Annotated in this window: 90 protein-coding genes, 4 tRNA genes and 1 riboswitch (1 of these 95 cut by a window edge); of the genes, 39 read left to right on the top strand and 55 right to left on the bottom strand. The window is 61.3% G+C overall.

Going from position 1 to position 90,879, the window contains the following annotated elements:
• Together ACT53S_RS07995 and ACT53S_RS07990 are read right to left on the bottom strand one after the other, a co-directional pair.
• Positions 1–74: transfer RNA gene (locus ACT53S_RS07995), tRNA-Asp, on the bottom strand.
• Positions 75–137: 63 nt separating this feature from the next.
• Positions 138–214: transfer RNA gene (locus ACT53S_RS07990), tRNA-Asp, on the bottom strand.
• A gap of 339 nt (positions 215–553) precedes the next feature.
• On the opposite strand from ACT53S_RS07990, the gene ACT53S_RS07985 reads away from it, so the two are divergent.
• Positions 554–629 (top strand) — tRNA-Val (locus ACT53S_RS07985).
• Positions 630–664: 35 nt separating this feature from the next.
• On the opposite strand, the gene ACT53S_RS07980 is transcribed toward ACT53S_RS07985, so the two are convergent.
• The 9 genes from ACT53S_RS07980 to ACT53S_RS07940 form a co-directional block, all read right to left on the bottom strand.
• Entirely contained in the window at positions 665–1,381 is a 717-nt protein-coding gene (locus ACT53S_RS07980; RefSeq protein ID WP_476066538.1) for an NYN domain-containing protein, read from the bottom strand.
• A 105-nt stretch (positions 1,382–1,486) separates the two neighbouring features.
• Positions 1,487–3,388, bottom strand: coding sequence for a CASTOR/POLLUX-related putative ion channel (locus ACT53S_RS07975; protein WP_113378172.1), 1,902 nt, complete (start codon positions 3,386–3,388; stop codon positions 1,487–1,489).
• A gap of 237 nt (positions 3,389–3,625) precedes the next feature.
• On the bottom strand, positions 3,626–4,528 hold the full coding sequence (locus ACT53S_RS07970) for a dihydrodipicolinate synthase family protein (RefSeq protein ID WP_476066537.1): 903 nt from the start codon (positions 4,526–4,528) through the stop codon (positions 3,626–3,628).
• 122 nt (positions 4,529–4,650) lie between these two features.
• Entirely contained in the window at positions 4,651–5,793 is a 1,143-nt protein-coding gene (locus ACT53S_RS07965) for a M24 family metallopeptidase (protein ID WP_476066536.1), read from the bottom strand.
• Positions 5,794–5,869: 76 nt separating this feature from the next.
• Positions 5,870–6,589, bottom strand: a complete 720-nt coding sequence (locus ACT53S_RS07960; protein WP_476066535.1) for a GntR family transcriptional regulator — start codon at positions 6,587–6,589, stop codon at positions 5,870–5,872.
• Positions 6,590–6,716: 127 nt separating this feature from the next.
• Entirely contained in the window at positions 6,717–7,730 is a 1,014-nt protein-coding gene (locus ACT53S_RS07955; RefSeq protein WP_476066534.1) for an NAD-dependent epimerase/dehydratase family protein, read from the bottom strand.
• Position 7,731: 1 nt separating this feature from the next.
• A complete protein-coding gene (locus ACT53S_RS07950) occupies positions 7,732–9,048 on the bottom strand; it encodes a UDP-glucose dehydrogenase family protein (RefSeq protein WP_113378167.1) in 1,317 nt (438 codons plus the stop codon).
• 216 nt (positions 9,049–9,264) lie between these two features.
• Positions 9,265–10,590 (bottom strand): MFS transporter, encoded by a 1,326-nt coding sequence (locus tag ACT53S_RS07945; RefSeq protein ID WP_476066533.1) that lies wholly within the window; start codon positions 10,588–10,590, stop codon positions 9,265–9,267.
• A gap of 32 nt (positions 10,591–10,622) precedes the next feature.
• Positions 10,623–10,787 (bottom strand): DUF2256 domain-containing protein, encoded by a 165-nt coding sequence (locus tag ACT53S_RS07940; RefSeq protein ID WP_113378165.1) that lies wholly within the window; start codon positions 10,785–10,787, stop codon positions 10,623–10,625.
• Positions 10,788–10,926: 139 nt separating this feature from the next.
• Between ACT53S_RS07940 and ACT53S_RS07935 the strand changes: the two genes are divergently transcribed.
• On the top strand, positions 10,927–11,913 hold the full coding sequence (locus ACT53S_RS07935; protein WP_476066532.1) for an aldo/keto reductase: 987 nt from the start codon (positions 10,927–10,929) through the stop codon (positions 11,911–11,913).
• Between the two features lie 78 nt (positions 11,914–11,991).
• Here the strand turns inward: ACT53S_RS07935 and ACT53S_RS07930 are convergent, their stop codons facing one another.
• From ACT53S_RS07930 to ACT53S_RS07905, 6 genes are all read right to left on the bottom strand, one after another.
• Positions 11,992–14,190, bottom strand: a complete 2,199-nt coding sequence (locus ACT53S_RS07930) for an esterase-like activity of phytase family protein (RefSeq protein WP_476066531.1) — start codon at positions 14,188–14,190, stop codon at positions 11,992–11,994.
• 79 nt (positions 14,191–14,269) lie between these two features.
• Positions 14,270–15,169: a DMT family transporter gene (locus ACT53S_RS07925; RefSeq protein WP_113378162.1), complete on the bottom strand. Its 900-nt coding sequence runs from the start codon at positions 15,167–15,169 to the stop codon at positions 14,270–14,272.
• 132 nt (positions 15,170–15,301) lie between these two features.
• Positions 15,302–15,455, bottom strand: a riboswitch (FMN riboswitch).
• Positions 15,456–15,597: 142 nt separating this feature from the next.
• The gene (gene hupB, locus ACT53S_RS07920) at positions 15,598–15,873 is read right to left on the bottom strand and encodes a DNA-binding protein HupB (protein WP_006727558.1); all 276 of its coding nucleotides are present in this window, start codon (positions 15,871–15,873) and stop codon (positions 15,598–15,600) included.
• 206 nt (positions 15,874–16,079) lie between these two features.
• The gene (gene lon / locus ACT53S_RS07915) at positions 16,080–18,497 is read right to left on the bottom strand and encodes an endopeptidase La (protein ID WP_476066530.1); all 2,418 of its coding nucleotides are present in this window, start codon (positions 18,495–18,497) and stop codon (positions 16,080–16,082) included.
• Positions 18,498–18,919: 422 nt separating this feature from the next.
• Complete coding sequence (clpX, locus tag ACT53S_RS07910) at positions 18,920–20,197, bottom strand: ATP-dependent Clp protease ATP-binding subunit ClpX (RefSeq protein ID WP_113378160.1); 1,278 nt, start codon at positions 20,195–20,197, stop codon at positions 18,920–18,922.
• A 288-nt stretch (positions 20,198–20,485) separates the two neighbouring features.
• Positions 20,486–21,121: an ATP-dependent Clp protease proteolytic subunit gene (locus ACT53S_RS07905; RefSeq protein WP_113378159.1), complete on the bottom strand. Its 636-nt coding sequence runs from the start codon at positions 21,119–21,121 to the stop codon at positions 20,486–20,488.
• A gap of 360 nt (positions 21,122–21,481) precedes the next feature.
• Between ACT53S_RS07905 and ACT53S_RS07900 the strand changes: the two genes are divergently transcribed.
• A complete protein-coding gene (locus ACT53S_RS07900; RefSeq protein WP_476066529.1) occupies positions 21,482–22,732 on the top strand; it encodes a GGDEF domain-containing protein in 1,251 nt (416 codons plus the stop codon).
• Between the two features lie 51 nt (positions 22,733–22,783).
• Positions 22,784–24,028: a cytochrome P450 gene (locus ACT53S_RS07895; protein WP_476066528.1), complete on the top strand. Its 1,245-nt coding sequence runs from the start codon at positions 22,784–22,786 to the stop codon at positions 24,026–24,028.
• Here the strand turns inward: ACT53S_RS07895 and ACT53S_RS07890 are convergent.
• A complete protein-coding gene (locus ACT53S_RS07890; protein WP_476066527.1) occupies positions 24,018–25,001 on the bottom strand; it encodes a helix-turn-helix transcriptional regulator in 984 nt (327 codons plus the stop codon). The two genes, ACT53S_RS07895 and ACT53S_RS07890, sit on opposite strands and share 11 nt — an antisense overlap.
• A gap of 116 nt (positions 25,002–25,117) precedes the next feature.
• On the opposite strand from ACT53S_RS07890, the gene ACT53S_RS07885 reads away from it, so the two are divergent.
• Positions 25,118–25,777, top strand: a complete 660-nt coding sequence (locus ACT53S_RS07885; RefSeq protein WP_476066526.1) for a glutathione S-transferase family protein — start codon at positions 25,118–25,120, stop codon at positions 25,775–25,777.
• A gap of 50 nt (positions 25,778–25,827) precedes the next feature.
• Here the strand turns inward: ACT53S_RS07885 and ACT53S_RS07880 are convergent, their stop codons facing one another.
• Entirely contained in the window at positions 25,828–26,628 is an 801-nt protein-coding gene (locus tag ACT53S_RS07880) for an SDR family NAD(P)-dependent oxidoreductase (protein WP_476066525.1), read from the bottom strand.
• A gap of 144 nt (positions 26,629–26,772) precedes the next feature.
• Here ACT53S_RS07880 and ACT53S_RS07875 point away from each other — a divergent pair, with 144 nt between their 5' ends.
• On the top strand, positions 26,773–27,231 hold the full coding sequence (locus ACT53S_RS07875) for a MarR family winged helix-turn-helix transcriptional regulator (protein ID WP_476066524.1): 459 nt from the start codon (positions 26,773–26,775) through the stop codon (positions 27,229–27,231).
• A gap of 10 nt (positions 27,232–27,241) precedes the next feature.
• Here ACT53S_RS07875 and ACT53S_RS07870 read toward each other — a convergent pair whose 3' ends face one another.
• From ACT53S_RS07870 to ACT53S_RS07860, 3 genes are all read right to left on the bottom strand, one after another.
• Positions 27,242–27,586 carry a cupin domain-containing protein gene (locus tag ACT53S_RS07870; protein ID WP_476066523.1) on the bottom strand — a complete coding sequence of 115 codons (345 nt, stop codon included), beginning with the start codon at positions 27,584–27,586 and terminating at the stop codon, positions 27,242–27,244.
• Between the two features lie 101 nt (positions 27,587–27,687).
• Positions 27,688–28,299: a flavodoxin family protein gene (locus tag ACT53S_RS07865; RefSeq protein WP_476066522.1), complete on the bottom strand. Its 612-nt coding sequence runs from the start codon at positions 28,297–28,299 to the stop codon at positions 27,688–27,690.
• Positions 28,300–28,394: 95 nt separating this feature from the next.
• Positions 28,395–29,681 carry an O-acetylhomoserine aminocarboxypropyltransferase gene (locus tag ACT53S_RS07860; protein WP_142069578.1) on the bottom strand — a complete coding sequence of 429 codons (1,287 nt, stop codon included), beginning with the start codon at positions 29,679–29,681 and terminating at the stop codon, positions 28,395–28,397.
• A gap of 171 nt (positions 29,682–29,852) precedes the next feature.
• Between ACT53S_RS07860 and ACT53S_RS07855 the strand changes: the two genes are divergently transcribed.
• Positions 29,853–30,284: a DUF6455 family protein gene (locus tag ACT53S_RS07855; protein ID WP_113378154.1), complete on the top strand. Its 432-nt coding sequence runs from the start codon at positions 29,853–29,855 to the stop codon at positions 30,282–30,284.
• A gap of 3 nt (positions 30,285–30,287) precedes the next feature.
• Here the strand turns inward: ACT53S_RS07855 and ACT53S_RS07850 are convergent, their stop codons facing one another.
• Positions 30,288–30,719 carry a CoA-binding protein gene (locus ACT53S_RS07850; RefSeq protein WP_476066521.1) on the bottom strand — a complete coding sequence of 144 codons (432 nt, stop codon included), beginning with the start codon at positions 30,717–30,719 and terminating at the stop codon, positions 30,288–30,290.
• 160 nt (positions 30,720–30,879) lie between these two features.
• On the opposite strand from ACT53S_RS07850, the gene ACT53S_RS07845 reads away from it, so the two are divergent.
• On the top strand, positions 30,880–31,215 hold the full coding sequence (locus ACT53S_RS07845) for a hypothetical protein (RefSeq protein ID WP_476066520.1): 336 nt from the start codon (positions 30,880–30,882) through the stop codon (positions 31,213–31,215).
• 8 nt (positions 31,216–31,223) lie between these two features.
• Here the strand turns inward: ACT53S_RS07845 and ACT53S_RS07840 are convergent, their stop codons facing one another.
• Both ACT53S_RS07840 and ACT53S_RS07835 read right to left on the bottom strand, forming a co-directional pair.
• The gene (locus tag ACT53S_RS07840) at positions 31,224–31,691 is read right to left on the bottom strand and encodes a CoA-binding protein (RefSeq protein ID WP_476066519.1); all 468 of its coding nucleotides are present in this window, start codon (positions 31,689–31,691) and stop codon (positions 31,224–31,226) included.
• A 111-nt stretch (positions 31,692–31,802) separates the two neighbouring features.
• Positions 31,803–32,234 (bottom strand): VOC family protein, encoded by a 432-nt coding sequence (locus ACT53S_RS07835; RefSeq protein ID WP_113378151.1) that lies wholly within the window; start codon positions 32,232–32,234, stop codon positions 31,803–31,805.
• A gap of 453 nt (positions 32,235–32,687) precedes the next feature.
• Between ACT53S_RS07835 and rplM the strand changes: the two genes are divergently transcribed.
• The 6 genes from rplM to ACT53S_RS07805 all read left to right on the top strand — a co-directional run bounded on the left by rplM (position 32,688) and on the right by ACT53S_RS07805 (position 37,064).
• Positions 32,688–33,152 (top strand): 50S ribosomal protein L13, encoded by a 465-nt coding sequence (gene rplM / locus ACT53S_RS07830; RefSeq protein WP_113378150.1) that lies wholly within the window; start codon positions 32,688–32,690, stop codon positions 33,150–33,152.
• 2 nt (positions 33,153–33,154) lie between these two features.
• Entirely contained in the window at positions 33,155–33,619 is a 465-nt protein-coding gene (gene rpsI / locus ACT53S_RS07825) for a 30S ribosomal protein S9 (protein WP_113378149.1), read from the top strand.
• A 135-nt stretch (positions 33,620–33,754) separates the two neighbouring features.
• Entirely contained in the window at positions 33,755–34,708 is a 954-nt protein-coding gene (gene speB / locus ACT53S_RS07820; RefSeq protein WP_476066518.1) for an agmatinase, read from the top strand.
• A 68-nt stretch (positions 34,709–34,776) separates the two neighbouring features.
• Positions 34,777–35,709 carry an N-acetyl-gamma-glutamyl-phosphate reductase gene (argC, locus tag ACT53S_RS07815; protein WP_476066517.1) on the top strand — a complete coding sequence of 311 codons (933 nt, stop codon included), beginning with the start codon at positions 34,777–34,779 and terminating at the stop codon, positions 35,707–35,709.
• Positions 35,710–35,740: 31 nt separating this feature from the next.
• Complete coding sequence (locus ACT53S_RS07810; RefSeq protein WP_476066516.1) at positions 35,741–36,130, top strand: VOC family protein; 390 nt, start codon at positions 35,741–35,743, stop codon at positions 36,128–36,130.
• 103 nt (positions 36,131–36,233) lie between these two features.
• Positions 36,234–37,064, top strand: a complete 831-nt coding sequence (locus ACT53S_RS07805) for a DODA-type extradiol aromatic ring-opening family dioxygenase (RefSeq protein WP_476066515.1) — start codon at positions 36,234–36,236, stop codon at positions 37,062–37,064.
• Between the two features lies 1 nt (position 37,065).
• On the opposite strand, the gene ACT53S_RS07800 is transcribed toward ACT53S_RS07805, so the two are convergent.
• Positions 37,066–38,169, bottom strand: a complete 1,104-nt coding sequence (locus ACT53S_RS07800; RefSeq protein ID WP_476066514.1) for a COX15/CtaA family protein — start codon at positions 38,167–38,169, stop codon at positions 37,066–37,068.
• 120 nt (positions 38,170–38,289) lie between these two features.
• On the opposite strand from ACT53S_RS07800, the gene ACT53S_RS07795 reads away from it, so the two are divergent.
• Positions 38,290–38,499 carry a DUF2842 domain-containing protein gene (locus ACT53S_RS07795; RefSeq protein ID WP_142069591.1) on the top strand — a complete coding sequence of 70 codons (210 nt, stop codon included), beginning with the start codon at positions 38,290–38,292 and terminating at the stop codon, positions 38,497–38,499.
• Between the two features lie 126 nt (positions 38,500–38,625).
• On the top strand, positions 38,626–39,912 hold the full coding sequence (locus ACT53S_RS07790) for a GNAT family N-acetyltransferase (protein WP_476066513.1): 1,287 nt from the start codon (positions 38,626–38,628) through the stop codon (positions 39,910–39,912).
• 15 nt (positions 39,913–39,927) lie between these two features.
• On the opposite strand, the gene ACT53S_RS07785 is transcribed toward ACT53S_RS07790, so the two are convergent.
• Positions 39,928–42,153, bottom strand: coding sequence for an exopolysaccharide transport family protein (locus ACT53S_RS07785; RefSeq protein WP_476066512.1), 2,226 nt, complete (start codon positions 42,151–42,153; stop codon positions 39,928–39,930).
• A 196-nt stretch (positions 42,154–42,349) separates the two neighbouring features.
• Between ACT53S_RS07785 and ACT53S_RS07780 the strand changes: the two genes are divergently transcribed.
• The 6 genes from ACT53S_RS07780 to ACT53S_RS07755 all read left to right on the top strand — a co-directional run bounded on the left by ACT53S_RS07780 (position 42,350) and on the right by ACT53S_RS07755 (position 47,585).
• Entirely contained in the window at positions 42,350–42,925 is a 576-nt protein-coding gene (locus ACT53S_RS07780) for a polysaccharide biosynthesis/export family protein (protein ID WP_113378141.1), read from the top strand.
• 3 nt (positions 42,926–42,928) lie between these two features.
• Positions 42,929–44,074, top strand: a complete 1,146-nt coding sequence (locus ACT53S_RS07775; RefSeq protein WP_476066511.1) for a glycosyltransferase family 4 protein — start codon at positions 42,929–42,931, stop codon at positions 44,072–44,074.
• 111 nt (positions 44,075–44,185) lie between these two features.
• Positions 44,186–45,745, top strand: a complete 1,560-nt coding sequence (locus tag ACT53S_RS07770) for an undecaprenyl-phosphate glucose phosphotransferase (RefSeq protein ID WP_476066510.1) — start codon at positions 44,186–44,188, stop codon at positions 45,743–45,745.
• A gap of 35 nt (positions 45,746–45,780) precedes the next feature.
• Positions 45,781–47,022 (top strand): O-antigen ligase family protein, encoded by a 1,242-nt coding sequence (locus ACT53S_RS07765; protein ID WP_476066661.1) that lies wholly within the window; start codon positions 45,781–45,783, stop codon positions 47,020–47,022.
• A gap of 43 nt (positions 47,023–47,065) precedes the next feature.
• Positions 47,066–47,359 carry a hypothetical protein gene (locus ACT53S_RS07760; RefSeq protein ID WP_476066509.1) on the top strand — a complete coding sequence of 98 codons (294 nt, stop codon included), beginning with the start codon at positions 47,066–47,068 and terminating at the stop codon, positions 47,357–47,359.
• 76 nt (positions 47,360–47,435) lie between these two features.
• Positions 47,436–47,585 (top strand): hypothetical protein, encoded by a 150-nt coding sequence (locus tag ACT53S_RS07755; RefSeq protein WP_174238493.1) that lies wholly within the window; start codon positions 47,436–47,438, stop codon positions 47,583–47,585.
• Between the two features lie 12 nt (positions 47,586–47,597).
• Here ACT53S_RS07755 and ACT53S_RS07750 read toward each other — a convergent pair whose 3' ends face one another.
• The 9 genes from ACT53S_RS07750 to ACT53S_RS07710 form a co-directional block, all read right to left on the bottom strand.
• Complete coding sequence (locus ACT53S_RS07750; RefSeq protein ID WP_476066508.1) at positions 47,598–48,677, bottom strand: extracellular catalytic domain type 1 short-chain-length polyhydroxyalkanoate depolymerase; 1,080 nt, start codon at positions 48,675–48,677, stop codon at positions 47,598–47,600.
• Positions 48,678–48,750: 73 nt separating this feature from the next.
• Positions 48,751–48,827 (bottom strand) — tRNA-Pro (locus ACT53S_RS07745).
• A gap of 84 nt (positions 48,828–48,911) precedes the next feature.
• Positions 48,912–49,322, bottom strand: coding sequence for a hypothetical protein (locus tag ACT53S_RS07740; RefSeq protein ID WP_113378135.1), 411 nt, complete (start codon positions 49,320–49,322; stop codon positions 48,912–48,914).
• A gap of 103 nt (positions 49,323–49,425) precedes the next feature.
• Positions 49,426–49,956, bottom strand: a complete 531-nt coding sequence (locus tag ACT53S_RS07735) for a MerR family transcriptional regulator (protein ID WP_113378189.1) — start codon at positions 49,954–49,956, stop codon at positions 49,426–49,428.
• Positions 49,957–50,084: 128 nt separating this feature from the next.
• Positions 50,085–50,423: an integration host factor subunit alpha gene (locus ACT53S_RS07730; protein ID WP_006727522.1), complete on the bottom strand. Its 339-nt coding sequence runs from the start codon at positions 50,421–50,423 to the stop codon at positions 50,085–50,087.
• Between the two features lie 108 nt (positions 50,424–50,531).
• Complete coding sequence (locus ACT53S_RS07725; protein WP_476066507.1) at positions 50,532–51,503, bottom strand: beta-ketoacyl-ACP synthase III; 972 nt, start codon at positions 51,501–51,503, stop codon at positions 50,532–50,534.
• A gap of 19 nt (positions 51,504–51,522) precedes the next feature.
• Positions 51,523–52,569, bottom strand: coding sequence for a phosphate acyltransferase PlsX (gene plsX, locus ACT53S_RS07720; RefSeq protein ID WP_113378133.1), 1,047 nt, complete (start codon positions 52,567–52,569; stop codon positions 51,523–51,525).
• A gap of 97 nt (positions 52,570–52,666) precedes the next feature.
• Positions 52,667–53,230: a YceD family protein gene (locus ACT53S_RS07715; protein ID WP_476066506.1), complete on the bottom strand. Its 564-nt coding sequence runs from the start codon at positions 53,228–53,230 to the stop codon at positions 52,667–52,669.
• A gap of 64 nt (positions 53,231–53,294) precedes the next feature.
• Positions 53,295–53,831, bottom strand: coding sequence for a ubiquinol-cytochrome C chaperone family protein (locus ACT53S_RS07710; protein WP_113378131.1), 537 nt, complete (start codon positions 53,829–53,831; stop codon positions 53,295–53,297).
• Between the two features lie 243 nt (positions 53,832–54,074).
• Between ACT53S_RS07710 and ACT53S_RS07705 the strand changes: the two genes are divergently transcribed.
• Positions 54,075–54,587 carry an outer membrane protein assembly factor BamE gene (locus ACT53S_RS07705; protein WP_113378130.1) on the top strand — a complete coding sequence of 171 codons (513 nt, stop codon included), beginning with the start codon at positions 54,075–54,077 and terminating at the stop codon, positions 54,585–54,587.
• 80 nt (positions 54,588–54,667) lie between these two features.
• Here ACT53S_RS07705 and ACT53S_RS07700 read toward each other — a convergent pair whose 3' ends face one another.
• The 4 genes from ACT53S_RS07700 to ribH form a co-directional block, all read right to left on the bottom strand.
• Positions 54,668–56,806, bottom strand: a complete 2,139-nt coding sequence (locus ACT53S_RS07700; protein ID WP_113378129.1) for a sodium-translocating pyrophosphatase — start codon at positions 56,804–56,806, stop codon at positions 54,668–54,670.
• A 153-nt stretch (positions 56,807–56,959) separates the two neighbouring features.
• Positions 56,960–58,186, bottom strand: a complete 1,227-nt coding sequence (locus ACT53S_RS07695; protein WP_113378128.1) for an MFS transporter — start codon at positions 58,184–58,186, stop codon at positions 56,960–56,962.
• A 10-nt stretch (positions 58,187–58,196) separates the two neighbouring features.
• Positions 58,197–58,676, bottom strand: a complete 480-nt coding sequence (nusB, locus tag ACT53S_RS07690; protein ID WP_476066505.1) for a transcription antitermination factor NusB — start codon at positions 58,674–58,676, stop codon at positions 58,197–58,199.
• A 3-nt stretch (positions 58,677–58,679) separates the two neighbouring features.
• On the bottom strand, positions 58,680–59,138 hold the full coding sequence (ribH, locus tag ACT53S_RS07685; RefSeq protein ID WP_113378126.1) for a 6,7-dimethyl-8-ribityllumazine synthase: 459 nt from the start codon (positions 59,136–59,138) through the stop codon (positions 58,680–58,682).
• A 328-nt stretch (positions 59,139–59,466) separates the two neighbouring features.
• On the opposite strand from ribH, the gene ACT53S_RS07680 reads away from it, so the two are divergent.
• Positions 59,467–59,829, top strand: a complete 363-nt coding sequence (locus tag ACT53S_RS07680; protein ID WP_113378125.1) for a hypothetical protein — start codon at positions 59,467–59,469, stop codon at positions 59,827–59,829.
• Between the two features lie 239 nt (positions 59,830–60,068).
• Here the strand turns inward: ACT53S_RS07680 and ribD are convergent, their stop codons facing one another.
• The 10 genes from ribD to ACT53S_RS07630 all read right to left on the bottom strand — a co-directional run bounded on the left by ribD (position 60,069) and on the right by ACT53S_RS07630 (position 69,210).
• On the bottom strand, positions 60,069–61,157 hold the full coding sequence (ribD, locus tag ACT53S_RS07675; RefSeq protein WP_476066504.1) for a bifunctional diaminohydroxyphosphoribosylaminopyrimidine deaminase/5-amino-6-(5-phosphoribosylamino)uracil reductase RibD: 1,089 nt from the start codon (positions 61,155–61,157) through the stop codon (positions 60,069–60,071).
• Between the two features lie 3 nt (positions 61,158–61,160).
• Entirely contained in the window at positions 61,161–61,637 is a 477-nt protein-coding gene (gene nrdR / locus ACT53S_RS07670; RefSeq protein WP_062274768.1) for a transcriptional regulator NrdR, read from the bottom strand.
• Positions 61,638–61,649: 12 nt separating this feature from the next.
• Positions 61,650–62,939: a serine hydroxymethyltransferase gene (gene glyA / locus ACT53S_RS07665; RefSeq protein ID WP_476066503.1), complete on the bottom strand. Its 1,290-nt coding sequence runs from the start codon at positions 62,937–62,939 to the stop codon at positions 61,650–61,652.
• 127 nt (positions 62,940–63,066) lie between these two features.
• Positions 63,067–63,390, bottom strand: coding sequence for a hypothetical protein (locus ACT53S_RS07660; RefSeq protein WP_476066502.1), 324 nt, complete (start codon positions 63,388–63,390; stop codon positions 63,067–63,069).
• The gene (locus ACT53S_RS07655; protein ID WP_476066501.1) at positions 63,380–64,450 is read right to left on the bottom strand and encodes a hypothetical protein; all 1,071 of its coding nucleotides are present in this window, start codon (positions 64,448–64,450) and stop codon (positions 63,380–63,382) included. Before ACT53S_RS07655 ends, ACT53S_RS07660 begins: the two co-directional genes overlap by 11 nt.
• Entirely contained in the window at positions 64,451–64,855 is a 405-nt protein-coding gene (locus ACT53S_RS07650; RefSeq protein ID WP_476066500.1) for a DUF4383 domain-containing protein, read from the bottom strand.
• A gap of 13 nt (positions 64,856–64,868) precedes the next feature.
• Entirely contained in the window at positions 64,869–66,359 is a 1,491-nt protein-coding gene (locus ACT53S_RS07645; protein WP_476066499.1) for an FAD-binding oxidoreductase, read from the bottom strand.
• A gap of 138 nt (positions 66,360–66,497) precedes the next feature.
• Positions 66,498–67,826 (bottom strand): L,D-transpeptidase family protein, encoded by a 1,329-nt coding sequence (locus ACT53S_RS07640; protein WP_113378187.1) that lies wholly within the window; start codon positions 67,824–67,826, stop codon positions 66,498–66,500.
• A 304-nt stretch (positions 67,827–68,130) separates the two neighbouring features.
• A complete protein-coding gene (gene ldtR, locus ACT53S_RS07635; RefSeq protein ID WP_113378119.1) occupies positions 68,131–68,640 on the bottom strand; it encodes a transcriptional regulator LdtR in 510 nt (169 codons plus the stop codon).
• Positions 68,641–68,772: 132 nt separating this feature from the next.
• Positions 68,773–69,210, bottom strand: a complete 438-nt coding sequence (locus tag ACT53S_RS07630) for a DUF6163 family protein (RefSeq protein WP_113378186.1) — start codon at positions 69,208–69,210, stop codon at positions 68,773–68,775.
• A gap of 147 nt (positions 69,211–69,357) precedes the next feature.
• Between ACT53S_RS07630 and hemB the strand changes: the two genes are divergently transcribed.
• The 3 genes from hemB to ACT53S_RS07615 all read left to right on the top strand — a co-directional run bounded on the left by hemB (position 69,358) and on the right by ACT53S_RS07615 (position 71,785).
• Entirely contained in the window at positions 69,358–70,374 is a 1,017-nt protein-coding gene (gene hemB / locus ACT53S_RS07625) for a porphobilinogen synthase (protein WP_476066498.1), read from the top strand.
• A 66-nt stretch (positions 70,375–70,440) separates the two neighbouring features.
• Positions 70,441–70,899, top strand: coding sequence for an RDD family protein (locus tag ACT53S_RS07620; protein ID WP_476066497.1), 459 nt, complete (start codon positions 70,441–70,443; stop codon positions 70,897–70,899).
• Between the two features lie 124 nt (positions 70,900–71,023).
• Positions 71,024–71,785 (top strand): arginyltransferase, encoded by a 762-nt coding sequence (locus ACT53S_RS07615; RefSeq protein ID WP_113378116.1) that lies wholly within the window; start codon positions 71,024–71,026, stop codon positions 71,783–71,785.
• Between the two features lie 87 nt (positions 71,786–71,872).
• Here ACT53S_RS07615 and ACT53S_RS07610 read toward each other — a convergent pair whose 3' ends face one another.
• Positions 71,873–72,916 carry a class I SAM-dependent methyltransferase gene (locus tag ACT53S_RS07610; protein ID WP_113378115.1) on the bottom strand — a complete coding sequence of 348 codons (1,044 nt, stop codon included), beginning with the start codon at positions 72,914–72,916 and terminating at the stop codon, positions 71,873–71,875.
• A 170-nt stretch (positions 72,917–73,086) separates the two neighbouring features.
• Between ACT53S_RS07610 and ACT53S_RS07605 the strand changes: the two genes are divergently transcribed.
• Positions 73,087–75,147 (top strand): putative bifunctional diguanylate cyclase/phosphodiesterase, encoded by a 2,061-nt coding sequence (locus ACT53S_RS07605; RefSeq protein ID WP_476066496.1) that lies wholly within the window; start codon positions 73,087–73,089, stop codon positions 75,145–75,147.
• A 112-nt stretch (positions 75,148–75,259) separates the two neighbouring features.
• Positions 75,260–76,402: a cyclic nucleotide-binding domain-containing protein gene (locus ACT53S_RS07600; protein ID WP_476066495.1), complete on the top strand. Its 1,143-nt coding sequence runs from the start codon at positions 75,260–75,262 to the stop codon at positions 76,400–76,402.
• A gap of 61 nt (positions 76,403–76,463) precedes the next feature.
• On the opposite strand, the gene parC is transcribed toward ACT53S_RS07600, so the two are convergent.
• Complete coding sequence (gene parC / locus ACT53S_RS07595) at positions 76,464–78,740, bottom strand: DNA topoisomerase IV subunit A (RefSeq protein ID WP_476066494.1); 2,277 nt, start codon at positions 78,738–78,740, stop codon at positions 76,464–76,466.
• 210 nt (positions 78,741–78,950) lie between these two features.
• Here parC and ACT53S_RS07590 point away from each other — a divergent pair, with 210 nt between their 5' ends.
• A complete protein-coding gene (locus ACT53S_RS07590) occupies positions 78,951–80,147 on the top strand; it encodes a hypothetical protein (protein ID WP_113378112.1) in 1,197 nt (398 codons plus the stop codon).
• 136 nt (positions 80,148–80,283) lie between these two features.
• Here the strand turns inward: ACT53S_RS07590 and aspS are convergent, their stop codons facing one another.
• Positions 80,284–82,074, bottom strand: coding sequence for an aspartate--tRNA ligase (gene aspS, locus ACT53S_RS07585; protein WP_476066493.1), 1,791 nt, complete (start codon positions 82,072–82,074; stop codon positions 80,284–80,286).
• A 471-nt stretch (positions 82,075–82,545) separates the two neighbouring features.
• On the opposite strand from aspS, the gene ACT53S_RS07580 reads away from it, so the two are divergent.
• Positions 82,546–83,715, top strand: a complete 1,170-nt coding sequence (locus ACT53S_RS07580; protein ID WP_476066492.1) for a hypothetical protein — start codon at positions 82,546–82,548, stop codon at positions 83,713–83,715.
• Positions 83,716–83,854: 139 nt separating this feature from the next.
• Here ACT53S_RS07580 and ACT53S_RS07575 read toward each other — a convergent pair whose 3' ends face one another.
• A complete protein-coding gene (locus tag ACT53S_RS07575; RefSeq protein ID WP_476066665.1) occupies positions 83,855–84,319 on the bottom strand; it encodes a hypothetical protein in 465 nt (154 codons plus the stop codon).
• On the opposite strand from ACT53S_RS07575, the gene ACT53S_RS07570 reads away from it, so the two are divergent.
• Entirely contained in the window at positions 84,251–84,400 is a 150-nt protein-coding gene (locus ACT53S_RS07570; RefSeq protein ID WP_476066660.1) for an antitoxin MazE-like protein, read from the top strand. The two genes, ACT53S_RS07575 and ACT53S_RS07570, sit on opposite strands and share 69 nt — an antisense overlap.
• Complete coding sequence (locus ACT53S_RS07565) at positions 84,397–84,723, top strand: type II toxin-antitoxin system PemK/MazF family toxin (RefSeq protein WP_476066491.1); 327 nt, start codon at positions 84,397–84,399, stop codon at positions 84,721–84,723. The genes ACT53S_RS07570 and ACT53S_RS07565 overlap by 4 nt, the downstream gene beginning before the upstream one ends.
• A 37-nt stretch (positions 84,724–84,760) precedes the next feature.
• Here the strand turns inward: ACT53S_RS07565 and ACT53S_RS07560 are convergent, their stop codons facing one another.
• Complete coding sequence (locus ACT53S_RS07560; RefSeq protein WP_476066490.1) at positions 84,761–85,363, bottom strand: TetR/AcrR family transcriptional regulator; 603 nt, start codon at positions 85,361–85,363, stop codon at positions 84,761–84,763.
• Between the two features lie 99 nt (positions 85,364–85,462).
• Between ACT53S_RS07560 and ACT53S_RS07555 the strand changes: the two genes are divergently transcribed.
• The 6 genes from ACT53S_RS07555 to rnd all read left to right on the top strand — a co-directional run.
• Positions 85,463–85,894 (top strand): ABA4-like family protein, encoded by a 432-nt coding sequence (locus ACT53S_RS07555; RefSeq protein WP_476066489.1) that lies wholly within the window; start codon positions 85,463–85,465, stop codon positions 85,892–85,894.
• Positions 85,895–85,897: 3 nt separating this feature from the next.
• Positions 85,898–86,743: a hypothetical protein gene (locus tag ACT53S_RS07550; protein ID WP_476066488.1), complete on the top strand. Its 846-nt coding sequence runs from the start codon at positions 85,898–85,900 to the stop codon at positions 86,741–86,743.
• Positions 86,744–86,875: 132 nt separating this feature from the next.
• The gene (locus tag ACT53S_RS07545) at positions 86,876–88,114 is read left to right on the top strand and encodes an MFS transporter (RefSeq protein ID WP_476066487.1); all 1,239 of its coding nucleotides are present in this window, start codon (positions 86,876–86,878) and stop codon (positions 88,112–88,114) included.
• A gap of 92 nt (positions 88,115–88,206) precedes the next feature.
• Positions 88,207–89,616, top strand: a complete 1,410-nt coding sequence (locus tag ACT53S_RS07540; RefSeq protein WP_142069648.1) for a multicopper oxidase family protein — start codon at positions 88,207–88,209, stop codon at positions 89,614–89,616.
• A 2-nt stretch (positions 89,617–89,618) separates the two neighbouring features.
• Positions 89,619–90,506 carry an MBL fold metallo-hydrolase gene (locus ACT53S_RS07535; protein ID WP_476066486.1) on the top strand — a complete coding sequence of 296 codons (888 nt, stop codon included), beginning with the start codon at positions 89,619–89,621 and terminating at the stop codon, positions 90,504–90,506.
• A 114-nt stretch (positions 90,507–90,620) separates the two neighbouring features.
• Positions 90,621–90,879, top strand: partial view of a ribonuclease D gene (rnd, locus tag ACT53S_RS07530; protein WP_476066485.1) — the 5' portion only. Its footprint extends 887 nt past the window's final position; only the first 259 of its 1,146 coding nucleotides appear in the window; its start codon is at positions 90,621–90,623; its stop codon lies beyond the right edge, outside the window.

Here is a 90,879-nt window from a genome sequence, read left to right as displayed (position 1 = left end):
CGCGAGTGACGGGGCTCGAACCCGCGACCTCCGGCGTGACAGGCCGGCACTCTAACCGACTGAGCTACACCCGCGCATTGCCGTGGGAATAACCCACGCGAACCGCTCTAGACGGTTCAGACCTTTTGTCTCTGGAATGGCGCGAGTGACGGGGCTCGAACCCGCGACCTCCGGCGTGACAGGCCGGCACTCTAACCGACTGAGCTACACCCGCGCATTTCCAAAAAGGGGATCAAGTCGACCCCGGCGACTGGGCTTGCCCTGTCGTTGAGCGGCTCTCTACGGGGTTCATCTGGAGGTGTCAAGCAGGTTTCAAGACAAAACCATGACCGGCCGAATTTTATCCGCAGCCCCCTACCCGGCCCACCCGGAGGCCTTTGCGTCGCGACACCAGGCCGCAGGCGGTTTTGCGGGATTCTTGAACGTTTTCCACACCTCCACTGCGGGACCTTCGCAAAAAAAGAAAAAATTCCGAGAAAAAACGCTTGCGGAAATTTCGCGATCCGCATAGATCACGGCCACCGACGCGGCGGACATGATCCGGTCAGCGGACGGGCGATTAGCTCAGTTGGTAGAGCGCCTCGTTTACACCGAGGATGTCGGGAGTTCGAGTCTCTCATCGCCCACCATTTCTTCCTTAATTCTTCTCGACTGATGCAGCTGGTTATTTGCGTGTTCTGATGCGCATGCCTTTTCCGTCGTTTGTCTGCACGTCGAACGCACCGGTCTTTTTCACCAGATCACTCAGCTTCGACGAACCGTAGGCACGGGAATCGAAGTCTGAATTGAGCTTCGATAGCTGGGCTCCCAGGACAGACAGGGCCACCCAGCCATCATCGCTGTCAATATCGGCCAGAACCCGCTTGATGATCGGAATAGCCGCACTGTGGGGACTTCCCGGGAGAACTGGCTTAGGAGCGGCCTCGGCAGCGGATTCGGTGGCAAGAAGTTCGGTGTAGACGAACCGGCTGCAGGCCTGGCGGAAGCTCTCGGGCGTCTTCTGTTCCCCGAATCCGTAGACATCGGCCCCCTGCTCACGAATCCGCGAGGCTAGTCTGGTGAAGTCGCTGTCGGAAGACACAAGGCAGAAGCCGTCGAATCGGTTGCTCTGCAATAAATCCATGGCATCTATCACAAGCGCGATGTCAGAGGCATTTTTGCCGGGCGTATAGGCAAACTGCTGCTGCGGGAGGATAGCATACCGGGTGAGCGTCTCGGTCCAGGCCTTGAGGCCAGGAGCGGAGAAGTCCCCGTAGATTCGGCGGACACTCGCCTCGCCGAGGCGGGCAATCTCCGCAAAGAGACTGCCCGCAATCTTGCTCGAGGTGTTTTCGGCGTCGATCAACACCGCCAGTCGATCAGTTTTGTCCCTGGATGCCATTTTTGCCTTCCCCTCAAGGAGGCCCGGTCAATCCAGCGCCTCGTCGACTGGTTGCATCACAACCAATCGACACGCGTATTGCAAGGAGACTCGGTTAGTCTGGCCTTAATCCTGCGCCAGCACGATCACCATATCCTTCTCGGTATAAGCCAGCAGCTCCGACCGGTTCGGATTGACGATCACGCCGCCGAGATTGCGTTCGTCGGCGTCCCCAGCGCGCTGGCGGCGGTGGCCGATGGCGATTTCGCCGCGACGGAGTGCCGCGAGCGCCACGGTGAAGAAGTTCACGGGCTTCGAGATATCCACATAGTCGCTCATCGGACGCATGTAGATTTCCGAGCCCTCGACATCGAGCAGTTCGTCGAAGATCGCGGCCATGAACTCGTTTTCAGAGGCCTGGGCGAGCATCAAGCTGACCAGCTTGTTGCTGACGACGAAATCATCGGCCCTGGTGACCTCGGCGAGTTCGCGGTTTCTGACATCGGTCATCTCGCTCACCACGTTGATGTGGAGGCCGGCACTCTCGGCGATCTTGCGCAGGTGGAGCAGCGTGATCAGCGTGCGCGTGTCGGCCGACTGCATGGCCATGTGGTCGCTGTAGCCGAGCACCAGCACGTGGTCGTAGGTGGGGATGTCGAGCGCTTCGAGTGCAGCCTTGCTGCTGGTGTCGATGACGTGGTGCTGGATGGCCATGTTTCCGTTGGGCATGACGAGACCGGCGACATCGGCTTCGAATTCCGGCGTGTTGGCGGCGATCGTCAGGACGGAACCCGGTGCAACATAACGACCGAGTTCGGTCGCGATGATCGGGCCACGACGGTTCCAGCCGAGAATCAAGGTGCGCTCGGGCTGGGTCTCGCGGCGAATCGGGGCCTTGACAGCGGCCTGAGCGATTTGCGGCGCGCCGGACCAGACCTGGATCGAGGCATCGTCTTCCGCGATGATGACCAGGCGCTCGCCAGGGCCGATGATACGATTCGGCGACGGGTTGAGGTGGATCTGGCCCTCGACGTCGCAGACGCCGATCAGGGTGCTGTTTTCATAAGACATGACCGCGGTGCCGAAGGGCTTACCCTCAAGCTGCGGCTGGGCGAGCGTGTAGATCTCGCAGCCATCGAAGTCGAGCAGTTCGGTGTATACGGCCGAGAGGCCCGACTGGCGACTGGTATGCACGACGATTCGCGAGATCAGGTCATCGGCCAGCACGAGTTGCAGTTCCTTGCCGCCGACAATGCGGGCAACTTCGACATTCTGCGCGTCGCGGATCTCGGCCGCGATCATGTAGGGCTCCGCACGGCGCTCCGGATCGTTGACGAGCGCCAGCACCGACTTGATGACCTGAGAGTCCGGGTCGTCACCTTCCGGCGACAGGACGATGATCGAACGCGATGTGTGCGGATTGACGATGGAGAGATCGAAGAGATCGGTCGGATCGCCGCTGCGGCAGATGATCTTGGTGTTCTTGAGGTCGCCGATCTTGTCCGCGATCTCCTCCTCCATCTCGACCTTGTCCTTGTTCGCCATGATGACGATGCGCGGGCGGCGGCGGCTCTGGTTGGCGATGACGAGTTCCGAGATCACGTCGAAGATCGAGGACGACCAGTTGAGGATGATGGTGTGGTCGCTTTCGAGCACCCGAGAACGGCCCTTGCGCAGTTCGTCCAGCTTGTTTTCAAGGCCGGAGCTGATGACACCGATCAAGGCGGAGAAGACGAAGATACCGGCCAAGGTCACGACGAGCGCCACGAGACGGAAGCCCCAGCCCTGGTCGCCGCCCATCGTGCCGGCATCGAAGGTGCGCATGAGCGATTCCCAGGTGCCTTCGATGAAGCTCACAGGCTCGCCACCTTCCGGCGCAATGCCCGTGATGGCGAGGAAGGCACCGGCCAGGCTGATCACGACCAGGGAGATCAAGGCCAGCCATCCGATCAGGGCGATCGCGCCGCCCGCCATGCTCTTGTCGAACTCGTAGCGCAGCCGCGCCCGCCAGGTGTTGCTCGTCTTCATGAATGTGCCTTCGAAAGTGGGACAGAATTTGGGGGAACAATGATCCTCGAATGGCAACGCTTCCGTTAATAATCAACGGGTTTGCGGGAAGCGCGCCTGACTTACCCCTGAAAAAGTCGCAGAAATCTGCCGTTCCGCCTTGCTCCCTTTCCTGTCGGGCTCCGCCATCGGGCCCGAACACGAAAACGGCCCGCGTCCGGGAGGACGCGGGCCGGAGGGCAATAATCGTTTTGGAGCTTACTTGCCGCCGATCGGGCGGGTCGCTGCGGCCTTCTCTACCATGGCGGTGACTTCCGCGCGGCGGGCGCCTTCGAGCGGCATGCGCGGCATGCGAACACGCTCGGAGCCACGGCCCATGATCTGTTCGGCAAGCTTGATCGACTGCACGAGATCGTGCTCGGCATCGAGATGCAACAACGGCATGAACCAGCGATAGATGCGGCGGGCTTCCATCCAGTCGCCACGGTCCGCAGCGGCGACGAGCGCCACCGATTCGGCCGGGAAGGCACTGGTGAGGCCGGAGACCCAGCCCTTGGCGCCGAGCATCAGGCCTTCGAGAGCCACGTCGTCGAGACCGGCGAAGATGTCGTAACGCTCACCAAAGGCATTGATCAGATCGGTGAAGCGGCGCGGATCCGGCGCGCTTTCCTTGACCGCCTTGATGTTCTTCACGCCGTCCAAGGCTTCCAGCACTTCCGCGCCGATGTTCACGCGATAGGCCGGCGGGTTGTTGTAAAGCATGATCGGCAGGCCGGTCGCCTCGGCCACGGTCTTGAAATGGGCGACCAGTTCGTGCGGCTTCGGCACATAAACCATAGCCGGCAGGAGCATCAGGCCGTCCGCACCGATCTTTTCGGCATCACGGGCGTAGGCGCTCGCACGGCGGGTATCGAATTCGGAAACGCCCGTGACGATCGGCACGCGCCCGTTCACGACCTCGACGGCGGCTTTCAGGATGGTGCGCTTTTCTTCCGGATCGAGCGAGTTGTTCTCGCCGCAGGTGCCCATGACGATCAGGCCGTTGACGCCATCATTGACGAGGGCGTCGAGCACGCGCTGCGTCGCATCGATATCGACGGAAAAATCTTCATGGAACTGAGTCGTTGCAGCGGGGAATACGCCATGCCAGCCGGTGGTCATTGGAAAGCTCCTCTTGAGTGGTGGGTTTTAAATATACAAATTGTCGACAGAGCGCAAGGGCGCATCTTTTCCGCCCCTTACAGCGGGGCGCGCGGGCGGATACCTCGTCTTTCAGTGCCGGATCAGGCGAAGGGCTCCGACGGTGCCCGTGCCGGGACGGTGAACCACTGGGGTCCCTCCTCCGTCATGTGGATGTGGTCTTCCAGGCGGATCCCATAGCGTCCCGGAAAAACGATCATCGGCTCGTTGGAGAAACACATGCCGGGTTTCAGTTGGGTTTGATTGCCCCGCACGATATAGGGTTCTTCATGGATCTGCAGCCCCAGACCGTGGCCTGCGCGGTGCGGAAGGCCTGGCAGACGATAGTCCGGTCCCAGTCCATGACGCTCGATTTCGGTGCGGGCCGCGGCATCCAGACTGCCGCAAGTTGCCCCCAGACGCGCCGCATCGAATACCGCCTCCTGCGCCTGCCGCTCGATTGCCCAATGTCGCGCGAAATCCGGGCTGGGCTCATCAAGCACATAGGTGCGGGTCAGATCCGCATGATAGCCGTCAATGCGGCAGCCGGTGTCAACGAGGATCACGTCACCGGGCGCATAGTGCTGTTCGCCGTCGGCGCCGTGCGGCAGCGAAGTGGCGGTGCCGAAGGAGACGATGCAAAAGCTTGATCCGCCTGAAGCGCCCAAGGCACGGTGTTCGGCATCGATTAGGCGCACGACCTCCGAAGCGGCAATGCCGGAACGGATATAGGCATGAGCGCGGCGGTGGACTTCGAGCGTCAGGTCCATCGCATACTGGATCAGCGCGATCTCGGACTGGGATTTGCAGAGGCGAAGATCGCGCAAGAGCCGGGTTCCGTCCACCAGTCTCTTCGTCCCGAGCGCGCGGGCGAGCGCATGATAGACGAAGAGCGGCAGTTCGTCGTCCAATGCGAGTTTCGCACTATGGGGCAGAAGCGAGGCGACAAGGTCGGCACTGGCTTCGTCCTCCTGCCAGACGGCAATCTCGCCTTCCAGGCGGGGCAAGGTCTCGACGCGGCTCTGCTCGAAGCCCGGAACGACGTAGACCAGGCGGTCATGCAGGATCACGGCGCCGACGAGGCGCTCGCTCTGATGCCAGACGAGGCCGGTGAAATAGCGCAGGCTTTCGGTAGACCCGAGGAGAACGCCATCGACCCCGGCCTCAGCCATTGATCGGCGAAGGGCAGCAAGGCGTTCGTGGCGCTCTTCCGTGGTGATAAGCGGCGGGCGTGGTCTGATGGTCATTTTTAGTCCTCACATGGGAAAGGAGGCGCCGGCCTTCGACGGTGGCGGATTAAAACGATGTGAAAAGGAACGGCGCTCAGAGTCCGGTGATGGTCTTCGCCTTGCCCAGATCGCGGGCGACATAATCCTGGATCTGACGGACGATCTGTTCGCCATGGGCGATGGCCAGCCGGTCGGCCGCCTCGACATCGCCGGCGCGGATGGCCGCGATCATCGCCTCGTGCTCCTCGACGTAACGCCGCGGCAAGCGGTCATCGAAGGTGGAGTAGTAGAGCCTGAGGATGCGACGGCCTTCGTCGAGCAGGCGAGCGAAGAAAGCCGTATAGTAGGCATTGCCCGCACGCTCGGCGATAGCGACATGGAATTCCCTGTTTGCCTCGATCATGGCGATGGCGTCCTGCGCATCCACGGCGGCCGCAAATTCCCGCTGACGGTCCGTGATAACCTGCATCCAGGCATCCCCCTGTCTCTGCGCCGCGCCCCGCGTGGTGACGCGGTACATCAGGCAAAGGGCCTCGAAATAGGTCGGCAGACTGGAGAAATCGATGGTCGCGACGATCGTATTGCGATTGGGCAGCGTCGTGGCGAGACCATCGGCGGTGAGACGAAGCAAAGCTTCCCGGATCGGCGTTCTTGACATGCCGAAACGCTCCGACAGACGCGTCTCGTCGAGGGGGCTGCCGGGGGCACGCTCCATCGCAAGAATCTCGCCGCGCAGAGCCTGATACACGCTTTCCGTGCCGGAGCCGCGTGTTCGTGGTGCTTCGCCCTGCCCGCCGTCGTTCGAACCGCTCATATTGCTCCCCGCATGCCTATGCGATTGCGCGGATGCGTGCGCAATCTGCATGCAAGACAACGGGGAACTGCGGGGAAGTCAAGGCAGCGGCATGCGCGTCATGCCGCAGCTCCCCGAAAACAAACGGTTATTGCAGCTCGCTGCGCGCTTCGAGGTACCACTCGACAAAGGCCCTTACGCCTTCTTCAAGCCGGGTGCCGGGGGTATAGCCGGTCAGGGCCTGCAGGAGTGCAGGGCTCGCATAGGTTCGCGGGACATCGCCTTGCTGCATTGGCAGCATGTGGCGCTTGGCCGGGCGACCCACGGTCTTCTCGACGATGTCGACGAAATCGAGCAGGTTTTCCGGTTGGCCGCCGCCGATGTTGACGACGCGGAACGGCGCCTGTCGCGACAGGGTCTCGACGCGCTCGTCGGCCACGCGGTTGGCCTCGTCGGGGGCCACATGGGAGAGGCGTATGATGGCTTCGACCAGGTCCTCGACATAGGTGAAGTCGCGGCTCATCTGGCCTTCGCCATAGATCTCGATCGGCTGATCGTTCAGCATTCGGTCAACGAACTTGAACAGCGCCATGTCCGGCCGGCCCCAGGGGCCATAAACGGTGAAGAACCGGAACGCGGTGGTCGGCGTCTTGTGGAGATGCGCGTGGCTATGGGCGATCAGTTCCATCGACTTCTTGGTCGCCGCATAGATGGTCAAGGGCTCATCCGTGCGGTCGGTCTCGTGGAACGGAACGGTCGGGCTTGCGCCGTAAATCGAAGAGGTCGAGGCGAGCATCAGGTGCTTCACCTTGTGGCGCTCGGCGAGATCGATGATGTTCCACGAGCCCTGGACGTTGGAACTCAGATAGGATTGCGGGTTCTCGATGCTGTAGCGGACACCGGCCTGGGCGGCGAGATGCACGATGATCTCGGGGTTGGCCTTGGCGACAGCCTCCTCCAGAGCGGCTCGGTCTTCCAGTATGGCGATCACGGGCGTGAAGGCCGGATACTGGGCAAGTGCGGCATGGCGCATATGCTTGAGCTTGACGTTGTAATAGGGCGTTACGCCGTCGAAGCCGACGACGTCATGTCCTTCCGCCAGAAGGCGTCGGGCCAGATGAAAGCCAATGAAGCCGGCCGTGCCGGTAATAAAATAGCGCATGTCAGGCCTTCGCCTTCCTTTTGCCGATCGGGAAATGGGCAAAGCCATATTTCCCCATTTCCTCCGGCTTATAGATGTTGCGCAGGTCAACGATGACCGGAACCTTCATCTCCGTCTTCAGGCGGCGGAAGTCGAGCGCACGAAATTCATCCCATTCCGTCACCACGACGATGGCCTCGGCCCCAGCGGCAATATCGTACGGGTTTTTTCCATAGACCACCGGGCCGAGCATCGACTTCGCGGCATCCATGCCTTCCGGGTCGAAGACGTGTACGTCGGCACCGCCGTCGAGCAGAGCCTGGACGATGGTGATGGAGGGCGCGTCGCGCATGTCGTCGGTGTTCGGCTTGAAGGTCAGTCCCAGCACCGCGATCTTCTTGCCGCGCACCGAGCCGCCGCAGGCAGCGATAACCTTGCGGCCCATGGCGCGCTTGCGATTGTCGTTGATGGCGACTGTCGTCTCGATCAGCCGCAGGGGGCTGTCGAAATCCTGGGCGGTCTTGACCAGCGCCAGCGTATCCTTCGGGAAGCAGGAGCCACCATAACCCGGACCGGCATGCAGGAACTTGTCGCCGATGCGCTTATCCATGCCGATGCCCTTGGCGACTTTCTGGACGTCCGCACCGATCTGTTCGCAGAGGTCGGCGATCTCGTTGATGAAGGTGATCTTCATCGCGAGGAAGGCGTTGGCGGCGTATTTGATCAGCTCGGAGGTGCGGCGTTCGCAGAAGTAGAGCGGCGCTTCGTTGAGATAGAGCGGTCGATAGACTTCACGCATGATGTCGATGGCGCGCTCGTCTTCCGAGCCGATGACGATGCGATCAGGCCGCTTGAAGTCGGAAATGGCTGCCCCCTCGCGGAGGAATTCCGGGTTGGAGACGACCTTGATGTCCTTGTCCGGGAATTCTTCGCGGAAGATGCGCTCGATCTCGTCGCCGGTGCCGACGGGGACGGTGGACTTGGTCACCACGACGGTGAAGCCGGTCACGGCGGCCGCGATCTCGCGGGCGGCGGCATAGACGTAAGACAGGTCCGCATGGCCGTCGCCACGACGCGACGGGGTCCCGACCGCGATAAAGACGACATCGGCATCGGCAACGGGGCCCGCGAGGTCGAGGGAGAAGCTCAGGCGACCGGCTTCGCGGTTATGGGCGATGATGGCATCCAGCCCCGGCTCGAAAATCGGCACCTCGCCGCGCTCCAGAGCGTCGATCTTGTCCTGCGATTTGTCCACGCAAATCACTTGGTGACCGAAGTCCGCCAGGCAGGCACCCGAAACGAGGCCAACATAGCCCGAGCCAATCATCACAATGCGCATTCAACACCTATTATTCTGACATCACGCTTCACGCCGCCGCGCCCAGACTCCTTCATGGAACACGGGATGCGACACGAAGATGACGAACTGCAGGGCGGACGCGCCGTTCGCCAGCTGCCGAGATCAAACTCGCGTGGGCAGAGAGGAGCACACGCCACAGCAGAGGGAACTAACCCCGCCGGTGGCTCCAGTCAAAGAAAATGCGTACACTTGGGGTTACGGCGCAGTAGACAGTCGGCTGCGCAACCGCTGGTGCTCGACCTCGTCGAGGGAAAAGTTCCACATGATCGCGATTGCGGCGATCTTTGGCAGAATTGGCAGAAACGCGTACAGCATGCCGAGCATCGACAGCGCGGCCGGCGTCTGCGCAACCTCCCTTCCTGCAACAAAGCCAGCGAAGTCCAGCAACGGAAAGACAATCCCGGCCGACAGGGCAACTGCGAACTTGGTGATGAAGCTCCAGGCGGCGAAATAGAGGCCGGAACGCTGCTCGCCGGATGCCACAGTGTCGTTGTCGACAACGTCTGCCTGGATGGCGGGGGGAAGCGTGAGATCAAAGCCAAGCAGCAGGCCGGTCGCGACACAGACTGCGGCAAAGGGGACGACATCCCCCTCCCCCAGAAAGCCCGCGACCGAGAAGATGCAACAGGCCGCCAGCATGGCCAGGCACCAGGCGCGATGCTTGCCCAGGAGTTTGGCAATCGCCACCGACAGGGGCACGCCGGCAATGGCACACAGAAAATAGGTGAATAGAAGGGGACCCTGCTGTTCGGGTGCGCCCAGTCGCTGGCCGACGAAATAGATGAAGAGCGAGGCCGGCACGGCATTGGCAAAGCTGTTGAGCAGAAAGGCGGAGGCAAGCCTCAGAAACGGACCATTCGCCCTCAAATGCTGAAACCCTTCGCGCAACGACAGTTTACGCCGGGAGAGATCGGCCGGCTCCGGGACACGCGCTACCGCCAGAAGACCGGCGAATGGCAGCGTGACCGCAATGAAGACGGCTATCCAGGCGAGGCCATGGAAGCCCTCGGCCGTATCGACACCACCGACAAATGGCAGGGTGATCGCGATCAAAGAACCGATCAGGGTGGCGCCTTCGCGCCAGGCCGAAAGCTTGACCCGTGCCTGATAGCCGGTGGCCAGTTCCGCCCCCCAGGCCGTGTAGGGAAGAAGCGACCATGTCGCTCCAATCGAGAGTGTGACGCCCCAAAATGCAAGGTAGGCGACACCGGCATCCTGCGGCGGCCAGAAAAGCATGAAGGCGGCGAGCGCCGTCAACGGCGTGGACATGACGAAGAAGAAGCGACGGCGACCGAAGCGCGAGCGGACTCGGTCGGAGAGCCAGCCAAACAGGGGGTCGGTGACCGCGTCGATCAGGCGGATGCCCAGCAACAACGTGCCGATGGTTGCCAGCGACAAGGCGAAATGATCGGCATAGAAGGTCGGCACCACGATGTAGAAAGGCAGCGCGATGGCCGCGAGCGGGATCGCCGGAAGGGCATAGAACGCAAAGCGAGACGACGGCGGGGCCTGATCTGTCATGGGGTATCCGTCACTGAATTGTCTGAAAATGTCTACGGCTTGCCGTCACTTCCGGTTTTGCCCGTCTTTCGACAGCGCTCGGAGCAATAGATCACCTTGTCCCAGTCCCGCTCCCACTTCTTGCGCCAGGCAAAGGGTCTACGGCAGATCGGGCACGTCTTCTGTGGCAGGTCGCCCTTGCGGATCATTTTGGGCATGGGGTCTCACGGGTCATGTCAAGTTCCACTTCGCAGCCGCGAGGACAATGGATCACTTGGCGACAATCATGCGGTTGAAGCTTGCCACCCCCTGCCCCACTTGCTAGCTCCACAGCACAATCACGGGAGACACATCAGCATGAGAGAACATTCCTTCGGCCGCACGGAATTCACCGTCAGCGACATCGGCTTCGGTGCCTGGCAGATCGGCGGGGCCTGGGGCGAGGTATCGGAGGCCGATGGCCGGGCTGCGCTGAATGCAGCACTCGACGCCGGCATGACCTTCATCGACACGGCCGATGTCTATGGTGACGGACGCTCGGAAAAGATCATCGCCGACGTGTTGAAGGCGCGTGGCGGGGAGCGCCCGATGGTCGCCTCCAAGGCCGGGCGCCGGCTCAACCCGCATGTGGCGGATGGCTATACGAAGGCGAATATCGAAGCCTTCATCGATCGCTCGCTGAAGAACCTCGAGATCGACAGCCTCGACCTCGTGCAGCTGCACTGCCCGCCGACCGAGATCTATTACCGCCCTGAAATGTTCGAGGGGCTGGAAGAGATCCGCAAGGCCGGCAAGATCAAGCATTACGGCGTTTCTGTCGAAAAGGTCGAGGAAGCGCTGAAGGCGATCGAATATCCGGGTGTGGTCTCAGTCCAGATCATCTTCAACATGTTCCGCCAGCGCGCGGCTGGGCTCTTCTTCCAGGAAGCCAAGCGCCGCAACGTGGCGGTCATTGCGCGTGTCCCGCTGGCAAGCGGCCTGCTCTCTGGCAAGATCACGGCGAACACCCAGTTTGCGGCGGAAGATCACCGCAACTTCAACCGCAACGGCGAAGCCTTCGACGTGGGTGAAACCTTTGCCGGCGTACCGTTCGAAACCGGACTCGCAGCCGTCGAGGAAGTGCGCAAGCTCGTTCCGGCGGGTGCTTCCATGGCGCAGTTCGCACTCCGCTGGATCCTGATGCACGAGGCCGTCACCGTCGTGATCCCCGGCGCCCGCAACGGCGAGCAGGCCAAGGCCAATGCTGCGGCGTCCGATCTTCCGGCAATTTCGGCGGATGTGATGGCGGCAGCCAAGGACACTTATGACCGGCTGATCGCACCTCACGTCCACCATCGCTGGTAAGACATCGCAGCTTCCAAAAGGAAGAGGCCGGGTGAGCGATCACCCGGCCTCTTTTGTTTCAGTGCGGCGATATGCCGATCAGTTGGTGCCCTGCAGGTTCACTTCCCAGAACAGGGTTTCGCCCGAACTATCGTCCACGCCGTCATTGTCGGTGACCGCGAAAGCCTTGCCCGATGCGTCGAAGGTGAAGCCTTCGAGCTTGTCGAGGACATAGCCGTTGGTGGCCGCCTTCAGGTCCGGCAGGAAGTCATGCACTTCCTGCTTTGTCACGACTGGAAGCACTTCGCCAATCTTGGCCGGCTTCAGGCCGGCGATGTCAACGGAGTAGAGCTTCTTCAGCTTGGCATTGTCGCCGATCTGGTTGTCGCGCTCGACAATGTAGAGCTTGCCGTCATGGGCGGTGATTTCGGAAAGGCCGACCCAGCCTTCGCCAGCCTTTTCCAGCGGGTAGTGGACGGCGCCCCATTCCTTGGCCTTCGGATTGTAGGACAGGAGCTTGACGAGTCCCTTTTCGTCGTCACCCCATTCGCGCTGCACGGCCATCCACAGGGTCATGTCGTCACCGCTGCCGACGCTGGTGATGCCTTCCAGACCGAAGCGGGTCTGGCCGGCGAGCAGTTCCGTCGGGAAACCGATCTCCGCCTTGATCTCGCCTTGGCCGTCTACGTTGTAGATGCCATGGCCGACGAGCTTGGCCGGATCGCCTTCGGACGCGAGCCAGAAGCCGCCCTTACCATCCAGCGCGATGCCTTCGATGTCGAGCTTCTGGGCCGCAGAACCGCCGCGAGTGACCGGCAGGGCCTTGGTGATGACGGCCGGCTTCTGGGTTGCGTCGATCGTGAAGATCGTCGGCTGGGCCGAATAGAAGCTGTCATTGACGGTATAGAGCGTGCCTGCCTTTTCGGCGTCGCCGACGAGGCCGGAGAGTGCTCCCCAGCCGATCGGTGCACCGTCGACGATTTCCGAGCGCAGTGTCGGATAGGCCGGCGTGCCTTCGGCCAGTTCATAAAGCATCACATGCGAACGCACGCCGCCGTCTTCGCCGAGATCCAGTTCGTTGGCGGTGGCGAGAAGGTTGCGGCCAGGGATGGCGACGGCACCTTCGGGCGAGACGCCGGAGGGCAGAAGCTGCACCAGTTCCGGCTCGGCCCCGGTGTCCTTGTAGACGCCAACGATCGAGGCGCGCTCGGAGAGCACGAAGAAATACTTCTGGTCGCCGAAGGTCGCTGCTTCCAGGCCTTCGAGTTCAACACCCTTGGACTTGGCGCGCTTGTCGGGGAAATGACCGATCTGGGCAATGGCGAGCTCGAGCGACGGACCAGATTCGTAGGAGACCTTTCCGGTCTTGTCGAAGATGGTGAAGCTGCGGGAGCCGCCTTTCCAGTCGCCTTCGTTGGCGACGACGAGACGGTCGTCATCCAGCCACTTGACCGCGTCCGGCTCGCGAGCCACGCCTTCCTTGCTGCCGGTGAACTTGAGCGCGCCGTCCGATTTGGTGTCGATGCCCGAGAGATCGATCGTGCCGGCGGAGAAGTGGCTCTTCACTTCGCCGGACTTGCCGTCGACGATGGCGATGTGGTTGTTTTCCTGCAGCGTCACGGCGATTTCGCCGAGGCTGTTGATCGCGACGAATTCCGGCTCCGGATCTTCAGGGGCGATCTCGGAGAGGCCGGTCAGTGCGACATGCTTGATTGAGCCGCAATCGACGACTCCATCTTTCAATGATGCGATGACGAGGTCGCCAGCCGGCATCTGCGGCAGGTCCCCATCATTGACGTCCTCGTCACGCTCGTTCTCGATGGCGACGGCGACGAAGCTCTTGTCCTTGGAGACCGCTACAGAGTCCGGCTGGCCGCCGAGGTCGCAGCTGGATTCAATCGCCTTGGTTGCGATGTCGACGACGACGAGCTTGCCGGACGGGCTGGCCTTGCTCTCGGAGGTGTTGACGCCGGCGAGAACCTTGGTGCCGGCTACGGCGACGGACGTGGGCTCGCCATCCATCATCAGCGCGCCAGCCGCCTTCGGGGCCTTGGCATCGGTAATATCGACAAAACCGATCGCCCCGAGCGGGCTGTCGGAATATATCATCATATTGCCGTCTTCCGTTGCCGTGACGATTTCGGCGGAAGTGGCGGACAGCTTGTCCTTGTCCGCCGGCAAATTGCTAGCGACCGGGAAGGCCGCGATTCGGTTGAAGACCTGCTCGGCTGCGGCCGGCATGGTCACCGAAGCCAGAAGTGCGGCGGTCAGCGCCGCGCGGGTGAGACCTGATGTCATGGGAAACCTCCTGTTGCCGATGAATGGAACAGGAGGCTTTTGCGTCACCCGGATTACAGGCGCATGACAGAGGAGCCAATCAACCCCGGCTTGTTTCCCGCCGGGCTTCCCGAAGCATCAGGAAGAGCGAAGCCCCCAATATGAGGACCGCGCCGATCCAGAGATAGCCGCTCGGGGCATAGCCGAACACGAGCCATCCGGCGAAGACGTTGAGCGGCAGCTTCAAGTCATCGAAGGGCTGCACGTAAGCGGCATCTGCGGCATTGTAGGCGAGCGTCAGCAGATACTGGCCGATGGCGGTCAGCAGGCCTGCACCCAGAAGCAGCCAGAGCGCTGCCCCCTCCGGTACAACGAAGCCCGAGGCGACGGCGAGTCCGGCATTGATCGGGGTCAGCAGCACAAGCAGCCAAACCGTAACGGTTTCCGGTGCCTCGTAGTGCGTGAGGTTCTTCATGATCAGCGATGACCCGCCCCATAGCAGCGCCGACAGAACCGGCAGAAGGGCTGCAAGCGTGAACGCATCCGACCAGGGTTGCAGGATGATCATGGCGCCGGTGAATCCGGCCAGGGTCGCGAGCCACCGGTCTCTTCCGACGGTCTCACCCAGAAAGAGGCGGGCACCGATGATGATGAAGAATGGCGAGGTCATGACGAGCGCGATGGCCTGCCAGATCGGAACGGTGGCAAGGCCTGTCACCCAGGCCTGAACGCCGAAAGCGGCAAGCAGGACGCGCAGAATATGGCGCACGGGATAGGCCGTCTTCATCGCCTTCAAGCCGAGGCGGACAAGCAGCGGCAGGGAGAGGACGAGCGCAAATCCATATTGCCAGAAGGCGGTCGACGCCGGCGGAAAGCCGAGCGTCATGGAGAGCCACTGGGTGACGACATTGAGCGCGGCGAAGGCAATGCCTGCCAGCACCATGAAGCCGGCACCAACAACAGCCCGGGAACGCAAGAGCGAAACGGAGCTCTGATTCATGTCATGTTTCCTTTTCCAAAGGACCAACACAAACCAGGACAGATGAGGACGACGAAGCCGCTCCAGAACGGAAACGACACTGCGCAGCACGCCTCGCCGATCCGCATGACGCGGCGGCAGGACGAAGCCTGACCTCATTCTCTTTCATCCGGACTTTAACCGTCGGCTCCGGAGTTACACCGGATCTGCTGACCCTGCCCTCCCTGAAGGAAGACCAGGCGCTCGCGGGCTATGAGGTTTCCCTCTTACCGCCGGTGGGGAATTTCACCCCGCCCTGAGAACGAATGCCGGAAGACCCGGCCCCACAGAAATATGACAGCCAATGCTGCGACGCAAGATGCGCAAACAAGAAAGCCCGGCGCAGAGGCCGGGCTCACCAGGGTGTCAGCTGACCATCGGCACCGAAGGGTGGCGACGGTCACGACGGATCAGCTGTTGACAGCGTCCTTCAGGCCCTTGCCGGCCGTGAACTTCGGAACGTTGCGAGCCGGGATATCGACTTCAGCGCCGGTGGACGGGTTGCGGCCCTTGGAGGCTTCGCGACGGGCGACGGTGAAGGCACCGAAACCAGCGAGGCGGATGTCGCCACCGTTCTTCAGCTCGGCCTGAACCGTTTCAAAAACGGCGTCGACGGCAGAGGCTGCGTCAGCCTTGGTGAGGCCAGCCTTCTCGGCGACCGCGGATACGAGTTCGTTCTTGTTCATGTTTCCACCCTTTCTGATTGGTATGAAACGACTCAAATGATTAAGTCGGGCGGAGAATACGAAAGCTTCTGCCCTTCGCAACTCAAAAGCACCCGAAAGGCCCGGAAAACAAGCCGTTTAAGGGACTTTTCACAAAAAAGGCTGGCAAATTTGCCAGCCTTTTTGTCGGTTTTGGAGCTTTGTGGCTCACTTATGGCAGAATTGCCTCAGTGGGCGACTGCAGAGCCGGTCTCATCGGCACCCTCAACTGTGCCGATGGCAGGGGTTTCGACCGTTCCGTCCCATTCAATCGGTTCAGGCACGCGAACCAACGCATGGCGGATCACCTCACCCATCCGGGATACCGGTACGATCTCCATATTGTTCTTCACGTTGTCCGGAATGTCGGCCAAATCCTTGGCGTTCTCTTCCGGGATCAGAACCTTCTTGATGCCGCCCCGCAGTGCGGCGAGCAGCTTCTCCTTCAGGCCGCCGATCGGCAGCACGCGGCCGCGCAGGGTCACTTCACCGGTCATCGCGATATCCTTCGAAACCGGAATACCGGTCATGATGGACACGATGGCGGTTGCCATGGCAATGCCGGCGGACGGGCCGTCCTTCGGGGTCGCGCCTTCCGGCACGTGGACGTGGATGTCGGACTTGTCGAAGCGCGGCGGCTCAACACCGAAATCGACGGCGCGCGAGCGGACATAGGATGCCGCAGCCGAAATCGATTCCTTCATCACGTCCTTCAGGTTGCCGGTGACCGTCATGCGGCCCTTGCCGGGCATCATCACGCCTTCGATGGTCAGAAGTTCGCCGCCGACTTCCGTCCAGGCGAGACCCGTGACAACGCCGACCTGATCCTCACCCTCTGCTTCGCCGTGGCGGAAGCGCGGGATGCCCAGATATTCGTTGATGTTTTCGGCCGTCACCGCAACGGACTTGACCTTGCCCTTGATGATCTCGGTGACCGCCTTGCGGGCAAGCTTCATCAATTCGCGCTCGAAAGAGCGAACACCGGCTTCGCGGGTGTACTGCTGGATGACCGCCAGGATCGCGCCGTCCGTGACAGAGAACTCTTCCGGACGCAGGGCGTGTTCCTTGATGGCCTTCGGCAACAGGTGCCGCTTGGCGATCTCGAGCTTCTCATCCTCGGTGTAGCCGGCGATCCGGATGATCTCCATGCGGTCCATCAGCGGACCCGGGATGTTCAGCGTGTTGGCGGTGGTCACGAACATGACGTTCGACAGGTCATATTCCACTTCGAGATAGTGGTCCATGAAGGTCGAGTTCTGTTCGGGATCGAGCACCTCGAGCAGGGCCGAAGACGGGTCGCCACGGAAGTCCATGCCCATCTTGTCGATCTCGTCGAGCAGGAAGAGCGGGTTCGACTTCTTGGCCTTCTTCATCGACTGGACGATCTTGCCGGGCATGGAGCCGATATAGGTGCGGCGGTGACCGCGGATCTCGGCTTCATCACGGACGCCACCCAGCGCCATGCGCACATATTCGCGGCCGGTCGCCTTAGCGATCGACTTGGCGAGCGAGGTCTTGCCGACGCCCGGAGGGCCGACGAGGCACAGGATCGGGCCTTTCAGTTTCGTCGCGCGGGCCTGGACGGCGAGATACTCGACGATGCGCTCCTTGACCTTGTCGAGACCAAAATGGTCTTCGTCGAGGATCTTCTCGGCAGCGTTCAGGTCGATCTTAACCTTGGACTTCTTGTTCCAGGGCAGACCCAGCAGCCAGTCGAGATAGTTGCGCACGACGGTGGCTTCGGCCGACATCGGGCTCATGTGACGCAGCTTCTTCAGCTCGGCATCGGCCTTTTCCTTGGCTTCCTTGGAAAGCTTGGTCTTGGCGATGCGCTCTTCCAGCTCGGCCATCTCGTCACGGCCGTCCTCGCCGTCGCCGAGTTCCTTCTGGATGGCCTTCATCTGCTCGTTGAGGTAATATTCGCGCTGTGTCTTCTCCATCTGGCGCTTGACGCGCGAGCGGATACGCTTTTCCACCTGCAGAACCGAGATCTCGCCTTCCATGAAGCCGAGTGCCTTTTCAAGGCGCGTCTTGACGCTCACCGTTTCCAGCATTTCCTGCTTTTCGGTGATCTTGATGGAGAGGTGCGAGGCAACCGTGTCGGCGAGCTTCGAGTAGTCCTCGATCTGGCTTGCCGCACCAACGACCTCGGGCGAGATCTTCTTGTTCAGCTTGACGTAGTTTTCGAACTCGGAGACGACCGAGCGAGAGAGAGCCTCGATTTCCACGGCATCTTCGTCGGGCTCTGCAAGAACCTTGGCGCGTGCTTCGTAATAGTCTTCGCGGGCGGTGTAGCCCTCGACCTTGGCACGAGCACGCCCCTCGATCAGAACCTTCACCGTGCCATCCGGCAGCTTCAGCAGCTGGAGTACGTTGGCAACGGTGCCAACTTCATAAATCGCGTTCGGCGCCGGATCGTCGTCGCTCGCATTGATCTGGGTGGCCAGCATGATCTGCTTATCGGAACCCATCACCTCTTCCAGAGCGCGGATGGATTTCTCGCGGCCCACAAACAAGGGGACGATCATGTGCGGGAACACCACGATGTCGCGCAGAGGAAGCACCGGATAGGTGTTCGCCTCGTTTGTCGCTGACGTATTCGTCATTTCAATTCCTTTCCAACGTCCCGAGTTACCGGGACCAAATGACCGACCCAAAGGCATCGGCCATATTCTTGCTCCCCCAACAAGTGGAGTGGCGACACCCTCAATTCAAGCCTGCCTGGCCGGTCCGTCGCGAAACTGTGACGGTCAGATGACGCTCTTCCCTCGCCTGCACGCTACAGCGCGAAGCTGAAGCGAGGCATGAGACGCACAGGTGCCGAAAACAGGCATGCAGGACAGGAAAGAGGTAACGCACGTACGGATACGCAACAGAATCCAGGATGGCATGGCGCCATTCCTGTTCTAACTCAATCACCCGCAGAGACAACAGCAGACACGGTAAATTTGCGAAACTTCAACGGGAAGGTCGCTGAAAACGAAAGAGCCCGCCAGTGGCGGGCTCTGTGCATGCGATGGGACGGGCATCAGGCCGATGCGTTGGCTTTCTCTTCCTGACGGTCCGCATAGATGTACAGCGGACGAGAATTGCCGTTGACGACATCGTCGGAGATGACGACCTCACGGACACCATCCAGTTCCGGCAGTTCGAACATCGTGTCGAGCAGGATCTTTTCCATGATCGAGCGAAGACCACGCGCACCGGTCTTGCGGGTAATGGCCTTGCGGGCGATCTCGCGCAGAGCGTCCTCGTGGAAGGTCAGTTCGACATCTTCCATCTCGAACAGGCGCTGATACTGCTTGACCAGCGCGTTCTTCGGCTCCGACAGGATCTGGATCAGCGCGTCCTCGTCCAGGTCCTCGAGCGTCGCCAGAACCGGCAGACGGCCGATAAACTCGGGGATGAGGCCGAACTTGACCAGATCTTCCGGCTCCAGTTCGCGCAGGACTTCGCCCACGCGGCGATCGTCTTCCGCCTTCACAGTTGCGCCAAAACCGATCGAGGTTTTCTCGCCGCGGGCAGAGATGATCTTGTCGAGGCCGGCAAAGGCGCCGCCGCAGATGAACAGGATGTTCGTCGTGTCGACCTGCAGGAATTCCTGCTGCGGATGCTTGCGGCCACCCTGCGGCGGAACGGAAGCAACCGTGCCTTCCATGATCTTCAAAAGCGCCTGCTGGACGCCCTCGCCCGACACGTCGCGGGTGATCGAGGGGTTGTCCGACTTGCGGGAGATCTTGTCGACTTCGTCGATGTAGACGATGCCGCGCTGGGCGCGCTCGACATTGTAGTCGGCAGCCTGGAGCAGCTTCAGGATGATATTTTCGACGTCTTCACCGACGTAACCAGCTTCGGTCAACGTCGTAGCGTCAGCCATGGTGAAGGGAACGTCGATGATGCGGGCGAGCGTTTGGGCAAGATAGGTCTTGCCGCAGCCGGTCGGGCCGACGAGCATGATGTTCGACTTCGCCAGTTCGACGTCGCCGCCCTTGGAGGCGTGCGACAGGCGCTTGTAGTGGTTGTGCACGGCCACCGACAGGATCTTCTTCGCCTGCTTCTGGCCGATCACGTATTCGTCGAGGATCTTGATGATGTCCTGCGGCGTGGGAACGCCGTCACGGGACTTGACCATCGAAGACTTGTTCTCCTCGCGGATGATATCCATGCAGAGTTCGACGCATTCATCGCAGATGAATACCGTCGGTCCGGCAATCAGCTTGCGGACCTCGTGCTGGCTCTTGCCGCAGAAGGAACAATAAAGGGTATTCTTGGAGTCACCGCCGTTGCTTCCGCTGACCTTGCTCATGTCTTTATCCTTCCAGCACGCCGCGCCACCGCAGTCACGGCAGGGCGGTCACTCACACTGTTCAGTTCCCACCGCCGCCTTTGGTGGAAACCTCTTCCGATCCGGAGCTACTAGCCGATCCGATCAATCCCGGAGCGGCGGCAACGAAAACTCCCAGTCTCGGCAGACTATGTCACAAACGTTCAACATAGCCTTAATCCCTACTATTAGCGCTTTCGCGGCGACTTTAAACCCCCGACCTCTTCACTTCCTGCGGCGCCGGGCGGGCGCCGCACAGGCCGGACGACATCAAGCCGACGGAGCCGCGCCCTCGATTTCGGCGCGAGACGTCAGGATACGGTCGATCAGACCCCAGTCCTTGGCTTCGCTCGATTCCATGAAGTGGTCGCGATCGAGCGTGGTCTCGACTTCCTCATAGGTGCGGCCCGTGTGCTTGACATAGACCTCGTTCAGACGACGCTTCATCTTAATAATGTCACGAGCATGGCGCTCGATGTCTGACGCCTGGCCCTGGAAGCCGCCGGATGGCTGGTGAACCATGATGCGGGCGTTCGGGGTGGCAAAGCGCATGCCCTTTTCACCGGCAGCGAGGAGCAGCGAGCCCATGGACGCGGCCTGGCCGATGCAGAGCGTCGACACGGCCGGACGGATGAACTGCATGGTGTCGTAGATCGCCATGCCCGACGTGACGACGCCGCCCGGCGAATTGATGTAGAGGGCGATTTCCTTCTTCGGGTTTTCGGCCTCAAGGAAGAGAAGCTGGGCGCAGACCAGCGAGGCCATCGTGTCCTCGACCGGGCCCGTCAGGAAGATGATCCGCTCCTTCAGCAGGCGGGAGAAGATATCGTAGGAGCGCTCGCCGCGATTGGTCTGCTCCACGACCATCGGCACCAGAGCCAGGGCGGTATCAACGGGATTTCTCATATCGGTCCTTTTTCAGCCTCTCCCCGACACGTCCGGTGGCGGGAATCACGTAAAATCTGTCAACCCCTACATAGAGTGTCCGCACCCTGACATTCAAGACACGAGCAAGGGATATCCTTAATGCCTGCATGACGACGAAGAGCCCTGCCCTAGCGGTTTTCCGGGATCTTTGCCAACGGCGTGGCGGCGGGTGCTCGTCAATTCACAAGAAGTCTCTAACATGGTGAAAACTTTGTCATTCACGGCATCGGACAGAAGACCGGCTCACTGCAATCCGCCACGTATACGTAGGAAGTGCTTAACCCGCCTGAGCGATTGTGGGGCAACTCGACCCAGACATGATAAATTCGGATAGTGATCGTGATCGATGTGAAGACGGCGTTTCTGCTGTGGGTTATCCAGGCAGGCACTCTGGCGATTCTGCTGATTGCCATTTGGCTTCATGCCCGTGACCAGCGCCATTTTCTCTGGTTCGGCATCGGCTTTGCCGTGCACGCTGCCGGCCTCGGACTGGTGGGCGGGCGCGGCAGCATTCCGGACTTCATTTCGATTCATGTCGCGAATATCGTCTCGCTTCTGGCATTCAGCAGTTGGGCCTGGGCGATCACAGCATTGGATCGCCGACGTCCTCCGCTCTCTGCCTATTTGCCTCCGCTCCTCTGGATCGCCTGCAACCTCGTACCCCAGGTTCGTGATACTTTCGCCTTGCGCGTCGCGACATACAATTTCGGCGCAACCATCGGATTCGTACTTCTCGCCATCCTCATCCTGAGGGCCAACTTCAGTTCGCGTCGCTATCGGCAGATGCTGGCCCTCGTTTGGGGGTGCCAGGCAGCATCCTCGGTGAGCTTCGGCATCTTCGTGATCTTCTACCAGCCACGCAATTTTCAAGAGGACATCATCGGCATCTGGATGGGAACCGTTGCCCTGATCGGGTTCATCACGGCGATCATCATTCTGGCAAAGATGCTGATGGATCGCTCTGAAGAAAGACTGCAGGCGCTGGTGCGGACCGATCCGCTGACGGGCGTGCTCAATCGCCGCGGTTTTACGGAGGCCTATCAGCGACTGCAGGACGCCGCCCCCTCGCCGGCCGTCGGTTTGCTGATCTTCGATCTCGACCACTTCAAGCAAGTGAACGACGATCACGGCCATCATGTCGGAGATCTGGTTCTGCAGGAGTTTTCCAACCTCTGCCGGTCGCTGCTGCCACAGAGGGCGGCATTCGGGCGAACGGGGGGCGAGGAATTCGCAGCCGTCCTTGCGATATCGGAGGCGCGAGATGCCGCGCTTTTCGCCGAAACCGTGCGGCTTGCCCTGGCCGAGAAGGTCATCGACACCCCGGCGAACGGTCTGACCGTGACGACAAGCGTCGGTATAGCGGTCAGCCCGCTGCCCCGCGCCGGCCTAGAACAGTTGATGACGGATGCGGACGCCGCGCTTTACGTCTCCAAGGAACGAGGCCGCAACCGGACGTCCGTCAAGTCCGGCACACGGATCGTGACGGTCCCGCCGGCGGGAAGCGAGACGGTGGTTGTCGATGAGCAGGTTGATCGGCAGGTCGCCATCCTGAAGCGGATCGCAGCCGTTGCCGCGTCACTGGATGGGTAAAACTCCGCCAGCACCCTTGCGAAAGCGAGGCCAAGGCATAAACAGGACGTCATGACCGACCTTTCCTCCCTTTCCATCGACCCCGCCACGCGCCGGGTTTCCCTCGACGCCCGAGATCCGGCCTTCTACAGCGACCCGAACCGGGCCTATGCCGCGCTCCATGCGAACTGCCCCACGTTCTACTGGGAAGAGCAGAAGCAGTGGTTCTTCACCGGCTATGATCATGTGAATGCGCTTTTGCGCGACCGACGCTTCGGCCGGCAGATCCTGCATATCGCCACGCGCGAAGAGCTCGGCCTTCCCGAGCCTGCCGCCCATACCCGACACTTTGACAAGGCCGAGGAGCACTCGCTGCTCGAGATCGAGCCGCCGGAACACACGCGGCTTCGCACCCTCGTCAACCGCGCCTTCGTCTCCCGCCATGTCGAGAAGATGACGCCGGAGATCGAGGAACTGGCGAACAGGCTGATCGACGGCTTCGAGAAAGACGGCAAAACGGAGTTGCTCTCGACCTTTGCCGACATCATCCCGGTGACGATGATCGCCCGGATGATTGGCATTCCAGAGGAAATGGGACCGCAGCTCCTCAAATGGAGCCACGACTATGTCGGCATGTACATGTTCAAGCGGACGCGTGCCGACGAGGAGGCCGCAGACCGCTCGGCGAAGGAATTTGCCGACTATGTGCGGACGGTCATCGCCGAGCGGCGGGCCGAGCCGCGGGACGATCTCCTGAGCCACATGATCCACACCGAGCACAAGGGCCAATTCCTCACCGAGGACGAGCTGATCTCGACGACCATCGTGCTGCTCAATGCCGGGCACGAGGCGACGGTCCACCAGATCGGCAACTCGGTCCGTGTGATCCTCGAAAGCGGGATCGACCCGGCCACGCTTTTCACCGACGAGAAGACGACTGAACGAACTGTCGAAGAGACGCTCAGGATCTGCGCGCCGGTGCATATCTTCCAGCGCTGGTGTCTGGAGCCCTGCGACATCGATGGCGTTTCCTTCAAACGCGGCGACAAGGTGAGCATGATCCTGGCGGCTGCCAATCTCGATCCGCAGAAGTTCCCGGAGCCGCTGACCTTCAAGCCGGATCGCGACGAAGGGGCCAATCTCTCCTTCGGCGCCGGGATTCATTTCTGCATCGGCGCGCCGCTTGCCAGGCTCGAGCTCAACATCGTGCTACCGTTGCTCTTCAAGCGTTTGCCGGGGCTGAGGATCGCGCAGACGCCTGTTGTGAAAGACGTCTATCACTTCCACGGGCTGGAACGGCTCGACCTTACCTGGTGAGGTCGGGCGTTTCGCCATAGCGCGCCATCAGGGTCTCAATCGCCCGCAGCATGGCGAGCCGCAATTCCGGCGGGTCGAGCACCTCGACCTCCGTACCGAGCTTCAGCATTTCGGAAACGGCCATGCGCTCATGCGCCATGGGCAAGCGGACCGTGCGCCAGCCACGCTTGTCTGGTTCGCCGATGAATTCGAGGTGGGCGCGGACATAAGGCGGCGCCATGTGCTCGATCTCCTTCAGCCCCCACGCTGAGAGGCGGATCATGGCCCAGTGTGGATAAAGCTCAAGTTCCAGGCGCCGGGTGTTTTCGTTCCAGTATCCGGCGAGATCGAAATCCTTCGGCCATTCGAAGCGCTCCTCTGTCACGATCAGATCGAGGACACGCGAGATACGATAGGTGCGCGGCATGTCGTCGACGCGGGCGACGAGATACCAGGCCCCGCCTTTCATCACGATGCCGAGCGGATCGGCAATTCGGTTCTTCTCCGCCTTCCAGGAGCGGTAGCGCATGCGGATGCGCTTTGAATTCCAGACGGCATCGGCAATGGCCTGCAGATAGACGGGCTGCTCACCCTCGGCGAGCCAGGCAGGCGCATCGAGATGAAACTTCGACTGCATGCGCCGGGCGCTTTCGCGCAGGTCTTCGGGCAAGGCCGCTGTCAGCTTCTTCTGCGCGCCGGCCATAAGCGAGCCGAGGCCGAGATCGGCCGCAGCACCGGGAATGCCCGACAGGAACATGGCTTCGGCCTCGGCCGGCGTGAGGCCGTTCAGGCGAACACGATAGCCGTCCAGGAGCCGGTAACCGCCGTCCGAGCCGCGTTCGCTGTAGACGGGGATGCCGGACAGCGAGAGCGCATCGATGTCACGATAAATGGTGCGGACCGACACGTCGTTTTCATCGGCAAGGGCCTCTGCCGTCACCAGTCCCCTGGCCTGAAGCGTGGTCAGAATGTTGATGAGCCGGCTCGCCCGCATCGGAAAATCTCCCTTTCGAGCATCATGCTAAACCAACCTGACACAATCTGACAGGTATGGTGGCGCATTCTCTCCCCATCGCCGCAAGGCGCTACTCATTTCAAAGGGAGACTTCGATGACCAAGGACCTGCCGATCACCCTCTTCTACTCACCCCAGACCCGCGCCACCGGCGCGCGGGTGCTGCTGGAGGAGCTGAACGTGCCATATGAGCTTCATGTGCTGAACATGAAAACAGGCGAGCAGCGGCAGCCGGCCTATCTCGCGATCAATCCGCTCGGGAAGGTGCCGGCGGTGCGCGTCGGCGACACGCTGGTCACCGAACAAGGCGCGATTTATCTCTATCTTGCGGATCTCTATCCCGAAGCGGGTCTTGCCCCAGCGCTGACCGATCCTGATCGCGGCGCCTATGTCCGCTGGCTGTTCATCTATGGGAGCTGTTTCGAGCCGGCCGTCGTGGACCGCTACCTGAAGCGCGAGCCGGGATCGATGAACGAGACGCCCTATGCGAGCTACGAGTCGCTCATCGACATGCTGGAAGAAGCGCTCAATACAGGCCCCTACCTGCTCGGCGAGCGCTTTACGGCAGCGGACCTGCTCTGGGGGATCGCCCTGCGTTGGACGACGATGTTCGGCCTGGTCGAGGCACGCCCAGCCTTCCAGGCCTATATGGAGCGGATCGGCGGCCGTGCCAGCATCCAGAAGGTATCGGCCGAAGATGCGACGATGGTCGCCGAACACGAGGCGGCTGCACGAGGCTTGTCGAAAGCCAGCTGACGCGACAGGACGATGGCCGGCCGTCTCAACCGGCGGCCATCGTCAGTCGATCACGCCCCTACGCCGTATCGCGGTGCCGGTTCGCGGTTCGAAAGATGGGGACCCAGCGCATAACGCGCGGTGTGGAATTGGCTCAGAAGCGCCGTGTCTTCGAGCGAAGGCAGGGTGAGCAATTCACCTTGATCCAGTCCCCTGAGACCGACATCCACGAGATCTTCGACATCCATCACGCGCGCCGGGTCAATGGCGTCGAAACTGCCACCGACGCGGTCGAAGATTTCCGTGCGGGTGAATCCCGGCAGGATGGCCTGCACCTTGACCGGCGTGTCGCGCAGTTCGTGGGCGAGTGACTGGGTCAAGGCGAGAACAAATGCCTTGGACGCGCTGTAGGTGCCGTTGAAGATCTCCGGCGCAAGTGCCACGGCGGAGGCAACGTTGACGATGGCCCCCTTGCCACGGTGCGCGAAGGCCTGCGCTGCCGACACGGCCAGGCGGTTGGCAGCCGTGACATTGATCGCGACCATCCGGTCGAGGTAGGCGACGTCCTCAGTCAGCAGGCTCTTCCTGGGTCCGATGCCCGCATTGTTGACGAGGAGCGCGATCGACGGATCGTTTCGCAGACGCTCCTCGACGTGTTGCACATCGCCGGCAACGCTCAGATCAGCTCTCAATGTTTTCGCTTCAATCCCATGCGCATCGGCAAGCTCTGCAGCAAGCGCGGAAAGGCGCTGCTCGTCGCGAGCGACCAACAGCAAGTCATATCCGCGCGCCGCGAGCTTGCGGGCATAGGTGGCGCCGATCCCGGACGAGGCGCCGGTGACAAGGGCAGTTCCTGAGGTAGAGGGCATCATCGATCTCCTGGTTCGTATTTACTGGTATATACCACTATATAGAAGCCGATGATGTCCCGCTTCAAGGGGGCGGGCGGAAATTTCTTGAGTTTTCGGATGGCTGTCGTAACCGATGATGATCGACATGCCATGAAAGGACACCCGTTGGCGCAGAAAGAAGAAGATGTCTGGCTTCACTGCACGAACAGCGCCGTTCGCCGCGCTGCCCGTCAACTCGGTCAGCTGTATGACGACGCCATGGGCGATACGGGTCTGAAGGGAACGCAATTTTCGCTCCTCTCGCAGATCGCGGCCCTCGGCAATCCGACACAGAAGGTACTTGCCGAAGCAATGGTCATGGACCTTTCGGCGCTCGGCCATACGCTGAAGCCGCTCATACGGGACGGACTTGTCGTCCTGTTGCCGGATGAAAACGACGGGCGGGCGCGGCGCGTGTTGCTGACCCCAGAGGGCCTAAAGCAGCGTGACGAGATGCTCGCGCTGTGGCGCGACGCCCAGGCCCGCTTCGACAAGGCCTTTGGCAAGGAGCAATCAGCCGAACTCCGCCGGGCGCTGGCCCTGATTGCCTCCGCCGATTTCGCGCAAGCCTTCCGCAGGGGATAAGTCGCAGGCGCTAGAGCCGGATGACGTAATCCTTGCGAGTCGTTTCAAGGACTTCCCAGGTTCCTTTGAAGCCGGGCCTGAGGATCAGCCGGTCGCCGGCCTTCAGATGGATCGGCTCGCCGCCATCCTCAGTCACGATGGAGTGGCCTTCGAGAATGTGGAAATACTCCCATTCGTCATAGACGATCCGCCACTTGCCGGGCGTCGACTGCCAGATGCCGGCATAGACGCCGCCATCGGCCTCTTCGAGGTTCCAGGTGGTGAATCGTGGGTCACCCGAGATGAGGCGGTCCGGTGCGGGCGCGCCCTCTTCCGGGGTGACGGTCGACGGATCGAAAGCGAGGGCGGCAGACATGGCAGGCTCCTGACGAAAGACAAATACCAACGGGCCCGCACCTTCGGATGCGGGCCCGTCACTCTTGCCTCAAGCCGCGCGCAAAATCCACGCGACCGGTTTCATTTCTGCGGCGGATAGGGGTTGTCTGCCAGGAGGCGTGCCAAATGCACTGTGTTGCGGGCCACCATGCCTACAGTGGTCGTCACCTTTTCCGGCACAGTATCGAGATCCTTGAAGTCGGTACTGCCCATGGCCTCGCCCACCCAGTAGGCGACCGCATTCGAGGCAATGGTGAAGCCGACGTCGTTCAGCGCCTGATAGAGCTCTGCAGAGACATGGTGCGCGCCGTCTTCATTGCCGACAACCGCGACGGCAGCGACCTTCCCGTAGGGAAGCATGCGGCCCTCTTCATCCGTCTCCGACAGAAAGGCATCCATCCGCTCGAGCGCCCGCTTGCACACGCTCGACGGCTGCCCCATCCAGATCGGCGTTCCCATAACGAGGATGTCAGCGGCCAGGATCTTCTGGCGGATTGGGGGCCACGCATCGCCCGGACCTTCATCTGAGGTGACGCCGGGGCGTATATCGTGGTCGGCAAGGCGGATAAGCTCTGTTTCTACACCGAGCTCGCTCATCGCGGCAGCGATGAGCTCCAGTAACCGATCGGTGGATGACGGCTCGCCGGAGCTGGCCTTCAGCGTGGCGTTCAACGCTATGGCCTTAAGTTTCATAGGACACTCCTCCAGGGGATCAGGAGGTCCAACTCGGGTGGGGGACGGTGGTTCCCTTCGGCTCCACAGTCCCCCACCCTGGAATGTCCTGCAGATCAGGCCTTGGCGAGCGCCTGTTCCAGATCCGCGATTATGTCTTGCGCATCCTCGATGCCGATGGACAGGCGCACCACGTCGGGACCTGCTCCGGCTGCGATCTGCTGCTCTTCGGAGAGCTGCGCATGGGTGGTCGACGCCGGATGGATGATCAGCGAGCGGGTATCACCGATATTGGCAAGATGGGAGAAGAGCTGCAGCCCGCCGACCAGGGCCTTGCCGGCCTCAAGGCCGCCCTTGATGCCGAAGGTGAAGACGGCCCCTGCCCCCTTCGGCGAGTAGCGCTTCTGAAGACCGTTGTTCGGATCGTCCGGCAGGCCCGCGTAATTGACCCAGGCGATCTTCGGATGGTTTTTGAGCCAAGTCGCCACCTTCAGAGCATTGTCGCAATGGCGCTGCATGCGCAGCGGCAGTGTCTCGATCCCCGTCAAAAGCAGGAAGGCGTTCATCGGGGCCAGCGCCGGGCCAAGGTCGCGCAGGCCGAGCACGCGGCAAGCGATGGCGAAGGCGAAGTTGCCGAAGGTCTGGTGCAGGACAACGCCAGAATATTCCGGGCGCGGGGCCGATAGCATGGGATACTTGCCCGGCTTGGCCGACCAGTCGAACGTGCCGCCATCGACGATGACACCGCCCATGGAATTACCGTGGCCACCGAGGAACTTGGTGGCCGAATGCACGATGATATCGGCACCATGCTGCAGCGGGCGGATCAGGTAGGGGCTCGCCATAGTGTTGTCGACGATCAGCGGCAGGCCGTGGCGATGAGCCACTTCTGCGATCGCCTCGATATCGACGAAGGTGCCGCCGGGATTGGCGAGGCTTTCGATGTAAACCGCCTTGGTGCGGTCGTCGATCTGCGCCTCGAAGCTCGATACATCGGCGGGATCGGCCCAGCGGACCTGCCAGTCGAAATTCTTGAAGGCGTGGCCGAACTGATTGATCGAGCCGCCATAGAGCTTTTTCGCCGCGACGAAATTGTCACCCGGCTGCATCAACGTGTGGAAGATCAGGAGCTGCGCTGCATGGCCCGAGGCGACGGCAAGGGCCGCCGTCCCGCCTTCCAGCGCCGCGACGCGCTCTTCGAGCACGGCCTGGGTGGGATTCATGATACGCGTGTAGATGTTGCCGAACTGCTTGAGCCCGAACAGGGCCGCCGCATGGTCCGAATCGTTGAAGACGAAGGCCGTGGTTTGATAGATCGGCGTGATGCGCGCGCCCGTGGTCGGGTCGGGCTGGGCGCCCGCATGGACGGCAAGCGTGGCGAAACCCGGATTCGTGTCCGACATGTTATGGATCCTCCCTTAAGCTGGACTGGGCGGGATCATAGTCAGTCATCCGCAGTTGTCAGCCTGCAATATTCCAAACTTAACGGTCGCCGGAGGATAAACATCCTTGATCGAGGTCAATGCGGCAGCCAGCCCTCATGACATGCTCCACCATCGTTGATGGAGGTAGTGATGACCTTAAGCCTTGCCGATCCCGTGCGTCATACCATGCAGCAAATCCTGTCCTGGTTTGCCCAAAGCTTCGAGTCTTCGACAGAGGCCGACATGCTGGCAACCCTCGAGCAGCGCGAGATCGACGCGCTCGCCGAAGACTGCGGTCTGAGCCCGCACCAATTGCTGGCTCTCGTGAAGGCGGGACCGCATGCCGCCGATGAAATGCCAGCGCTTATGCGCTCGCTCAACATCGATCCCGCCGAGGTCGAGTTCCAGATGCGCCAGACATTTCGCGCGATGCAGATCGCCTGCGCCGAATGCCAGTCGAAGGAACGCTGTCACCGCGACCTGCAAATGGGAACAATCGACAAGGCCTTTGTCGACTATTGCAACAATGCGGAGAGCCTGAACGCGCTCAGAGCCAATCCGGACGTGCTGCTGGGACGCTGAGCGTCAGAGACCCAGACGCGGCATCTCGATGGCGGGGCAGCGGTTCATCACGACCTTGATTCCGGCCGCTTCGGCCGGCCTCACCGCGTCATCGTCCCTCACGGTCAGCTGGCCCCAGATCACCTTCGGTCGATTGGGCAGCGCCAGGACTTCCTCAACCACCTCGCCCAAATATTCCGGCGCTCGAAACACGTCGACCATGTCGATCGGTTCTGGAATGTCAGCCATGGTCGCATAGACCGTCCGGCCAAGGATCTCCTTGCCGGCCTGTCCGGGATTGACGGGGAAGACCTGGTAGCCTTTTGACATCAGAAAACGCATGACGCCGAAGCTTGGCCGATCGGGCTTGGGAGAGGCGCCGAGAAGTGCAATGGTCTTTACGTCGGTCAATATGCCTTTGAGATAATCGTCGGGATAATGGGTATGGTCGACCATCCGGATCTCCTTAACATCGTGCCTCGAGTTCCAGAGAGGTAGATGGGTTGAAGATCGTCGACAACAAGAGGAGCCGCCCTATCTTGGAGCGCAGCCTACGATGTGTGCCGGAACCCGTGTGGCGGCCGGGACGTTGAACAGCAGCCGAAGGAGGATCGTCATGCGCATTAGACCACTCGCCATCCTGCTCGCCGCGGTTTGCGCCGCATCGCCGGCATCTGCCATTTCGCGCTACAACTCGCAGAGCCTGACCTGCGACCAAGCACGCCAGCGCGTGCTGAACGAGGGGGTTGTGATCCTGCGTTATCCCTCGACGCGGGTCCGGGGCATGACGCTCTATGATCGGTACGTCACGCGGAACGCGCAGTGCGAGCCGCATGAATATGCCGAACGTGCCTATGTCCCGACACGGGACGAGCCGCGCTGTCCCGTGCTTAACTGCCAGCCCTATGATCCGCTTCCGGGACGGTTCGGCAAGCCGATCGTCCGCTTCTGAGGGGATCGTCAGGCCGCGTGGGCCGGACCATGATGCGGCGGATGGGTCAGCTCGTAGACCAGCGGATATTCCGAGACCAGCGCGCGGTTCATGACCACCTTGATACCAGCGGCTTCGGCGCGCGCCGCGGCCGTGTCGTCGCGCACGCCGAGTTGGCACCAGATCGCCCTGGGCCGCGGCGTCATGGCCAAAACCTGATCCACGATCGCGTCCAGATGCTCCGATTGCCGGAACACGTCGACGAGATCGATCGGTTCGCGGATGTCGGCGAGCGATGCGTAAACGGTCCGCCCCAGGATCGTGCTGCCGACATGAGCAGGGTTGACCGGAAAGACCTGATAGCCCTTGCCGAGCAGGAAGCCCGAGATCCAGTGACTGGGACGGTGATCGTTGGTCGAGGCCCCGACCACCGCGACATTGCGTGCGTTCTTGAGGATTTCAGCGAGATAACTGTTGAGATAGGTATCGTGGTTCATGGTCTTCCTCCTGGCCTCAGGCCGCCGAGCAAACCGTCCCTCTATTCCCTGCCCTGAATATACGCTCCGTCCGTTAACGGTCGCGTTGCGCAACCGTTCAAATACCGCCGATCAGTCCGGCAGCACCACATGCCCGTGTTCATCCAGCGGGAAGAACGGATTGTGCGCGATTTCCCACAGATGCCCGTCAGGATCCGCGACATAACCGGAATAGCCGCCCCAGAAGACTTTCTCCGGCGCCTTGACCAGAGTTGCCCCACACGAAACCGCGAATTTCACCACCGCGTCGACGCCGATCTCGCTGGTAACGTTGTAGGCAAGCGTCACGCCCGAGAACCCCGGCGGCGTGTCCTCTACCGTGGCATCCTGCGCTAGGTGGCTGCGGGAAAAGAGGCCCAGGACGATGCCTTTCAGTTGGATGAAGGTGACATTCTCATTGGAGGCCGGCGACTTGCTCCAGCCGAGCCGCTCGTAGAAATCAGTGCTTCTCGCCACATCGGCGACACCGAGCGTAATTAGAGAAATGCGGCGCTCAAGGGACATATTCGACCTCCGTTATCAGCGTCTGCCGTTACGTTCGGTTTATGTTTTCATTATGTTCATGCGAATATTAGCATCATGAGTTGCACTCATGTTTTCGCACAATCCTTCCGATTCAACTCAATATTTAGGAAATACGGACGCGGAACCGTATAGCGGCGTGCAGATAACAGCAGCCAGACCAGGGCTACCACCCAGCAAAAACCCACCTCTTGGCCGCCACGCCGTGAGGTAAAATATTACCACATAGCTAAGTGACTGTTTTCCAACGATCCTCCGCAAGAGGCTGCGGTTGCCCACGCCTTGACGCTTACTCTGGTGCAATTTATACAGCGCTCGGGGAAGCGGCCTTCGGGACCGCTTTCTTGTTTGTGCCGGCGACGGCACGCATCAAGCAACAAAAAACGCCTGCTGGCCCGTCACGGGTCTGCCAGGATCACACGGAAAGAGACCTCAATGTCTACCTTCGTTCAGAAGCCTGCAGAGGTGGAGAAGAAGTGGATCCTCATCGACGCCGAAGGGCTCGTTGTCGGTCGCCTCGCCACCATCATCGCCACGCACCTGCGCGGCAAGCACAAGGCCACCTACACCCCTCACGTTGATGATGGCGACAATGTCATCGTAATCAACGCCGAGAAGGTTGTCCTCACCGGCAAGAAGTATTCGGACAAGACCTACTACTGGCACACCGGTTATCCGGGTGGCATCAAGGAACGTACTGCCCGCCAGATCATCGAAGGCCGCTTCCCGGAGCGCGTTCTCGAGAAGGCTGTCGAGCGCATGATCCCGCGCGGCCCGCTCGGCCGTCGCCAGATGAAGAACCTGCGCGTCTATGCCGGCTCGAACCATCCGCATGAAGCCCAGCAGCCCGTCGTTCTCGACGTTGCCAAGCTGAACAGCAAGAACACAAGGAGCGCCTAAGTATGGCCGATCTTTCTTCCCTGAAGGACCTTGCCCCGGCACAGGACGCAGCTCCGGCTCACGTCCGCAAGGTCGACTCCCTGGGTCGCTCCTACGCCACCGGCAAGCGCAAGAACGCCGTCGCCCGCGTCTGGGTCAAGCCGGGCACCGGCAAGATCACGATCAACGGCCGCGAATTCCGCACCTACTTCGCCCGTCCGGTCCTGCAGATGATCCTGCAGCAGCCGATCGTCGCAGCTGCCCGTGATGGCCAGTTCGACATCGTCGCGACCGTTCACGGCGGCGGCCTCTCCGGCCAGGCCGGTGCAGTTCGTCACGGTCTCTCGAAGGCCCTCACCTACTTCGAACCGGGCCTTCGCTCGGTTCTGAAGAAGGGCGGCTTCCTGACCCGCGACAGCCGCGTTGTCGAGCGTAAGAAGTACGGCAAGGCCAAGGCCCGTCGTTCGTTCCAGTTCTCCAAGCGTTAATCGCTGGATTACCGGAAACGGAAATCAAGGCGGGGCTTCGGCTCCGCCTTTTTTTTCGTTCAGCCATCTGCTGCGGAGCTTGACCGCGCCAGACCAGCCTATAATTTGATCAAATTTTTCAAGCCGGAGAGGATCATGGCCAGCAGGACGATCGACAACGCATTCACCGCAAAATCTGTGCGCGGGGCTGCGACCGACCCCACCTATGCAGGCGTTCTTTCCTTCATGCGTCGCAAGTATTCGAAGGACCTCTCGGATGTGGATGCCGTGGTCCTCGGCATTCCCTTCGATGCGGCTGTCTCCAATCGGCCGGGCGCGCGTTTCGGGCCTCAGGCGGTCCGGCGCGCCTCGGCGATCTTCGACAACGATCCGCAATACCCCTTTTCGCGCGACCTCTTCGAGCAGATGGCCGTCACTGATTACGGCGACGTGCTCCTGGACTATGGCAATCATCAGAACACCCCTGCCCTGATCGAGCAGGAAGCGGCCAAGATCATCGCATCGGGCGCCTATCTGCTGGGCATCGGCGGCGACCACTTCGTCACCTGGCCACTCCTGAAGGCCCATGCGGCAAAACACGGACCGCTGGCGCTCGTGCATTTCGATGCGCATCAGGACACCTGGGACGACGACGGCCAGCGGATCGACCATGGCTCCTTCGTCTGCCGTGCGGTGCGCGAAGGCGTCATCGATCCGAAGAAGTCGATCCAGATTGGCATCCGCACCCATGCGCCCGAAGACTTCGGCATCAAGATCCTCCATGGCTGGGAGGTCGAAGACATGGGCGCGCAGGCGATCGCCGATGCGATCCTCGCCCATGTCGGCTCGGCTCCGACCTATCTGACCTTCGATATCGACTGCCTGGATCCGGCCTATGCACCGGGCACGGGCACGCCGGTTGCCGGTGGCCCCTCCTCCGCCAAGATCCTGTCGGTGCTGCGCAAGCTTGGACCGCTCGACATCCGGGGCTCTGATATCGTGGAGGTGGCGCCCGCCTACGACCATGCCGACATCACCGCAATTGCCGGTGCGACAGTTGCGATGTATATGCTGGGCCTGCGGGCGGAAAAGCTTGCGACACGCGGCTGACACATTGATTCAGCACATTCATAAACAGAGTCCGCATCCCGAACTAAACCTCTGACAGGACAAGACAAATGGCAGCGAAGATCTTCATCGACGGCGAACATGGCACAACGGGTCTGCAGATCCGCACGCGCCTTGCCGCCCGCCGTGACATCGAGCTCCTGTCCATCCCCGAAGCCGAGCGGCGGAACGAGAAGATGCGCGAGGATCTGCTCAATACCGCCGACATCGCGATCCTCTGCCTGCCCGACGACGCGTCGAAGCAGGCCTATGAGATGACGGCGGCGAACAACAATGTGCGGTTGCTCGATGCCTCCACCGCGTTCCGCGTGCATCCGGATTGGGCCTATGGCTTTGCCGAGATGGACAAGGCGCAGAAGGCCAAGATCCAATCGGCCCGCTATGTATCCAACCCCGGCTGCTATCCGACCGGTGCGATCGGCCTTCTTCGCCCGCTCAGGGCCGCCGGCCTCCTGCCGGACGGTTACCCAGTGTCGGTGAATGCGGTGTCGGGCTATACCGGTGGCGGCAAGCAGATGATCGCCCAGATGGAGGACAAGAACCATCCTGAGCATCTCGCGGCCAACAACTTCCTCTACGGCCTGACGCTCAAGCACAAGCACGTGCCGGAGATGCAGACCCATGGCCTGCTCGACCGCGCGCCGCTCTTTGCCCCGTCCGTCGGTCGCTTCCCTCAAGGCATGATCGTCCAGGTGCCGCTCTTCCTCGGCGATCTTGCTCCGGGTGCCACGATCGAAAGCATTCACGACGCACTCGTCGCTCATTATGCGGGCCAGGACATCGTCACCGTTGTACCACTCGCCGAAAGCGCCAAGCTGCCGCGGATCGATGCGGAAGAGTTGGCGGGCAAGGACACGATGAAACTTTTCGTCTTCGGCACGAGCGGTGGAGCGCATGTCAATCTGGTCGCGCTGCTCGACAATCTCGGCAAGGGCGCGTCGGGTGCTGCCGTGCAAAACATGGACCTGATGCTGTCGGCCTAAGCCGCCGGCAGTCCTTCAAGGAGGGATGCCGATGCTCGACCATATTGGGCTTTCTGTCGCCGATTACGCCAAGGCCAAGGCCTTTTATGATGCGGTCATGCCGACGATCGGCGCATCCTGCGTCATGGCCGTCACGGCGGCAGACACCGGCGGGACCTATGAGGGGGCCGGTTACGGGATCGGCGGGAAGCCGTCCTTCTGGATCGGCACCGGCGGGCGGACGCAAGGGTCTCTGCACATTGCCTTCGTGGCCGAGAGCCGGTCGGCCGTGGATGCCTTTCATGCTGCCGCCCTGGCAGCCGGCGGAACCGACAACGGACCGCCGGGCATTCGGGCGCATTACCATCCGAATTACTACGGCGCCTTCGTCCTGGATCTGGACGGACACAATATCGAGGCTGTCTGCCACAGACCGGCCTGAGCGGCACCATGGGACTGTAGCCAGCTGCTGAACGGTTCGTCAGGCGGACACGCTCTCGTTCGTGACCGAGGACGCTGCTATCATGCACCGAAAGAGAGGTGCCATGACCCAGCCGAAGCGACTTCCCGTCTATTTCATTCCCCATGGTGGCGGTCCTTGGCCCTTCATGGACTTTCCCAAAGACGAACAGGGCAAGGGACCTTGGGACGATCTCGGGACGTTCCTGCGCGGCCTGTCCGACGCGGTGGGACGCCGGCCAAAGGCGATCCTGGTGGTTTCGGGACACTGGGAGGGGGAGCCGGTGCCGACGGTCAGCAGTGCCGAGCGACCCGGCATGCTGTTCGACTATTACAACTTCCCGCCCCACACCTACGAGCTTTCCTATCCTGCCCCCGGCTCGCCGCATCTGGCGGCACGCGCCCGTGCGCTGCTCACGGCAGCAGGGATCGGCAACGCGGAAGATTCAGGCAGGGGTTATGACCACGGCGTCTTTATTCCGCTGATGCTCGCCTATCCGGATGCGGATGTGCCGGTCACCATGATCTCGCTGAAGAGCACGCTCGATGTTGCAAGCCATGTGGCCATCGGCAAGGCGCTCGAACCGTTGCGTGACGAGGACGTCCTGATCGTTGCGTCCGGCATGAGCTACCACAACATGCGGATGTTCCGGCAGGCCGACCCCGCCCATGTCCAGCAGGCGATCCGCTTCGATGCCTGGCTCGAGAAGGCCGTGGACAGCGAGAACGCGGAGGAGCGTACCGCGCGTCTGTCGGGTTGGGATCAGAACCCTGACGCCCGCGCTTGCCATGTGCCCGACCACGACCATCTCGTGCCGCTCTTCGTGGCGTCGGGTGCGGCCGGTGCCGATGCCGGCCGCCGGGTCTTCCAGGGGCATTTCCTCGGCAAGCCGTATTCCGGCTTCCGATTCGGGTAGATCAGTCGCGCACTTCCACCGCAATCGGGCGCGCCCGTTCGCCGTAGAAGCCACGCAGGTGGGCCACCGCGAAGGCGAGCACGATCAGAGCCATGCCCTGATGCGTCAGACCGGCATGCAGAGGCACCTGGGTCACGAGCGTCACAATGCCAACCGTTGCCTGTACGCAGACGAGCCCGAAGAGCAGAACGCCGCGACGGGCATGGGTGGACTGCGGCGCCGCGCGCAGACACTGGATCATATGGGCAAGCGCGATCGCAAACAGCAGGTAGGCGCCGATGCGGTGAATGAATTGCACCGTCTTCGGGTTCTCAAACAGGTTGATCCAGGCCGGCGCCTGCACGAAGAGACCCTGCGGCACCAGCGCGCCGTCCATCAAGGGCCACGTGTTGTAGCTGAAACCGGCATCAAGACCCGCAACGAGGGCGCCGAGATAGATCTGGAAGAAGGTCATGGCAAGCAGGATGCCGGCAACCAGGCGGGCCCGCGGGGAAGGTGACGCGTCCTCGCTGTGGGGGCTGAGGCTGCGCATGATCCAGACACAGCTGGCGAAAATGAAGCAGGCCATCATCAGGTGGGTGGCCAGGCGATACTGGCTCACGTCGACCCGTTCGCTAAGACCCGACGACACCATCCACCAGCCGATGAAGCCCTGCAAACCGCCAAGGGCGAGTACGCCGACAAGCGGGAGGCGCAGACCCGGCTCGATACGACCCTTGATCCAGAAGTAGAGAAGCGGCAGGGCGAAAATCATCCCGATCATGCGGGCAAGCAGGCGATGGGCCCACTCCCACCAGAAGATGTGCTTGAACTCGTCGAGGCTCATGCCCTTGTTGATCTGCTGGTATTCCGGGATCTGGCGATAGAGCTCAAGCTCCTGTTCCCATTCCTCGACGGACAGCGGAGGAATGACGCCATGGATCGGCTTCCACTGCGTGATCGACAAGCCGGAATCGGTGAGCCGTGTTGCGCCCCCCACCAGGACCAGACAGAAGAGCGTGAACACAACCAAACCCAGCCAGATGCGGACGGCGCGTCGATCGGCATCCACCTTGGCAATCTGGGTGCGGATTTGGGTTTCGGTTCCGATCGTCGCAGCTGTCATTCGTCAATCCTCTTTTCGCCCGTTGATTTGCATCACTCCTGTGTGCAAAACAAGCCCGCCGGTTTGCGGCAAGCGGTCGCGTCACAACAGGACGGGCCAGTCCCAACAGAGAGGCGTGCCATGCGGCCAACCCTGCGCTCCTTCATCGGAACGATCGCCATCATCGTCATCGTGCTGCTCTATGCGCTGCTTGCAACGACGATCGCCTCTGCCACCCTCGCCGAGGCGCCCTGGTGGGGCCATCTCCTCTACTTCGTCCTGTCCGGTATTCTCTGGATTGTGCCGGCCATGCTGATCATCAAGTGGATGGCCGGGCCCCGCCGCAAGTAGAGACGCAGGTCGTTTACCGCCCATTTACCCCGTTCGTCATCGCTCAGCCCGCAGAAAGCGCCAATAACCGTTTCTTGCGGAACGGGCGCTACTGTCTATCCGCGCAGGAAACGGACGGAGACCCGGATGCGGGAACTGAGATCGAAGACCATGACAGTCTTTGCGGGAGGCATGGCAAGCCAGAGCTCCGCCTTGCCGGCCGCATCCAGCCATCCGGTTGCGGCCAGAACCGACGGTGACCTCGGGCTCATCATCACCGTTCATTCGGATATGCGCAGCGTGGAGCGCGCGTGGCGACTGCTGGAAGCCGACCCGTGGAACTCCATGCATCAGGCTTATGACTGGTGTTATGCCTGGGTCAAAACCCATGGCAATCCGCTTGCCATCGTCGAGGGCCGGCTGGACGGCACGCTCGCATTCATCCTGCCGCTCGAGATCGAGCGGCATGCGACGGTGCGCACGGCACAATTCATCGGCAGCGCCTTTACCAATTACAACAGCGGCCTGTTTTCAGCCGATTTTCGATGCAAGGCCGAACATATTCCGGTCGCAGCCCTTTCGACCGCCCTTGCGCGCGCTCTGGCCGGGCGGGCCGACCTAATCCGGTTGACCCATGTTCCGCTCGACTGGCGTGGCGAGCCGCATCCGTTTGCCGCCTTGCCAAAGGTGCGCAACCAGAACCCCGCCTTCCAGCTCGCCCTGGGGCATGACATGGATGCCACCATCGCTCCTCTGAATGCCAAGGCCCGCCGCAAGAAATTCCGGTCGCAGGTGCGCAAGCTGGAGGCTGTGGGCGGCTTCGACCATATTCGTGCGACAAGCGAGGCCGACAAGGCTGCCCTTCTCGACACCTTCTTCCGGCAGAAAGCGGCACGCTTCGAAGCGCAAGGCCTGCCGAATGTCTTCCAGGCGGCCGAGACGCAAGCCTTCTTTCACATGGCGCTTGAGATGGAACGCGGCGGGACGGACGTGCCTCTGGAACTCCACGCCCTCAGGCTCAAGGGAGACCACGAGGGCAAGATAGCCGCCGTTTCAGGCTTATCGCGCAAGGGCGATCACGTCATTTGCCAGTTCGGGTCGATCGACGACACGCTGGTGCCGGAGGCCAGCCCGGGTGAACTTCTGTTCTGGCTCATGATCGAGCGCGCGGCCCTCACGGGCGCGAGCCTCTTCGACTTCGGCATCGGCGATCAGGACTACAAACGCAGATGGTGCCGCAACGAGACCCTGCATCACGATCTGATGCTGGCGATCACACCGCGGGGACACCTGGCCGAACAGGCGCTGAGAACATTGACCAGAGCAAAAACGGCAATCAAGAACAATGCGGCGCTGTATTCGCTGATTCAGCGGATCCGGGCCTGGGGCACGAAGCCCCCTGCCCCGTCCGAGCCGGCGAATGACGGCGACTGACGCCAATCGCCGTGTTCAGGCCGCGCGGCGGCGTGGTCCGTCATTTGCGGTGCGGACCGACATGAGCACCAGATCATCATAACCGACCTCCTGGAAAGCGCGCATGATATCAGCCAGTTCTCGCGCGTCGGGTTCCGGCGCCGAGAGGATGATTTCGTGTTGGCCGTTTCGGCTGAGACGAGCGAGCCCCTCAGGCTGGGCCGGCCCACATTCGACAAGAACGAGATCATAGGCATCAGCCAATGCATCAACGATCATCGTCAGCCGATCGGCACCGCGCATGGCCTGACGCACATCGGCATTGCCCTGCGGGATGATATCAGCGGACGAATTGCGGTCCGGGTGGATGCAGTCGGCGAAGGCGGCATCTCCGGTCAGAAGATCGGTGATGCCGGGGAGATCCGCCAAGGCGGTCATCCACTGGCTCGGGCAGGCAGACCCCGTCATGTCGATCAAGACGACGCGCCGCCCGCGACCGGCGACTTCTCGTGCCAGTGCCACGGTTCCAGCCGAGCCATCATCGCCGGATGGGGAGATCGCAAAGGCAGCGCGCGTGCCCTGCTCCAGCAGGTAGTCGGCAACGGAGGCGGCAGAAAACTCATCCTCCACGTTCTCGCCCTGCGCTTCTTCCGCCTCATGCGATTCCACGTCCGCCCCGGCCGGGTCAAGGTCGCTGGCTACGGGGAGATCGAGCAGGCTCGCGGGCTTTTCGCGAAGAGTGGACGGCGCCATGACGGCGGCAGGCGCGATGTCGTCGGCAAGATCTGCGACCGCAGCCCTTTGCATGTCTTCGTCAGTGAATGCTTCGTCTTGCTCGTTCTCACGCGCAGGGACACCAGACGCCGGCCGCAAGGCACGACCGCTGAAGAGTTCCATCAGCATGACGACGACACAGGAGAGAATGAATGTAGCGAGGGCCGAGACAATGGTCATCGGCAGGATCTTCGGGAAACTCGGCTCCTGCGGCGGCACCGCGCGTGAGATCACACGGGCATCGGCCGGGCTCGAATCCTTGTCCAGGCGCGAAGAGGCCTCACGGTAGCGGGCAAGATAGGTTTCCAGCAGCTGGCGCTGGGCCGCCGCTTCCCGCTCCAGGGATTTGAGGCCCACCTCGTCTTCTCCCGCCCGGGCGGTATCAGCCTTGACGCCGTTCATCTGCGCGATCAGTTGCGTTTCGCGTTCGCGCGCAACGGCCGCCTCGTTTTCCAGGCCGGCCGCGACCTTCAAGGCTTCGGAACGGATCTGTTCGCGCAGGCCTGCAAGCTGAGCGCGCAGCGATTTCATCTGCGGATGGCCGTCGAGCAGCGTGGTCGACAGGTCAGAGATCTGGGCCTGAACCTGCGATTCGGCGGCCCTGAGGCGCTGCACGGATTCGGACCGGGTGATGGCATCCAGCGTGTCGGTCGGCTTTCCGGCCTTGATCATCGCGCGCAATGTTTCGGCGGTTGCTTCGGCATTGGCGCGTTCACCGCGCACCCGGGCCAATTCCGTCGAGATGTCGGAGAGCTGCTTGCTGCTGAAGGATTGATCCGAGCCGAGCGACATGAGACCGGCCCTCGAGCGATACTCAGCAACCTTCTGTTCGGCCTCCCGAACCTTCTCGCGCAGGTTGGCAATCTCGGTCTCCAACCAGCGCACGGCCTCGGAGTTGCTGTCGAGTTTGGCACCGCTCTGCAGGGACCGATAGACATCGGCCATCGCATTCGGAACATCGGCCGCCAGCTGCGGGTCCTTGGAGGAAAATTCGATCCCGATGACCCGCGATTTCTCCACCTGGTAGACGGAGAGCTTTTCCTTGAACGCCTTCAGGACTCGCTCTTCCGGCGCGAGTTCCAGCGGGTTCTTCTTCAAACCGAAAAGAACAAGAAAATCTGTCAGCGCCGACGGGCTGGATTCCGGGTCGAATTCGGACCGTTCGTGTAACTTCAAGTCACGCGCCACCTGCTTCATCAGGTCGATCGACTGTAGCAGCTGAACCTGACTGGCGACATTCAGTTCGTCCGGCATGGGCTCGACGGTCGAGGCATTCGGGCCGGAGGCAGAAAAGCTCGGTTCCCGCGGCTCGATGAGCAACATCGCGTCACTCTTGTAGGTTGGTGCAATTGCATGGGCGCCGACAAAAGCCAGCACGCCGACAAGAGCCGTTGCGGTAAGGATGGTTCCTTTCCGCTGCCAGACGGCGCGGAAAAACTGCGCGAGGTCGATATCGACGTCCTGCTGATCTCGGTCCAAACTCGGCATAACACACTCCCGGGGGCTTAATCCCGGCAAACGTAAAGGATCATGGTAACTCAAGGGTTAATTGCAACCAGAACACCCCGGAACTCCACTCTACTTGCCTGGCGCGAGAAGAAGCATTGGTCGTTTACCGGGCATTAACCCTAATCGTTCGATAACGAACCATAAGAAATGGGTTCAGTCGGGAGCGCGATTGCGCATGGCCATGGTCGGGAAACACGCGATACTTCTGCTCGCCGGCGCATTTGTGTCTGCCGGACTGGCGGGTTGCGCCGGTTATCGTCCTGCTCCGAAGGTTTTTCACGAAGCGACCATCCAGCCCTATCGTCTGGACAGCGGCGACCGACTGCGCGTCACCGTCTTCGAACAGCCGAGCCTCACCAACACCTATACGGTCGATCAGGCGGGTTACATCGCCTTCCCGCTCGTGGGCCAGGTGGCCGCACGCGGCGCGACCCTGACGCAGCTTGAAGGCGTGATCGCCCAGAAGCTCAAGCAGGGTTACCTGCGCGACCCAGACGTGACGATCGAGATCGATCGCTATCGCTCGATCTTTGTCATGGGCGAAGTGGGCCAGCCCGGCCAGTACGCCTATGTGCCGGGCATGACCATTCTCAACGCCATCGCTGTTTCCGGCGGCTTTACCGGTCGCTCCAACCAGCGAGATGTCGACGTGACGCGCAAGATCAACGGCCAGATCATCACCGGTCGCGTGCCGATCACCGATCCGATCCTTGCAGGCGACACCATTTACGTTCGCGAACGGCTTTTCTAATCAATGCCAGAAAAGCGGCCCCTGCGCATCGTGCACTGTTTCCGATCCCCGGTGGGCGGGATCTTCCGCCATGTGCGGGACCTCGCCGAACACCATAGCCGCGCCGGGCATCAGGTCGGCATCGTCTGCGACAGTTCAACGGGCAGCGAGCACGAAGACAAACTGTTCGCGCAGATCATGCCGCATCTTGCCCTCGGCCTCGAACGTCTGCCGATTCGTCGTTCAGTCGGTATCGAGGATCTCGCTGCGCTGAAGCGCTGTTACAATCATATCAAGGCATTGCAGCCTGACATCTTGCACGGACACGGCGCCAAGGGCGGTGTGGTCGCGCGGGTCATCGGCTCGATCCTGCGGGTTCAAAGGTATCGCGTGGCCCGCCTCTATTCCCCCCATGGCGGGAGCCTGCACTTCCGCCCCCGCACGCTGTCGGGAGAAACGGTCTTCATGGCCGAACGCGTCCTGGAGCGAGCCACCGAAGCTATCTCTTTCGTGTGCGACCACGAGCGTCAGACCTATGAGGCCAAGATCGGCAGGCCGAGCTGTGATGCCGTGCGGATCTACAACGGCATCAGCGAGCGTGACTTTGGCGCCGTTCCCGCCCCGGCCGGCGGTGCCAACTTCCTCTATATCGGCATGCTGCGTGATATGAAGGGGCCCGACGTCTTCATCGAGGCCTTTGCCGAGGTTGAACGGCGCCTTGGTCGCCCGCTGAAAGGGCATATCATCGGCGATGGCCCGGACGAGGCAAAGTATCGGGAGATGTTGCGGCAAAAGGGGCTTTCGGACCGCCTCGTAATGTCGCCGGCCATGCCGGTGCGCTCAGCATTCGCGCTCGGCGATATCATCGTCATTCCATCACGTGCCGAGGCCATGCCTTACATCGTGCTTGAGGCGCTGGCTGCCCAGAAGCCCGTCATCGCGTCTCGGGTTGGGGGCATACCGGAGGTTCTGGGTGCCGACAGCGCGGCCCTGGTCGAGCCGGGAAACTCGGCAGCCCTGGCGCAGGTCATGGCGACGGCACTGACCTCGCCCGACTGGGCACACCGCACAATGCCGCCGCAGGACAGCTTCCAATCCCGCTTTTCCGCTTCGGTCATGGCAGCGCAAGTGGAAGATCTCTACCGTCGGGAGCTCGCCGCCCTTCAATAGCGAAGCGATTTGTGCCCGAATGGCACAGCTTCACCTGCGGCAGAGGGATCGCTAAAGCGTTTCTTAGGACCTTGCGGTTAATCTTCGCGCACCCATGTGCGAGGGACCACGATGAACAAGGTCGACAAACCGGACGCTTTCGATCTCGAAGCGCTCCGCCGCAGACCGGCAATGAATGCCGATGGCACGTCACAGGCCCAGGGCAGCGAGCCCCGGGCGGAGGTGAGCGCCCTCGCGCGCCAGATCGCCAGCCAGTATGCCGTCGCCAACTACTCGCCCTCGATCGTTATCGGGCAGTTGCGGTTTCTGGAGTTTTTCAGCCTTTTCGCGATCTCGCTTGCCGCCAACTACTTCATGGCACTGCAACCGGATGCCCATTTCGTTCTGAGCGCGGTGAGCGGCGCGGGCGCTGCCCTGCTCGCCCTTTTGATGATGCAGGCGAGTGACTGCTACCACGTGTCGATCCTGCGCGCACCGATGCGCTCCATCGCGCGCGTTCTCATCAGCTGGACGGTGGCCGTTGCTCTCGCCTCGCTCGCCACCCTGCTTTTCGGCGACCTGGACGCCAGATATCCGAGTACGCTCGCCGTCTGGTTCGCTTCCGGCGGCGCCTTTCTTGTCATCGAGCGAAACCTGATCGGCTTTGCCATCCGCCGCTGGGGGCGCAACGGCGTGATGGAACGGCGTGCCGTCATTGTCGGCGGCGGCAAGCCTGCCAAGGACCTGATCCGCGCGCTGGAACAGCAACCGGAAAACGACATCCGCATCTGCGGCATCTTCGACGACCGCAATTCGCAGCGCTCTCCGGATGTGGTTGCCGGCTATCCCAAGCTCGGCAACGTGGCGGAACTGGTCGAGTTCGCGCGGCTTGCGCATATCGACATGCTGATCATCTCGCTGCCCCTCAGCGCCGAAGCCCGCATCATGGAGCTTCTGCGCATGCTCTGGGTGCTGCCGGTCGACGTGCGGCTCGCAGCGCATTCCAACAACCTGCGCTTCCGCCCCCGCTCCTACTCGCATGTCGGCGCTGTGCCGCTGCTCGACATCCTGGACAAGCCGATCCGCGACTGGGATTCAGTCGCCAAGCGCGCCTTCGACATCGTCTTCAGCCTGCTGGCGCTGGCATTGCTTTGGCCGGTCTTCATCGCCACCGCCATCGCCGTCAAGGCGACCTCGAAAGGACCGGTCTTCTTCGTGCAGAAGCGGCACGGCTTCAACAACGAAGTCATCAATGTTCTGAAGTTCCGCTCGATGTATACGGAGATGAGCGACCCAACGGCGAAGAATGCGGTCACCAAGAACGATCCGCGCGTGACAAAGGTCGGGCGGTTCATCCGCAAGACCTCGATCGACGAGTTGCCGCAGATCTTCAACGTGCTGCGGGGCGATCTTTCCCTGGTCGGTCCGCGTCCGCATGCCGTGCTCGGCCAGACCCGCGACAAGACCTATGGCGAGATCGTCGAAGGCTACTTCGCCCGCCATCGGGTGAAGCCCGGCGTGACCGGATGGGCGCAGATCAACGGCTGGCGCGGTGAAATCGACACGGACGAGAAGATCAAGTTCCGCACGGCCTTCGATCTCTATTACATCGAGAACTGGTCGCTGCTCTTCGACCTCAAGATCCTGTTCCTGACGCCGATCAAGCTGCTCAACACGGAAAATGCCTATTGAGTTCGCTCGCCCAACAAAGCCCCGCCCTCCCCCGGATGCAGGTTGCCGCCCTGCAGATGGTCGTGTCGTGGGTGCTGGGTTTCGGCGTGTTCCTTTCGGGCTTCGTGATTTCCGAGCCAGCGCCTTATGAAGTGCTGATGGTCGGACAGGTTGCCCTCTGGTTCCTGTTCGGATTGCGCATCTCACGCACCGTCGCGCCGCTGCTTGCCCTGCTGCTCGCCTTCAACATCGGCGGCATGCTGGCACTCACGGTCATGAACGAGATCCTGACCGAGCAATTCCTCTATGTCTTCGTCTCCGTCTTTCTCGCGCTGACAGCCGTCTTCTATGCCGCCGTGATAGAGGATCGCCATCAGCGGCTCGTCCTGATCTTCCGGGCCTGGGTGGCAGCCGCCATCCTCACCGGCATGCTCGGCATCCTGGGCTATTTCCACGCCTTTCCGGGTGCTGAATCCTTCACCCGCTATGATCGCGCCATGGGCGCCTTCCAGGACCCGAACGTCTTCGGCCCCTTCCTTGTGGCCCCCATGCTCTATCTTCTCCATGGCCTGCTGAAAGGGAAGCTTGCCGAGGCACCGCTGCGCCTGATCGGCATTCTGATCATCGCCTTTGCCGTCTTTCTCTCCTTCTCGCGCGCCGCCTGGGGCCTCTTTCTGTTTGCCGCCGTGGCCCTGGTCTTCATCATGCTCCTCAAGGAGCGGAGCAACGCCTTTCGCCTGAAGATCCTGATGTTGTCGGTCTTCGCCGTGGGCGTGATGGTCATGGCGCTCGTCGTCGCGCTGCAGTTCGAGAAGGTGCGCGACCTGTTCCAGGCCCGCACGCAGCTGGTGCAGGATTACGACGGCGGACATCTCGGACGCTTCGAGCGCCACCGGATCGGCTTCCAGATGGCGATGGAACGGCCACTTGGCATCGGTCCGATGATGTTTGGCAAAATCTTCCCCGAAGACGAGCACAACATCTGGCTCAAGTCGCTGATGACCTATGGCTGGATCGGCTTCATTTCCTATATCTCGCTGGTCGCCTGGACGTTTGCGATGGGCTTCCGCTACCTCTTGCGGGACCGACCCTGGCAGCCTTATCTGATGATCGCCTGGATCGTGCTCGTCGGCCACATGCTGATCGGCAATGTCATCGACACCGACCATTGGCGGCACTTTTATCTGGTGCTGGGTATCGTCTGGGGGTGCTGCGCCCTCGAACATCGCCACCAGAGGGCGATGCGACGCAGCTTTGTATCTACCGCTCAGGCAAACCCGCCTGCGGGCCGCACCTGACCTTGAGCCTTGAAGCTTCGCTCGGCTGCGCCATATCCATTTCATGATCACGCCCGCCCAGATACGCGCCGCCCGCGCGATGCTCGACCTCACCATCGAAGGCCTCTCGCAGGAAAGCGGGATAGCGGCCCTGCTCATCCTGCAGATCGAATCCGGCAGTGGCTATGATGCGACGCCTGCCGACCATGCTGCCTTGAGGCGGGCACTCGAAAGGCTGGGTCTCATCTTTCTGGAAACAGGTGAAGCGGGGCTAGGAGGCGCCGGTCTCAGACTCGCACAGGCCGATCACCAGGAGGGCATGCGGCCTGAAGAGCTCAATTCCACCAACAATGATTGAGAGTTTCTAATACCTCGTTGGAACAATATCCGAGCTTACGGCTTACCTGCCTGATAACACCAGACAGGAGACTTTCATGAGCCGGAACAATGGCCTCTACTTGATTATCGGTGCCCTCGTCGTTGCCGTCATCGGACTGGGCATCTACGTCTATCAGGAGGAGAGCAAGCCGGATGGCGTCGAACTCCGCATCGGTGAAAACGGCGTCTCTGTCGAGCAGAACTGAGCTGGCGTACGTTCACACGGGCCGGACAAAAGTGTCGTAGAACTGCTTGGGGGCGCTGTTGGCGCCCTCCAGCATATAGGGCTGACCACCGGCCGCGCCTCTGCGAAAAGGCACGGGCAGACCGTGATCGAGAGTGTCGATGATGCGATAGTCGACCAGGACTCTGCCCCGCTCATCCTTCCAGACAATAGCGCGTCCATCCGTGACAGGAAGCGGCAGCCCACCAGAGGGATGAAGGCCGTAGACATCAAGCCACTGGGCGAGCGTCGCCTCAGCATTGGCGACGGTGACCACGCTATCGAGACGGCCATGCCAGATGGAAATTGCGGGCCGGTTGGTCTCGCCCCCTTCCCGCACAGCGCGCACCAGGTTTCCCCATTCCTGCGCACTGCGACGGGCACCAGACTTCATCACATGGAGGGCCGACATCGCATCACGCGCCGCGCCATAGGGCAACCCGCCGACGATCTGTCCGGCGGCGAAAAGATCCGGATAGGTGGCCAGCAAGGCGCCGGCCATGGCTCCGCCGGCGGATAGGCCTTGCAGGAATATCCGGCTCTGCGGAATATTGTGGCGGTGTGCCGCATGCTCGATCATCTGCCGGATCGACATAAGCTCCCCCCGATCGCGGGCGACCGAACTCGGGCGGAACCAGTTAAAACAGAGGTTCTGGTTGTTCTGCTTGGTCTGCTCGGGATAAAGCAGCACGAATCCCTTCTCGCGGGCCATCCGACTCCAGCCACTGCCCTTGTCGTACTGAACGGCCGTTTGCAGGCAACCGTGCAGCACAACCACGAGAGATGGTGGTTCCCTCCTCAGCGGCGGCACGAATTCCAGCATGCGCAAGCGTCCAGGATTGCTCCCGAAGCCGTGGACCTCGACCAGCGCAGTGCGGGACGGCGCCGCGCGTTTTCTCGCTTTCGGCGTCGCCTTGGGCTGGTCAGCCAAGCCAATGAGCGGAAACGTATCCTTGACCAACTTGCGCCAGCGGCGCTGGCCCTTCAGGAGGGCAGAAAAAGGATTTTTGAAGCGCATGGAGGCGTCTCTTTCGGCAGCGGTCAACTTGAATGTAATGCTGCGGCGCAACAACACCAACACACCGGACGAAATTCCGGCTGTCCCGGTGAGGAAGAAAGAAATTTTGCTGGGATATCAAGGAAGAGATTGGTCGGGGCGGCGGGATTCGAACCCACGACCCCTTGACCCCCAGTCAAGTGCGCTACCGGGCTGCGCTACGCCCCGACCTGCCTATAAGGCACGTTCCCTTTAGACAGTCATCCCAGTCGGCGCAAGGGGAAAGTCACGTGCGACACAAATTTCCTCTCGTCATTTCAAGCGCTGCATCAGGGCCCGGACCTCTTCGAAACGCCGGCGGTCCTCCGGCTCTTCGCTGTCAGCCGCATAGCAGGTGGAATCCATGCAAAATCGGGTGACCATCAGCGGGCCTTCAGCGCTGTCGAACTGGCATTCGATCTCGTCTGTGATGTCGGCCGCTTCGGCATCCATCCGGCTGGAATAAGTCAGCCGCGCACCGGGCGGCGTCAGCTCGGGAAAGGACTGAACGACCCCGACCTTCAGATCCTTCACCATCAGCATGCTCTTGGCCACGAAGACGCAGGCATCTTCGACCGTCTGCGGACGGGAAGCCGCCTCGCCGGCCGCGCGGGGGGCTGGAGAGGGCGTCTGAGCCAGTGCGGGGGTGGCGACGAGAAAGACGGCGGCAATCAAACGTTTCATGGGACCTCACGCGGTTGGTGATGGTCCCTCAACGTGCAGGCGCTGTCCCGGTTCCCTTGCGGAACAGGAAGAGTGCGCGGTAGCGTCGTGCAGGCCGGCGGGCTCAGCGCACCTGGTCAAGCAGGCGCTTGCACTCGAGGAGGTCGAAGAGCGCCTCCTGCAGAAGTGCGCGGTCTTCCTTGGCAATTGACCCTTTGCCGACGGAAATCTCCGACGCATCGTCTGCCGAGCCGCCGAAGCCGAAGAAGCGGCCGCTGGCGCGTATCTTCGGACGTCCAACGACCTGATCGTCGTCAAGCGCGACCCGCGGCTCTTCCGTCTTCGCCGAACTGGCAGCAACCAGCGCTTCCATCGTGGCGACATCGCCGGCGGCGACCGCCATGACGAACTTGTTGCCGTTGGTCTTCAGGAGTTTTTGCACGCCTTTAATCGTATAGCCCTGATCGTAGAGCAGATGGCGGATGCCCTTCAGCAACTCAACATCATCCGGGCGATAATAACGACGGCCGCCGCCGCGCTTCAGAGGCTTGATCTGCGGAAACCGGGTCTCCCAGAACCGCAGTACATGCTGCGGAAGATCGAGATCGTCGGCAACTTCGCTGATGGTGCGGAAGGCGTCCGGGCTCTTGTCCAACTGCATGACCATGCTCCACGTGCGGTGCGCCAAGGCTTGCGCGACTCGCCCGTCATTTCAACGGTTTGGACCTGAATTTTCAAGCGATCTGTCACGGATGGAGCGACACTCCACCGATTTTGGACGGATCAGGCGGCGGGATTGGCCGGCTTCTGCTTGGCTTTGCGTGCGATATGGGCGCGCAGAATGCGCTGCTTGAGCACATTCGAGGCCTTGAAGGTCATCACCCTGCGCGGCGAGATCGGCACTTCCTCGCCCGTCTTCGGATTACGGCCGATACGCTCGTTCTTGCTGCGCACCTGGAAGGTGGCGAAGGACGACAGCTTGACGGATTCACCCCGAACGATGGCGTTGCAGATCTCATCGATCACGGTTTCGACCAGCTCAGCGGACTCCGTCCGCGAAAGACCGACTTTGCGAAAAACTGATTCTGCCAGATCCGCACGTGTCACTGTCTTTCCGGCCATTGTTCTCGCCCGCCTAAATCAATGATCTTGTTGAATTCGAAAGAACCTATTGTCCTTAAAGGCGACGGTCAAGCTCTTGTTGGTGCCCGACTTTTACTCTTTTTTGGACTACCAGCGCAGGAGAACCGCACCCCAGGTGAAACCACCGCCCATGGCTTCCAGCATCACAAGGTCGCCGGGCTTGATCCGGCCGTCGCCTGCGGCGACCGCCAAAGCGAGCGGTATGGAAGCAGCAGAGGTGTTTCCATGCTGATCGACGGTGATCACCACCTTCTCGTCGGGAATGCCCAGCTTCTTCGCCGAGCCGTCGATAATGCGCTTGTTGGCCTGATGCGGGACCAGCCAGTCGATGTCAGCCGCCGTGGTGCCGGTGGCTTCGAAGGCTGCCTCGATCACATCGGTGATCATGCCGACCGCATGCTTGAAGACTTCGCGGCCTTCCATGCGAAGATGGCCGACCGTCCCGGTGGTGGAGGGACCGCCGTCGACATAAAGCTTCTCGCGATGGGTGCCATCCGAACGGAGGTTGGAGGTCAGGATGCCGCGATCGGCGATCGTACCGTTCCCTTCCTGCCCTTCGAGGACCAGCGCGCCCGCGCCGTCGCCGAAGAGGACGCAGGTGGTGCGGTCGTTCCAGTCGAGGATGCGGGAGAAGGTTTCCGCGCCGATCACGAGCACGCGCTTTGCCATGCCGCCGCGGATGTAGAGGTCGGCCGTTGCCATGGCATAGACAAAGCCCGAGCAGACGGCCTGCACGTCGAAGGCAAAGCCGTGGTTCATCCCGAGCCGGTTCTGGATGTTGACGGCGGTTGCCGGAAAGGTGTTGTCGGGTGTCGAGGTGGCACAGATGATGAGGTCGATATCCTGTGCCGTCAGACCGGCGCGCTCCAGCGCCTGCGTTGCGGCGGCGGCGCCTAGAGAGGCCGTCGTTTCGCCCTCGCCCGCGATGTAACGCTGGCGAATGCCGGTGCGCTGGACGATCCACTCGTCAGAGGTTTCGACCATGCTTTCGAGGTCGCGATTGGTCACCACCCGTTTCGGGAGCGACGCTCCGAAACCGCGAACTACTGAACGGATCATCGTGTTTCCTGCCTTGTCGTCACGCTGCTTCGGGGCCCGCCGGAGACGGCTGCCGCGCGTGATATTTCTTCAAATCGTTTTCGATCTTCTGTGTGAGGCCATTGCGGGCCATGTCATAGCCAACGTCGACGGCCGCCGCAAAGCCTTCGGCATCTGTGCCGCCATGGCTCTTGATGACGATGCCGTTCAGGCCGAGGAAGACGCCGCCATTGACCTTGCGCGGATCCATCTTCTCGCGCAGGCGATCGAAGGCGCCCTTGGCGAGGATGTAGCCCAGCTTGGCCATCCAGGTGCGGGACATGGCGGCGCGCAGATATTCGGCGATCTGCTTGGCGGTGCCCTCGGCGGTCTTCAGGGCGATGTTGCCGGTAAAACCTTCGGTGACGACGACGTCGACCGTGCCTTTGCCGAGATCGTCACCTTCGACGAAGCCGAAATAATCGATGGTATCCAGGCCCGCTTCGCGGATCAGGCGACCGGCCTCCTTGACCTCTTCCTGGCCCTTGATCTCTTCGACACCGACATTCAAAAGGCCGACCAGCGGCTTTTCGATCTCGAAGAGAGCACGCGCCATGGCGCCGCCCATGACGGCGAAGTCCAACAATTGCTGCGCATCGGCGCCGATGCCAGCGCCGACGTCGAGCACGATGCTCTCACCGGAAAGGGTCGGCCAGATGGCGGCAATGGCGGGGCGTTCGATCGTCGCCATGGTCCTCAGGCAGAACTTGGCCATGGCCATCAATGCGCCGGTGTTGCCGGCGGAGACCGCGACATCGGCCTGACCGGTCTTCACCGCCTCGATCGCGCGCCACATGCTGGAGACGTAACGCCCGCGGCGCAGAGCCTGGCTGGGCTTTTCGTCCATGCCAACGGCGACTTCGCAATGGTGGAAGACGGATTTTTCCTTGAGCTTTGGGAACTGCGCCAAGATCGGCAGGCAGCGTTCCTGCTGGCCGTAGAGGAGGAAGGTGACTTCCGGGTGACGCTCCAGTGCCTTGGCCGCTCCGGGGATCGTGACTTCCGGACCGAAGTCGCCGCCCATGACGTCGAGAGAAATTCTGATCACTTAAACCTGACCCTTCCTGATCGCTGGCCAGCGAAATTTCGGTCAAAATACCGCTTTTCAATGACGGTACAACCCACCCACGGGCGCAGATGGGGGATCATCGATCCTTTTTCCAGTCTTTGAGCACGGCAAACGGGGAAGGCTTCTTCTCTTCCTCGACCTCGTTTTCAATGTGACCGTCGAACTGGACCCCTGGCTTTTTCGGATAAGGATCAATTCCGAGAGCCGCGAACTCGGCAATCAGCGCTCCTGCATCGATCGTGTCTCCCACGAATGGCTCCGGCAGATCGGGACCATCCGGGTCGAGCACCATTTCGCCGGCCCCATCGAGCACGATGCGGGCGAGCTTCGATCCTTCGGGCACGAAGATCTGGTCTATCTCCTGCTCAATGGTCGAAACCACCGGCTCGAGCGTGACAACGCAGGCCTGAACGATCTCACCGGACACTTGGCCCTTGATGCGCACGCCGTCCTTCTTCCAGCGGGCAATCTGGAGATCTGCAGACAGTCGGTTGACCGCCTCGACATCCCAGAGCGCCGCCAGGCCCGCCCGCTCGCGCTCGTCGGCCTCGACATGGACCTGAACGGGATTGGCGGAAACGTGACCGACCTTCACCCGATAGCTGAATTCGGTGACTTCTTCAGTATTCTTGTCATTCATTGGATCATCCTCTGTCCGTTGCCGGCGGCCTGTGCGGGCGATCGCCGCCTGGCCCTCCGAGGCCTCACATTGCGGGCACGGCAATCCGGGCCATGCCGGTTTCGATCTCTGCCTCGTCGACGGAGCTCAGCGCCTGTTCCGCCGCAAACATCCAGTCCGCCAGGCGCCGCATGTCCGGGACCGGCGATGATTCCGGATGCAGATTGCGGGCAAGAGCGGCCGTGAGTGCATCCCGATCGCCCTTGTCGAGCGCGGCCGCATAGGATTCCAGCCGCCCGTAATACATGCCGGCAAGCTTCTTCATGCGCTTTGGCACACCGGGGTCGCCGACGCCGAGTTCGCGGATCGAGTGATCGACATCCTCGAAGAAGGCATCAATGATGTTTTGCGCGATCTCCTGGCCGCTACGCTTGGAACGCGCCGTGCGGCGAAAATAGAGAATCAGCATGATGGTGAGCATTTCGAACCGACCCATCACGGTGTCGGGCGCGTTCATGTCGAGGTAGAATGCAGGGGTGCGCGCGGCCGATGTCAGCACGGCATATTGCCGCTCGACTATCGCCCTGTTGTTTCTTTTCTGACGGAAGAAACCGAATACCATTCAATTCCACCAAAAAGAGTCGACCGATGGCCCGGGCCCGGTCGCCCTCATGTTGCATGATTGCGAAAGCTGGTTTACCGAAGCAGACGTGAATTGCAATGCCGTTCTCCCCTCGCCCTGCCGCTTGCATCGGCAAAGTGATGGGAAAGAAGGCAGCGCCAGCCATTGGGCTGCCCTTCCCCGGAAAGGCCACAATGCTGTGCGCAGAAGCGACCCGACATCCTCAGGATGTTGCCGACAGTCATGGGAGACGCGTGCGTGGACATTCGGATTTTTAGAGCGGACAGGAAGCTGATGAACTCGACTGCCGTGGTTCTCGCTCTTGCCCTGGCCGGATTATCCGGCTGCCAGACCGCCGAAGTGTTCCACAACGGCTATGTCGTCGATCAGGCGGCACTGGACCTGGTGCCGGTCGGCTCCAGCCGCGAACAGGTGCTGCTGTCGCTCGGCACACCGTCGACGACTGCGACCTTCGACGGCGAGGTCTTCTACTATATATCCCAGAAGCGCACCCGCTCGGTTGCTTTCATGAAGCAGAAGCTGGTCGAACAGCAGATCCTGGCGATCTATTTCGACAAGGACGGCATCGTCACACAGGAAGCGAACTACACGCTGAAGGACGGCAAGGTCTTCGATACGATCTCGCGCACGACACCGACCGGTGGCCGCGATCTCACCTTCCTGCAGCAGCTGCTGTCCGGCGGCGGCGGTGCGGCAAACAGCGTCAAGAACATTCTGGGTGGGATGGGCAACTAAGCCTCCTGTCCAGACCGGGAAGAAAGAAACCGCGGAAGTCGCCTTCCGCGGTTTCTTTTTTGGCTTGAATTAGCCGCGGCTCAGTGAGCAAGAACCGCCAGAAGCAGAAGCGCCACGATGTTGGTGATCTTGATCGCCGGGTTGACGGCCGGACCGGCCGTGTCCTTGTAGGGGTCGCCGACGGTATCGCCGGTGACGGAGGCCTTGTGGGCGTCAGACCCCTTCAGATGCTTGACGCCGTCCTTGTCGATGAAGCCGTCCTCGAAGCTCTTCTTCGCGTTGTCCCAGGCGCCGCCGCCCGAGGTCATGGAGATCGCCACGAAGAGCCCGTTGACGATGACACCCAGCAGCGAGGCACCGAGGGCGGCGAAGGCGGAGGCCTTGGAGCCCGAGATCAACAGCACGCCGAAGTAGACCACAAGCGGCGCCAGCACCGGCAGCAGTGAGGGGATGACCATTTCCCTGATCGCCGCACGGGTCAGGATATCAACCGCCCGACCGTAATCCGGCTTGTCCGTGCCCTGCATGATACCGGGCTTGTTGCGGAACTGCTGACGCACTTCCTCGACGATCGACCCGGCCGCGCGACCGACGGCTGTCATGGCGATACCACCGAAGAGATAGGGAATGAGGCCGCCGAAGATCAGGCCGGCGACGACATATGGGTTCGACAGGTCGAATGAGATCGTCCCCACATCGGCGAAATAGGAATACTGCGCGCTGTTGGCTGCGAAGTAGGCCAGATCGTTCGAATAGGCGGCGAACAGGACCAGCGCGCCGAGGCCGGCAGAACCGATTGCATAGCCCTTGGTGACGGCCTTGGTGGTGTTGCCGACCGCGTCAAGCGCATCCGTTGACTTGCGCACTTCGGGCGGCAGATGAGACATCTCGGCAATGCCGCCGGCATTGTCGGTGACCGGACCGAAGGCGTCGAGCGCCACGATCATGCCGGCAAGACCCAACATGGTGGTGACGGCGATCGCCGTGCCGAAGAGACCGGCGAGCTGGTAGGTCGACACGATGCCACCGACGATGACGATGGCCGGTAGCGCCGTCGATTCAAGTGATACGGCTAGCCCCTGGATCACGTTGGTGCCGTGGCCGGTGACGGATGCCTGAGCGATCGAGTTCACCGGGCGCTTGTTGGTGCCGGTATAGTATTCGGTGATCACAACGATCAGGGCGGTCACGACAAGGCCGAGAATGCCGCAGAGGAACAGGTTCAGACCCGTTATGTCCGTGCCCGCCACAGTGCCGATGGTCCCCCAGCCGACTGTGAGCGAGGTCGCAAAGGCCAGACCGGCGATCGACAGAAGTCCCGTGACAATCAGACCCTTGTAAAGGGCACCCATGATCGAGCCGTTCGTGCCCAGCTTGACGAAGAAGGTGCCGATGATCGACGTGATGATGCAGGCGCCGCAGATCGCAAGCGGATAGACCATCGTGATGTCGAGGGCTGCCGAGCCGGCAAAGAAGATCGCCGCGAGAACCATCGTGGCGACAACCGAGACGGCATAGGTCTCGAACAGGTCGGCCGCCATGCCGGCGCAGTCGCCGACATTGTCGCCGACGTTGTCGGCAATGGTCGCCGGGTTGCGCGGATCGTCTTCCGGAATGCCGGCTTCCACCTTGCCGACGAGGTCGCCACCGACGTCGGCGCCCTTGGTGAAGATACCGCCGCCGAGGCGGGCGAAGATCGAGATCAGCGAAGCACCGAAGCCAAGCGCGACCAGCGCATCGATGACTTCACGCGAACCGCTCGCATGACCCAGGAATGAGGTCAGCACGTAAAAATAGATGGACACGCCGAGAAGGGCGAGGCCCGCAACCAGCATGCCGGTGATGGCGCCGGATTTGAAGGCGATGTCGAGACCTGCCGCCAGGCTATGGGACGCAGCTTGCGCCGTGCGCACGTTGGCGCGGACCGAGACATGCATCCCGATGAAGCCTGCGGCCCCTGAGAGCACAGCGCCGATCAGGAAGCCGATCGCTGCCGTGCCGGACAGAAGAAACCATGTAGCGACGAAGACAACCGCTCCGACAATTGCGATGTTCAGGTATTGCCGAGTGAGGTAAGCCTGAGCACCCTCGCGAATATAGCCTGCAATTTCCTGCATTCGGGCATTGCCCTGGTCGGATGCAAGGACCGAGCGCGTCGCCCAGACCGCGTAAACCACCGACAGCAACCCGCATAAAATTACGCCTAGAAGAACCGTCATTCGCAATACCCTCCCGTATTGCCCGCGCCTCACTCATCGCGGGCGGTGTCACGCAGACTCGGGCCCCCTCCTCCGAGACCCGTCGACGCGAGGCGAGATTGCGTCGCGCTTTTCGTGCCGTCAAGAGCGCATATTTTGCGTTGCGGAGGGAACTCAGGCGGCTTTGCGAGAGACTGCGCGCAGTTGCAGCAGGATCAGAACAAGGCAGAGCAGCGTCACCGGCCAGACCAGGAGGTTCATCACCGACCAGCCATAGGCGGTGAAGACCTTGCCCGAGGAGAAGGAAGACAACGCCACCGTCGAGAAGAGGATGATGTCGTGGAAGCCTTGGACCTTGTCGGCCTCGGAGGGGCGATAGCTGGAGGCAACGATGGCGGTCGCACCAATGAAACCGAAGTTCCAGCCAATGCCGAGCAGGACGAGTGCGCCCCAGAAATTCCAGAGCTCAATGCCCCAGTGAGCGACAACGGCGCAGGCCATCAGAATGAGCAGTCCCGCCGCGACGATCTTCTCAGGGCCGAAGCGTCCGATCAGCACGCCGGTGAAGAAACTCGGTGCGAACATCGCGATCACATGCCACTGGATGCCGAGGGTGGCGAGATCCGATGAGAAGCCGCAACCTACGACCATGGCGAGCGGCGCACCGGTCATCATGAAGGTCATCAGGGCATAGGTGCCGATGCCACAAACCATCCCGGTCATGAAGCGCTGGGTCATGACAATCTCGCGCAAGGGTCGGGTGGGTTCGTTCGCAGTGCCTGCCTTGCTGACCAGCGGCGGCAGCTTCAGGAAAAAGAGAACGGCGATCGCACACAGCAAGAGCGGCACGAGGCCGAGAAACGCGCCGGCAAACGTTACGGGGGCGAGCGCATCTTTCAGCCAGATGGCGATCTGAGGACCGGCAATAGCCGAGACGATACCGGCCGCGAGAATCCAGGAAATCGCTTTACCCTTGTAAAAACTCGGAGAAGCATCGGCTGCCGCGAAGCGGATTTTCTGGGTAAAGCCGCCGGAGAGGCCCATGAGCACCAGGGCGAAGGCGAAGAGCCAGAAGTCGGAGCGGATGAGAGCAAAGGCTGCCAGCGCACTGCCGAGCGCTCCGGCAAGCGCGCCGAGCATGAAGCTTTCGCGACGACCGAGAAAGCGCGAAGCGGTTGCCACCGCAATGGCGCCAGCCGCAACGCCGATGTTGAAGCCGGTGAGCGGAGCGGTCGCGAGCGACTTGTCGGCGCCGAGCATCTGGAAGCCGGCGAGCCCGCCGACCGCGAAGGCGAGCGGCGGGGCCGAACCCAGGATCGCCTGGGCGACAGCGAGCAGACCGACATTGCGCCTGGCTGCCGACAATTGTCCATCCAGCCCTGCCAGCGCCGCTCCGCTCATGTCACTCACCTTATTTCTGCGCCGGAGCGCGAACCTGCTTTGCAATCCGGTCGAGAACGGCATTGACCAGTCTCGGCTCGTCTTCGGGGAAGAAGGCCTGAGCGATCTCGACATATTCCGTTACTATGACCGCGATGGGCACATCCTTGCGCTCGATCAATTCGAAAGCGCCGGCACGCAGGATGGCGCGCACCGTGCTGTCCATGCGCGACAGGGACCAATCGTCCTGCAGAGCCTGGCGGATCAACGGATCGATCTTGGTCTGGTCGCGCACGACACCGGCGACGATCGATCGGAACCAGGAGGCATCCGCCTTCAGATAGGTTTCCCCGTCGACTTCCTGGCCGAGCCTGTGGCTCTCGTATTCGGCCACGACTTCGAGCACGCCGGAGCCGGCGATGTCCATCTGGTAGAGGGCCTGCACGGCTGCGAGACGGGCTGCGCCGCGCTGGTTTGCCGGCTTCACCGGATGCTTGCTTTCGTCCGACATCACTCAGCCACCCAGCTTCTTCTTCAACGCGATCATCGAGAGCGCAGCGCGGGCGGCAAAGCCGCCTTTGTCCTTATCGGAGCGGCGAACACGGGCCCAGGCCTGATCGTCGTTCTCGACCGTCATGATGCCATTGCCGATCGCCAGGGATTCTGAAACCGCCAAGTCCATGAGGGCGCGTGAGGATTCATTGGCCACGATGTCGAAATGATAGGTTTCACCGCGGATAACCATGCCGAGGGCGACGAAGCCGTCATACTGGGTGCCGTCATCATCGGCCGCATCGAGCGCCATGGCGATGGCCGGCGGGATCTCAAGCGCGCCGGGCACCGTGATGATGTCATAGGTGGCGCCGGCCTCTTCGAGGGCGAATTTCGCGCCGTCCAGAAGAGCGTCCGACATGTCGTCATAGAAGCGTGCCTCGACGATCAGCAAATGCGGCGACGCCGTCTTGTTTACCATGGTCAGATCCTGATCCTGAATGTGATTGCGGCGCTTCGGCCGCCAGAAACGCGGTCAAACCATGCTGTATCCCGGAAGGCAAGCATTTTTCGGTCAGGGCAGATGCAGCGGTAATGCACGCCCGGACCAACCGGACGGGGAAGGAAGCGAGGGATCTCGTTCCGGGCGACCTAATATAGGCCGAAATCAGGCAAGCTGGATGAAAAATGTTTAATGAAATTCAGACACTTAATGTCTGGAAACGGCCACAATCCGACACCAGCTTCAGTCTTGCAAGCGAGCGACGGAATTCCCCGCCATCGCAAACATCCTCGAAAGGAACAGGACCATGAATCGCTTTGCAACAATCTTCAGTGCCACTGCCCTTACCGCCATCGCTTTCGGTGCTGATGCCTATGCCGCCATGCCTGCTGCGGCCACGGCTTCCCAACAGCAGATCGAAAACACGATCACGAAGCTCTCGCCGAATGCCTACAACGTCATCCGGCTCGACTCCTTGCGGACCCACGACACGGCGAAGGAGCAGTACGGGAATGTCATGCCAACATCCCAGGAGGCTCGCCTGGTTCAGGCTTCGGTGATCGCCAACCCGGCGCTTGCCCGCAAACTGCAGGCAGACAAGGTCGAGTTGGAAAACATCGTGGGCGCCGAACAGGCTGTCGACGGAAGTGTGACCTTCTACCTCCGCTGACCCTTCTCTCTCTCTCGATCATCGCAAACGCCATGGAAGTCCCCGCGCCGCCACGCGGGGACTTTGCCTATCTCATGGACCTCAGGAACAATTGACCGGGATTGCGTGTTTCCGATGCACGAAGGAGCCGCTCACGCTTCTTCATCCCAGGAAAAGGAGGCTGTCATGGGTCGTGGTATTCTGATGTGGCTGGTCGGCGTGCCGATCCCGATCATCATTCTCATTTTGTTGTTCTGGCGCTAAAGCCAGGCCGATACCGGCAGCCGCTCCAGGACTTGCCGGTGATCCCGGCCAATCGTCTTCTCCTCCAGGAGAGCAAATCCGGCCGGTCGATGGTCACGGGTGATGGGCGATGCAATGCCGCCCTCACCGATCACGATATCGCCCGTGTAAAGATGGATCGCGTCAACCAGTCCCTGCGCCAGCAGGTCGGTCGCGACACGCGCCCCACCTTCGACCATCAACGATGAGACGCCACGCGTGCCCAGCGCCCGCAACAAAGGCTCAAGGCCTGCCGTCTCGACAATTTCCACTCCCATCTCTTCCAAAAGTTTGCGATTCCCTGTCGCAGACGGTGCGACCGCAAGAAGGACAGGAACGTCGCGTGCCGTGCGGGCGAGCCTGGAGGTGGGCGAGAGTTCAGCGCGACGATCAAGGACAATTCGCAACGGCGATGCGTGTTCGAGACCGGCGAGCCTGACGGTCAGTTCCGGGTCATCAGCGTTTGCAGTGCCGATCCCGACCATGATCGCATCGCTGGCCGCGCGCAGCCGGTGCACTTCCGTGCGCGACTCCGCCCCGGTGATCGCGATCTGGCCGGCCCCGTGGCGGCCCAACATGCCATCGGCGGAAACGGCAAGCTTCAGAGTCACTTGCGGACGGCCCTTCGTCTGGCGCGTGAGATACCCGCCCATGGCGCGGCGGGCTTCCTTCTGAAGAATTCCGATGGTCACTTCGATATCTGCATCGGCCAGGATCTTGAGACCCTGACCGGAGACACGTGGATCCGGATCGGCAACGGCCACGACCACACGGGCAATTCCGCTCGCAACAATCGCGTTCGCACAGGGCGGCGTCTTGCCGTGATGAGAACAGGGTTCGAGCGTGACATAGGCCGTCGCGCCCCTCGCCTCTTCGCCGGCTTCCGCGAGTGCCAGAGGCTCCGCATGCGGACGCCCGCCCTGCGCCGTAACGCCACGACCAACAATGCGGCCGTCCTTCACGATCAGGCAACCGACGGAGGGATTGGAGCCGGTCTGCCCGACATGCGTGAGAGACAGCGCGATCGCTTCGCGCATGAAGGCTTCGTCGATCGCCGTGATCGACACGACCTAGTCCGCGACGCTATCGCGCGAGATCTTGGCATTGATCTCGGCAATGACGTTTTCGAAGTCTTCTGCGTGCGAGAAGTCGCGGTAGACGGAGGCGTAGCGCACGAACGCCACGTCATCGAGCGTCTTCAGGGCTTCGAGCACCTGCAGGCCGATTTCTTCCGAGGAGATTTCCGTTTCGCCCGAACTTTCCAGGCGGCGGACGATGCCGGAGACGGCGCGCTCGATGCGCTCGTTGTCGACCGGCCGCTTGCGCAGCGCAATCTGAAAAGAACGCACCAGCTTGTCTCGGGCGAAGGGGGCCTTGCGGCCCGTCTTCTTCAGAACCATCAACTCACGCAGCTGGACCCGTTCAAAGGTGGTGAAGCGACCGCCACAATCGGGGCAGATACGCCGCCGGCGAATGGAGGTATTGTCCTCCGCCGGCCGCGAATCCTTGACCTGGGTCTCGTCCGATCCACAAAAGGGGCAGCGCATCAGCTGTCAGCCTTACATGTAGGGGTACATGGGGAAGCGGTCCGTCAGGGCCACGACCTTGTCACGTACGGCAGCTTCAACCGACGCATTGCCTTCGTCGGAATTGGCGACCTTGAGGCCATCGAGAACTTCGACGATCAGGTTGCCGATTTCCTTGAACTCGGCTTCCTTGAAACCGCGGGTCGTGCCAGCCGGCGTGCCGAGACGGATACCCGAGGTGACGAAGGGCTTTTCAGGGTCGAACGGAATGCCGTTCTTGTTGCAGGTGATGTAAGCGCGGCCGAGGCCGGCTTCTGCACGCTTGCCGGTGGCGTTCTTCTTGCGCAGGTCGACCAGCATCAGATGGTTGTCGGTACCGCCCGAAACGATGTCGAGGTTATGGCTGATCAGCGTCTCGGCCAGCGTCTTGGCGTTTTTCACGACCTGAGCGGCGTAGTCCTTGAACTCCGGCTTCAACGCTTCACCGAAGGCAACGGCCTTGGCGGCGATGACATGCATCAGCGGACCACCCTGCAGACCCGGGAAGACGGCCGAGTTGAACTTCTTGGCCAGATCCTCGTCGTTCGTCAGGATCATGCCGCCGCGCGGACCGCGAAGCGACTTGTGGGTCGTCGAGGTCGCGACATGGCAATGCGGGAACGGCGACGGATGCTGGCCACCGGCGACGAGGCCGGCGATATGGGCCATGTCGACCATCAGGTAGGCGCCGACTTCGTCAGCGATCTCGCGGAAGCGCTTCCAGTCCCAGATGCGGGAGTAAGCGGTACCGCCTGCGATGATCAGCTTCGGCTTGTGGGTGCGCGCCTTTTCGGCAACGTCATCCATGTCGAGCTGGTGATCGTCTTCACGAACGCCGTAGGAGACGACGTTGAACCACTTGCCGGACATGTTGACCGGCGAACCATGGGTCAGGTGACCGCCAGAGTTCAGGTCGAGGCCCATAAAGGTGTCGCCCGGCTGCAGGAGCGCCAGGAAGACCGCCTGGTTCATCTGCGAACCGGAGTTCGGCTGGACGTTGGCGAAGTTGACGCCGAAGAGCTTCTTGGCGCGCTCGATGGCGAGCTCTTCCGCGATGTCGACGAACTGGCAGCCGCCATAGTAGCGCTTGCCCGGATATCCCTCGGCATACTTGTTCGTCATGATCGAGCCCTGGGCTTCGAGCACGGCGCGGGAGACGATGTTTTCAGAGGCGATCAGTTCGATCTCATGACGTTGACGACCGAGTTCCTTCTCGATCGCACCGAAAATTTCCGGATCCGTATCGGCGAGAGAACGAGAAAAGAAGGCATCGTTGTTCGACATGATCGCTGGCTCCTCAAAAGCGTTTGATGCTGTGGGGTCTTAAACTTCCGCAGTCACGAGAGCAATACGGAGAACGACATTTGCGGATCAATTGGCGCGCAGGGGCGAATGGCCGCAATCCCCTTGATCAGGCTGGACGAAGATCCATGCAGCCATTGCGCAAGGCGGGCAGGACGATCCAGGCGCCGTTTGCGTAGAGCTTGCGGACGAAGGCTGCATCTGGCGCCGTGACCACCGTCCGACCATTGCCGGCGCGCAGGATACCGGCTCCGTCGGGGAGCCGGGTCGGCATATCGGGACCGAGGACGAGGACTGCGGGGCCGACAGGGCCGAACGCCGCCGTTGCTCCAATGATGACGGAGAACCAGCCAATGGGAATGGCAAACAGGATGCCAGTGGTCCGCACCGCCCTGCCCCAGCCTTTTCGAGGCTTCGCGGTGTCAGTAGTCATAGACATGTTCCAGTTCGAGGCCTGCGGCACGGAGTTCGTCGAACAGCGCCGGCAGATCGCGGACCTTGGCCTGGAGCAACAGACGACGACCGGCAAAACCATCGCGGTTGATGTCGACAATCCTCGTTGCAAAGCCGAGCTGACTTGGAACGGAGGCGCCGAGCGCCGAGACCATGATGTCGTCATTGCCGGCAATTTCCAGCATGGTGCCTTTGCGGGCGGCGATCTGTTGAAGGATGACGGTGAAGGCCCGGTAACGCGGAGTTTCGATCAGGACGCCGTCCGCGCCCTTGTCTTCTATAACAGTGACATCGGGAATAGCCTGGAGATCGGCGGTCGACAGGCCGGAGACGAGTGAGCGGATGGTCAGCTGTGCCTGGCCGGTCGCGGCGACCGCGCCGGCTATCACGTCGGCATAAGCGGCCTTCGCCTTCCACTCCCCGCCAAGGGCGAGCCGGCGCTCCCAGCTGCGCGGCGAGGTGACCGGTTCGGCCCAGAGCTTTTCCACAGCGCCATCGAAATCGTATTTGTACCAGGGCGTCTGGTGCAGGAACTGGCCATAATCTTCGGCCATCTCGGCGGCATAACGATCCTGAGGGGACTTCTCAGGCCCGCGGACGAGCGCGAAGAGACGTCCAACGGTTTCTTCATAGAGCGCCTTCATGCCCATTTCGAGCGTGAAGCTCACGCCGATGACATGGATGGTGCGCCGGGTGGCCACATCGGCGCCGCCGTGACGATCGGCCTCGCGGTTCAGCGCGCAAAAAGACGCCCAGAAGCCAACGACACTCCGCGTGTAACCGAAATCATGTTCGTCGCCCGTCTTCAGGACATTGGCGAGGCCCTCATAGGCATAGACGATGTGCCACTCGGGATAGGTGAGATAGCTGTTTGCCTCCGCGCGCAGGAAGGCGGGATCGGTCATCTTTGGCGTGAACGTGGCCTGCTCCGGCTCGGCGGTGCAGAAGGTCTCGATATACCCAACGGGTGCCAGCAGCAGCAGGACCAAAAGGACGAGCAAAAGCGCGAGCCATTTTGCAAGGCGCAGCATCTTCCGCATTCACGCCTCCCTGCGGAAGACGAAGGCAGACAGGACCGCAATGCCGCCGAGCGAGATATGCGGTAGATTGGCGAGGATCTTGAAGCCGATTGGGAGGTCCTGGATGCCATAATTGATGATCCCAAGATCCAGATAGCCGGACCCCGTCGCAAGGCCCAAAAGACCGTCGGTCAGGTAGAGGATACCAAAGTAGAGAAGGAAACTGCGGGCAGCGCGCGCGGAAATGAGTGCCGCAGTGCCTGCCCAAAGGGCCGACGCCAAGTGCAGAAGATCATCGTAGATATCGAGGGCAAAGATGCCGAAGGCGCGTCCCTCCGCATCGGTCAGGCCGGGGATGTAGTTTAGCCCCGCGACGACGAGGAGAATTGCGGCATAGGCAAAGGCGATCTTGCGGACGGTCGGCATCGGTTTCCCCTCTTCAGATCTTCGAAATGTAGTTTGCCCAGAAGCCGTTCTGGAAGCGCAGTTCCGGATCAAGGCGGCGCTTGGCCTCGGCAAACTCGCCAACACGCGCATAGGCGCGATGCAATTGGTCGAGGGTCGGGTGCGGACGATAGGGCAGATAATAGCTGCCGCCGATTTCCGTGACACGATCGATCAGGGCGCGGGTCATGCGCGCCATGTCCTCCTCGGCACGAACCGACATCTCCTGGGAGAACAGCATGACGGCGGCGATGCGGGGTACGGTCGCGTAGGCCAGCACACTGTCGTGATCCGTGTCGACGAAACGCAGGGTGATGTTCAGGAGTTCCTGGTAGGACGACGGGATGACCTCGCGGCAGATGCGGACGAAATCCGCAAAGCGTTCGGGCGCGACGAAATATTCGTGCAGAATGTCGGTGCGGGTCGGATCGCCATCGTCGAGCGTTGCGACGGGCTCGTTCATCAGGCTGTTGCGCGTGGCGATGCCAGAGGTGAGTGCCGGGCTCAGCGACGATTCCAGCATCCAGCGAACATGTTTGACGCGATCGGAGCCGACCTGCTCGCGGAAGACCTTCGCGGCGACATGGCTGACAAAACCGGAACCGCTCGCCGGTGGGATGACCGTCTGGTCAGGCGTCGGCCGATAGGAGATCAGAAGGCCGCTTTCGAAGAAACGATCAATCGCGACATCAAGGCGGCCATAGGCCATTTCGATCGTCTTGTCGGCCTTCAGGCTCTCGATGAAGCGCATGCCGAGTTCTTCGCCCGCCACATGCTCGAAGGTGGGGGCGAGATTGCGGTTCGGAACAATCTCGATCTCGAGTTCGACGATGATGCCGAAAAGCCCGTAGCCGCCCATCGCATGGTTGAACAGCTCGGTATTTTCCGTACGCGAGCAGGTGACGAGCGTTCCGTCGGCGAGCAGCATTACAATCGACCGAACGGTCGAGCCGAACGCGCTCCAGGGGACGGGCCAGCCATGGGCGTTGACGGAAAAGGTGCTGGCGACGCCGAAATCGTGGTTGGACTGCATGACCTTCGGCGAAAATCCAATTGCATCGAGCCGTTCGATCAGCTCGCTCCAGCGCATCCCGGCAGACACGCGGCAGGTTCCCGCCGCCTTGTCGGCATCGAGCCATCCCTTGTCCAGGGTGAGCACCGTGCCGTCCGTCTGCAGGCTTTGTGCGCCCATCGAGTGGCGGGCCGCACTCGCAACGAGGGGCCGCCCCGCGCTTTTGGCTTCCGCAATCTCCCGCCGGACCGCTTCTACGAGGGCGTCACGCCGGTCATCGCTCAGCAGGATGTGGCGCGCGACGCGTGTCGGGGACAGGAGGCTCGCGTCGTTGAGCATCTCATCGGCGCTCAACGGACCTTCGGGAAAGGATTGGCCAAAGCCGATGGTTTCGCGCCCGAACCTATGGGCAGCATAGCCGCCCGCAGCAGCACCGGCCGCAAATAACACCGCGCGCCTCGTCAGCTTTTTCATCCCTACCCCCGCAGGTTCCCTTGAATCGTCATGTCTTGCGGTATTCATGAGTAGGCAGACGCGTGTTGTTGTGCAAGGCCATGAAAAAAGCCGCGTCCGGGGACGCGGCTTCAAGATGAATAGCGCTTTAACAGCCGATTATTGCGGCAGAATGTCGTCGTCGACAGAGCCGCTAACCTGCTCCTGGCCGATATTGGCCTGCAGGGCGAGCTGCTGATCGCCATCCTGTTCATAGATGTCGTCGCGGAACTGCACGACGCCCTGCTTCGGCGACCATGCCGTCAGATAGACCCAGTGCACGCCGACTTCGTCAACGACCTTAATCGGCGTGTTGACGCGGCTGGCGATGACGCGTTCGATCTCCTGGCGGTTCCAGCCGGGCGTATTCTTGAGAACCCAGACAATGAGGTCGCGCACGTTCTGAATGCGGACGCAGCCGGAAGATTCGAAGCGCATCAGCTTGTTGAACAGGCCTTGCGTCGGCGTGTCGTGCATGTAGACGCCGTCGGGGCTCGGGAAGTTGATCTTGGTGGACGACATCGCGTTGATCTTGCCCGGATCCTGACGGAAGGTCAGGTTCGGAGCCTTGGGCGCGAACCAGTCGACGCTTTCCGGAGCCACTTCATTGCCCTTGCCGTCGATCAGGCGAATGGCATTGCGCGACAGATAGGTCGGATCCTTCTGCATCAGCGGCACGATGTCCTTTTCGACGATCGAGCGCGGCGCGGTCCAGTAAGGATTGAGAATGATGTCGGACACCTTGGAGCTGACCAGCGGCGAAGGACGGCTGATGCGGCCGACGATTGCGGTATTGCGCAACGCCACCTGGTCGTTCTCGACCGCTTCGACATAAGCCGCCGGAATGTTGACGACGATGTAGCGAGACTCGAGCGGCTTGGCGAGCGTGTCCTGCAGACGCTGGAAGTTCACGTTCAGCTGGTTGAGGCGCACGTCGGCCGAGATGTTCAGCGCCTTCAGCGTGAATTCGCCGAGCACGCCGTCTTCCGGCAGGCCGTGACGGGCCTGGAAACGCTTGACGGCGCCGTCGACGTAGCTGTCGAACGAATTCGACATGCCGGCTTCCTGCGGCAGGTCGCCGGACACCATCAGGCGCTGGCGAAGCGCCTGGACGGACGGATCTGTGACGCCGAGCTGCAGCTTGACGGCCGGATTGACCTGGGGCCAACCGCCATTCGAGACAATCATCTGGTACTGGCCGATGGCTTGCTGGATGTTGCCGATACTGGAGGGGCTGAGCATCGCGGTGTTGGATACGACGCTCGTCGTCGTGCGCGATGCCTGGGCATCGAACTGATCGTCCCAGTTGCCGCGACGCGGTGCATTGATCAACTCGTCGACTGCCGTCTGCGCAGCGGCCTGGCCGGCGATAACAGCAGCACCGACGGCTGCAGCACCCCGCAACAAAGAGCGCCGCGAAAGATCAACGATTCCCGTATTCTTGGACATATTCCCTACCGTTTCATCCTGAACCAGAACCAGACGCATACTGCTTCATGGTTAACAAAGCGCCGCCAAAAGGACATTGCTGCTCGTTGTTGGGTGTTCGGGAGGCGGTCAAATCACGCACTCCGCTCGTCCCGGCGGTCCCATATCAATATGGCCAATTCGTGTCACCAAGGGGTTGTGTCACGAGAGCGTGTCCAGCGGCCAAAGCGTTGTGATCAGGAAACGACAAAACCGGCCGCTTCACGAGGAAGCGTCCGGTTTAGCGCGGTGGATCGCTGTCTGGAGGTCGTGGAGCGGGTCAGGCTCAGAGACGGTAGAGGATCTGGTCGTTCCAGAAGCGGTCGAGGCGCTGCAGGAGCTTGTTCATCTGGGTGAACTCGTCGGCGCCGATGCCGCCGACCTTCTGGATCGAGCCGATGTGGCGTTCGTAGAGCTTTGCAACGGTTTCGGCGATTTCCTGGCCGGCATCCGTCAGGCTGATACGGACCGAGCGACGGTCGACGCGCGAGCGCTGGTGGTTGATGAAGCCGAGGTCGACGAGCTTCTTGACGTTGTAGGAGACGTTCGAACCGAGGTAGTAACCACGCGAGCGCAGTTCACCGGCGGTCAGTTCGGCATTGCCGATGTTGAAGAGGAGCAGCGCCTGGATGGCGTTCACATCGGAGCGGCCCTTGCGGTCGAACTCGTCCTTGATGACGTCGAGCAGACGGCGGTGGAGACGTTCCACGAGGTGGAGAGATTCCAGGTAGAGCGAACGGATTGCTTCTTCCTGCGGATCAAGGGGGGCGGCCTGCGGCTTGAGCTTGGTGTTCATATCGATCTGCCTCACTGTTTTGTTTGGCGGTGTTGGTTTTTTCTCCCGCCTTGATGAGGACAGTATCCAATGCGCATAAAATTCTATTTAAAACGCAGGCTTAACAGAGGCTTACCAAAGCCGGTCCTGCGATCACGGTAAATCAACGGTTATCGCTTCCCGCTTGTGTCTGCTTTCGAGCCACAACGCCAGGCGGAAGGCGAGATAAAGGGCGGCCACCGAAACATGCATGACGATGGCCAGGATGTTGGTGCCGAAAATGTCGGGCCAGACGGAAAACATCAGGATCTGGGCACCCGCTGCAATCAGCCACATGACGGGTCCCCAGGAGCCCGCCAGCCACAGCCCGAGAGCTGCCACCGGAAAAACGACCGCAAGGCCAGCAGCGGCGACACGCCAAGGCAGAGACAGAAGATCGAAACGGCCCAGCCCGCCATGGCTGTAGCCCACCAGCATGCCCCAGTATTGCAGCCCGAACCACAGGCAGGCCAGCGCCACAACCCGCAGGAACAGCACATAGATGAACTCCGTCAGGCTGCGGAGGGGTGTTGTCGGCGAATCAGCTTCCATGGTTTCCACGATAGGGCCTCCCCCAGACGACCGCCAGCAGCGGCAGTGCGCCCTCCCCTGCCGCTTGCGACACACGGTCGTTTTGCAAGCGGCAGCCGGCATGTTATCAGCAGCGACCAAAGACGGCAAAAGACGAAGGATGCGACGATGACGGACAAGACCCATTTCGTGGATGACGTGACCGGCCATCGCCGCATGCGGCGCCTGCGCAAGGCGGACTGGCAAAGGCGCATGGTTCAGGAGAACCGGCTGACGGTCGACGACCTGATCTGGCCGATCTTCGTTGTGCCCGGCACCGGCGTCATGGACCCCATCGCCGCCATGCCAGGCGTTTTCCGGATGAGCGTCGACACGGCGGTTGAAGCCGCCAAGGAAGCGGCCGATCTCGGCATTCCGGCGATCGCTACCTTCCCAAATGTCGACATCGGCCTGCGCGACGAAACCGGCTCGCACATTCTGGTCGCCGACAACCTGATCAACCAGACGACGGCCGCCATCAAGAAAGCTGTACCCAATATCGGCATCATCACCGACGTGGCGCTCGACCCGTTCACCAGCCACGGGCATGACGGCATTTTGCGCGAAGGCGAAATCGTCAATGACGAGACGGTCGACCAACTCGTCAGGGCGGCCGTCGCCCAGGCCGATGCCGGAGCCGACATCATTGCCCCCTCAGATATGATGGATGGCCGGATCGGCGCGATCCGCCGGGGCCTCGATGCCGCAGGGCATCAGTCCGTCGGCATCATGTCCTACGCCACCAAGTTCGCCTCCTGCTACTACGGCCCCTATCGCGAGGCGATTTCCACCAGTGGGCTTCTGAAGGGCGACAAGAAGACCTATTACATCGACCCGGCCAACGGCACCGAAGCGATCCGCGATGCGGCGCTCGATGTCGAGGAAGGCGCCGACATGCTGATGGTCAAGCCGGGTCTTCCCTATCTCGACATTTGCTGGCGCATGAAGGAGGCGTTCGGCCTGCCGGTCTTCGCCTATCAGGTCTCGGGCGAATACAGCCAGATCAAGGCGGCTGCCGCCAATGGCTGGATCGACGGCGAGCGCGCCATGCTCGAAACACTGCTGTCGTTCAAGCGCGCCGGATGCGACGGAATCTTGACCTATTTCGCCGTCGACGTGGCCCGTCACCTCGCCCGCAAAGGCTGATCATCACGGATTATTGTATTCCGGCCGGGCGTTCCCATATCTGAGGAACAACCAAAGGAGCCCACCATGAGCCTCGACAACAATTCGTCCTATGCCGCCCCCGAAGACTGGCGCGCCTATAGCGGCGTACTGTCGCGTCGGGTGTTCGCATTTATCGTCGACTACCTGTTCATCGGGCTCCTATGGATCCCGGCAGCCGTGATCGTGTTCTTCCTCGGCATCCTGACACTCGGGCTCGGCTGGCTGCTCTATCCGATCCTGTTCTTCGTCGTTGCCGGCCTCTATTTCGGCATGTCGCTGGCTGGTCCTTCGCAGGCAACGCCGGGCATGCGGATGATGGGGATCGCCATGGTGCGTCTCGACGGTCGCAAGCTCGACTTCGTCACCGCGATCGCCCATCTGGCCTTGTTCTGGATCCTGAACTCGGTGCTGACGCCTATGATCCTCCTGGCCGGTCTGTTCATCGAGCGCTCGCGACTGGTGCACGACCTGCTCGTCGGCACGGCAACAGTCCGCACCTATTGAAACTTTTCATCGTCCGACGTCTTCAAGAAAACACTCCGGGATCAACCCGGAGTGTTGACGTTTCGCATTCTTACGCCATCCTAGTCCCAGAGATGACGTGACAGAGGATTCTCTTCGGCGACAGATGAATACCCAGACCTCTCCTTCACCGCAGTTTTATCTCACGGCCCCCGCGCCGTGCCCCTATCTGCCGGACGAATTGGAGCGGAAGGTGTTCACCCACATGGTCGGCCCACGGGCGACCGAAATGAACGATCTGTTGACGCAGGGTGGTTTTCGCCGGTCACAGAACATCGCCTACAGACCTGCCTGCGAATCCTGCCGTGCCTGCGTCTCGGTGCGTGTTCTCGCCAAGGAATTCGAAGCCAGCCGGGCCTTCCGCAGGGTGGAAGCGGTAAATCGCGATCTCGTCTCCACCGTTTTTCCGGCACAGCCTTCCACCGAGCAGTTTTCCCTCTTCCGCCGCTATCTCGACGCCCGCCATCAACAAGGGGGAATGTCAGACATGTCGGCGCTCGATTATGCCATCATGGTCGAGGACAGCCATGTGCAGACGCGGATCATCGAATACCGGCTGCGCAGTCCAGGCGACGGCGTGTCGCCTCAGCCGCGTGGCGAGCTCGTGGCCGTCGCGCTGTCCGATCTAATGAGCGACGGGCTGTCGATGGTCTATTCCTTCTACAATCCGCAGATGGAAAGGCGTTCTCTCGGGACGATGATGGTGCTCGATCACATTCGCCGGGCGCAGGCTCTCGGCCTGCCGCATGTCTATCTCGGCTATTGGGTGCGGGGATCACAGAAAATGGGCTACAAAACCCGCTTCCAGCCGCAGGAGCACCTGATGAACCAGGGCTGGATGCGGTTTACGTCCGATATGGACGAATGACGCGGGTACCGTCGGACCACCTTCACCTGCCATTCAATGCGGCGCTCTCCCCGCCTCTTGGTGAAAGCGGAGAGAGCTAATATTGGATCAAGACAGCTTGCGGATGATGCCGTAAACGATGTTCCTGTTGGCGCCATAGCGCAGGCTGCACTCGACATCCTGCCCTTCGGCCGTAGCACGCATGACGCGCCACATGTCTTCCTCGGACCGCAGCAGCAGCGCCCAGTTCATGAAGGTTTCCATATAGCCGTCATCCGGGATGTCATCGGCGAAGTTGGCGAAGAGGAAGGTGCCGTGCGGTTTCAGCATTTGCAGGCAGCGCTGCGAGAGCTTGATGGCGACCTCGTCGGCCAGATAGTCATAGAGGCCGGCGGCATAGACGAAGTCGAACTTGCCGAGTGTCTGTGACCGCATCAGGACCGTACGCACCGAGCCATCGACCGCTTCGACCGCGGTGCCTTCGTATTCACTGGCGACCGCGCCGACGCTCAATGGATCCTGATCGAGGGCGAGCCAGCGCTTGATCGTACCGTCCTTCAGGGCTTGCGACATCTTGCCTTCGCGTAGGTGACCCGCCGCAATGGTCAGGATCTCGGCTTCCCCGCCCCGCGACGAGGCGACGTCGTCGACATATTGAGCCAGAAGATCGCGGCGTTCGCGCACGGCAACACAAGCCGGGGATTCGCTCGTGAAGGCATTGACGGCCTTGCCCATCGGGCTCGCCGCATCGAGCATGGCCTGTTTGCTCGGGTGGCGGTAGATGAAATCGAGCAGGCCCGCATCGCCGGAATAGCCGCGCGGCTTTTCAAAGGACCAGCGGGTGAAGGGGTCTTCGTGAAAATGGCGGGCGATCGGATGGTTCTGCGCGACCGGAATGAGCTGCTCCCACACCTTCGGAGAATAGCGATTGCGGACATGGTGCAGGCCGGTGAGCAGGCGCAGCATGATCTGCCCGACGTCAGTCTGATTTTGGAACTGCTGTTCGGCCACCCTCAGATGCAGCGCCAATTCGGCCTGCGCCTCGCCGAGTTCTTCGTCTCGGACGGGTTTCGCAGAGGAGAAGACCTGGGATGCAATAGAGTCTGGGGTGATCAGGCTTTCGCCGTCGAATGCAATGTCCAAATCACTCATCATTCGCTCCAATTTTAGTCAAACTTGATATTAATACTTGGTAAACCATAGTGCGAATTTCCCCTCGACGCACCCCCATTTTGTCCAGATCTTAAAACGTAGTTAACGCCTGTCCCAGTTAAGTTCAGTTGGCGCGCCTGTGGTTCTTGCGCGGAAGTTGGGAGCAGATGATGCAACAGGGCAATGACTACCCTGAACGGCCTCGGGCCGGCTCGCCACGTGACTCGAATCCGGTGCCACCGCTGGCGACGCTCGAAAGCGTGCGCAATGCTGAAGGGACAGAGCCGGGTACGAGCGTTCTCTCTGCGGCAATGCTCAAGCGCCTCTATATGCGGGAGCGGGGCGAAGGCCAGGTGCGCGAGACCCGGAGGGGTCTCTGGCTTGCGGTGATTGTCTACCTGCTCTTCGGTATTTCGGATGCCATCCTCATCCCCGATGTTGCGGTACAGACAATCACGGCGCGGTTCGTTGTCGCCATCCTCGCCATGACCGTCATGGAAATTCTGGTTGCGACGCGTGCGCCGTCGAGATGGTCGGACATTACCTGTGCGGTTACCGTGGTGGCAGGCTATCTGGGCTGGTTGATACCGGCCGCCGAGACACAAGCCTACGAGACCTTCCGCTTCTACATGCTGTTCGGCACCATCTTCATGATGAGCGCCAATCTGTTCTTCAATCTGTTCTTCCGGCTGTCGGTCGCCACCTCGGCAACCATCCTGATGATCTTCTTCACCAGCCTCGCATTCGTTCCGGCGCTCGAGCCGAACCAGCGTCTGGTCCTGATCCTGTTCTACATCTCCTGCTTCGCCTTCACGTCCTATGTGAACTGGAAGCTCAACGAGGAACGCTACAACGTCTTCCTCAACGCCCGCGAAGCTGCACACCAGCATCGGGAATCCGAGAAGCGCGGGGCGGCCCTGGAGCGTCTCTCGAATACCGACTACCTGACAGGCGTCGACAACCGCCGTGCGGTGGACAAGCGCCTGCGGGATTACTGGAGCGCCTGGCAGGACGAGGGTACCAGTTTTGCCGTGATGTTGGTCGATGTCGACTTCTTCAAGAAATACAACGACTTCTACGGCCATCAGGCTGGCGACCGATGCCTCGTGACAGTTGCATCAGCACTCAGCGATATGCTGAAGCCGCTTCATGCGACCGTTGGACGCTATGGCGGCGAGGAATTCATCGTGTTGTCGCGCGTCACCGGCCGCGAACAGGTCATGGCGCTTGCCGAGGTGATCCGCGCCACTGTCGAGGACCTCGCCATCGTGCACGACCAGCGCCGTGACGGCCAGGCGGTCGTCACCGTCAGCGTCGGAGCGGCCTATACCCGCGCGCAGACAGGGCCGAAACTCGAGCGGATCATCAACGAGGCAGACCGCGCGCTCTATTCGGCCAAGGCCAATGGACGCAATTGCGTTCGGCTTTTCGACCCGAACGACCCGCTCAGCAGCGACGACAACGAAAACATCGCGGCGACGCTGCGCATGGCCGTACGCAACGATCTTGTCCATCTCGTCTACCAGCCGATCCAGAACATGCGCACCGGTCGCATCGAAGGCGTGGAATCGCTGATGCGGCTGAAGATGGTCGATGGAACACCGCTGTCGCCGGCCCAGTTCATTCCCGTGGCCGAACGGACGGGCGCCATCCTGGAACTTGGGCTCTGGGCCATTCGCCGTGCCTGCACGGAAGTGCTGGCTCCTGGCCTCGCCCCACTGGCCAGCGTCAATGTCTCCGCCATCCAGCTCAAGTCACGTGGCTTCGCGCTGGCTGTTTCAACCATCCTGGAAGAAACCGGCGTGCCCGGCTCGCAGCTCGCCTTCGAAATCACCGAAGGTATCGACATGGAGGGGCAGTCGGATGTGATCCGCTGCATCACCGACCTGCAAGCGCTCGGCATCCGCATATGGCTCGACGACTTCGGGACAGGTTTCGCCGGACTTTCCTGGCTGCGCCTTTTCCCCTTCGATACGGTCAAGATCGACCGCTCCTTCCTGCAGGACGCCCGTCGTCCCGCCGGCCGCGCCATGCTCGAAGACATCATCCGACTGATCCGCAACCGCGGCCTGAAGATCCTGATCGAAGGTATCGAGACCGCCGATCACGTCGACCTGATGCACGAACTCGGGATTGAGCTCGGCCAGGGCTACTATCTCGGCCGTCCGGTTCCGATCGAAGAGGTGCGGATCAAGGCCGTGCCTCGGCTTGCCACCGTCGTCAGCCTCTGAACGTTCCGGTCATATCCGCCTGAACTGATCCCAAACTTGGCCGATCGGCCGTCACCCATCGCACTGCGGAAGCCAGTATGATCGGGCATCGATATCGGATCGAGGCCCAATCATGACCATCGCGCAAACCGATCTCCTGCGGGAACGACAGGATTTCTCGGAAAAGCTGCTCAAGCACACCACCATCCGCGTCAGCGAAACCTATCTCGACGATTTTCGCCAGCATGTCGAACCGGCTGTCTATGCGGCCGGCGACCTCATTTTCAAGAAAGGCGATGACAGCAAGTTCGCCGTGCTGATCGCGGCCGGTGAGATCGAGGTTTTCGCGCCGGAAACCGGTGATGTTCTGGCGGTGGCAGGAGATGGGGCGCTGATCGGCGAACTCGGCATGATCAGCGGCGAGCCCCGCAGTGCCTCGGCCCGTGCACTCACGCCCGTACGGGGCTGGGTCATCGACCGAACAGACTACCGCGAATTCCTGAGCGACCGGCCGGAACTGGCAACGCTCTTCTTCCGCAAGATCTATGCACAGCTCTCGGCGAGTTACGGCAAGCTCAGGGAGCAGTACGTGGCACTCGAAGATGCCGACCGGCGCTACCACGCGCTCGCCTTCATGTTCGTCACCATCGTTCTGATGGTGAATGTCTACGCGCTGGTGAACGGGATGATCCTCGGCAACCTCCGAGCCACCCATCAGGAGGCGATGATCTTCTGGACCTCCCGCGCGATGGAGCTGTGGGGCGGTTTCATCCTGTGGGGCCTGACGGTCCGCTGCGGCCTGACCCGTCACGACATGGGCATCCGCCGTGGCAATCTGTGGCGGTCGATCGGGGCCGGCCTGTTGATCAGCCTACCGGCGCTCGCAGCGATGATCTATTTCCGCACTCGTCTTTATCCGCAGCTTGCCGGCACGCCCTTGATCGACCCGGCACAACTCACGCTCAGCGTTTATACTTACATTCTGATCGCTGCCCTGCAGGAGTGGATCTGCCGTGGCGTCTTCCTGACCTCGATCGCCAAGCTCATGCCGGGCCGGATGCGGCCGGCAGCAGCCGTGCTGATCTCGTCGCTGGTCTTTTCGACGCTCCACCTGCACTACTCATCATCGCTCGCCGTTGTGGCGCTCGTGACCGGGATCGTCTGGGGTTGGCTCTTCCTCGCCCATCGGAACCTCGCCGGCCCTGTCGTCTCGCATTTCATTCTGGGCAACGCCGCCACGCTCATGGGGATCTGGGCCATCTGGCAAAGTGGCTGATCGATGTGAAAAAGCCGGTCGCTTGCGCGCCCGGCTTTGTCCCATGCTCGTCTATGACCGGTTAGCCGGAGAACTTGCCGCTCCGCGGGAACCCCTTCGGCACGGCACGACCGGCCGTCGCGCGATCGCCAAGCCACTCAATCAGCTCTTCCTTCGTCTTGGTGAAGGTGCGACCGGCAGAATCTGCCCAGGTCAGCCCGTCGGCAATTGCAAAGCACTTGGCATCGGAAATGCCGCCATCCTTGTAGCGCTGCAAGCGGACGCCCTTGCCGCGTGTCATCTCAGGAATCTGGGCAAGCGGGAAGGCCAACATCTTGCGGTTTTCACCAACGACGGCAACGTGATCGCCACTCACAGGCACCACGAGCTTGGCTTCATCGGGCATGCCGACATTCATGACCTGCTTGCCCTTGCGGGTGTTGGCGACCACCTCCCCTTCCGGCACGACGAAACCGTTGCCGGCGGTCGAGACGAAGAGCAGCTTGCGGGTCGCGTCATGGACGAAGGCGGTGAGCACATCCTGATCGTTTTCCATGTCGACCATGATGCGTAGCGGTTCGCCATGGCCACGGCCACCCGGCAGCTTGTCGCCGCCGAGCGTGTAGACCTTGCCGCCCGTGGTGACGAGCAGGATCTTGTCCGTCGTCTGGGCCGGGAAAGCGACCTTCAGCGCATCGCCTTCCTTGAAGGTCAGCGACGAGGTGTCGGAGATGTGGCCCTTCAGCGCGCGGATCCAGCCCTTTTCGGAGATGACGACGGTGATCGGTTCCTTTTCGATCATCGCCTGCTGGATTGCCTCGACATCGGCGTCCGGGGCATCGGCGAAGACGGTGCGGCGGCGGCCGAGTTCGGTCGCCTTGGCGTAATTCTTCTTCACCTCGCCGATTTCCCAAGCGACGGTCTGCCACTGCTTTTCCGGCGAGGCGAGGAGGGACTCGATCTCGGCCTTTTCGGCGGACAGTTCCTCATGCTCCTTGCGGATCTCGAACTCCTCGAGCTTGCGCAGATTGCGCAGGCGCATGTTGAGAATGGCTTCCGCCTGAATGTCTGTCAGATCCCATTTGGCGATCATGACCGGCTTCGGCTCGTCCTCCTCGCGGATGATGCGGATCACCTCGTCGAGGTTGAGATAGGCGATCAGCAGGCCACCGAGGATTTCGAGGCGCCGGTCGATCGCAGCGAGCCTGAACTTCGAACGGCGAACAAGAACGTCCTTGCGGTGCTCCAGCCACTCGGTCAGCACCTCGTTGAGGGCCATGACCTTCGGCACCTTGCCCTGCGACAGCACGTTCATGTTCAGCGGAACACGGCTTTCGAGCTCGGTCAGCTTGAAGAGCGATTCCATCAGCAAGGTCGCGTCGACCGTGCGGCTCTTCGGCACCAGCACGATGCGCACGTCTTCGGCGCTTTCGTCCCTGATATCTTCGAGCAGCGGCAGGCGACGGGCGACCAGAAGTTCGGCGATCTTCTCGATCAGGCGCGACTTCTGCACCTGGAACGGGATCTGGGTAACGATGATCTGATAGCCGCCGCGGCCGAGATCCTCGGTCTCCCACTTGGCACGCACACGGAAACCGCCGCGACCGGTGCGGTAGGTCTCCAGCATCGACGCACGGCTTTCGACGATCACGCCGCCGGTCGGGAAGTCGGGACCCTCGATGCCGCCGCGTTCGGGATGGGCGGGATCGGCCAGCAGTTCCTCGACAGGCGCGCCGGGGTTCTTGATCAGATAGAGGGCCGCGTCGCAAAGCTCATGGGCATTGTGCGGCGGGATGGAGGTCGCCATGCCGACCGCGATGCCCGAGGCGCCGTTGGCGAGCAGGTTCGGGAAGGCGCCCGGTAGGACCGTCGGCTCGTCGTCTTCCTCGTTATAGGTCGGGCGGAAATCAACCGCGTCCTGGTCGATACCCTCGAGCAGGAGGGCTGCGACATCGGTCATGCGGGCTTCGGTGTAACGATAGGCGGCAGCACTGTCGCCATCGATATTGCCGAAGTTCCCCTGCCCGTCCACGACCGGGTAACGCTGCGAGAAGTCTTGGGCTAGACGCACCAGCGCATCATAGACCGACTGGTCGCCATGCGGGTGGAACTTACCGATGACGTCACCGACGATACGGGCGCATTTCTTGAAGGCCGAGTTCGGCCGGATGCCCATTTCGCTCATCGCGTGGATGATGCGGCGATGCACCGGCTTCAGTCCGTCACGGACGTCCGGCAGCGCGCGGTGCATGATCGTCGACAAGGCATAGGCGAGGTAACGCTCCTCGAGCGCCGCCTTCAGATCGACCGGAAGAATGTTGTCGCCACCCTCATCGGGCGGAAGCTGATTTGTCCCCATGGGTCTCACCTAGCGGAGATGGGCCGGAACGGCAAGGAATCCGGGGGCTCTGCCTGTGGATTAAGAGCCTGTGACCATCATCACGCCCCGGCCATCCACTCGCCCTGCCCGGCGAAATTCGGTGGACGTTTTGCCATTCCAACTTATAAAAGACGCCGATTATACTTCCTGCAGCACGCTGCGGGCCACAGCCACACAGAGGACCCTATCATGACCTTGTATCGTTCCACCCGCATCCTGCTTGCCGGTGCCGCGCTGTGCGCGTTCACCGGTCCGGCCCTTGCGCTCGACGGGCAGGATTTGCTCAACAAGATCAATGCTTCCTTCGCCGGTGGCGGCACGACCATCAAGGCAGAGAGCGTTGAGGTCGATGGCGAGGACGTCGTCCTGACGAACGTCACCCTCGAAATCAACGGAGAGAAGACCGAGAAGCCGCTCACGCTTGCCGAACTGACGCTTCAGGGCGTGACCGAGGAAGACGGCGGCGCCTACTACATCGAGCGCGTGGATTTCCCGGAAGTCGACGTCAAGGAAGAAAAGTCCAGCTTCTCCGTCAAGGAACTCTATCTCGCTGGCATCTACGTGCCAGGCGACACGAATGCCGAAGGCATCGATTCGCTGATGTTCTATGAAGAAGCCCATAGCGGCCCGATCGACGTCACCGTCGATGGCAAGTCGGTCTTCTCCATGGCGGAAGCCACCGGGACGATGGGTCTTTCCGAAGACGAGAAGACGATCACCTTTGAAGGATCGGCCACCGGCGTGAAGGCCGACCTCAGCACTGTCGAGGATCCCAAGGCGAAGGAAGCCATTCAGGCGCTCGGCCTGACGACGCTCGATGGCGGCTTCAGCACCTCGGGCAGCTGGGAAGTGGAAAGCGGTACGATCGAGGTCGACGACTATTCGATCGATTTCGCCAATGTCGGCAAGCTCTCCATGTCCTTCGGCTTCTCGGGCTACACGCTCGATCTGGTCAAGCAGATGCAGGAGCAGGCCAAGACCATGCAGGCCCAGCCGCAGAACGAGCAGGCTCAGCAGGCCGCCGGCCTTGCCATGCTCGGCCTCGTGCAGCAGCTCTCGCTGAACAATGCCAAGATCCGCTTCGAGGACGCCGGCATCACCAAGCGCGGCCTCGACTATGCCGGCAAGAGCCAGGGCTCCGACGGCGCGCAGATGGCGCAGATGGTCAAGGGCATGGTGCCGCTGCTTCTCGCTCAGGCAAAGCTCGGCGCGCTGCAGAACGAAGTGTCGACGGCGGTCAACACCTATATCGACAATCCGAAGGCACTGACGATCGTCGCCGCCCCAGCCAACCCGGTCGCTTTCCCGATGATCATGGGTGCCGCCATGGGCGCGCCGGAAACCATCCCGGCCCTGATCGGTGTCAAGGTGACGGCGAACGACTGATCGTCTCGTCGGCCAAGATCAAAGCCCGGTTGCGAAAGCAGCCGGGCTTTTTTCATGCCATCCTACGTCTTGGCTCTAGGCAAAAGAAAAGGCCGGGATCGCTCCCGGCCTCGCCTTTTCAGATCGTCAGACCCGATCAGTCCTTCTTCGGCTGCGGTACGACACGCAATGCGAGTTCGCGCAGCTGCGTCGGGGTGGCCGGCGACGGGGCGTTCATCAGCAGGTCCTGAGCCTGCTGGTTCATCGGGAAGAGCGAGATTTCGCGCAGGTTCTTCGCGCCGACCAGCAGCATGACCACGCGGTCGATGCCGAAGGCGCAGCCGCCATGCGGAGGGGCGCCGTACTGGAAGGCACGGTACATGCCGCCAAAGCGTTCCTCGACGTCGTCCTTCGACAGGCCGACCAGTTCGAACGCCTTGACCATCAGTTCCGGCGACTGGTTACGGATCGAACCCGAGGCGATTTCGAAGCCGTTGCAGACGGCGTCATACTGATAGGCCTTCAGCGACAGGGGATCCTGGCTTTCCAGCGCTTCCAGACCACCCTGCGGCATGGAGAAGGGGTTGTGGGCGAAGTCGATCTTCTTTTCGTCCTCGTTGTATTCGTAGAACGGGAAGTCGACGATCCAGCACATTTCGAAACGGTCGCGATCGACGAGGTTCAACTCCTCGCCGGCGCGGGTGCGGGCTTCGCCGGCAAACTTGTAGAACTTGGCCGGATCACCGGCGACGAAGAAGGCGGCGTCGCCTGCTTCGAGGCCGAGCTGGGTGCGGATCGCTTCGGTGCGCTCTTCGCCGATATTCTTGGCGAGCGGGCCGGAGCCGCCGAGCTTGCCGTCTTCTTCCTTCCAGAAGATATAGCCGAGGCCCGGCTGGCCGGTCGATTGCGCCCAGGCGTTCATACGGTCGCAGAATGCGCGCGAGCCACCCGTCTTGGCCGGAATTGCCCAGATCTCGACCTTGGGGTTGGACGCGATCATGCCGGCGAAGACCTTGAAGCCGGAATCGCGGAAATGGTCGGTGACGGCCTGCATGACGATCGGGTTGCGCAGGTCCGGCTTGTCGGAACCATACTTGCGGATCGCTTCGTCATAGGGGATGCGCGGCCACTGCTTGGTCACCGGCTTGCCTTCGGCGAACTGCTCGAAGACCTTGGTCATCATCGGCTCCATCGTGCCCCAGACATCTTCCTGGGTGACGAAGCTCATTTCGACGTCGAGCTGGTAGAATTCGCCCGGCAGACGGTCGGCGCGCGGGTCTTCATCGCGGAAGCACGGCGCGATCTGGAAGTAGCGGTCGAAACCGGCGACCATCAAAAGCTGCTTGTACTGCTGCGGCGCCTGCGGCAGCGCGAAGAACTTGCCTTCGTGGATGCGGCTCGGCACCAGGAAGTCGCGCGCGCCTTCCGGCGAAGAGGCCGTCAGGATCGGCGTCGTGTATTCGGCAAAGCCGGCTTCGGCCATGCCGGTGCGCATGGCGGAAATGATCTGGGTGCGCTTGACGATGTTCTTGTGCAGCGTGTCGCGGCGCAGATCGAGGAAGCGATACTTCAGGCGCACGTCTTCCGGATAGTCCGGCTCGCCGAAGACCGGCAGCGGCAGTTCCTTGGCGGCCGCGAGAACCTCGATTTCCTGAGCGTAAAGCTCGATCTCGCCGGTCGGCATGGTCTTGTTGGTGGTCTCTTCCGAGCGGGCCTTGACCAGGCCGTCGATGCGGATGACCCATTCGCCGCGCACGGTTTCGGCCAGCTTGAAGGCCGGGCTATCCGGGTCCGCGACGATCTGGGTGATGCCATAGTGATCGCGCAGATCGATGAAGAGCACGCCGCCATGGTCGCGAACGCGATGGACCCAGCCTGAGAGACGGACGGTGGATCCGACGTCGGATTTGCGAAGAGCGGCACAGGTGTGGCTGCGGTAACGATGCATGATCAGGTATCCCGAATGTGACGGTCGAAAAGGCACCAACAGACGAGGCGCGCGACCGATAGAAAATCGGGCGGAAAAGCGCATGGTGTGGCTGATTTGTCAAGGCTGGGTGGTGTGGGGCAGTGCCGAGGCAGCTTCTTCGACCGGGTGAAGGGTCTGACCCATTTGACAGCGCGACGGAGGATTAGAGGCAACTTTACGCAAAAGGCGCGAGGGTGCAGGGTCGATATATCAGCCATAGCTGCTTCATTGCTAAGAGGAGACTGCTGGCTTGCGGGTTACGATGGCATGATAGCTGTCCCCTGCCGGCTAGACTCGCACCATTCATCTTTGTGGCCAATTGGGTAAAACCGCACGATCTCTCGATAGTCCAGACAATGTCGCTTTAAGGGTTCCCAGCCTTTAGATCTGTCTTCAGAGCCTGAAATTCGTTATTTGTTCAGAACGCATCTGCACCCATTTAGGAGAGACATGGCCCTCGTAAGCCGTATAATAGGAGACTGTCCGGGATGTGGAGCCAAACAGGCGTTTGGCAATGTAGATGTCTATTCCCGGTATGTGTACCGAGGGTGCGGACGCTGCAGATATAACGAGAAAGTGCCGCTTCCTGCGCTGAAGAAGAAGGTTCTTTATTTGGACCAGTTCTTTTTCAGCCATGCCTTCCGCGCGAACGACCAAAAATTCATCGATGCGGCGAAGCGGATCTACAATCTCACTGCTAATCAACAATTAGTTGTGCCGTTCTCGAGTATCCACGAAGACGAAACGCACATGTGGGAGCGGTACGAGCAGCTGATGGAGTTCATTAAGCAAACGTCACGCGGTCACGAGTTCAAGCCCGCGTACCGCATAGAGAGCGACCAGTTGCTAGATGCTTTCCACGCTTGGGTTAGCGGTAAGCCAGTGGAATTCGATGAAGCCGACGCATTCAACGACGACATCCACGTGTGGGATGGGTACTATCGAATTGACGTAGGGGGATATAATCGCGACCGTGACCTCGTCCGAAAGGGCAAAGCCGACGCGATCGAAGGATTGATAGATCTTTTCCCTCACTGGCGAAACTCGACGAATACCTTTGAACAAGACAAAGCGTTGGAGCACGAAGCCGCAGCCAGCGGCTACCTAAATTCGTACGTCAAATATTTCACGCGGTTGATTACGGGCGACTATACAGCGCTTTTGGACGCCCCAATCATGTCCAAAGTAGTAGAGGGAATGTTGCTCGAGCTTCCTAGAAAAATCGATCACAAGGAGAAACTAGAACGTATCCGGGAATTTTTTTCAACGGAACAGTTTCAGAACGTCCCGGTGCAGGACCTGAAAAGCCGAATGTTTGCCACCCTAAAGATGCTGGTGGTCCAAGGTGCCTATCAGAACAAAGATAACGCCCTGAAGAAGCTTTCAGGATTCTACTATGACGTGGATCACATTTCGACCTACGCGCCCTATTGTGACGCCGTCCTCATAGACGCGCCGATGCATGAAATCGTTGGCAGGAAGCAGGTGGCTTTAGAAGAACGCTACAATGTGAAAGTGTTTAGCCGCAGCAACTGGGATCAGATGCTGACTTGGTTCGATGAGATTGAAGCCGCTATGACAGAAGAGCATCGTCAGGCACTCGCTGTCGCTTATGCCTAGCTCTGGAATGTGGCCTAAAGAGCACGAGCCCCCACGTTTGATTATGAAGCCTGCGCATCAAAAGCCCGTCGACACGGCCTTGTGCACCGATGGAATTGGCAAACACATCTAGGTATGGCGAAGATGAGGACGTGCCTCATCACTCCGGCAACAGCACACTCGCCAGATCCAGTGGCGCCGCAAACAGCTCGTGACACGTGCCGCCCTCGCGCTTTAGCTTGCCATCGATCATCAGATGGGCATGGCCGTGGATCTGGGACCAGACGAGCTGTTCGACGGCGGCCCTGCCCTCCGGCGTGTCGCGGTTCAGGCGTTTCGCCACCGGCCCATAGCGGTCATGGACCGTCCACGAAATGGTCGCGAAAAGCCTAACATTCGCGCTGTTCGTGACCAGAGCCGAAATCATTAGGTAGCGCGCAACCAATGTGCTAAGGTAGCGCGCGACCTGATGGAGGATGCGATGCCGAGACCCAAGAGCGCCGATGACGGCCTGACCAAGTTTCAACGCTACCGGCAACAGCAGCAGCACCGGGGCATGAAGCAACTGCGCATTTGGGTGCAAGATCCTCACAGGCCCGAATTTGCCGCCGAAGCCGAGCGGCAAGGTCTTCTCTTGCGCGGTCGCTCCGAGGAGGCCGAAGTACTGGATTTCATCGCGGCGGCTACGGAATGGCCCGAGCCGTGAAGAGAGGTGATCTCGTTACGGTTTCGGCGCAGGGCGATTATGGAAAACCCCGCCCGGCGATCGTCATTCAATCTGATTTCCTCAATGCGGCAGACAGCGTGCTGGTCGTCTTGCTCACCAGCACGATTGCTGATGCCCCGCTTTATAGGCTCACTGTCGAGCCAACGGCAGAGAACGGTCTCAAGGTGGTCTCACAGGTCATGGTGGATAAGGTTATGGCCTATCCGCGCGCCAAATGCGGCCCGGTGATCGGTCATCTTTCCGGTGCCGATATGCTGGCTCTCAACAACATGCTTTCGGTGATGATCGGCCTTGCCGACTGACGGCGATCGCACTGTCTCCTGTTGGCGCACACGCGTCTCACCCCGGCAACAATACGCTCGCCAGATCCAGCGGCGCCGCAAACGGCTCATGACCCGTGCCGCCATCGCGCTGCAGCTTGCCGTCGATCATCAGATGCGCGTGGCCGTGGATCTGCGACCAGACGAGTTGTTCGACGGCCGCCCTGCCCTCCGGCGTGTCGCGCTTCAGGCGCTTCGCCACCGGCAACGAGATTTCCTCAAGCACGGCATGCGCCGCGTTGGCCGGGGGGCCGAGGGCCGGGTCTTCCCAGTCGAGGCGGTTGGCGGTGAACATCAGGCGGAAGAGATGCGGACGCGTGGTCGCAAAGGCGAGATAGCCGCGCGCGGCGGCGCGCAGCTGTTCCGCCGGATCATCCGGCGCTTGCGCCATGGCGGAGCGCATCGAGGCGGCGAACAGGCGAAACCCCTCCGTGGCAAAGGCGGTCAGCAGATGCCTGAGCGTCGGAAAATGATGTTCGGGGGCGGCATGGGAGACGCCGACGCGGGCGGCGAGCTTGCGCAGCGTCAGGCCTTCGAGGCCATGCTCCTCCAGCATATCAAGGCCATTTTCGATCAGGGCCTGGCGCAGGTCGCCGTGGTGATAGGATTTCTGTCTTGCCATGCCCCTTCATAATCCCTCAGCAACCCGCCGTCAAAATCAATCTTGACATTGCCAAGTTTAGCCGCATGCTTATCTTGTCACCGTCAAGATGAGGTCAACATGTCCGCCGCAACAGTGTTTTCACTCGCCAGCAGCACCGCCATGGCCGGCTGGCTGCTGTTGATCCTCGCGCCGCGCTGGGGCGCGCTGATCGCCTTCATCCGCCTGGGTCTAATCGGGGCGCTGTCGCTGACCTATGCCGTGCTTGTCTTCGTCTATTTCTTCCGCGTCGAGGGCGGCGGTTTCGGCTCGATTGCGGAAGTGCGCGCACTCTTCATGAGCGATCCGGTGCTCGTCGCCGGCTGGGTGCATTACCTCGCCTTCGATCTCTTCATCGGCACCTTTATTGCCGTCGAGGCCGACAAGCGCGGCTGGAACCGCGTGCTGCAGGCGCCCCCGCTGGTCGCGACCTTCATGTTCGGGCCGCTCGGCCTTTTGCTGTTTTATCTCACCCGCGCCACAGAGGCGGCGCTGACGTTCCGAAAGGTCTGACCGATGACCATGCTCTTCAATGACAGCATTTCGCCCGTCTCTTCGCAGGACGTCCAGGCTTTGGAAGACAGGACACGCCGCCTGCTGATCCTCGGCATCGGGCTGCAGGTAGCGCTTTCCCTTCCCAGCCTGATCGCGCTTTTGATCGACGAGCGCGTGCTCAACGACATCAGCGTCTGGATCAAGCCGCTGAAATTCCAGGCTTCGCTCACCCTGATGCTGGTCACGCTGCTTTTGCTGCTGCCGCTCATCGAGTTGAGGACGCGGGCCGGGCGCGGCGTCTGGCTCGCAAGCCTGACTGCCGTGATCACGGCAAGCGGCGAAATTCTCTACATCACGCTGCAGGCGGCGCGCGGGCGGGCCTCTCATTTCAACATCAGCACGCCTTTCGAAGCGATGGCCTATAGCGTGATGGGTGCCGGTGCGGCTTTGCTCGTGCTGTCGAGCCTCGCCATCGGGCTTTATATCCTGCGGCGTCCACGTCCGGATGCGCCTGCCGGCTTGCGGCTCGGCGCCGGCTGGGGGCTCGTTCTCGGCAGCGTGGCGACCCTCATCACAGCCTTTGCGCTGGGAAGCGGCGAGATCGATGGTCCCGGCCATTGGGTCGGCGGTGTCAGGACCGATCTCGGCGGCCTGCCCCTCCTTGGCTGGTCGCGGACCGGCGGGGATCTGCGTGTGCCGCATTTTTTCGCCACCCATATCATGCAGGCGCTGCCGATCCTGGGGCTTGCACTCGACCGTCTCGCCCCCACCTTCGCCAGACCCGGCATGCTGATCGGCGCAGCCGTTTCGCTTGCCATCGTCATTGCCACCTTTTTTCAGGCCGTGCAGGGGCAGCCCTTTCTCTGATGGCCAAATCCGGATTGTCGGCGGCAGGCGATCGATTTGGCCTGTCGCCGCCGGCCAAACGGGGCTAGTAATTCCAGCCTGACGCGGCACCGACTCACATCCCCCGCCCGCCGCGGCCTGCAGGCCTTTCTCATGCATGACATCCGCCCGCTCATTCCCCTTCTCGTCACTGCCGGCATTCTGATCGGCGGCAACGGGTTGCAGGGAACCTTCATTTCGCTGCGCGGCATCGAGGAAGGCTTCAGCGCCTCCGTCGTCGGCATCGTCGGTACCGGCTATTTCATCGGCTTTGTCATCGGCTGCGTCTATGTCACCAAGATCATGCGCGCGATCGGCCATATCCGTACTTTCTCCGCGCTCGCGGCCATCGCGTCAGCGGCGTCGATCGTCATGGTCCTGGTGATCGATCCGATCTCGTGGTTCCTGATGCGGCTGATACAGGGCATCTGTTTCGCCGGCCTTTTCGCGGTGGTTGAAAGCTGGCTCAATGCCCGCGTCACCAATGCAACCCGGGCGCGGACCCTTTCCGTTTATCGCTTCGTCGATCTCGGCTCGGTGACGGCGGCACAATATCTCATCCCGCTCTTCGGCGTCAGCGGCTTCGACCTCTTCGCCATCATTTCCATGGCCCTGACGCTCTCGCTGGTGCCGATCTCCTTTGCCGATCGCTCCAGCCCGGCACCGCCGGAGGACGTCAAGTTCGATATCCGGGTGCTCTGGTCCGTCTCGCCTCTGGCGACTGTCGGCTGCATCGTGATCGGGCTCACCAATTCCAGCTTCCGCTCGCTCGGGCCGATCTATGCCGACGGCATCGGCATGTCGGTGACCGCGATCGCCACCTTCATGAGCGTCGGCATCTTCGCCGGGATCGTTCTGCAATATCCGCTCGGCCATTACTCCGACAAGCTCGACCGGCGCATGATCATTCTGGTGTCGACACTCGGGGCGCTGCTTGCCTGCACCTATCTCGCCTTCTTTGCCGGCAACGGGGAACTCGCCAATTTCATCGGCATCTTCGCCTTCGGGGCCTTCGCCATGCCGCTCTATTCGCTGTGCTCGGCCCATGCCAATGACCATGCGGCGCCCGGCCAGCACGCGTTGATTTCCGCAGGGACCCTGTTCTTCTGGTCTGTCGGCGCCGTCATCGGACCGCTGTTTGCCTCGTTCCTGATCGATGCCTTCGGCCCGCATGCCCTTTTCGCCTACATGATCGTCGTCCTGACCTTCTTCGTTGCCTATACGGTGGCGCGGATCTTTGCCCGCGGCGCGGTGCCTGCCGAACGGCGCCGCATGCGCTTCCGCAGCCTGCTGCGCACATCGACTTTCTTCAGCAAGCTTGCGACACCACCGTCGGAAAAGGACGGTGGCTGAATGGCAGCCACCTGCGACAGGATGGTCACGCCGGCGCTATTGATGAATGGCGGTCTCAACTTTAAAACCGGGACAATAACGGAGCCTTTCTCGTGTTGAACCTGTCCCGCAGAACCTTGCTCAAATCCGCAGCCGTGGCGGGCGCCTATGGCGCCGGCGTCGCCATCCTGCCGCGTCTCTCCCAGGCGCTTGCCGCTCCCACGCCGCTCGACATCGAAGCGCGGATCATCGAGGCGACGCTGGATGGGAAGGCGGCAACCCGAAATGTGATGAGCTATGGTCTCGCCAGCGCACCGTCGTCAGCCCCCTCGCCGCCGGTGCTGCGCATGCAGCGCGGAAAGCCCTTTGCGGCGAGACTGACAAACCGGCTCGACGAACCGACGACCATCCACTGGCACGGATTGCGCATTCCCAACGCGCAGGACGGCGTGCCCTTCGTCACCCAGCCATACGTCTATCCCGGCGACCGCTTCGACTATGCCTTCACGCCACCGGATGCGGGCACCTATTGGTACCATCCGCATTGCAACACGCTGACCCAGATGGGCAGAGGCCTTGCCGGCATGCTTGTGGTCGAGGATGACGCCGATCCGACTTTCGATGGTGAAGTGGCGCTCAACCTGCGCGACTTCCGCCTCGGCAGCGACAGCCAGTTCATCGCCCAGTTCAAGCCACGCGATGCGGCCAAGACCGGCACGTTCGGCACCGTGCGCACGGCCAACTGGCAGCCGGAACCGGTTTATGACGTGCCGGCCGGCGGACTGGTGCGGCTGCGCATCCTCGCCTCGGATGTGACGCGCATCTTCAATCTGCGGCTACAGGGGGCAGAGGCGCAAATCATCGCCGTCGATGGTCATCCGGTGCCAAGCCGCGCCGCTCTGGACATGGCCATCGTCTCTCCGGGGCAGCGGCTGGACCTTGCGCTTCGCGTTCCCGACAGCGAAGGCGCCATGGTCTCACTTGAGGACATCCGGCCGTCGACGCCGAAAGTGGTTGCGCAGTTCCGCGCAGTCGGTGCGTCGCTGAAGCGCAATCTCGGCGATCTCGGGCCGCTTGCCGAAAATGCCGGCGTCGAGGCAGACCTCGCGAATGCCACACCGATCCCGCTTCTGCTGAGCGCGACGGCGGAAAATGCCGCAAAGGATTCCATTTGCGGGACGCTCGGCTACTCGTTCTGGGCGATCAACAAGGTGCCCTATCCGGGCGACACGCCGGATCCGACGGCGCCGATCGCCGAGTTGAAGCTCGGACAGAGCTATCTCCTGAATGTCGAGAACGTGACGCCGCATGCCCATCCGATCCATCTGCACGGCATGAATTTCAAGGCTGTCACGTCGAACAAGCAGACAGTCCAACAGCAGGTTTCCGACACCTATCTTGTGCTGCCGGACGAGAAGGTCCAGCTTGCGCTCGTGGCGGACAATCCGGGTGACTGGGTCTTCCACTGCCACATCATCGAACACCAAAAGACCGGCATGACCGGCTATTTCCGGGTGACCTAAGCATGAACCTTGCCGAGACAATGCGCATCCACGAGCCCTATCCGGGGTTGTTTGCCTATTACGACGGACGCATTGAGGGAAAGCGGCTGTATTCAACAAAACCGAACTGGCTGGATGACGGTGCCTACAGCCTCGGCATTGCGAGTTATGCAATCGTCTCCGGGACAGACGCGCTGGTCTACGACACACATATCTCCTTCGACCATGCGCGCGCCATCCGTAGTCACCTCACCGGGCTCGGGGTCCGCCGGATCCAGGTCGTGCTCAGCCACTGGCACACCGATCACGTGGCCGGCAATGCCGGTTTCATCGATTGTCCAATCCTGTCGAACAAGCTGACCCGCGACACGCTGATCGAGAAGCGTAAGTCGCTTGCGCAGAAGGATCCGCCGATCAACCCGGTCGTCATGCCGACAGAAACCTTCGAGGGCGAGATGGTGCTTCAGGTCGGTGACGTTACGGTCACCTTGATGCAGTTCGACATTCACAGTGCCGACGGGACCGTTCTCCTGCTGCCGCATCTCGGCGTGCTGCTGGCTGGCGACACGTTGGAAGACAGCGTCACCTACATCTCGGAGCCGCCGAACACGACGCGGCACATTGCCGAACTTGAACGTCTGGCCAAGCTTGACTTTGCCCGCATCCTGCCCAATCACGGCGACGAACAGGTGATCGCGTCCGGCGGCTATGCGCCGTCGCTGATTTGGGCGACGCGCGATTATCTGACGCGGCTCCTTTCACGGATCGATGATCCGGCCCTTCTCGAAGAAAGTCTCGCCACTTTCATAGCGCCGGAACTTGCGGCGGGGACGCTCACCTACTTCGCGCCCTACGAGGCCGTCCACAGCCAGAACATCGCGGCCCTTCGAAGCGGGCATGCCGAGGATTAGCGGGAGGCGTCCTCGAACGTGGCTGCGGACCGTGTTTCGGGACCATTCATATTGACATCGCGGGCGAGAAGGGAAACTAAGGTTGATCGTTTAGTTTTCCATGACCGAGCCGAAATGATCGATACAACTGCCGCGCTCGAAGAGGCCTGCCGCCTCCTCGCCCAATCCGATTTCATCACGATCGACACGGAATTCCTCCGCGAAACGACCTTCTGGCCGGAACTCTGCCTGATCCAGATGGCGAGCCCGGAGCATGAATACATTGTCGACCCCCTGGCCAAGGGCCTGGATCTCAAGCCCTTCTTCGAACTGATGGCAAATCCGGCTGTCGTGAAGGTCTTCCATGCGGCCCGCCAGGATATCGAAATCATCT

Source organism: Allorhizobium sp. DMC15, from assembly GCF_056314065.1.
This window is presented reverse-complemented; position numbering and strand designations above follow the sequence as displayed.

What these genes read in the sequence shown, in the direction of transcription:
- ACT53S_RS07610 (WP_113378115.1), bottom strand. Translation starts at nt 72,916, where the DNA reads ATGAGTGATTTGGACATTGCATTCGACGGCGAAAGCCTGATCACCCCA.
- ACT53S_RS07560 (WP_476066490.1), bottom strand. Translation starts at nt 85,363, where the DNA reads ATGGCAAGACAGAAATCCTATCACCACGGCGACCTGCGCCAGGCCCTG.
- ACT53S_RS07780 (WP_113378141.1), top strand. Translation starts at nt 42,350, where the DNA reads ATGGCCATGGTCGGGAAACACGCGATACTTCTGCTCGCCGGCGCATTT.
- ACT53S_RS07885 (WP_476066526.1), top strand. Translation starts at nt 25,118, where the DNA reads ATGACCAAGGACCTGCCGATCACCCTCTTCTACTCACCCCAGACCCGC.
- ACT53S_RS07580 (WP_476066492.1), top strand. Translation starts at nt 82,546, where the DNA reads ATGGCCCTCGTAAGCCGTATAATAGGAGACTGTCCGGGATGTGGAGCC.
- ACT53S_RS07570 (WP_476066660.1), top strand. Translation starts at nt 84,251, where the DNA reads ATGAAGCAACTGCGCATTTGGGTGCAAGATCCTCACAGGCCCGAATTT.
- ACT53S_RS07740 (WP_113378135.1), bottom strand. Translation starts at nt 49,322, where the DNA reads ATGAAACGTTTGATTGCCGCCGTCTTTCTCGTCGCCACCCCCGCACTG.
- ACT53S_RS07680 (WP_113378125.1), top strand. Translation starts at nt 59,467, where the DNA reads ATGAATCGCTTTGCAACAATCTTCAGTGCCACTGCCCTTACCGCCATC.
- ACT53S_RS07960 (WP_476066535.1), bottom strand. Translation starts at nt 6,589, where the DNA reads ATGAGCGGTTCGAACGACGGCGGGCAGGGCGAAGCACCACGAACACGC.
- ACT53S_RS07695 (WP_113378128.1), bottom strand. Translation starts at nt 58,186, where the DNA reads ATGAGCGGAGCGGCGCTGGCAGGGCTGGATGGACAATTGTCGGCAGCC.
- ACT53S_RS07810 (WP_476066516.1), top strand. Translation starts at nt 35,741, where the DNA reads ATGCTCGACCATATTGGGCTTTCTGTCGCCGATTACGCCAAGGCCAAG.
- ACT53S_RS07535 (WP_476066486.1), top strand. Translation starts at nt 89,619, where the DNA reads ATGAACCTTGCCGAGACAATGCGCATCCACGAGCCCTATCCGGGGTTG.
- ACT53S_RS07550 (WP_476066488.1), top strand. Translation starts at nt 85,898, where the DNA reads ATGACCATGCTCTTCAATGACAGCATTTCGCCCGTCTCTTCGCAGGAC.
- ACT53S_RS07655 (WP_476066501.1), bottom strand. Translation starts at nt 64,450, where the DNA reads ATGCGGAAGATGCTGCGCCTTGCAAAATGGCTCGCGCTTTTGCTCGTC.
- ACT53S_RS07930 (WP_476066531.1), bottom strand. Translation starts at nt 14,190, where the DNA reads ATGACATCAGGTCTCACCCGCGCGGCGCTGACCGCCGCACTTCTGGCT.
- ACT53S_RS07905 (WP_113378159.1), bottom strand. Translation starts at nt 21,121, where the DNA reads ATGAGAAATCCCGTTGATACCGCCCTGGCTCTGGTGCCGATGGTCGTG.
- glyA (WP_476066503.1), bottom strand. Translation starts at nt 62,939, where the DNA reads ATGTCGAACAACGATGCCTTCTTTTCTCGTTCTCTCGCCGATACGGAT.
- rplM (WP_113378150.1), top strand. Translation starts at nt 32,688, where the DNA reads ATGTCTACCTTCGTTCAGAAGCCTGCAGAGGTGGAGAAGAAGTGGATC.
- ACT53S_RS07870 (WP_476066523.1), bottom strand. Translation starts at nt 27,586, where the DNA reads ATGTCTGCCGCCCTCGCTTTCGATCCGTCGACCGTCACCCCGGAAGAG.
- ACT53S_RS07790 (WP_476066513.1), top strand. Translation starts at nt 38,626, where the DNA reads ATGCGGGAACTGAGATCGAAGACCATGACAGTCTTTGCGGGAGGCATG.
- ACT53S_RS07645 (WP_476066499.1), bottom strand. Translation starts at nt 66,359, where the DNA reads ATGAAAAAGCTGACGAGGCGCGCGGTGTTATTTGCGGCCGGTGCTGCT.
- ACT53S_RS07895 (WP_476066528.1), top strand. Translation starts at nt 22,784, where the DNA reads ATGACCGACCTTTCCTCCCTTTCCATCGACCCCGCCACGCGCCGGGTT.
- hupB (WP_006727558.1), bottom strand. Translation starts at nt 15,873, where the DNA reads ATGAACAAGAACGAACTCGTATCCGCGGTCGCCGAGAAGGCTGGCCTC.
- ACT53S_RS07640 (WP_113378187.1), bottom strand. Translation starts at nt 67,826, where the DNA reads ATGTCCAAGAATACGGGAATCGTTGATCTTTCGCGGCGCTCTTTGTTG.
- ACT53S_RS07545 (WP_476066487.1), top strand. Translation starts at nt 86,876, where the DNA reads ATGCATGACATCCGCCCGCTCATTCCCCTTCTCGTCACTGCCGGCATT.
- ACT53S_RS07775 (WP_476066511.1), top strand. Translation starts at nt 42,929, where the DNA reads ATGCCAGAAAAGCGGCCCCTGCGCATCGTGCACTGTTTCCGATCCCCG.
- ACT53S_RS07860 (WP_142069578.1), bottom strand. Translation starts at nt 29,681, where the DNA reads ATGTCGGACACGAATCCGGGTTTCGCCACGCTTGCCGTCCATGCGGGC.
- aspS (WP_476066493.1), bottom strand. Translation starts at nt 82,074, where the DNA reads ATGCATCGTTACCGCAGCCACACCTGTGCCGCTCTTCGCAAATCCGAC.
- ribH (WP_113378126.1), bottom strand. Translation starts at nt 59,138, where the DNA reads ATGGTAAACAAGACGGCGTCGCCGCATTTGCTGATCGTCGAGGCACGC.
- ACT53S_RS07760 (WP_476066509.1), top strand. Translation starts at nt 47,066, where the DNA reads ATGATCACGCCCGCCCAGATACGCGCCGCCCGCGCGATGCTCGACCTC.
- ldtR (WP_113378119.1), bottom strand. Translation starts at nt 68,640, where the DNA reads ATGAACACCAAGCTCAAGCCGCAGGCCGCCCCCCTTGATCCGCAGGAA.
- ACT53S_RS07850 (WP_476066521.1), bottom strand. Translation starts at nt 30,719, where the DNA reads ATGGTCGACCATACCCATTATCCCGACGATTATCTCAAAGGCATATTG.
- ACT53S_RS07940 (WP_113378165.1), bottom strand. Translation starts at nt 10,787, where the DNA reads ATGCCCAAAATGATCCGCAAGGGCGACCTGCCACAGAAGACGTGCCCG.
- ACT53S_RS07630 (WP_113378186.1), bottom strand. Translation starts at nt 69,210, where the DNA reads ATGGAAGCTGATTCGCCGACAACACCCCTCCGCAGCCTGACGGAGTTC.
- nusB (WP_476066505.1), bottom strand. Translation starts at nt 58,676, where the DNA reads ATGTCGGACGAAAGCAAGCATCCGGTGAAGCCGGCAAACCAGCGCGGC.
- ACT53S_RS07835 (WP_113378151.1), bottom strand. Translation starts at nt 32,234, where the DNA reads ATGTCCCTTGAGCGCCGCATTTCTCTAATTACGCTCGGTGTCGCCGAT.
- parC (WP_476066494.1), bottom strand. Translation starts at nt 78,740, where the DNA reads ATGGGGACAAATCAGCTTCCGCCCGATGAGGGTGGCGACAACATTCTT.
- ACT53S_RS07955 (WP_476066534.1), bottom strand. Translation starts at nt 7,730, where the DNA reads ATGCGCTATTTTATTACCGGCACGGCCGGCTTCATTGGCTTTCATCTG.
- ACT53S_RS07765 (WP_476066661.1), top strand. Translation starts at nt 45,781, where the DNA reads ATGCAGGTTGCCGCCCTGCAGATGGTCGTGTCGTGGGTGCTGGGTTTC.
- ACT53S_RS07800 (WP_476066514.1), bottom strand. Translation starts at nt 38,169, where the DNA reads ATGACAGCTGCGACGATCGGAACCGAAACCCAAATCCGCACCCAGATT.
- ACT53S_RS07950 (WP_113378167.1), bottom strand. Translation starts at nt 9,048, where the DNA reads ATGCGCATTGTGATGATTGGCTCGGGCTATGTTGGCCTCGTTTCGGGT.
- nrdR (WP_062274768.1), bottom strand. Translation starts at nt 61,637, where the DNA reads ATGCGCTGCCCCTTTTGTGGATCGGACGAGACCCAGGTCAAGGATTCG.
- ACT53S_RS07600 (WP_476066495.1), top strand. Translation starts at nt 75,260, where the DNA reads ATGACCATCGCGCAAACCGATCTCCTGCGGGAACGACAGGATTTCTCG.
- ACT53S_RS07945 (WP_476066533.1), bottom strand. Translation starts at nt 10,590, where the DNA reads ATGACAGATCAGGCCCCGCCGTCGTCTCGCTTTGCGTTCTATGCCCTT.
- ACT53S_RS07725 (WP_476066507.1), bottom strand. Translation starts at nt 51,503, where the DNA reads ATGATCCGTTCAGTAGTTCGCGGTTTCGGAGCGTCGCTCCCGAAACGG.
- clpX (WP_113378160.1), bottom strand. Translation starts at nt 20,197, where the DNA reads ATGAGCAAGGTCAGCGGAAGCAACGGCGGTGACTCCAAGAATACCCTT.
- ACT53S_RS07770 (WP_476066510.1), top strand. Translation starts at nt 44,186, where the DNA reads ATGAACAAGGTCGACAAACCGGACGCTTTCGATCTCGAAGCGCTCCGC.
- ACT53S_RS07925 (WP_113378162.1), bottom strand. Translation starts at nt 15,169, where the DNA reads ATGAATCAGAGCTCCGTTTCGCTCTTGCGTTCCCGGGCTGTTGTTGGT.
- ACT53S_RS07970 (WP_476066537.1), bottom strand. Translation starts at nt 4,528, where the DNA reads ATGACCACCGGCTGGCATGGCGTATTCCCCGCTGCAACGACTCAGTTC.
- ACT53S_RS07855 (WP_113378154.1), top strand. Translation starts at nt 29,853, where the DNA reads ATGACCTTAAGCCTTGCCGATCCCGTGCGTCATACCATGCAGCAAATC.
- ACT53S_RS07755 (WP_174238493.1), top strand. Translation starts at nt 47,436, where the DNA reads ATGAGCCGGAACAATGGCCTCTACTTGATTATCGGTGCCCTCGTCGTT.
- ACT53S_RS07590 (WP_113378112.1), top strand. Translation starts at nt 78,951, where the DNA reads ATGACCTTGTATCGTTCCACCCGCATCCTGCTTGCCGGTGCCGCGCTG.
- hemB (WP_476066498.1), top strand. Translation starts at nt 69,358, where the DNA reads ATGACGGACAAGACCCATTTCGTGGATGACGTGACCGGCCATCGCCGC.
- ACT53S_RS07880 (WP_476066525.1), bottom strand. Translation starts at nt 26,628, where the DNA reads ATGATGCCCTCTACCTCAGGAACTGCCCTTGTCACCGGCGCCTCGTCC.
- ACT53S_RS07700 (WP_113378129.1), bottom strand. Translation starts at nt 56,806, where the DNA reads ATGACGGTTCTTCTAGGCGTAATTTTATGCGGGTTGCTGTCGGTGGTT.
- ACT53S_RS07890 (WP_476066527.1), bottom strand. Translation starts at nt 25,001, where the DNA reads ATGCGGGCGAGCCGGCTCATCAACATTCTGACCACGCTTCAGGCCAGG.
- ACT53S_RS07710 (WP_113378131.1), bottom strand. Translation starts at nt 53,831, where the DNA reads ATGGTATTCGGTTTCTTCCGTCAGAAAAGAAACAACAGGGCGATAGTC.
- ACT53S_RS07980 (WP_476066538.1), bottom strand. Translation starts at nt 1,381, where the DNA reads ATGGCATCCAGGGACAAAACTGATCGACTGGCGGTGTTGATCGACGCC.
- speB (WP_476066518.1), top strand. Translation starts at nt 33,755, where the DNA reads ATGGCCAGCAGGACGATCGACAACGCATTCACCGCAAAATCTGTGCGC.
- ACT53S_RS07615 (WP_113378116.1), top strand. Translation starts at nt 71,024, where the DNA reads ATGAATACCCAGACCTCTCCTTCACCGCAGTTTTATCTCACGGCCCCC.
- ACT53S_RS07705 (WP_113378130.1), top strand. Translation starts at nt 54,075, where the DNA reads ATGGGAGACGCGTGCGTGGACATTCGGATTTTTAGAGCGGACAGGAAG.
- ACT53S_RS07730 (WP_006727522.1), bottom strand. Translation starts at nt 50,423, where the DNA reads ATGGCCGGAAAGACAGTGACACGTGCGGATCTGGCAGAATCAGTTTTT.
- ACT53S_RS07715 (WP_476066506.1), bottom strand. Translation starts at nt 53,230, where the DNA reads ATGAATGACAAGAATACTGAAGAAGTCACCGAATTCAGCTATCGGGTG.
- lon (WP_476066530.1), bottom strand. Translation starts at nt 18,497, where the DNA reads ATGACGAATACGTCAGCGACAAACGAGGCGAACACCTATCCGGTGCTT.
- ACT53S_RS07965 (WP_476066536.1), bottom strand. Translation starts at nt 5,793, where the DNA reads ATGACCATCAGACCACGCCCGCCGCTTATCACCACGGAAGAGCGCCAC.
- ACT53S_RS07650 (WP_476066500.1), bottom strand. Translation starts at nt 64,855, where the DNA reads ATGCCGACCGTCCGCAAGATCGCCTTTGCCTATGCCGCAATTCTCCTC.
- ACT53S_RS07935 (WP_476066532.1), top strand. Translation starts at nt 10,927, where the DNA reads ATGAGAGAACATTCCTTCGGCCGCACGGAATTCACCGTCAGCGACATC.
- ACT53S_RS07845 (WP_476066520.1), top strand. Translation starts at nt 30,880, where the DNA reads ATGCGCATTAGACCACTCGCCATCCTGCTCGCCGCGGTTTGCGCCGCA.
- rpsI (WP_113378149.1), top strand. Translation starts at nt 33,155, where the DNA reads ATGGCCGATCTTTCTTCCCTGAAGGACCTTGCCCCGGCACAGGACGCA.
- ACT53S_RS07605 (WP_476066496.1), top strand. Translation starts at nt 73,087, where the DNA reads ATGCAACAGGGCAATGACTACCCTGAACGGCCTCGGGCCGGCTCGCCA.
- ACT53S_RS07805 (WP_476066515.1), top strand. Translation starts at nt 36,234, where the DNA reads ATGACCCAGCCGAAGCGACTTCCCGTCTATTTCATTCCCCATGGTGGC.
- ACT53S_RS07795 (WP_142069591.1), top strand. Translation starts at nt 38,290, where the DNA reads ATGCGGCCAACCCTGCGCTCCTTCATCGGAACGATCGCCATCATCGTC.
- ACT53S_RS07660 (WP_476066502.1), bottom strand. Translation starts at nt 63,390, where the DNA reads ATGACTACTGACACCGCGAAGCCTCGAAAAGGCTGGGGCAGGGCGGTG.
- ACT53S_RS07555 (WP_476066489.1), top strand. Translation starts at nt 85,463, where the DNA reads ATGTCCGCCGCAACAGTGTTTTCACTCGCCAGCAGCACCGCCATGGCC.
- argC (WP_476066517.1), top strand. Translation starts at nt 34,777, where the DNA reads ATGGCAGCGAAGATCTTCATCGACGGCGAACATGGCACAACGGGTCTG.
- ACT53S_RS07865 (WP_476066522.1), bottom strand. Translation starts at nt 28,299, where the DNA reads ATGAAACTTAAGGCCATAGCGTTGAACGCCACGCTGAAGGCCAGCTCC.
- ACT53S_RS07840 (WP_476066519.1), bottom strand. Translation starts at nt 31,691, where the DNA reads ATGAACCACGATACCTATCTCAACAGTTATCTCGCTGAAATCCTCAAG.
- ACT53S_RS07620 (WP_476066497.1), top strand. Translation starts at nt 70,441, where the DNA reads ATGAGCCTCGACAACAATTCGTCCTATGCCGCCCCCGAAGACTGGCGC.
- ACT53S_RS07975 (WP_113378172.1), bottom strand. Translation starts at nt 3,388, where the DNA reads ATGAAGACGAGCAACACCTGGCGGGCGCGGCTGCGCTACGAGTTCGAC.
- ACT53S_RS07785 (WP_476066512.1), bottom strand. Translation starts at nt 42,153, where the DNA reads ATGCCGAGTTTGGACCGAGATCAGCAGGACGTCGATATCGACCTCGCG.